This window comes from Nitrosomonas sp. JL21 (genome assembly GCF_009833095.1).
Taxonomy (GTDB): Bacteria; Pseudomonadota; Gammaproteobacteria; order Burkholderiales; family Nitrosomonadaceae; genus Nitrosomonas.
The window spans coordinates 1-95282 of the sequence record NZ_QRCB01000003.1 but is presented as its reverse complement, the minus strand read 5'-3'; the positions used below and the strand labels follow the sequence as shown (position 1 = coordinate 95282).

General features: G+C 46.8%; 90 protein-coding genes, 1 other RNA gene and 2 pseudogenes. 50 read left to right on the top strand and 43 right to left on the bottom strand.

Features of this window, described 5'->3' with window-relative positions:
• Positions 1-1024: 1024 nt before the first annotated feature.
• On the top strand, positions 1025-2170 hold the full coding sequence (locus ABF87_RS02345) for a glycoside hydrolase (RefSeq protein WP_160827526.1): 1146 nt from the start codon (positions 1025-1027) through the stop codon (positions 2168-2170).
• A gap of 80 nt (positions 2171-2250) precedes the next feature.
• On the opposite strand, the pseudogene ABF87_RS02340 reads toward ABF87_RS02345, so the two are convergent.
• Positions 2251-2657: pseudogene (locus ABF87_RS02340) on the bottom strand (transposase); the annotation flags it as partial.
• 478 nt (positions 2658-3135) lie between these two features.
• On the opposite strand from ABF87_RS02340, the gene ABF87_RS02335 reads away from it, so the two are divergent.
• Complete coding sequence (locus tag ABF87_RS02335; protein WP_160827525.1) at positions 3136-5133, top strand: integrin alpha; 1998 nt, start codon at positions 3136-3138, stop codon at positions 5131-5133.
• Positions 5134-5269: 136 nt separating this feature from the next.
• Here ABF87_RS02335 and ABF87_RS02330 read toward each other — a convergent pair whose 3' ends face one another.
• The gene (locus ABF87_RS02330) at positions 5270-5548 is read right to left on the bottom strand and encodes a hypothetical protein (protein WP_160827524.1); all 279 of its coding nucleotides are present in this window, start codon (positions 5546-5548) and stop codon (positions 5270-5272) included.
• Between the two features lie 327 nt (positions 5549-5875).
• Here ABF87_RS02330 and ABF87_RS02325 point away from each other — a divergent pair, with 327 nt between their 5' ends.
• Genes ABF87_RS02325 through ABF87_RS02310 form a run of 4 tightly spaced genes read left to right on the top strand, consistent with a single transcriptional unit; the run spans position 5876 to position 10392 of the window.
• On the top strand, positions 5876-7633 hold the full coding sequence (locus ABF87_RS02325) for an NAD(P)H-dependent oxidoreductase subunit E (protein WP_164503115.1): 1758 nt from the start codon (positions 5876-5878) through the stop codon (positions 7631-7633).
• Positions 7634-7637: 4 nt separating this feature from the next.
• Positions 7638-8378, top strand: coding sequence for a 2Fe-2S iron-sulfur cluster-binding protein (locus ABF87_RS02320; protein ID WP_160827523.1), 741 nt, complete (start codon positions 7638-7640; stop codon positions 8376-8378).
• On the top strand, positions 8368-8913 hold the full coding sequence (locus ABF87_RS02315) for an NADP oxidoreductase (RefSeq protein ID WP_164503114.1): 546 nt from the start codon (positions 8368-8370) through the stop codon (positions 8911-8913). Before ABF87_RS02320 ends, ABF87_RS02315 begins: the two co-directional genes overlap by 11 nt.
• A 3-nt stretch (positions 8914-8916) precedes the next feature.
• Complete coding sequence (locus ABF87_RS02310) at positions 8917-10392, top strand: Ni/Fe hydrogenase subunit alpha (RefSeq protein WP_160827522.1); 1476 nt, start codon at positions 8917-8919, stop codon at positions 10390-10392.
• 13 nt (positions 10393-10405) lie between these two features.
• On the opposite strand, the gene ABF87_RS02305 is transcribed toward ABF87_RS02310, so the two are convergent.
• Positions 10406-10606: a DUF2905 domain-containing protein gene (locus tag ABF87_RS02305; RefSeq protein ID WP_160827521.1), complete on the bottom strand. Its 201-nt coding sequence runs from the start codon at positions 10604-10606 to the stop codon at positions 10406-10408.
• Positions 10607-10856: 250 nt separating this feature from the next.
• On the opposite strand from ABF87_RS02305, the gene ABF87_RS02300 reads away from it, so the two are divergent.
• From ABF87_RS02300 to ABF87_RS02270, 7 genes are all read left to right on the top strand, one after another.
• Positions 10857-11312: a hydrogenase maturation protease gene (locus ABF87_RS02300; protein WP_160827520.1), complete on the top strand. Its 456-nt coding sequence runs from the start codon at positions 10857-10859 to the stop codon at positions 11310-11312.
• A gap of 6 nt (positions 11313-11318) precedes the next feature.
• Complete coding sequence (gene hypA / locus ABF87_RS02295; protein ID WP_160827519.1) at positions 11319-11660, top strand: hydrogenase maturation nickel metallochaperone HypA; 342 nt, start codon at positions 11319-11321, stop codon at positions 11658-11660.
• A gap of 10 nt (positions 11661-11670) precedes the next feature.
• On the top strand, positions 11671-12543 hold the full coding sequence (gene hypB, locus ABF87_RS02290) for a hydrogenase nickel incorporation protein HypB (RefSeq protein WP_160827518.1): 873 nt from the start codon (positions 11671-11673) through the stop codon (positions 12541-12543).
• A 19-nt stretch (positions 12544-12562) separates the two neighbouring features.
• Positions 12563-13684, top strand: coding sequence for a carbamoyltransferase HypF (locus tag ABF87_RS02285; RefSeq protein ID WP_160827517.1), 1122 nt, complete (start codon positions 12563-12565; stop codon positions 13682-13684).
• A gap of 41 nt (positions 13685-13725) precedes the next feature.
• On the top strand, positions 13726-14583 hold the full coding sequence (locus ABF87_RS02280) for an Hsp33 family molecular chaperone HslO (protein ID WP_160827516.1): 858 nt from the start codon (positions 13726-13728) through the stop codon (positions 14581-14583).
• A 359-nt stretch (positions 14584-14942) separates the two neighbouring features.
• A complete protein-coding gene (locus ABF87_RS02275; protein ID WP_160827515.1) occupies positions 14943-15332 on the top strand; it encodes a response regulator in 390 nt (129 codons plus the stop codon).
• A 14-nt stretch (positions 15333-15346) separates the two neighbouring features.
• Positions 15347-16783, top strand: a complete 1437-nt coding sequence (locus tag ABF87_RS02270) for a HAMP domain-containing sensor histidine kinase (protein ID WP_160827514.1) — start codon at positions 15347-15349, stop codon at positions 16781-16783.
• Positions 16784-16838: 55 nt separating this feature from the next.
• Here ABF87_RS02270 and ABF87_RS02265 read toward each other — a convergent pair whose 3' ends face one another.
• Complete coding sequence (locus ABF87_RS02265) at positions 16839-19238, bottom strand: DNA internalization-related competence protein ComEC/Rec2 (RefSeq protein WP_240143479.1); 2400 nt, start codon at positions 19236-19238, stop codon at positions 16839-16841.
• Positions 19239-19504: 266 nt separating this feature from the next.
• Here ABF87_RS02265 and ABF87_RS02260 point away from each other — a divergent pair, with 266 nt between their 5' ends.
• Together ABF87_RS02260 and ABF87_RS02255 are read left to right on the top strand one after the other, a co-directional pair.
• Positions 19505-20644: an ATP-binding protein gene (locus ABF87_RS02260; protein ID WP_160827513.1), complete on the top strand. Its 1140-nt coding sequence runs from the start codon at positions 19505-19507 to the stop codon at positions 20642-20644.
• A gap of 3 nt (positions 20645-20647) precedes the next feature.
• Complete coding sequence (locus ABF87_RS02255; protein WP_160827512.1) at positions 20648-21292, top strand: response regulator transcription factor; 645 nt, start codon at positions 20648-20650, stop codon at positions 21290-21292.
• Between the two features lie 61 nt (positions 21293-21353).
• Here the strand turns inward: ABF87_RS02255 and ABF87_RS02250 are convergent, their stop codons facing one another.
• The 6 genes from ABF87_RS02250 to ABF87_RS02225 form a co-directional block, all read right to left on the bottom strand.
• On the bottom strand, positions 21354-21986 hold the full coding sequence (locus ABF87_RS02250; RefSeq protein WP_160827511.1) for a TIGR04211 family SH3 domain-containing protein: 633 nt from the start codon (positions 21984-21986) through the stop codon (positions 21354-21356).
• A 182-nt stretch (positions 21987-22168) separates the two neighbouring features.
• Complete coding sequence (gene sdhA, locus ABF87_RS02245) at positions 22169-23932, bottom strand: succinate dehydrogenase flavoprotein subunit (RefSeq protein ID WP_160827510.1); 1764 nt, start codon at positions 23930-23932, stop codon at positions 22169-22171.
• Between the two features lies 1 nt (position 23933).
• Complete coding sequence (gene sdhD, locus ABF87_RS02240) at positions 23934-24287, bottom strand: succinate dehydrogenase, hydrophobic membrane anchor protein (RefSeq protein WP_160827509.1); 354 nt, start codon at positions 24285-24287, stop codon at positions 23934-23936.
• Positions 24281-24670, bottom strand: a complete 390-nt coding sequence (gene sdhC / locus ABF87_RS02235) for a succinate dehydrogenase, cytochrome b556 subunit (RefSeq protein WP_160827508.1) — start codon at positions 24668-24670, stop codon at positions 24281-24283. The genes sdhD and sdhC overlap by 7 nt, the downstream gene beginning before the upstream one ends.
• 164 nt (positions 24671-24834) lie before the next feature.
• Positions 24835-25215: a DoxX family protein gene (locus tag ABF87_RS02230; protein WP_160827507.1), complete on the bottom strand. Its 381-nt coding sequence runs from the start codon at positions 25213-25215 to the stop codon at positions 24835-24837.
• 34 nt (positions 25216-25249) lie between these two features.
• A complete protein-coding gene (locus ABF87_RS02225) occupies positions 25250-26116 on the bottom strand; it encodes a pirin family protein (protein ID WP_160827506.1) in 867 nt (288 codons plus the stop codon).
• 126 nt (positions 26117-26242) lie between these two features.
• Here ABF87_RS02225 and ABF87_RS02220 point away from each other — a divergent pair, with 126 nt between their 5' ends.
• Positions 26243-27172, top strand: coding sequence for a LysR family transcriptional regulator (locus tag ABF87_RS02220; RefSeq protein WP_160827505.1), 930 nt, complete (start codon positions 26243-26245; stop codon positions 27170-27172).
• A 10-nt stretch (positions 27173-27182) separates the two neighbouring features.
• Here ABF87_RS02220 and ABF87_RS02215 read toward each other — a convergent pair whose 3' ends face one another.
• Positions 27183-28142 carry a hypothetical protein gene (locus ABF87_RS02215; RefSeq protein WP_160827504.1) on the bottom strand — a complete coding sequence of 320 codons (960 nt, stop codon included), beginning with the start codon at positions 28140-28142 and terminating at the stop codon, positions 27183-27185.
• A 389-nt stretch (positions 28143-28531) separates the two neighbouring features.
• On the opposite strand from ABF87_RS02215, the gene thiS reads away from it, so the two are divergent.
• The 6 genes from thiS to ABF87_RS02185 all read left to right on the top strand — a co-directional run bounded on the left by thiS (position 28532) and on the right by ABF87_RS02185 (position 33429).
• On the top strand, positions 28532-28735 hold the full coding sequence (gene thiS, locus ABF87_RS02210; protein ID WP_160827503.1) for a sulfur carrier protein ThiS: 204 nt from the start codon (positions 28532-28534) through the stop codon (positions 28733-28735).
• A 43-nt stretch (positions 28736-28778) separates the two neighbouring features.
• Positions 28779-29588, top strand: a complete 810-nt coding sequence (locus ABF87_RS02205) for a thiazole synthase (RefSeq protein ID WP_160827502.1) — start codon at positions 28779-28781, stop codon at positions 29586-29588.
• A gap of 26 nt (positions 29589-29614) precedes the next feature.
• The gene (gene trmB / locus ABF87_RS02200; protein WP_160827501.1) at positions 29615-30286 is read left to right on the top strand and encodes a tRNA (guanosine(46)-N7)-methyltransferase TrmB; all 672 of its coding nucleotides are present in this window, start codon (positions 29615-29617) and stop codon (positions 30284-30286) included.
• Positions 30287-30458: 172 nt separating this feature from the next.
• Positions 30459-31442, top strand: a complete 984-nt coding sequence (locus tag ABF87_RS02195; protein WP_160827500.1) for a sulfite exporter TauE/SafE family protein — start codon at positions 30459-30461, stop codon at positions 31440-31442.
• A 113-nt stretch (positions 31443-31555) separates the two neighbouring features.
• On the top strand, positions 31556-32077 hold the full coding sequence (locus ABF87_RS02190; RefSeq protein WP_160827499.1) for a DUF3617 domain-containing protein: 522 nt from the start codon (positions 31556-31558) through the stop codon (positions 32075-32077).
• 77 nt (positions 32078-32154) lie between these two features.
• Positions 32155-33429 carry a porin gene (locus ABF87_RS02185; RefSeq protein WP_160827498.1) on the top strand — a complete coding sequence of 425 codons (1275 nt, stop codon included), beginning with the start codon at positions 32155-32157 and terminating at the stop codon, positions 33427-33429.
• A 55-nt stretch (positions 33430-33484) separates the two neighbouring features.
• On the opposite strand, the gene ABF87_RS02180 is transcribed toward ABF87_RS02185, so the two are convergent.
• The 7 genes from ABF87_RS02180 to ABF87_RS02150 form a co-directional block, all read right to left on the bottom strand.
• Complete coding sequence (locus ABF87_RS02180; protein WP_160827497.1) at positions 33485-35263, bottom strand: hypothetical protein; 1779 nt, start codon at positions 35261-35263, stop codon at positions 33485-33487.
• 367 nt (positions 35264-35630) lie between these two features.
• Positions 35631-36989, bottom strand: coding sequence for an NAD(P)/FAD-dependent oxidoreductase (locus tag ABF87_RS02175; RefSeq protein WP_160827496.1), 1359 nt, complete (start codon positions 36987-36989; stop codon positions 35631-35633).
• Positions 36973-37758, bottom strand: a complete 786-nt coding sequence (locus ABF87_RS02170) for a glycosyltransferase family 2 protein (protein WP_160827495.1) — start codon at positions 37756-37758, stop codon at positions 36973-36975. Before ABF87_RS02170 ends, ABF87_RS02175 begins: the two co-directional genes overlap by 17 nt.
• A 22-nt stretch (positions 37759-37780) precedes the next feature.
• Positions 37781-38767 carry a polysaccharide deacetylase family protein gene (locus tag ABF87_RS02165; RefSeq protein ID WP_160827494.1) on the bottom strand — a complete coding sequence of 329 codons (987 nt, stop codon included), beginning with the start codon at positions 38765-38767 and terminating at the stop codon, positions 37781-37783.
• Complete coding sequence (gene wecB / locus ABF87_RS02160) at positions 38764-39933, bottom strand: UDP-N-acetylglucosamine 2-epimerase (non-hydrolyzing) (RefSeq protein WP_160827493.1); 1170 nt, start codon at positions 39931-39933, stop codon at positions 38764-38766. The genes ABF87_RS02165 and wecB overlap by 4 nt, the downstream gene beginning before the upstream one ends.
• 28 nt (positions 39934-39961) lie before the next feature.
• On the bottom strand, positions 39962-40948 hold the full coding sequence (locus tag ABF87_RS02155; RefSeq protein WP_160827492.1) for a lysylphosphatidylglycerol synthase transmembrane domain-containing protein: 987 nt from the start codon (positions 40946-40948) through the stop codon (positions 39962-39964).
• A gap of 587 nt (positions 40949-41535) precedes the next feature.
• The gene (locus ABF87_RS02150) at positions 41536-42435 is read right to left on the bottom strand and encodes a LysR substrate-binding domain-containing protein (RefSeq protein WP_160827491.1); all 900 of its coding nucleotides are present in this window, start codon (positions 42433-42435) and stop codon (positions 41536-41538) included.
• 222 nt (positions 42436-42657) lie between these two features.
• Between ABF87_RS02150 and ABF87_RS02145 the strand changes: the two genes are divergently transcribed.
• A complete protein-coding gene (locus ABF87_RS02145; protein ID WP_160827490.1) occupies positions 42658-43518 on the top strand; it encodes a hypothetical protein in 861 nt (286 codons plus the stop codon).
• Positions 43519-43805: 287 nt separating this feature from the next.
• On the opposite strand, the gene ABF87_RS02140 is transcribed toward ABF87_RS02145, so the two are convergent.
• Complete coding sequence (locus ABF87_RS02140; protein WP_160827489.1) at positions 43806-45221, bottom strand: C13 family peptidase; 1416 nt, start codon at positions 45219-45221, stop codon at positions 43806-43808.
• Between the two features lie 396 nt (positions 45222-45617).
• Between ABF87_RS02140 and ABF87_RS02135 the strand changes: the two genes are divergently transcribed.
• Positions 45618-46568, top strand: coding sequence for a chemotaxis protein (locus ABF87_RS02135; RefSeq protein ID WP_160827488.1), 951 nt, complete (start codon positions 45618-45620; stop codon positions 46566-46568).
• Between the two features lie 193 nt (positions 46569-46761).
• On the opposite strand, the gene ABF87_RS02130 is transcribed toward ABF87_RS02135, so the two are convergent.
• The 3 genes from ABF87_RS02130 to ilvD all read right to left on the bottom strand — a co-directional run bounded on the left by ABF87_RS02130 (position 46762) and on the right by ilvD (position 49511).
• Entirely contained in the window at positions 46762-47184 is a 423-nt protein-coding gene (locus ABF87_RS02130) for an OsmC family protein (RefSeq protein ID WP_160827487.1), read from the bottom strand.
• A 98-nt stretch (positions 47185-47282) separates the two neighbouring features.
• Positions 47283-47594 (bottom strand): c-type cytochrome, encoded by a 312-nt coding sequence (locus tag ABF87_RS02125; RefSeq protein WP_160827486.1) that lies wholly within the window; start codon positions 47592-47594, stop codon positions 47283-47285.
• 243 nt (positions 47595-47837) lie between these two features.
• Entirely contained in the window at positions 47838-49511 is a 1674-nt protein-coding gene (gene ilvD / locus ABF87_RS02120) for a dihydroxy-acid dehydratase (RefSeq protein ID WP_160827485.1), read from the bottom strand.
• A 98-nt stretch (positions 49512-49609) separates the two neighbouring features.
• Here ilvD and lgt point away from each other — a divergent pair, with 98 nt between their 5' ends.
• The 4 genes from lgt (at position 49610) to ABF87_RS02100 (ending at position 54516) form a co-directional block, all read left to right on the top strand.
• A complete protein-coding gene (gene lgt, locus ABF87_RS02115) occupies positions 49610-50431 on the top strand; it encodes a prolipoprotein diacylglyceryl transferase (RefSeq protein WP_160827484.1) in 822 nt (273 codons plus the stop codon).
• Positions 50432-50636: 205 nt separating this feature from the next.
• The gene (locus ABF87_RS02110) at positions 50637-51023 is read left to right on the top strand and encodes a hypothetical protein (RefSeq protein ID WP_160827483.1); all 387 of its coding nucleotides are present in this window, start codon (positions 50637-50639) and stop codon (positions 51021-51023) included.
• A 284-nt stretch (positions 51024-51307) separates the two neighbouring features.
• The gene (ppsA, locus tag ABF87_RS02105; protein ID WP_160827482.1) at positions 51308-53686 is read left to right on the top strand and encodes a phosphoenolpyruvate synthase; all 2379 of its coding nucleotides are present in this window, start codon (positions 51308-51310) and stop codon (positions 53684-53686) included.
• On the top strand, positions 53686-54516 hold the full coding sequence (locus ABF87_RS02100) for a pyruvate, water dikinase regulatory protein (protein ID WP_345789865.1): 831 nt from the start codon (positions 53686-53688) through the stop codon (positions 54514-54516). Before ppsA ends, ABF87_RS02100 begins: the two co-directional genes overlap by 1 nt.
• 163 nt (positions 54517-54679) lie before the next feature.
• Here the strand turns inward: ABF87_RS02100 and ABF87_RS02095 are convergent, their stop codons facing one another.
• The 3 genes from ABF87_RS02095 to phoB form a co-directional block, all read right to left on the bottom strand.
• The gene (locus tag ABF87_RS02095; protein ID WP_160827480.1) at positions 54680-55066 is read right to left on the bottom strand and encodes a hypothetical protein; all 387 of its coding nucleotides are present in this window, start codon (positions 55064-55066) and stop codon (positions 54680-54682) included.
• Positions 55067-55162: 96 nt separating this feature from the next.
• Positions 55163-56503 carry a phosphate regulon sensor histidine kinase PhoR gene (gene phoR / locus ABF87_RS02090; RefSeq protein ID WP_160827479.1) on the bottom strand — a complete coding sequence of 447 codons (1341 nt, stop codon included), beginning with the start codon at positions 56501-56503 and terminating at the stop codon, positions 55163-55165.
• A 121-nt stretch (positions 56504-56624) separates the two neighbouring features.
• On the bottom strand, positions 56625-57341 hold the full coding sequence (phoB, locus tag ABF87_RS02085) for a phosphate regulon transcriptional regulator PhoB (RefSeq protein WP_160827478.1): 717 nt from the start codon (positions 57339-57341) through the stop codon (positions 56625-56627).
• A 96-nt stretch (positions 57342-57437) separates the two neighbouring features.
• Between phoB and ABF87_RS02080 the strand changes: the two genes are divergently transcribed.
• On the top strand, positions 57438-57851 hold the full coding sequence (locus ABF87_RS02080) for a DUF971 domain-containing protein (RefSeq protein ID WP_160827477.1): 414 nt from the start codon (positions 57438-57440) through the stop codon (positions 57849-57851).
• A 46-nt stretch (positions 57852-57897) separates the two neighbouring features.
• On the top strand, positions 57898-58632 hold the full coding sequence (gene ubiE / locus ABF87_RS02075; protein ID WP_160827476.1) for a bifunctional demethylmenaquinone methyltransferase/2-methoxy-6-polyprenyl-1,4-benzoquinol methylase UbiE: 735 nt from the start codon (positions 57898-57900) through the stop codon (positions 58630-58632).
• 145 nt (positions 58633-58777) lie between these two features.
• Here the strand turns inward: ubiE and ABF87_RS02070 are convergent, their stop codons facing one another.
• From ABF87_RS02070 to metG, 5 genes are all read right to left on the bottom strand, one after another.
• Positions 58778-59644 carry a hypothetical protein gene (locus tag ABF87_RS02070; protein WP_160827475.1) on the bottom strand — a complete coding sequence of 289 codons (867 nt, stop codon included), beginning with the start codon at positions 59642-59644 and terminating at the stop codon, positions 58778-58780.
• Between the two features lie 183 nt (positions 59645-59827).
• On the bottom strand, positions 59828-60454 hold the full coding sequence (locus tag ABF87_RS02065; RefSeq protein ID WP_160827474.1) for a PEP-CTERM sorting domain-containing protein: 627 nt from the start codon (positions 60452-60454) through the stop codon (positions 59828-59830).
• Between the two features lie 560 nt (positions 60455-61014).
• The gene (locus ABF87_RS02060) at positions 61015-61764 is read right to left on the bottom strand and encodes a YggS family pyridoxal phosphate-dependent enzyme (RefSeq protein ID WP_160827473.1); all 750 of its coding nucleotides are present in this window, start codon (positions 61762-61764) and stop codon (positions 61015-61017) included.
• A 21-nt stretch (positions 61765-61785) separates the two neighbouring features.
• Positions 61786-62154 carry a DUF4440 domain-containing protein gene (locus ABF87_RS02055; protein ID WP_160827472.1) on the bottom strand — a complete coding sequence of 123 codons (369 nt, stop codon included), beginning with the start codon at positions 62152-62154 and terminating at the stop codon, positions 61786-61788.
• Between the two features lie 4 nt (positions 62155-62158).
• On the bottom strand, positions 62159-64282 hold the full coding sequence (metG, locus tag ABF87_RS02050) for a methionine--tRNA ligase (protein WP_160827471.1): 2124 nt from the start codon (positions 64280-64282) through the stop codon (positions 62159-62161).
• 136 nt (positions 64283-64418) lie between these two features.
• Here metG and apbC point away from each other — a divergent pair, with 136 nt between their 5' ends.
• The 4 genes from apbC (at position 64419) to ABF87_RS02030 (ending at position 68903) form a co-directional block, all read left to right on the top strand.
• Positions 64419-65507, top strand: a complete 1089-nt coding sequence (apbC, locus tag ABF87_RS02045) for an iron-sulfur cluster carrier protein ApbC (protein WP_160827470.1) — start codon at positions 64419-64421, stop codon at positions 65505-65507.
• A gap of 18 nt (positions 65508-65525) precedes the next feature.
• Positions 65526-66092 (top strand): dCTP deaminase, encoded by a 567-nt coding sequence (gene dcd, locus ABF87_RS02040; RefSeq protein WP_160827469.1) that lies wholly within the window; start codon positions 65526-65528, stop codon positions 66090-66092.
• Between the two features lie 41 nt (positions 66093-66133).
• Complete coding sequence (locus ABF87_RS02035) at positions 66134-67363, top strand: TIGR03790 family protein (RefSeq protein WP_240143478.1); 1230 nt, start codon at positions 66134-66136, stop codon at positions 67361-67363.
• 364 nt (positions 67364-67727) lie between these two features.
• Positions 67728-68903 carry a type III PLP-dependent enzyme gene (locus tag ABF87_RS02030; RefSeq protein ID WP_160827467.1) on the top strand — a complete coding sequence of 392 codons (1176 nt, stop codon included), beginning with the start codon at positions 67728-67730 and terminating at the stop codon, positions 68901-68903.
• A gap of 90 nt (positions 68904-68993) precedes the next feature.
• Here ABF87_RS02030 and ABF87_RS02025 read toward each other — a convergent pair whose 3' ends face one another.
• Positions 68994-69533 carry a dihydrofolate reductase gene (locus ABF87_RS02025; RefSeq protein WP_160827466.1) on the bottom strand — a complete coding sequence of 180 codons (540 nt, stop codon included), beginning with the start codon at positions 69531-69533 and terminating at the stop codon, positions 68994-68996.
• Entirely contained in the window at positions 69530-70324 is a 795-nt protein-coding gene (locus ABF87_RS02020; RefSeq protein WP_160827465.1) for a thymidylate synthase, read from the bottom strand. The genes ABF87_RS02025 and ABF87_RS02020 overlap by 4 nt, the downstream gene beginning before the upstream one ends.
• A gap of 172 nt (positions 70325-70496) precedes the next feature.
• Here ABF87_RS02020 and ABF87_RS02015 point away from each other — a divergent pair, with 172 nt between their 5' ends.
• Positions 70497-71957: a leucyl aminopeptidase family protein gene (locus ABF87_RS02015; protein ID WP_160827464.1), complete on the top strand. Its 1461-nt coding sequence runs from the start codon at positions 70497-70499 to the stop codon at positions 71955-71957.
• A gap of 68 nt (positions 71958-72025) precedes the next feature.
• Here ABF87_RS02015 and ABF87_RS15375 read toward each other — a convergent pair whose 3' ends face one another.
• The 3 genes from ABF87_RS15375 to queF all read right to left on the bottom strand — a co-directional run bounded on the left by ABF87_RS15375 (position 72026) and on the right by queF (position 73887).
• Positions 72026-72925, bottom strand: a complete 900-nt coding sequence (locus ABF87_RS15375; protein ID WP_345789864.1) for a LysM peptidoglycan-binding domain-containing protein — start codon at positions 72923-72925, stop codon at positions 72026-72028.
• 3 nt (positions 72926-72928) lie between these two features.
• A complete protein-coding gene (locus tag ABF87_RS14885) occupies positions 72929-73312 on the bottom strand; it encodes a hypothetical protein (protein WP_240143477.1) in 384 nt (127 codons plus the stop codon).
• A 155-nt stretch (positions 73313-73467) separates the two neighbouring features.
• Complete coding sequence (gene queF, locus ABF87_RS02005; protein WP_160827463.1) at positions 73468-73887, bottom strand: preQ(1) synthase; 420 nt, start codon at positions 73885-73887, stop codon at positions 73468-73470.
• Between the two features lie 99 nt (positions 73888-73986).
• On the opposite strand from queF, the gene smc reads away from it, so the two are divergent.
• From smc to ABF87_RS01970, 7 genes are all read left to right on the top strand, one after another.
• On the top strand, positions 73987-77529 hold the full coding sequence (gene smc, locus ABF87_RS02000; protein WP_160827462.1) for a chromosome segregation protein SMC: 3543 nt from the start codon (positions 73987-73989) through the stop codon (positions 77527-77529).
• Between the two features lie 73 nt (positions 77530-77602).
• Complete coding sequence (locus ABF87_RS01995; protein WP_160827461.1) at positions 77603-78793, top strand: cell division protein ZipA C-terminal FtsZ-binding domain-containing protein; 1191 nt, start codon at positions 77603-77605, stop codon at positions 78791-78793.
• A gap of 180 nt (positions 78794-78973) precedes the next feature.
• Entirely contained in the window at positions 78974-79219 is a 246-nt protein-coding gene (locus ABF87_RS01990) for a CDGSH iron-sulfur domain-containing protein (protein ID WP_160827460.1), read from the top strand.
• A 41-nt stretch (positions 79220-79260) separates the two neighbouring features.
• A complete protein-coding gene (locus ABF87_RS01985; protein ID WP_240143476.1) occupies positions 79261-79530 on the top strand; it encodes a hypothetical protein in 270 nt (89 codons plus the stop codon).
• Positions 79523-79822: a cell division protein ZapA gene (locus ABF87_RS01980; RefSeq protein WP_160827459.1), complete on the top strand. Its 300-nt coding sequence runs from the start codon at positions 79523-79525 to the stop codon at positions 79820-79822. The genes ABF87_RS01985 and ABF87_RS01980 overlap by 8 nt, the downstream gene beginning before the upstream one ends.
• Before the next feature lie 50 nt (positions 79823-79872).
• Positions 79873-80050, top strand: a non-coding RNA gene (ssrS, locus tag ABF87_RS01975) — 6S RNA.
• An 86-nt stretch (positions 80051-80136) separates the two neighbouring features.
• Positions 80137-80748 (top strand): HAD-IA family hydrolase, encoded by a 612-nt coding sequence (locus ABF87_RS01970; RefSeq protein WP_160827458.1) that lies wholly within the window; start codon positions 80137-80139, stop codon positions 80746-80748.
• Between the two features lie 136 nt (positions 80749-80884).
• Here the strand turns inward: ABF87_RS01970 and ABF87_RS01965 are convergent, their stop codons facing one another.
• Positions 80885-81538 carry a TlpA family protein disulfide reductase gene (locus tag ABF87_RS01965; protein ID WP_160827457.1) on the bottom strand — a complete coding sequence of 218 codons (654 nt, stop codon included), beginning with the start codon at positions 81536-81538 and terminating at the stop codon, positions 80885-80887.
• A gap of 175 nt (positions 81539-81713) precedes the next feature.
• Between ABF87_RS01965 and ABF87_RS01960 the strand changes: the two genes are divergently transcribed.
• Positions 81714-82169 (top strand): EVE domain-containing protein, encoded by a 456-nt coding sequence (locus ABF87_RS01960; protein WP_160827456.1) that lies wholly within the window; start codon positions 81714-81716, stop codon positions 82167-82169.
• A gap of 36 nt (positions 82170-82205) precedes the next feature.
• Positions 82206-83009, top strand: a complete 804-nt coding sequence (locus ABF87_RS01955; protein ID WP_160827455.1) for a sulfite exporter TauE/SafE family protein — start codon at positions 82206-82208, stop codon at positions 83007-83009.
• A gap of 12 nt (positions 83010-83021) precedes the next feature.
• Here the strand turns inward: ABF87_RS01955 and ABF87_RS01950 are convergent, their stop codons facing one another.
• Positions 83022-83354 carry a hypothetical protein gene (locus ABF87_RS01950; RefSeq protein WP_205012647.1) on the bottom strand — a complete coding sequence of 111 codons (333 nt, stop codon included), beginning with the start codon at positions 83352-83354 and terminating at the stop codon, positions 83022-83024.
• A 39-nt stretch (positions 83355-83393) separates the two neighbouring features.
• Positions 83394-83852, bottom strand: a complete 459-nt coding sequence (locus ABF87_RS01945) for a hypothetical protein (RefSeq protein WP_160827454.1) — start codon at positions 83850-83852, stop codon at positions 83394-83396.
• Positions 83853-84123: 271 nt separating this feature from the next.
• Here ABF87_RS01945 and ovoA point away from each other — a divergent pair, with 271 nt between their 5' ends.
• A complete protein-coding gene (ovoA, locus tag ABF87_RS01940) occupies positions 84124-86238 on the top strand; it encodes a 5-histidylcysteine sulfoxide synthase (RefSeq protein WP_160827453.1) in 2115 nt (704 codons plus the stop codon).
• Positions 86235-87404, top strand: coding sequence for a pyridoxal phosphate-dependent aminotransferase (locus ABF87_RS01935; RefSeq protein ID WP_160827452.1), 1170 nt, complete (start codon positions 86235-86237; stop codon positions 87402-87404). The genes ovoA and ABF87_RS01935 overlap by 4 nt, the downstream gene beginning before the upstream one ends.
• Positions 87405-87852: 448 nt before the next feature.
• Here the strand turns inward: ABF87_RS01935 and ABF87_RS01930 are convergent, their stop codons facing one another.
• A complete protein-coding gene (locus tag ABF87_RS01930; RefSeq protein ID WP_160827451.1) occupies positions 87853-88035 on the bottom strand; it encodes a hypothetical protein in 183 nt (60 codons plus the stop codon).
• A gap of 117 nt (positions 88036-88152) precedes the next feature.
• Complete coding sequence (gene recQ / locus ABF87_RS01925) at positions 88153-89952, bottom strand: DNA helicase RecQ (RefSeq protein ID WP_160827450.1); 1800 nt, start codon at positions 89950-89952, stop codon at positions 88153-88155.
• A 4-nt stretch (positions 89953-89956) separates the two neighbouring features.
• On the opposite strand from recQ, the gene ABF87_RS01920 reads away from it, so the two are divergent.
• The 4 genes from ABF87_RS01920 to ABF87_RS01905 all read left to right on the top strand — a co-directional run bounded on the left by ABF87_RS01920 (position 89957) and on the right by ABF87_RS01905 (position 92894).
• Complete coding sequence (locus tag ABF87_RS01920; RefSeq protein WP_160827449.1) at positions 89957-90154, top strand: hypothetical protein; 198 nt, start codon at positions 89957-89959, stop codon at positions 90152-90154.
• Between the two features lie 74 nt (positions 90155-90228).
• Positions 90229-91638, top strand: coding sequence for a type I glutamate--ammonia ligase (gene glnA / locus ABF87_RS01915; RefSeq protein WP_160827448.1), 1410 nt, complete (start codon positions 90229-90231; stop codon positions 91636-91638).
• 364 nt (positions 91639-92002) lie between these two features.
• Complete coding sequence (locus tag ABF87_RS01910; RefSeq protein WP_240143475.1) at positions 92003-92410, top strand: DUF4124 domain-containing protein; 408 nt, start codon at positions 92003-92005, stop codon at positions 92408-92410.
• Positions 92411-92447: 37 nt separating this feature from the next.
• Positions 92448-92894, top strand: a complete 447-nt coding sequence (locus ABF87_RS01905) for a DUF4124 domain-containing protein (protein WP_160827447.1) — start codon at positions 92448-92450, stop codon at positions 92892-92894.
• A gap of 42 nt (positions 92895-92936) precedes the next feature.
• Here the strand turns inward: ABF87_RS01905 and xth are convergent, their stop codons facing one another.
• From xth to ABF87_RS01890, 3 genes and pseudogenes are all read right to left on the bottom strand, one after another.
• Positions 92937-93707 carry an exodeoxyribonuclease III gene (gene xth, locus ABF87_RS01900; RefSeq protein WP_160827446.1) on the bottom strand — a complete coding sequence of 257 codons (771 nt, stop codon included), beginning with the start codon at positions 93705-93707 and terminating at the stop codon, positions 92937-92939.
• A gap of 55 nt (positions 93708-93762) precedes the next feature.
• Complete coding sequence (locus ABF87_RS01895) at positions 93763-94434, bottom strand: carboxylesterase (protein ID WP_345789863.1); 672 nt, start codon at positions 94432-94434, stop codon at positions 93763-93765.
• Between the two features lie 146 nt (positions 94435-94580).
• Positions 94581-95215 (bottom strand): annotated as a pseudogene (locus ABF87_RS01890) (IS1595 family transposase).
• Between the last annotated feature and the right edge of the window lie 67 nt (positions 95216-95282).

The following is a 95282-nucleotide window of genomic DNA, read 5'->3' as shown; positions in this document are numbered from 1 at the left end:
CCCCGCCGCAAGCAGCGGAGTATTAACTGCGCCCTTCAACTTGCTGGTTTTCAACCAGCTTTCACCCCGAAGGGGCGGGAATTGTACCCACAGAGATTAATACAGCAAATCTTAATTCCTCTAAATTTGTCCGTTTCAGCAACCGGGATTTATGGCTATTTAATCTGGTAATTCTCAGCAATTCACTGCAATTCATAACATTTCGGATGAGAAACAAATTTATGAATAAATTTTTTAACGATAAATTACGAATTCAAGATATTGATAATTAATAATTAAATCGTCTAAGAGAGAAAACATTTATACTCTACATAAACGTAAATTCTTATACTTAATGTTGACATGGCGATTTTCCCAACGTATATTTCCCTTGCTGAGGGAAATAATCACACAAGAAATTTATATTTTCACTTTAATTAACAGGTAATTAGTTCTATTGATTTATTCTCTTGTGTGATCCTAATTACCATGGCACATGAACTTGAAGTGCCAAAAGCAAACAGGAGGTTAATATGCTTATGTTTCAGCAAAATTCTCAATCAGAATTTTCGAATAAATCTTCAGCACCCCAGGCTGGTTCAAATGATGACGAAGCATCTATCTAATGCTTTAGTGCCTAAAAATTGATCAAAATAAGCGAATTAATAGGTTTTGAATCAAATAATCTGATTCAAAAACTTTGGTAATAATTTACCGATAACTATAATTACCGCAACCGGTTGTTATATAACCATAACTGTATCTAGTTTCTTTGAAATTGTACTAAAAGGTACATTTTTACCACTGTTTTTGTCGCTTTAAATTTCTCAAAGTAACGAATACTACTGATTCGGTAGCAGCTGCCGGGAATTTTTCTCAGGCTTATCAGTAAACAATTCATATTGTTCTTAATTTATCCTGCCGAATCAATAAGTAAGTCTTATCCAATGAGAAATATGCATCTTGTTTCAACAAGACTGCCTATTAATTATCATTCGCAGAAATTCGAAAGTAAGAAACTTATCTTTTAAAGAGGAAATAATTTATGAAAGCTACTCATACCATAAAGTCCAAAACTGCTAATAAATCAAATGCCCCCCAAAAGTCTCTACAAGGTATTTGGATTATTTTATTAGTTGCTTTTAGTATGGTTATCATTCCGTTTGGACAAGCCATAGCAGCTGCGGTTAAATGGCATCCAGGGCATTATTATGAATTAGTTGGACAAGGAAGCAAAAGTGATCCGAGATATTTGAATCAAGTATACAGTGAACTTCAATCTCACCCCACTCTCCGTGGAGTTGTCATTCGATATCAATGGGGTGAGATTGAGAAAGCAAAAGGAGACTACAACTTTACGGTAATAGCCAAACGGCTTTCTGAGGTTGCCGCAAAGAAGAAAAGATTGATCGTCTTGATAGAAACAAAATCGACTACTCCTGACACAAAGCAAACGCTTGTGCCAGCCTATGTAAAAACAGCAGAATATGAAGGGGGTATTTATCAATTTAACTCAGGACAAGGAACAGGATACGGAACCAAACTTTGGGATCCGCAAGTACGCGATCGGATGATTGCATTTTTACAGGCTTTCGGAAAACGGTTTAACAATGAACCCTACTTTGAAGGTATTGGTTTTTCAGAAAGTGCAATGGGAAGACCCAATAAACCCTTAACCAGCGCTCAGGCAGATAATTTCTATAAAAATCTTTTAGCTGTCAATAAAGCTCTCAAAGCTAGCTTTCCCAATACATTATCGTTCCAATTTTTAAACTACCCGCGTGATCTTCTCCCAGGTTTTATCAATACGTTCAAACAAAATGGATCTGCTTTAGGCAATCCAGATGTTTTCCTTGAAGACCCGGGTTTACATTTTCCTGGAACAAAATATTCTTTCCCTGGCGTTTATACCTATTATCCTAAATTAACGGGAAAAATACCGCTGGTGGTTCAAATAGAGAAAGCAAATTATCTCAATACGCGGCACGACAATACTGGGCACAAACCTTCCGTTACTCAATTACTTAATTTTGCACGGGATGAGCTTCAGGTGAACTATGTATTCTGGACTAGAACTCCTAATTACTATCCTAAAGTGCTTGAACTTCTGAACTTCAAATCACAAAAAGCCAATCCTTCTGGTGGCTTAAAGTCAGTCTGCCCTAGCGTTTATTCTTCCTGCGTCCAGTAATTCGCAAAGCTTCAAAAAAGGCAGTTCTTAGTACGGGCTTTTATTTACTTCATATTAGTCCGTACTTTAGTTCAATAATTCGCTCTAGGAAGTTTCTCCAATACATTGGCAGTTTTATGCACCCAGCAACGCTGTTGATCGGTTTGAGGACAGCATTTGGCAACAGCTTTCCACAATCCTAGGACACCGTCACTGACAGCCAATTTGGGTGCACATTCAAGGCCGCGCTGCTTCAAGTCCATTAACACTTCTATCCAGCTTACTTCAGACTCACGACAACCGTCCGACAATGCCTGCAATTCCTTAGCCTCGATTTATCCGCACCAATAATCACCAGCAAACATAGCCAGTCATACATTCGCACGTTACTATAGACGCCATCAACCCAGACATAAACGTACCGCTTTTTGCCCAGATTGCGGCGGCTCCAGTTTTGATAATCCAGCTCCCATTCCTGCTTTAAACGTCCGATGGTAGTAGATGACAACCGGTGCACCTGATCCTCTCCTGACATACACCAGAAATAACTATAGCTCGCATAGCGGTTATCAAGGAATCGCGAACTTCATCACGACAAGATTATACGTACGTGCTTATGCGTATATTATTACGCGTTCTTCACAATAGCATAAGCCTTCGAATTTTTAACTGCCTAACGAGGAAAAAATACCAAATGCTTATGAGAAATACTCGACTTCTAGTATGCATATTCTGCATTAGCGTATTTCCGCTTAGGGAAAATAATCATGCACTCGCAGCAGGAAAGGACAATACAGAAGACCAAATATTGACCATGGGCTGTTTGTTCAATCTATTTAATACAAAGGTTTTTCTAACCTATACGAATGACGCTACGGTGCTGCTAGTGGTTGCGAATTTAACGATCGATCAGGTAGTTATCCATTACATAGACAAATAGATAAAACTTTTTTAGGAGTCTTAATTATGGCGACGTCAGCAATTATTTGTCCAGTCTTGATGGCAATAACGGTTTCCGTCTGAATGGAGCAGTAGGTGATTTCTTGGGCAGCTCGGTCAGCAATGCGGGGGATGTCAATGGTGATGGTTATGCTGATGTAATTGTCGGTGCCCCTGGAGCTGAGCCGAATGACGGTAACGCCGGCACCAGTTATATTATATTTGGGCGCACTTCAGGATTCAGTGCTGTACTGGACTTATCCCAACTCGATGGCAGTAACGGTTTCTCTCTGGGAGGGGCTACGGCAAATGATCATTCGGGGCAATCAGTTAGCAGTGCAGGAGATGTCAATGGCGACGGCTTTGCTGATTTGTTCGTTGGCGCTCCGTATGCCAGCTCAAATGGCTCTCGTTCCGGCAGCAGCTACGTGGTGTTTGGCAAGGCTTCGGGGTTCAGTGCTGCACTGGTTTTATCCAGCCTGGATGGCAGTAACGGTTTTTCTCTGGAGGGAACGTCTACTAACGATCTTTCGGGCCGATCAATTAGCAGTGCAGGAGACATCAACGGCGACGGTTTTGACGATATCATTATCAGTTCCGAAGAATTCAATTCCGCCTATACCTATGAATCTTCTATTGTCGATTATGTAGTGTTTGGTAAAGCTACGGGATTCGGTCCTACGTGGAATCTATCCAGCCTTGATGGCAACAACGGTTTTTACTTATATTTTGGTGCTTATGACATCTCGTCGGGCGGAGCTCAATCAAAATCTGTGAGTAGCGCAGGGGACATTAACGGCGATGGGTATGACGATTTAATTGTCGGTATCGTCTTTCCTGCTAACGATGAGCCTATTTTTGATGATGCTAAGAGTTATGTGGTGTTCGGCAAGGCATCTGGTTTTGATGCCGCGTTGAATCTATCCAACCTTGATGGCAACGATGGCTTCAGTTTGGATGGAGAAAGAATTGAACCATATGATTACAAAGGTATTGTAGTCAGCAGCGCAGGGGATATCAATAGCGATGGATTTGACGATTTGATCATAGGGTCTCCTTCGGACAGCAGAAGCTTTAATTACGGCGGTGTCAGCTATGTAGTGTTTGGTAAGGCATCGGGTTTTGATGCCGCTTTGGATCTATCCACCCTAGATGGCAGTAACGGTTTTCGTCTGGAGGGGGCGGCAGCGTTTGATAAGCTAGGCACCTCGGTGAGCAATGCAGGAGATGTCAACGGCGACGGTTTTGACGATGTGATTGTGGGTGCACCGGGTGCTAGTGACAACTCTGGTTCCAGTTATGTGATATTTGGCAAGGCTTCTGGCTTTGCTGCCACAATTGATTTGTCCAGCCTCGACAGCAATAGTGGTTTCCGTCTGGATGGAGCCGATTCTTCGAGCATGTCGGTCAGTGATGCGGGGGACGCCAACGGAGATGGTTTTGATGATTTGATTATCGGTGCACCTTTTGCTAGTCCAAATGGGGACAGAGAGGCTGGCTCTAGTTATATTATTTTCGGTCGCAGTGACTTTGGCGGTAACCAATTACCTACAATTCCAGGCACACCCGATGACGATGTCCTGCGCGGCACCTCAGTCGCAGAAATCTTTGAAGCCGGCGATGGCAATGACACGCTGATCGGCCGCGGTGGCGCGGACGTGTTTCATGGCGGCGCTGGCGTTGATCAGATCAAAGTGCCTGACCTCAATTTTGCATCGATCGACGGCGGAACCGGCACCGACATCCTGCACCTGGACGGCAAGGATCTGCATCTGGATTTAGCGAGTATGGGTGACAAAATCCAAGGCATCGAAACCATCTGCATCTACGGCCGCGGCGACAATACGCTGACACTGACTGCGGACAGCATGCTCAATCTCTCCGATACTTCCAACACCTTGAAACTTCACGGCAATGCCGGAGATCTCGTGACAGTGCTGGATGACGGTTGGATTGACAATGAGGTAAAGGGTTTTTATCACATCTACACGAATGATGACGCGGTGCTACTAGTAGGTGCAAATTTGGCGATTGATTTTGTATAGCAGAAGTTCAGAAGAACTATTCCTGGGCAAATACCGTGGAACTACACTATTTAGAATTGTTACATCAAAAAACCAGAGAATATGTATCTCAGCCATTTACCGACCGAGATACATGAACTACTACAACTAATTAATACTAACTACATTTACCAGTTTCAGAACCATCCTCTTTGGTTTCTTTCCCATCATCTTTCACGCATGAGTTCTGACAAACGCCCGATTTTTTACAGGCTTTGCCGGCTGGAAGGCTTTTTTTATCGATACACGCTCCTTCAACCAGATAACACGCTTGATTAGCCCCACAAGCAGTCTTGCCATCTTTTTCTGTTTCGGCACTGCAAGCTGCGAAAGCAGAACTTGAGGCGAAAACAATCGCAAGAACCAACGCGAGTGAGCTTATAATTTTTTTGAACATCTTCCTCTCCTTGTCGTTTTTGTAAGCAAAAAATTATTTTTGCTTGGTTAGAATAGCAGAAACCACCGCCAGGTGTAGGGAAATTGCAGTGGAAGATTTCATAAAATAAATATTCCTTGATTCATATCAAGCTTGGATTGAGGATGAAGCTAATGACGTCCTCATCCTCTGGTTAGGTGAACGCCAAGAAGCGCGAACTGGAGTGCATATATCGCTAATCAGTTAAGAATCCGGTCAACGAGTATCGAGGTGAACTTTTGCCCAAGCTCGACACCCTATTGACGTCATTTTTGTCACTTTAGCTTGATTCTCGTTATACTCATTCAAATGAATATCCTATCCGACTATCCTTCGGATTCACCTGAGCATTTATTGCATCGATTATATGCAGAGCAATGTCAATTTCTGCATATTTCGCCGCAGGCAATGCAACAGATTGCGGTTGAATACCATTTACCGGTCAGCCAAGTGGCTTCCGTGGTTGCGTTCTATTCCTTTTTCCATACGAAACCATGCGGCCGCTATCATATTTTGTTCAGTAACTGCACCAGTTGCGGTTATTTGACGCCGGAACACAATCTGATGCAGATGCTCTGCGAGCAATTGCAGGTCATTCCGGGCAAAACACGTCAAGACGGCGCGGTCAGCATCGGAGAAACCTCGTGTATCGGCATGTGCGATCAAGGTCCATCCTTATTGATCAATGGCATTCCGCTCCCTCGCCTGAATCCGGAAAGAATCAATCAGATTGCGCATCATATTGCTTCAGAAGTACCCGTTTCGGAGTGGCCACAAAACTGGTTTGCAATCAGTGATAACCTCTATCAGCGAAGCTTGCTATTGACTGAACAACTCATGCCGGGCAGCGCAGTGCAGATGGCGTTGATGCAAGGCACAGAAGCGACATTGAGAAAAATCCTGCAATCCGGATTGCGCGGACGCGGCGGCGCCGGATTCAATACTGCACAAAAATGGCAATCCTGCCGCACTGCACCAGGCAATACACGCTACGTGGTGTGTAACGCCGATGAAGGCGAACCCGGCACCTTCAAAGATCGGTTTTTATTGCAGCGGTATGCAGATGCGCTATTTGAAGGCATGACGATCTGTGCCGCGGTGATTGGCGCATCCAAGGGAATTCTTTATTTGCGAGGTGAGTATCGCTATATGTATCCTCATCTCGTCGAGGTTCTTGAACGGCGCCGCAAGCTGAATTTACTGGGACAACGGATTCTGGGCCAGACGGCCTTCCAATTTGATATCGACATCGTCGTTGGCGCAGGCGCTTATATTTGTGGCGAGGAATCGGCATTGATCGAATCACTTGAGGGCAAGCCGGGAATTCCGCGCATTCGCCCGCCTTTTCCGGTAACGCATGGTTATTTGGGTCAACCCACTGTCGTCAATAATGTCGAAACATTTATCGCCGCAGCCTGGATCGCGCTAAAAGGCAACTCATGGTTCAAATCGGTAGGAACTAAGCAGTCGAGTGGCACCAAAATTCTCAGTATCAGTGGCGATTGCGAGTTTCCGGGTATATATGAATATCCATTCGGCACCCGCATTCAGCATATTTTAGAAGATTGTCATGCACAAAATGTCCAAGCTGTTCAGATGGGCGGTCCCAGTGGCAAGCTCATCAATGCGCGGGATTTTGATCGTGTGATCAGCTTTGAAGATATCTCTACGGGTGGATCCATGCTCATTTTTGGAGCACGACATAACTTATTGGCAATTCATCGCAACTTCGCGCATTTTTTCGCACATGAAAGTTGCGGATTCTGCACGCCTTGCCGTGTCGGAACTCAGCTTTTAAAAAAACAGCTGGATAACATTGCGAATGGCCGCAGCACAATTCGTGATATTGAGGAAATAAAACAACTGAGCAGCTTGATTCAACACAACTCCCATTGCGGCTTGGGACATACCGCAGCTAACCATATTATCGATGGCCTGCAGCTTTTTCCGCAAGTGTTCGAACAGAACCTGCAGCAAGATTTCACTGCGCAATTTGATCTCGACCAGGCACTCGCAAATGCCGAGCACATCGCACCGGGTGACAATGCGGCGATACATCTGGATTAATATCATGTCTGCACCTTCCACTACCCTTCGCATCGATGAACAGGAAATCCCGTTCGTTCCCGGACAAACCATCATGGACGCCGCATTGGCTGCCAACGTTTATATCCCGCACCTGTGTCATTACCCTGGCTTGCCGCCGAGCGGCAATTGCCGGCTATGTATTATAGAAATCGGTAATCGCAGCGTCGCAGCTTGCATCACCCTTGCTTCCGCCGGTCAGGAAATCCGCAATAACACAGCGGAATTGAATGAGGCTCGCAAAGTCATTACGCAAATGTTGTTCATCGAAGGCAATCATATCTGTCCCAGTTGCGAAAAAACCGGTAACTGCAAGTTGCAGGCGATGGCTTATTTTTTGGGCATGCTGGATGATCACTTTTCACAGTTTTACCCCCATCGTGACCTCGATGCCTCGCATCCGCGGATTTTGCTCGACCGCAGCCGCTGCATCGTATGTGATTTATGCGTTCGCGCCAGCCGGGAAATAGACGGAAAGAATGTTTTCGCCATTGCAGGACGTGGCACCCAAGCTCATTTGATTGTCAATTCTCCAAGTGGAAAACTGGTTGATAGCGCAATAGCGATCACCGATGCCGCAGCCACGATCTGTCCGGTAGGCGCCATTCTCATCAAAGAACAGGGCTACCAAGTTCCGATCGGCCAGCGAATCTACGATCAACGCACCATCCGTGAGACTGCGCTGCAGGAAAGCATCGGCACGAGAGCGAAAAACGATGGCGATTAAACCCAAACTCAAAATTGCCACCACTTCATTAGCCGGCTGTTTTGGCTGCCATATGTCTTTTCTCGATATGGACGAACGCTTGGAAGAACTATTTGAACAGGTCGAATTCGATCGATCGCCCTTTACCGACATCAAACAATGCGGCCCCTGCGATATCGGTCTGATCGAGGGTGGCGTATGCAATGCGGAAAATGTGCAGGTATTGCGTGAGTTCCGTGCACAATGCACCACACTGGTTGCAGTAGGCGCATGCGCGATCAATGGCGGTGTTCCTGCGTTGCGCAATTATTTCGATGTGCAAGACTGTTTGAACGAAGTCTATCTTTCCGGAATCGGGGTCAGCGATCCGCAAATCCCCAGTGATCCAGAGCTGCCATTATTGCTGGACAAAGTGTATGCAGTCAGTGAAGTGGTATTCATCGATTATTTTTTGCCCGGTTGCCCGCCTTCAGCAGAAGATTTTTTACAGCTATTGGAACCGTTATTGATCGGGCAAACACCCATGCTCTCGAAATCCCATTTGCGTTACGATTAAATCATGGCATCCGATCGCTCATCCCCCTCCGCCACGCGTCGCATCGCTATCGATCCGGTCACCCGGGTCGAAGGACACGGCAAGATCACCTTGCTATTGGATGCGGAGAATCATATCCACGAAGCCCGGTTCCATATCGTTGAATTTCGTGGTTTCGAAAAGTTCATTCAGGGCCGCCCCTACTGGGAAGTACCGTTTCTGGTACAACGCTTGTGCGGAATCTGCCCGGTCAGCCATCAGTTAGCTGCCGCCAAGGCTGTCGATCAATTGGTGGGCATCCGTGACCTCACACCGACCGCAACCCAACTGCGCCGACTACTTCATTTCGGCCAAATTCTGCAATCCCACGCCTTACATTTTTTCCATCTTTCTTCTCCGGATTTTTTGTTTGGTTTCGGCAGCGATCCATTGCAACGCAGCATTATCAAGGTGCTGGAACAGTATCCAGAAATTGCGCTGAAAGGCATCAAGCTGCGTAAATTTGGCCAGCAAATCATTCAAGCCATTACCGGCAAACGGATCCACGGCACAGGCACAGTGCCCGGTGGCATGAATAAGCCGCTCTCGATCATGGAACGTGACACCCTGCTAGCAGAAATCCCTGATGTTCTTGAATGGAGCCAGGAAGCTCTGGCGCTGAATGAGCAACTTCATCTCGCACATCCGGCACATCACGATTTTGGTACGTTACATAGCAATTATCTCAACATGATTGGCACGGCTGGTGAATTGGAGTTTTATCATGGCGGACTGCGCGCGCGTTATGCGGATGGCACGATGATCTTTGATCGATTTGATTACTGCGATTATCAGAAAATTCTGCAGGAAGAAGTGCGTTCCTGGAGTTATATGAAATTTCCTTATCTCTCCGCCCTAGGAACCGAACAAGGCTGGTACCGGGTCGGGCCATTGGCTCGCATCAATAATTGCGACCGTATTTCAACCTCATTGGCTGAAGCTGCGCGGCAGCGCTTCAAAGCATTCGGGCACAATGGTTTAGTCCATAACACACTCGCTTATCACTGGGCACGCATGATCGAGCTGCTGCACTGCGCGGAATCCATTCAACAATTGCTGCAGGATGCAGAAATCACCAGTACGGAATTGATGGTCGAGAAAAGTGAACTCCGATCGGAGGGCATCGGCGTCATTGAAGCGCCACGGGGTACCCTATTCCATCACTACCAAATCAATGAAGAAGGGTTGATCACCAAAGCCAATCTCATCGTTTCAACCACCAGCAATAATCAGGCCATGAATGAATCGATACGCGTTGTGGCCAGTCAATATCTCGACGGAAAAGAAATTACCGAAGCGCTATTGAATCATCTGGAAGTCGCGGTGCGCGCGTACGACCCCTGTCTCTCCTGCGCCACTCATGCACTGGGCAAAATGCCCTTGCAAGTGGAGCTTCAGGATAGTACCGGCAAAACAATCAGTCGACTGACCAAAGGAACAACTGGGGAAATTCATCGATGAAACTGAGTAACGCTTATTTACGTATCCACCATACGATCAATGACACCGCAATCGAAATCAACAACCCCGTCATCAACGGAAAATGAAAGCTGAAATTTTCCCGTTCGATATGAATATCCCCCGGCAATCGGCCCAACGGCAATTGCGACAGCCAAGGCCAGGCGATTCCCGCTATTATGAGCAAAACCCCCAATGCAATTAACAGTTGTTGCATATCCATTCTCTTTTAATGTTGAGCATACCATCTAACAAAAGTAATTTTGCGTTCACATTGACGCAATCGTTCTCTACTTCATTCATTTGGATTTAACTGGTTTTTTCAATAGTAGAACCATAACGATAGCTTAGCTCGCAATGCCGAGATGACATCAATAGGAAATGCCAAAGTTACATTTCTGCGATTTCTCGCCCACACAATACTGTATTATTTTTATATCAAAAGTTACTAAACTCACTTTGAATGCATGCCTAAATTATTGCTATTTGGTTACGGGAATCCTGGACGAGGCGATGATTCACTGGGCCCTCTTTTCGTGGAATCGATCAACCAGATCAACGGTAGACATATCGTCAAGTTGGTGGACATGCAATTGTTGATTGAGCATGTAACCGATTTACTGGGATTCGATCAGATTTTATTTGTGGATGCGGATATGTCATGCAGAGTACCGTTTGAATTCGCAGCAATCACTGCAGAAAAAGATAGCAGTTATACCAGTCATACCCTGACGCCGGCAGCACTGCTATTTATTTATGAGCACATTTATCGCTGCAACCCACCACCCAGTTACTTATTGCGTATTCGCGGCTATCACTTTGAACTGGGCCATGGTCTAAGCAAGCAGGCCCATAAAAACCTGCACGCCGCGCTCCGCTATGTGCACAATCGCTATTTAAATCCTCATCATTCATCAACGTAACAATCAATGCATGAATTATCGCTGGCAGAAAATATTCTGCAATTAATCGAAGATGCCGCGCAGCAACAGCATTTCACGCAGGTTGAAGCAGTATGGTTGGAAATTGGACAATTAGCCTGCGTCGAACACGAATCGCTGCGTTTCTTTTTTAATAGTGTCAAAAAGGATACCATTGCTCAAGAAGCCAAGCTCGAAATCATAACGATTACTGGCCAAGGAATCTGCGATCGATGCCATCAGACTATTGCGGTAAATTCCTATGATATGGCATGCCCTCGCTGCGGCGGTTACGCCGTGACCATCACCCAGGGCGAGGAAATGCGGATGAATGCGTTGGAAGTAAAATAGCGAGGAATCAATGTGTACCACTTGCGGATGCGGTCTCAGCCAAATACGAATCAATAACAAGCCGATGAGGATACAACGTCAGTCCCACCAATCGCTGACTTATCGCCCCCTCAGGCCCTCCCCCGCTCAAAATCATGAGCCGATCAAGGATCCTGCATCCAATCCACTCAAAGCAAAAAATCCCGGCAGGCGCGATCATCAAACCTCAGAAACCAGGATGATTAAAATAGAGCGTGACATTCTGGCGGAGAATAACCGCTATGCTACTCAAAATCGGCATTATTTCTCCGCGCACCGAATTTTTGCACTCAATCTGTTATCAAGCCCGGGTTCCGGCAAAACGACGTTACTCGTTCAAACCATACAGATGCTGCGCAACTTATATCCCATCGCCGTCATCGAAGGCGATCAGCAAACGGATCACGATGCCACCCGAATTCGAGCTACCGGTGCTCCAGCGGTACAAATCAACACCGGCAAGGGATGCCATCTGGACGCTGCGATGATCGATCGTGCCCTGCAGCAAATGCATATAGAAAATAATAGCGTGTTGTTCATTGAAAACGTTGGCAATCTCGTCTGTCCGGCCAGTTTTGATTTGGGAGAAGCCCATAAGGTCATCATCCTGTCGGTAACCGAGGGAGAAGACAAGCCTCTTAAATATCCCGATATGTTTCAGGCTGCTGATTTATTGTTGCTCAACAAATGCGATCTACTGCCGCATCTCACATTTGACACCGGCTTGGCCATTGAATATGCGCATCGGATCAATCCTTCATTACCTGTCATACAGATTTCAGCAACCCACGGCAGCGGGATGACCGCCTGGTTGGAGTGGATCGAAGCCTGCCGCCGGGCAACCGCAGGCGCTCTGCGACAATGATCATGTATTAACCACGCGCTTGAGCCATTCTGCCGATATTTCCATTTCGTTAGCGACTTGCGGCCCCACTGTGCTGGCGTGTGGCGCTTGGCTAAAAAACACTATCTGTCTGACACGCGACAATAACGCCTATGTTTCTCCGATCATCGGCGATCTTTCCGCAGCAGACAATCGCTATCGCTTCGATAACACCGTTCGGCGCATGTGCCGCGACTATTCGATATCTCCCGAAATCGTTGCGCATGATCTCCATCCCGACTTTTACAGCACCCAGTTTGCCCAAGCCCTTGCAGAGCAACACGATCTTCCGATCGTCGCCGTGCAGCACCATCACGCGCATATCGGCGCAATCTGTGCGGAGCATCATATCAACCAGCCGGTGCTGGGATTGGCTTTGGATGGCGTCGGAATGGGAGAGGATCACTCATTCTGGGGCGGAGAATTGTTACTCGTCGATGGCGCGCAATGCTCTCGCCTGGGACATCTGGCTCCGCTCGCATTACCCGGAGGCGATCGCGCTGCCCGGGAGCCTTGGCGGATGGCCGCTGCTGTTTTGGCAAAACTCAACCGTCATGATGAAATCACCCAGCGATACAGCGATCAACCCGCCGCAGACATGGTGGCTTTCATGCTGAAGAAAAATCTGAACTGCCCTCCCATTTCCAGCATGGGGAGATTGTTCGATGCGGCGGCTGGTTTGTTGAATGTTCATTTGATTCAGTCTCATGAAGCCGAGGCCGCGATGACATTGCAGCAATTGGCACAGCAACATGGCGCGGCAAAGGCGCTTGCCGATGGGTATCAAATCACTCATGACAATCAATTGGATTTTTCGCCCTTGTTATCGGCATTGATCGACTGCCGCGATGCTAATGGTGACATTGCATACGCCGCATCGCTTTTCCATGCGACAGTCATCGAAGGATTAGCCAGTTGGGTGAAAAAAGCCGCCGATCAGTATCAAATTTCACGCCTGGCCCTCGGCGGCGGATGCTTTCACAATGCGATATTGACTCACGGTCTAAGCGATCAATTGCTTTCCTCATCCTTACAAATATCCAGAGCCCGGCGATTATTACCCGACGACAGTGCCATTGCCCTTGGCCAGGCATGGGTGGCGCTACAGCACAATGCTTTATAATAGGCTTGAAATTACCCATTCTTTTTCAACACATAGTTTAAATGAGCAATTACGTACAACGTTTCTTATTGGAAAATTTGGATATTCGCGGCGCGTTGGTGCGCCTTGATTCAGTGTGGTTGCAAATGCTGGCTGGACGGAATTATCCGCAGCCCGTCACTCAGTTACTGGGAGAAATGAGCGCGACCACGTTACTCCTCGGCAATAATTTGAAGCACGGTGGACGTCTTACCATACAATTGAATGGTGACGGCCCGGTTTCCATGTTAGTGATAGACTGCACCGAAAGCCTGCATATACGAGGTATGGCTAAATATGAACAGCAAATAGAATCGCAACCGCTTGCAGACTTGCTTGGACATGGCCAATTGCTATTAACGCTGGACATGCCTTCGATGCATGAATCGTATCAAAGTATCGTGCCATTGGATGGCAATACCACTGCCGAAATTTTTGAACATTATTTCAAACAGTCGGAGCAATTGTCCTCGCGTTTATTTTTGGTGGCTACAAACGAAGCCATTCTTGGTTTGCTGCTACAGAAACTCCCTACCACTGATCAACAAGATCCCGATGGCTGGAACCGCATCGAAGCCTTGGCCTCAACCATCCAAGACCATTACAGTATCGTCGGCTTAACTGCGCAGGAGATACTGACCCGTCTATTCAGTGAAGAAATCATACGCATTTTTGATGCACAGACAGTGCATTATGGATGCCATGAAGACCCAGCAAAAATTTATACCTTGTTGCATCTACTCGGGCGCGAGGAAGTCGATTCGATTTTGAGAGAATTTGGAGAAATTGTTGTCAATGATGAAATCTGCGACCGTGAATATCGTTTGGATGCATTGGCGGTGGATGCCATCTTCCGCAAAGCCGGTTCCACAATTCATTGAATCGGCACTTCATTGAACCTTCTGATTTCTGAGCGGGCGTCGACTAAGACTGAAGCGTTGCTGATCAGTGATCATTCACATACCGGGCTTGGTCTCAATGCCGAGGAATTGCACACTCTAGCTTTTCAGAGTTCTTAAAAAAACGGTAAATTTCTCCTCGAAAAGTGCGTATAGTTATTTTGCATGTCCTACTTTCACAAAATATAAATTCACGACAGGTTATAAGAAAGTTCTGACAATAATAAATTACGCTTCACATATTTTTCACATATGCTGCGCTATGATCCCCGAATATCCCCATTATGTGAACGGTTTCTAGCATCGTCTTTAGGGGGTTAACTCATATAGGAGGCAAAATAATGGCACCACGAATCGCACACGTTGATGACGACTCTGATATCCGGGAAGCAGTTGAGCGCATCCTGCGCAAGAATGGATATGAAGTTGATAGCTATCTGACGATGCAGGATTTCATCGACTCGCTACAAGACGATACCAACCGGCCTGACTTGGCCATTCTGGATGTCATGGTCGAATCCATGGACTCGGGACTCACAACCTATGCTCAGATTCATAAACGATTCCCCCAGATACAGACAATTTTCCTCACCTCTCTCGGTGATATGATCAGACCTTATTTCGACGACGGTTCGAATGAATGGGTATGTATCATGGAAAAACCGGTTGAACCGATCAGTTTATTGGCCACCATCAACGATCGCTTGAATAAAACCGGAGAAGCCGCTTAATTGGATTGACTGACATGGCGACAACTGAGTTCTCCTGGGACAAGTCCGAAAATCAGAGTATTTTGTTGGAAATCAAAGGAGATCGGCTAAAGCTGAGTGACGATGTCCTCATCAGTAATATTCGTTGGTTCATCGCTTTTCGGTGGATATTGATCGCCACCCTGACTTTCTTTGAAATTCTACTGTTATCCACGTCGGATACGCTTACGCAACTGGGTCTCAGTGAACAGCAAAAATGGCCCATAGCCATTATCATCATTCTAGTGATCGCAAATATTACCTATATTTATAGCCTCGATCACAGTAAGCCCGGCAAATACAATTCTCCTTCGATCAATCTGTGGGTACAGATCATCATCGATCTGATCTGTTTATCAGTCGTCGTTCATTATATTGGCAGCACATCCACGCCGATTTCCTTCTTTTATGTGCTCCATATTGCGCTTGCCTGTATCTTTTTTTCAACTCGGGAAAGTCTTTATGTCACGATACTCGTCTGTGTGATGGATTCAATCGTCATTATTGTTGAAAATTTTATCATTACCCAGACTCCGCTCTCCACGCTCATCAGCAATCATCTCTCTCCTGAAAGCGTGCGAAGAGATGTCGCCATACTATGGATGTTTTTTCTTGATATCCTGTTTTTTGTCGTTTGGTACGTTGTGTCCCGGCTTTCGCTCATTGTTCGGGCGCATGAACGACACCTTCTGGATGCTTACCGGCAAATCAATCAGGCACAGGTTGAAAAAGACCAATATGCGGTTCTGATGACGCATCAGCTCAAATCTCCGCTCGACGCCATCCGCAGCAAAATAAATTTAATCAAGGGAGGCTACTGCGGCGAAGCTTCGCCAGGCGTCAATGAAGCACTCGATAAAATCGACACTCGCGCTCAAAGTATGGCGGGATTGATCTTGGATTTGCTGCGATTGGAGCGATTGAAAGATACCTGCCTGGATACTGCTGTATTCAAATCGATGGATATCCAAGCAACGTTACAAAAATGTATCGATAAACTCACCCCGGTCGCCAATTCAAAACATGTGACACTGAACGTTTCCATTGATAATTTCACCTGCAAGGTCATCCCCGATCAGTTGGAAATCCTGTTGGAAAATATCATTTCAAATGCGATCAATTATTCGCACAACAACGCAACCGTTGAAATTGTCACTGAAGTCGATCGTTTTCATAAAAAGGCCAGCATCACCATTACCGATCATGGAATTGGGATAGAAAACAAAGATCTACCCAATATTTTCAATGAATATTTTTATTCCCCCAGAGCTGCGCTCCACAACAAAGCTTCCAGCGGCATAGGTTTGTCGATTGTTAAAACCGCGGCCGAAAATAACAAGTTAAAAATAAAAGTAGCCAGTGAGCCCGCCGTAGGAACTGCATTCACTATCATCTTTGCTACCAGTGAGGTGCCTGTTGCGCCAAACCGTTGACACGACAAATTTCCAGCGATTCAATCTCAAGCGAACGAAAGCATATTTCCTGATCTCATCGATGCCTGATTTCAGGGTGCCAGTAGCGCCGGTGTGATTTTCTCCAACTCTCTACGAACCACGCTTTATTTTCGAAGCGCAGCAGTATGGCCCCATCTGCATCCGTACGCAGTATTTGGCTGCCAATGTCGTGATAGCGCGAAAGTACCGCATCGCGCGGATGTCGATAGCGATTGTGATAACCCACGGGAAATACCGTCAGCGCAGGATTCACCTTCTCCACAAATGCTTTTGTCGATGAGGTATGGCTGCCATGATGCGGGGCAATCAAAACTGTTGCGGGAAGCTTATCATTTACTTCTGCCAGGAGCATGGATTCATCAGCGCTGCCAATATCCGAAGGTAGCAATGCGCTGCCATGAGCTGAGGTAATTTTCAATACACAACTGCTGGCATTCGTTGTTTTCCGTGTTCTCTTCACATCCGAAGAATGCAACAATTCAAATTGCACCTCATCCCAAAGCCATGTGTGGCCGAGTCGACAGGGATAATTTCCTCCATCCTTACCTGTAGCCAACGTGATTGGGTGATCCTGATTCAATGATGAAATCAGGGTACGCACCGGCATGGCTGACATGACCGACAAAGCCCCGCCACTGTGATCCATATCAGCATGCGATACAATCAGCGCATCCAACTTCCGTATCCCTTCTCCACGCAGAAAAGGAACTATGATTTGCTTGCCGCTGTCCGTCGTACCGAAACGAGGGCCGGTATCAAACAATAAAGTATGATGCCGAGTCCGCACAACTACTGCCAAACCTTGCCCCACATCCAACACCGTGAGCCAGAATTCACCAGTTTGTGGTCGAGGCGACTGCACCAGAAGCATCGGAATTAACGCAGTAATCCCAATCCAGCGAGCCGGAAATCCGGAGAAAAATCCCCATCCAAAACTTCCAGGAAGCAACATCCAGCCGATGCCCACTAATGCGATCAGAATCGTCCAGGCCGGAGGTGCGGGTTGTTCCCAGACAGCTTGCGGCAGGCTGCTCAGCCAATGCATTAGGAGCATCAACAGGCTCATCGCGGCATGAGCAAACGGCAGCATAAAATCAAATACCGGTACTGTGGCCAGCAACGTCAAGGGAACGACCAAGAAACTGACCAAGGGTATGGCGATGGCATTTGCGACTGGCGATATCAGGGAAAGTTGCTGGAACATGATCAGTAGCAAAGGAATTAATCCCAGGCTAATCGCCCATTGAATCCGCACCCAATTGACAAGCCAGTGCAAACTTCCGATTCTTCCGACAGTTACCCACATAATGATCGCGATGGCCCCGAATGAGAGCCAGAATCCCGGTGCCAAGGTTGCCCACGGATCGACCAACACCACCCACAGCAACGCCCAGCTCAACACGGTCACAGGAGAAGTCGATTTTCCTCTCCACACTGCGATGACGACTACCGTCAGCATATACAAGGTCCTTTGCGCAGGTATTGCCAGGCCCGACAACACCGCATACCCGAATGCTGCAATGAATCCGGCAACCACCGCCGCCCGGCGGGCGGGCACGCGCATGACTAGCCCTGGATAACAACGCCATACCGCATACACCGCGATAAAAATCAGACTTGAAACCAACGTAATATGCAATCCAGAAATCGCCATTAGATGGATCGTTCCCGTTCGCATGAATACTTCCCACTGATCGCGTGGAATTGCATTCTGATCGCCCACCGCCAACGCCTTCAAGACACCGGCGTAGGTGTGATTAGGTAACTTTTCATCGAATCGCCGCTGGATTGCTTCGCGCAGATGTTCAATCCAATAACGGGGATGATTCACCAGAGTATCCAATAACTCATTTTCGACAGAAGAACGGATGTAGCCGGTCGCTCGGATATCACGCTCGAGCGCCCATGCCTCATAGTCAAAGCCATGGGGATTAGCATTGCCATGCGGCTGCTTCAGACGTACCGTGAATTGCCAACGTTGACCCGCTTTGACCATCGACGGGATAGTTTCATCGTGATTGGATGAATTATGAGGATACCAGGAGAGAACAATACGCCTTGGAACAATCGCACTTTCGGTAATGACATGCTCGACATCCAATAAAAAGCGCGCGCTCAGATCATGTCGATGTGGCAAATTCGCAACAACACCGATTATTTGAATATCCCGCTGTTCCCATTGTGGCGGCAACGAATCACTCAACCGCCAGTGAGCAACGGTCGCTGCCCAGAAAAATCCCAGCCCGGCACATAGCACTGCAATCAGCAGATCATTCAGCATCGACAGAATTAGAGACTGGAATCGCATCAATAGCTTAACTCCAATCACCAACCCTACTAAGCTCCATGCCCACATCATGTCGGGTAAGTCGGCTTGCCATTGCAACACGCCGGTTCCAATGACAAAAGCAATGATATTAATCCGAAGACGCAAAGTTTTTACTTTCCTTATCAGACAATTCCTGCATGATCTTGATTATCACGACAGCACACTTCAATTTATAATCAATGATCAAGAGGGGAAAAAATTCTTTCTAAAACCCGATTAATTCCCCCAACAGAGAATGAAGAAATCCTGAGCTGCACACCTCGACACATGCCTCACACCCTGACATGAGTTTTATTTCAAAACGACATTATCCGATTCATATTAAATCTCTGCATTATCCTGTCGTTACTGAAATAGCAAAAGGAGACAAAATGAATCAACGCAATAAATACAGACGATTGGACGACTATGAAATGCATAATAAGGTGGAACTGCTCGCGGGCCAGCTTCACCATCAGCAATTGGAGTTGGAAGAATCGCGCAATCGTTATGCAGATCTTTATGATCACGCTCCCGTTGGATATTTGACGCTGGACAGTTCAGGTAATATCCTATCGATCAACTTGACGGGTGCTGCATTACTGAGAAAAGCCCGCCCTTTCCTTATCGGCAAGGCATTTACCGATTGTTTCCTGGATATCGATCACCAAATCTTTAATCAATATCTCCAAGAAGTTTTCAACTCTTCAAGTAAAACCACGATTGATTTAAAAATTGGAGACACCAGCGACCCATTGTGTTTCATTCGTTTGGAAAGTACGGTCTCCAGCGATAAGAATATGTGCCGGATGATGATGTCCGACATCAGTCAACTGCGAAAAATGATCAATCTCAATCGAGATCTCTTGAATGAAAACAGACAATTGATGAAAGAACTGTTCCGTATCCAGGAAAAGGAACGACGCAGGCTGGCGCGTGAATTACATGACGAGATGGGTCAGTTACTCACCGGTATTCGTGCGGAAAGCGAGGTGATTCTCAATATCGTGGACAAAGATTCGAATGTTTTCCCCAGTGCAGAAGCGATCAAAGGCAGCACCGAGAAAATGCATCATGTCATTCGCACCATGTTGCACCGGTTGCGACCCTTGCTGCTGGATACATTGGGATTACCCGATGCATTATCTGAATTGAAAAAACAATGGTGCTCACGTCATTCTCAAATCACGCTCGAGTTAAAATTACAAGGGGAGCTTGCAATACTGGGCGAGCAATATAACATTACGTTATTCCGCCTCATCCAGGAAGCGCTGAACAATATTTACAAGCATGCCGAAGCCACGTGGGCGCAGATCAGCCTAAGCCGAGAGACGATCGACAATCCAAGCACCGATTTCTTGCATCTCAAAATTGAAGACAACGGTAAAGGGTATGACACCAATCAGCAATTCACCGGCCTCGGTTTGGTTGGAATGCGCGAACGGGTCATTGCCATGGATGGACGTATGACCGTAAGAAGCGCGCCGAATGAAGGAACAGAAATCGATATACGACTACCAATGAAAGCTTAAATAATGAAACAATCCATTACTATCCTCCTGATTGATGACCATCCTGTTGTGCGTACCGGTTATCGCCGTTTGCTTGAAAGTAATTCCGACATGCAAGTGGTCGGCGAAGCCGAGAACGGTGAAATCGGATTTCAACTATGGCAGCAGCATACGCCGAACGTCATCATTCTCGATCTCAATATGCCCGGCATTTGCGGATTCGAAACCATCCATCGCATCATCGGCCACGATCCGACCGCGCGCATCCTCGTTTTCAGCATGCTCAACAATGTCACGATGGTTCATCATGCGCTAAAAGCAGGCGCGATGGGTTTCATCAGCAAGCAAAGCGGCATCGGAGAAATGATCAATGCAGTGCGCCAGGTCAGCATCGGAAAAACGTACATTGAATCAGATCTGGCACAGGAACTCGCCGTGTATATTTCGCGCAAGGACGCTTACGAAAACCCTTTTGATCAATTGACGAAACGGGAATTCCAGATCGTCAAGTTAATCGTGGAAGGAAACTCAAACACTGAAATTGCCGAAAAAATATCCATCAGTCCCAAAACAGTGAGCGTCCATTATCTCAATCTCATGAAAAAGCTGGATTTACAGAATACCACCCAACTGATACGCCTGGCCATCAATCACAATATCATCAAGTAGACGGTTCTGACCGAAGATCTACAAGTATTTCCAGCAGATTGTTTCGGTTCGGGGCGACGTCTCAAAAGCTATCGTATCGGGAGCGCCTCTTGCGGGTGAATAGCGGAAGGATCAAACCGAGCAGTATGCCTCCGGACAACACCAGGGCACCCATGATAAACCAGTCTTTCTGGCTCTTATCTCCAAGCTCATGATTTTCTAGCTGCAGAGTTGTCAGGCGTTCCTCAGTCGCAGCCAGTTTTTGGTGCAATTTTTTATTCTCATCATCAATTTGCAGAATATTGGCAGACGTTTTTTTGATGGACCCAAGCTGTTCTTCGAGACGCTTGTTTTCACTTTCCAGAAAAGCCACTCGTTTGCTGGTTTTCTCGAATTGATCTTTGATGGCCGTTAATTGCGCCCGAACCGAGCCATCAGGCGCAGCATCGGTGATCTGTTTGGCAATTTTCTCAACCTGTGATCGAGCAGGCGGTTCTGGCATCAGGTATCTGCTCAATATCCAGCCTTCCGTACCGCCTGAAGTTTTCACACGCGAATAACCATTCTCAGCGTTCACTTCCAGAATTTCCAATGCTGCTCCACTTTTCAGCATGCGTTGAATGGCATGACTGAGACTGGGACCCGTGCGTAGTGTGGCTTCAATTTCATCGGATACATAACGTGTCTCGGCTTGAATCAGCGTAGAAAACGACATTCCGACGACAAGCCACACCAATAACCTACAGTAACTGCATTTTTTCATAGTTTTCATCAACTCACGATTCAGTATTAACTAAGAAATGACTCAGGAACGCTTAGGAAAAGCGGCTAAGCTCGCACTTAATCAGATTGCGTTTTTCACGCATTACCTTAGAAAACCAGAAAAATGATGTGGTGTTAATATGTTCTGGCTTTGGGCGGAAAGGACTCTACCGTAATCGGTTTCAAGCGTACCGGCTTATAGTCCAATCGATTATTTTCACTAAAGAATAAAGTATGCTTTAACCATTTGACATCATCGCGTTCCGGGAAATCGTTGCGCGCATGCGCACCGCGGCTCTCGCGCCTGGCTTCGGCAGAAATCATCGTGGCGGTGGCAACTTCCTTGAGATTGTCCAGCTCCAACGCTTCAATTCTGGCGGTATTGAATACCTTGCTCTTATCCTTGATTTCCGTTTGACCGATGCGCTGACCGATCTCCAGTATTTTTTCTACTCCCTGGAGCAGCATATCCTCGAAACGAAAAACACCACAGTAAGTCTGCATGGTCTTGGCCAAAGCAGCGCCCACTTCGGCGACATTTTCCCCATCCTTCTGCTGTTCCAACCGTTCAAGCCGACTCATGGTCTTGTCGGCCGCATCGTCAGGCAATAATTTATGATGCGGTTTTGTTTTTAAGTCTTCGATGATCTGATTGGCGGCGGCACGGCCGAATACCACCAGATCCAGCAGAGAATTGGTGCCGAGACGGTTAGCGCCGTGCACCGATACGCACGCGCACTCGCCCACCGCATAAAAACCCGACACGATCTCTTCCGGGCCGGTTTTATACGGCGCCACCACCTGGCCAAAATAATTGGTAGGAATGCCGCCCATCATGTAGTGCGCGGTCGGCACCACCGGAATGGGCTCATTGATGGGATCGACGTGCGCAAACTTGATGGCCAGTTCGCGTATGCCCGGCAAGCGCGTTTTGATGATTTCCGCCCCCAGATGATCCAATTTCAGCAGCAAATGGTCGTTTTCTGAGCCACAGCCTCGTCCTTCCTTCACTTCCGTCGTCATCGCGCGGGCAACCACATCGCGGCTGGCCAAATCCTTCGCATTCGGCGCATAGCGTTCCATGAAGCGTTCGCCATCCTTGTTCAACAGATAGCCGCCTTCTCCGCGCACCGCTTCACTGATCAAAACCCCTACGCCATACACGCCGGTCGGATGAAATTGCCAGAACTCCATATCTTCCAGCGGAATTCCGGCGCGCGCAGCGATCCCCAACCCATCTCCCGTATTGATCAGCGCGTTGGTGCTGGCCTGAAAAATCCTACCACCGCCGCCAGTGGCAAACAGCGTTGCTCGCGCCTGCAGAATCAGAACTTCGCCCGTTTCCATTTCCAAAGCCGTGATGCCCAGCACATCGCCTTGCTCATCGCGGATGAGATCCAGCGCCATCCACTCAACAAAGAATTGCGTGTTGGCGCTCACGTTCCGTTGATAAAGCGTATGCAGCAAAGCATGACCGGTACGGTCCGCCGCAGCGCAGGAGCGGGTGGCCTGGGCGCCGCCGAAATTTTGCGATTGTCCGCCAAACGGACGCTGATAAATTTTGCCATTCTCCAACCGGTCAAATGGCATGCCGAAATGCTCCAGCTCGTACACGACTTCGTTGGCATGACGGCACATGAATTCGATGGCGTCCTGATCACCCAGGTAATCCGATCCCTTGACCGTGTCATACATGTGCCAGTGCCAATTATCTTCAGTCACGTTGCCTAAGGCCGCAGCGATCCCGCCCTGTGCGGAAACCGTATGTGAACGGGTCGGAAAAACTTTGGATAATACTGCGACTTTCAATCCTGCCTCGGATAATTGCAGCGCCGCGCGCATGCCGGCGCCGCCCGCTCCCACGATGACAACATCAAATTTTCTTTTGGTTATGGCCACGTCAACCCCACAAAATGTCAGCAGTCCATACGAGATAGCCCACTAAAGCAACAATTACCGTAATCTGTGCCAGCAAACGAAGTTGAATAGCGTGCATGTAATCCATCAGCACATTGCGCATGCCGACCCACGCGTGCCAGAGCAAACAAATGAGGAATACAAACGTCGCAATCCGGAACCATTGATGACTGAAGAGGGTTTTCCAGTCGGAGAAATCCTGCGGAGCAGCAAAATAGATCGCACAAGCCAGCATGACCAGGTAGATCACCATCAGCACAGCGGTCACCCGCTGCGCCAGCCAGTCTTTCAAGCCGTAATGAGCGCCTGTTACCGCCAGCCCTGATCGTCTTACCATATCACTGCCGCAGCCAACAGGGTTAACATAACTCCGCCGATCAATACCAATCGGCTGCCCAATCGCGCCTGCGGCAAGGCTATTCCTATCTGCAAATCCAGCAACACATGGCGGATTCCGGCACACACATGATGCAGAAAGAACCACAGCGAAATTAGCAGCATTACCTTGATCATAGGTTCGCTCAAGCAGGTTTGCAAAGCTTCAAAACTCTGCTGTGATTGCAGCGCCATCTGCAAACTGTATAGCAACAAGGGAATACCGGGGAAAAACAGCAATACACCGCTGATCCGGTGCAAGATTGAAACCACAGCCGGCAATGGCTGTTTGATTTTGAATAAATTCAGATGTTTGGGGCGTTGATTATGCAATTTTGTTTCCATGCGGGAGATTCTAAACAGAAAATTCAGCAACAAAACTCAGCTTAAACGCTAAATATCGAAACCAAGTGTAGTCTGTTATGCCGCATGACACAAGCCAAAACTCGATCCCGCATAAATCCCGGCGTCAGGAACAGGATGTTATGCGGGACAAGTTCTTCAATCCGCTAAGGTTGACTGCGAAAGCCATCCAGACTGTAATTGCCAGGGCTATGAACCGCCAGCAGCATGAGTCCGCCGGTGATCGCAATATTTTTCATGAACATGATCATCTGCATTTGATCGGCAAAATTGCTGTGAAAGATTACCCCGGCCACAACCGTGAATACTGCCAGCGCGATGGCGGTCAAGCGGGCATGCCAGCCGACCACGATCGCCACGCCGCCGCCGATCTCGATCGCAATCACCAGCGGCAACAGCATGCCCGGCACACCCATCGCCTCCATATACCCTTGTATTGCTTCGTAACCAACCATTTTGAAAAAACCGGACAGCAAGAAAATCTGCCCCAAAAATACCCGTGCCATGAATTGACTGATTTTTCCCATGAGAATCTCCTATAACTGTTATTGATGTGTTGACTTACTCACTGCGCTTAATCCAGGCGCGATCGCGCACAAAATTGTTGGATTGAAAATCGCGCATCGCCTGATCGATTTGTTCCCGGGTATTCATTACAAACGGGCCATAGCGTACGACGGCTTCATGCAATGGCTTGCCGCTGATGACCAGCATGCGCACTCCTTGTTGTCCAGCGACAACATCAAGCTCACCGTTATCCGCATCCACGATCGCTAGCGAATGTTGCGGCAATCGTTGTCGATCCAATTGTCCGGAACCTTCAAACACATAGATGACACCGTGGTGCCCCGCCGGAATGCGGTGCCGGAAATGTCTGCCGGGATTTACTTGCACATCGTAGTAGCAAACATTGGTCAGATCATCCACGATCGGCGCGGCCGTATTGCTAAAGCGACCGATTAATACTTTAAGCGCATAATCCTCAGTGCGGATCACTGGAAAAGCTTCCGCCGAATATTCCTGATATTCCGGCTGATCCATCTTATGCGCTGCCGACAGATTGATCCAAAGCTGGAATCCACGCATCAAGCCGTTTTTCTGTTTCGGCATTTCAGAATGGATGACGCCGCTCGCCGCTTTCATCCATTGCGCGGAACCAGGCCCCAAATCGCCGCGATTGCCCATGCTGTCCTGATGTTCCATATGACCGTCGATCATGTAGGTAAACGTGCTGAAGCCACGGTGCGGATGAGACGGAAAACCCGCCAAATAATCTTCCGGTTTATCGCTGCTGATATGATCCAATAATAAAAACGGGTCGTACTCGCGCAGAACAGGCGTGCCGATCGTGCGATGCACGGTCACGCCGGCGCCTTCCGGCACGGCGATTGCCGGAATGATCCGGACAGAATTCGCTACGGTATCCATTGTCGTCTCCTTGTTGTTGAATGATTGTTCAGTTGCGTGACAGTATTATCATCGTTGCTGGAATAAGAATAAACACTGATAATAAGAAATGATTGTTCTGATAAAAACAACAATGGAAGACATCTGATGGATCGTTTTGAGAATATGAACGCCTTCGTGCGCGTTGTCGAAGCAGGCGGCATCAGCGCCGCAGCCGATCGCATGAACATTGCAAAATCAGTAATCAGCCGGCGCTTGAAGGAGTTGGAGCAACATCTCGGCGTTGAATTATTTCACCGCACGACCCGGCAAATGAACCTGACCGATAGCGGACGCGCGTTTTATCAGCAAGCCGCACGAATTCTTGCCGACATACTCGAAGCCGAGCATGCGACGTCACAATTTCATGGCGCACTCAAAGGCAATTTAAAAGTGGCATTGCCGCTGAGTTTTGGCTTGATGCATCTCGGGCCCGCGATCAATGAGTTTCTGCAAGCTAACCCGGATATCGCATTCGATCTGGACTTCAACGACCGCCAGGTCGATTTGCTGGCGGAAGGGTTCGATCTCGCGATCCGTATCGCCAGTTTGCCGGATTCCAGCTTGATCGCACGCCGCCTCGCGCCGATCCAGACCGTCCTGTGCGCCAGCCCGGCTTACCTCGAGCGCATGGGCACTCCGCAATCGCCGGACGAACTGATCCATCATCGCTGCCTGGTGTATAACCTGATCAGCAATTTGGAAAACTGGAATATATTCGATGCCACCGGCCAGCTCATCAAAACCCGCATCACGCCCTACCTGAAAGCCAGCAACGGCGAATTCCTGCGCGACGCCGCCGCCGACGGCCAAGGCATCGTGCTGCTGCCGACCTTCATCGTCTATCGGGACATTGAAAGCGGTGCACTGCTGCCGCTACTGACGAGCTACCGCTATTCACCGTTGGCAGCATATGCCATCTACCCCCAAACCCGGCACCTCTCGCAACGCGTCAGAGCGTTTGTGGAGTTTTTGGTGAAGCGGTTTGAGGGAGGGCCTTATTGGGATGGGTGTTTGGAGAATGCAAAAAACACGTAAGAAATTTAGATTAACTCGAATCACGCATGATTGCTCGATAGTCTTCATCAATTTCTTTGGCAATCTGAACGAAATGATCGTGCTCATGCCGAAGGTATGAAAGATAAATGCGCGCATCAGCTTCCTCCATGGAGTGATCTACACCACTCAAATAGCCATCTAATTTATTTAACGCATGAAAAAACTCATTAAGATCATATTCAGTGTAGCTGTTGAGTTCATTGCGATTCTTAAGGGCAACCTTAAATTTTTCATAAGTGTCTCGTACCGATAGAACATTCCTATGACCAAATTCACGGTCTCCATAAGAATATGAGTGAATACCCTGACCGATCTTTTCGAATAAATACCCCATTGCAGAATGAAAGATACTCTCGAGTGAACTGTTCTGGAATTTTTCTTTGTGCATTTGATCTGTTTCTTCAAGCTTAGAAACAATTTTCTGAAATGAATCGATTAATTCTTTCAATTGATCAGTAATAGCTACTATCAACTCTACTTTCACAACGTCATATTGCCCCGGGCGAGAATGGCGAAGTAGATCAAAACCATTTTTAGTCATAGAAATTCGGGAAATATAATTATAATACCTTTGCCCCTTGTGATCTTGCTTTGTCGGATGCCCGATCGCCGCGTTTCTCATATTACGAATTTCTAAAAGTGCTTGCGACGGTCGATATGTAATCGCAAAAGCCTCTGACAGATGGCGTGTCGCATCTTGCATTAGGAATAGCGCTTGTAGCACGCCATATGTGTAGATATATTTTAATCCAAAATCTTCAGGGTACGTTCTCTCATGATATGACTGAATAGCTAATAGTGAGTCGCCCACAACATCAAGGGAACTGCATATTTGATTCCAGTTATTTGAATTTTCTAATAAAATAGCTTGGTATCGATGCGTATTGATATGGTTTCGCACCGACTTAATAAGCTGATTAATATTTTTAATCAATCCTTGAATTGACATGGAACAGAATTATTTGATGACTACGAAATTTAACGTAATTAATTGATATGACATGCCATATAAATTTTCAGAAAATCGTACATTTTTATTTCGCATCTTATTCTATTGTTATTGTTTACTATAAACTTAAACAAAGAAAGCGCTGATTTGTTACCTCCAGATTGCTGTGTTAATTAATATTTGGAAACCCTTCTATTGCTAGAAAGATTTTGTTTTCTGCGTTTCGACCACCTTGGGCTTGACTTGCTCAACGAACAATTCACACCGCTTTCTCAATAACTATACGATTAATAAATTATTCTAATCACCCAACTCACCTCATGCTAAAATTTACGCCAAATTTTGATGGCTCATCAAATTAATCTCATATTTCACCCCCAGCTTCACACATGATACAACTCACCATCAACGGACAACCGCAGCAATTCGAATCAGCGATCAATGTTGCGCAGCTCATCGATCTCCTTGATTTGCACGGCAAGCGCATCGCGATTGAACGCAACGGCGAGATCGTTCCGCGCAGCCTATTTTCGGAACAAATGCTGGCGCATGGCGATCAATTGGAAGTGGTCGTCGCGGTTGGCGGCGGCTGATTCCCGCGAATTCATTCAATAACCCTTAACGTAACACAATCTCATGGACAACTTAGTCATTGCCGGTAAAACCTATACGTCGCGCTTATTGGTCGGCACAGGTAAATACAAGGATTTTGACGAAACGCGCGCGGCCGTGGAAATGAGCGGCGCGGAAATTATCACGGTGGCGATCCGGCGCACCAATATCGGCCAGAATGCCGGTGAACCGAATCTACTGGATGTATTGCCGCCTTCCAAATACACGCTATTACCGAATACCGCCGGTTGCTATACCGTCGACGATGCGGTGCGCACATTGCGCCTGGCGCGGGAATTGCTCGACGGCCACAGCCTGGTCAAGCTGGAAGTGCTGGGCGATCCGAAAACGTTGTATCCGAACATGGTGGAAACCCTGAAAGCGGCGGAAATCCTGATCAAGGAAGATTTCCAGGTGATGGTGTACACCTCGGATGATCCGATCATCGCGAAGCAGCTCGAAGATATGGGCTGCGTCGCCGTGATGCCGCTGGCGTCGTTGATCGGTTCCGGCATGGGTATTTTGAATCCATGGAATCTGCAGATCATCATCGATAACGCCAGTATTCCGGTGCTGGTCGATGCCGGCGTGGGAACGGCATCGGATGCGACTATCGCGATGGAATTGGGCTGCGACGGCGTGCTCATGAACACCGCGATTGCCGCGGCAACCAATCCGGTGCTGATGGCCTCCGCGATGCGCAAAGCGGTCGAGGCCGGGCGCGAAGCTTATCTGGCAGGACGCATGGCGAAGAAACTGTACAGCGCCAGCCCGAGTTCTCCGACCGAAGGCATCATCACTCCCGCGCAAACCGGCGCACCCCGTTCCGCATAGGAAGCCGCGCTTCGGCAACTTTTCCCATGCATCAGGCCATCCGCAGTTTCGTGCTTCGCCAAGGACGCTTGTCCAACGCGCAGCAACGCGCCTGCGAAACCTTGCTGCCGCGCTATGGCATACCTTTCAGTGAACATCTGCTCGATCTCGATCAAGTATTCGGACGCCAGGCACCCAAAATCCTCGAAATCGGATTCGGCATGGGAGAAAGCACCGCAGCTATTGCTCAGGCGCATCCCGACATCGATTATCTGGGCATCGAAGTGCATACGCCTGGCGTTGGCAGTCTGCTCAACCGCATCGACTCGCTTGGGTTGACGAATCTGCGTATCATTCAGCATGATGCCGTGGCGGTGATTCAGCACATGCTGGCTGTGGAGAGCCTTAGCGGCATTCACATCTTTTTTCCGGATCCCTGGCCGAAAGCCCGGCACCATAAACGCCGCTTGATCCAGCCTGCGCTGATCGCGAGCTTGTGCCAGCGCTTGAAAACGGGGGGCTATCTTCATGCTGCGACTGACTGGGAAGATTATGCCATTCAAATATTGCAGGTGCTCAGCCAGGAGTCCGGATTGACCAATACTGCGGCAGATTATGCATCACGCCCCGACTATCGGCCGCTCACTAAGTTCGAGCAGCGCGGGCTGAAACTTGGGCATGGTGTCTGGGATTTGATTTTTCGCAAAACTTCGGATTAAGCGAATCATTGATCCAGCCATTGCCATGCTTAGTTTGCCAACAGAAATAGACTTACCTATGGAGATAACCCTGTTATTCACAAAAACATATAAGCTTATCGTCAAATATTATTTCCCATCGGACCTTAGTTCGATTATATTTCGGGAATTTTGAATAGCTCCAGCATAGACCATGAAACTGCGCAATCTCGATCTGACCACCAATTCCGTCAATGAAGAACATCAACAACTTGGACTGCCGCCGGTCGAAGATACGGTTTCTCATCTCGATGCGCATCCGTTTCTGAAAGCAGCAGTATGGTTCGCTGTCATCGTGTTGATTCTGCTGGTAGGTTTCTTGGTTGCCCGTTTTTTCCTGGCACAGGATTTGAACGATAGTTGGCAAATCATCAATGACACCCTCGATAGCAGAATATTCTGGAGTGCAGTAGCGGTCGGTTTTCTGGCTCAAGTGGTCGACGGTGCGCTGGGCATGGCGTACGGCGTAACAGCCACGACATTCCTATTGGCTTCCGGCGCAACACCAGCCGCAGCCAGCGCCAGCGTACATATCGCCGAAATTTTCACGACCGGCGTTTCAGGCATTGCCCATGCAAAATTCGGCAATGTCGACAAACAGCTATTCACGCGCCTATTGGTTCCAGGCATGCTGGGCGGCATTTTGGGGGCGATTCTCGTTACACATATCGATAGCGCCGCATTCAAGCCGTTCATTTCCGGTTATCTGATTTTGCTGGGCATTTACATCCTCAGCAAGGCATTCCGCCAGTTGAACATCCGCAAAAATGCACCCAGGCATGTCGGCAAGCTCGCTTGTTTTGGCGGATTCATGGATGCAGCCGGCGGTGGTGGCTGGGGGCCGATCGTGACCACTACGCTGGTGGGCACCGGAAATGATCCACGCACCACGATCGGTTCGGTCAACTTTGCAGAATTCTTCCTGACCCTGACCAGCGCGGCGGTATTTGCGTTATTGATGGAAACCGATACTTGGCCGTTGATTCTCGGGCTGGTATTCGGCGGCCTATTTGCAGCACCGTTTGCGGCCTACTTATGCCAGAAATTCCATGCCCGCACCTTGCTGATACTGGTGGGTGTTCTGATTACCACGATCAGCGGATATAACCTCTACAAGGCACTCATGCCTTTGCTGTAAAGCATCAGAACGGCACATTCCAAAATTGTTGGGAATTTTGCCTGTCATTCGTTAAACTGGCTCACATTTAGCGGTTCTCACGAACCGTTTGCAAGATTGACGACAGGAGCCTCATGTTCATACGCTTTATTTCCATACTGATCGGTTTGGCAATCACGACCGCAAGCGTTGCAGATCATCATATCCGCTCCGGGTTATGGGAAATCTCCACGCAATCCGAACTGCTGGCTTTCGTGCCACATATTCCTTCTGACCAGATGCAGCAATTGAATGCGCTGGCCAAGCGCTACGGCGTTAAACTGCCGAAGGTCGAAAATGGCGCGGTCGTATCCAAGTTGTGCATCACCGAAGAAATGGCGCAGCAGGAGATACCCACCTATTTTTACGAGAATCACTCCGGCTGCACCGTTCAAAATGCCACCCGGACGGGCAATCGCTACAAACTGGATCTGGTCTGCAACAACAAGCGTTTCAAAGGAAATGGCGTTGCAGAAGGCACCTTTATCAATCCCCATCGTTTTGAAGGAAGCACTGAGTTGGACAGCATCATCGAGGGCACTCCAGTTCCTGTTCACGCAACCGTGCAAGGACATTGGATTGGTGAGCATTGCACCGCGGTCATTCCGTCACAGTGAAGTGATCGAGCTTTTTCGATAGCGGCCTGACATATACTGAGACCCGTGCAAAGAAAATCATCACGTATATATGACGCATGAGATATTGTCTCAAATTTTCCAGTTCTGTCATCCTGGCCTATTTTTCGATTGCCTCGTGCTACGCAGCAAATTTTAGCGGCCTGAAGTTAAAATCCACGGACGGCAATGTCGAATTTGCGCTTAATGGCCGGGGACACTTCGATGTGCATTCGTTGTATCCGGATACAGCCAGTGCGGATTATCCTGCATTCGGCAGCCAATTACTCAGTAGCAACGATCGAGATGGATTTAATTGGCGCAGAACCTATGCCACACTCACAGGAAAAATCTATGGCGTCAATTTCAAATTTGAGAATGACTTTGCCGTCAACGCCACCACCGAGTTTCCGCATAGTCTGCGTGAAGCCTGGGTCTCGACAAAACTAGGACCTGGTCAACTTACAGTCGGACAATTCAAGCCCTACCGGGGTATGGAAGAAATCACCAGTTCCAATGAACTCACGCTGATGGAGCGGCCTTCGACTTCATCCACTGGAATTTATAGTGGACGGCAATTTCTTACCGGCTTAGGCTATCGGGCGCTGATCAAGGACAACATTGGATTGGGCATCTATGTCATGAGTCTTTCGCATTTTGGCTTACCGATTGAAGGAATTTCTTATGGTGGCCGTGCCGTCTGGTTACCGATCGATCAAGCTGGCCATATTCTGCATCTCGGTTTGTCTCTGAGCAGGGACACTGCCAATAAGGACTCCATTTCCGCAAAGGCTGTGGATGTCTATGGCGGACGTCAGGGTATCAGCCAATCACTCGGTACCGCCGGAGCTGCATCGGGCAGCCCCAATCAATCGACCATTTCTGCCGAACTGGCCTACTCGATCGGATCAGCTACCTTACAAAGTGAATATGCGCTTTCAAGGCTGGATCACACGCACTCAGTCGGTAAAGAAGCCAAGGATTCCACGATTCAGGCTTTTTATCTGCAGGGCAGCTGGTTCGTTACCGGCGAACATGTGGTGTACAAGAAAGATCGAGGAGCTTTTGGCAAACCCAAACCTACCCGTAAGTGGGGTGCTCTTGAGCTTGCAGGACGCTATGATTTTGCAGAAAACTTACAGCAAAGCCTGATTGCAGATCCGTGCCGGACAAGCACATCGAAGTGCCAAGTCCAAGTGATCACCTTCGGCGTCAATTGGTATCCCACTCCGAATGTCCGTTTCATGCTGAACTATTACATTTCTGAGGCCATGCTGGGAACGTCAGGGTTAGGTGCGCCTTCCCATAAGGATCATTTATCGGCGCTGTCGTTCCGAACGCAGATCAATTTCTGAAGATGCTTCAAAAGTATTGAGCAGTATTTACAAAAGAAAAATCCGATGTGCAGCTTCAAAAATGCGTTGATTTGTCAGCAACACGATAGAGCATGAATGGTCGAGCTGACCATACGGCGCTGAGCTCCGCTGCGGGAATTTCCGGCATTGGGTAGTCATCAGCACTCAAAACGAATACCTCAATCTTTTCATTGTTTAATTCTTTCAAATGAGAAGAATCAATTTTTGAACAGAAGACGACCGGTTCCAATTCAGTAGGCCATTGATATGCACATGGTTCATCATCGACGGTATTGGGAAGTTGGTTGAGTGACAGATGGGTATTTTCTGGATAAGGGCGCCCAAAAAATCGTATGAGTCTGATGTAATTCTGCAATGAATGCTGACCTGGCGATTTTTCTGTAGGCCATATCAAATATACCGATCGACTTGGAGAATACAGATATTCCGCCAATTGTTGAGCTTTCGAATATTCCAGGGTCCATCGTTCAAATAAAGGTCTAACCATCAAACCGAGCCTCGCATCTTCAGCGTATTGAGAGAGTTTGCTCACCTCGTTTTCTGGTAGCGAAATAAAAAAATATTTCTGCATTTCAGATGGCAAATGGTTGACTACGAAATCTCTGGATTCCTGTCTGAAGAAAGCATGTGGAATCAATGCCAGTATAATCAGCAATACTATAGCCACCACTAAGGTATTGATCTTCCTATATTCTACAAGTTGTCGCAAAATCTGACGCCAGCCCTCTGTGGCAAGAATCAACAATGGCGCTGCAATGAAAAAAGCCATGCGTGCCTGAATCGAGCGGCCATGAACACTATCGATCAACATCGGCAATAATGACAATACAAGCCAGCTCACTGCAAAAATGATGAGCGGATCGCGCCACAATCTAGGCATCATTAAACAAGCGCCTGCTCCTATCCATAAGAGACCGCCTGCGATCATAATGGCGAATAAGCCCTTCGTCATAAGACCGGGAAACATTTCTTTCGCTTCCGCAGAAAACTTCAACAAGGTTGACGGGTTGACCAAGGGGAAAAACCACCAGGCGTAGAGCAAGTACAGCGTCAATGAAACCATGCCTGCCAGTAGCATGCTGGGAATGGCAGCAAATTTTTTTGCTCTCCAGACCATCACGAACATTACCAGCAAAAAGATCAATCCTGGCAGAACTGCATCGATGCGAATGAAAAATAATAAAAACAATAGAACGCCCGCAAAAGCGCCATAGGCTAGAGAAGTTTTCTCAATCGCGCGAGATAAAACCCAGGCAAACAACACCATGGCCAGAAAGGCCGGTGGTTCACTGGTCAGGTGACCTTGAAGTCCTCGGAACCCATCTGAAGCGACATAGCTCAGTGCAGCGATCAATGAAGCGGTCCACCACGTGAAATCAGGCTGCTTGGCTCGCAATAACACGCCTAGCTGCTTAGCCAGAACGATACACAGAGGAACACTGAGCGCCATCAAAAACCGGTATAGCCATTGCATGGCCATCAGTGCATTCTCATCATTACCGAATAGCTTGACAACTTCGCCCAGCAACAACACATGACCGATACGAGTAAAATACCAGTGCGCATTATCCCCGGGGCCAAGCTGAATATCCTGAGCCTGCTGGTGATACTGCGCCAGCAAATCGGTCTCAGCAGCAAATTTGGAAAGCAAAACATAAATGGGGGCATCCCAATGCGTTTCTTCAAGAGGAACCAGATTACTATGACACAACAACGCAATGAGAAAGATGATGGGTAAAACCAGGATTTTTTTGCGGAACTCCCCTGCCGCAATTTTTTGTAACTTTTCCGTATTGCTCGAATTAAAATTCAACGCAATCTTCTCCCTGCTCGTAGCGAACGATTTCTTCTTATTCGATTAATAAAATATAATCCTCATGAATTCTGATAGTTATCACAAAATCAAACATTTGTGCTTAAGAAACATAGTTATAAAACCAGCATCATTGCAATGGTCTGATCAACAAAGCAGTTCGAGAAAATTGATAGAAAACAGAGCCATTTTTTGACCCGTGAGAAGTTTAGCAGTGTTATAACCTCAGCACCACTTATAAATAAACCTCGACTCGAGTCGAGTTATTATTGCAGCACCGAGTTAGGCAGGATGATTTTCTAAGACAATTGTTCTTCAGAATTCATGAGGATGCCCGATATTCTGATGCTCCTGAATTCGGGAATGGCTATTTTTCCTGCAGGATGTCGTCGACGACTTTTTGCACCAAACCAACCGTTCCGTTCCATGAAGTCACATCGGGATAAACTTGAGCCGTCGTCGCTAAATATAACTTGCCTGGCAACAGAACCGACGGCGGCTTGCGCTGCTGATATCCGGTGGTATAGAGAGGTTCAACAAAAGGCGCTCGAAACACAAAACGATCGATCACGTCGGCTTCCTGGAAATCCGGAAAAAGACGCTTCAATCCGTCAATGTATGCAGAAAGGATTTCATCATCGCTCTGATTGAATAGCGCTTCAGTGCGGTGCACATAGTTCATCAGGTAAAACAAATGCACGCCTGCGGTATCTGACTTTTCAAGCAATGTTGTGCTTTCCACAATGCCTTGAAACGGAATGTCTTCATCAATCGTGGCCACCCAATAGTGCTTCGTAAAGCCACGGCGCAGCATCAGAACGGCATTCACCACGCCTTGCATATCAATCTTGGTGTCCACTTTCTTCGCCGCATCGGCTAATCGGCCATTTGCCATTGCTTTGTGCAAAAAAGAAATAGGTGCGGTAACGACGACACGGTCAAATCGCTTGGGCCCGTCATTCACTGCACTCACACTGAGTGCACCGTCATCGGTAAGATCCATTTTTTCTACCGGTGCTTGTAACTTGATGGTTCCACCGAGCGCTTCGATCGATTCGGCCAAGGTATCGATGATGCGCCGATATCCTCCGTGAATGTAGCCCTTGCATTCGCGCTTGCCGCCTTTTTCGCGATTAAAGCGAGTCCAGAACCACAGCGCCGGAACTTCGTGGTAGCGATCGCCAAATTTGGCCTGCAACATCGGTTTCCAGAATATCTCAAAAGCACGCTGCCCAGAAATACGACTTAACCATTCGACACAGGTAATATCGTCCAAGCCTCTGGGTGAGCATATTTTTCCCCATAATCCCGTGAGCCCGACTCGGATCCGATCAATCAGTGACAACGGGCTGAATCGTAATAGCTCCAACGGGGTGTTCAATCCATACAATTGTTCACCCCGCATGAAACCGAAGCTCGTTTCTTTCCAATAAATCTGATCGTCGAGCCCCAGTTCATGAAGAACACCAAGTAAATAGCGATCACTGGGAAGCATGCAATGATAGAAACGTTCCAAAGAAATATCGCGATACTTGAAAAAAGTACCCAATCCCCCCAGTTGATCGGAAGCTTCGTACACAGTCACGCGCGCACCTGCTTTTGCAAGCCAATAAGCACTGACCAAGCCGCCTATTCCACCGCCTATGACCGCAACATCCAGTGCACCTTTCATGACCTTAACCTGTGAAGCTGGTTCAGCAACGCTATTCTCAGAGTCTTTTGTCATCGGGAATTTCTTTATGTCGTGATGTAACCCGCCAAGAAAGCGGCATCAAACCTCGCGTCAGAGTAATCACATAGCGCCACATCGTGCGCAGAATACGCATTTTGCTGGCGCCTTCTTTGAGATCGTATCGAAGTACAAGCGGCACCTCGGACACACGCGCACGGATAGACCGCAGGTTAAGCAACAACTCAAACATACATGAGAAACCATTTTCCCGTATGAAATTGTCGCCAAACAGATCAATTAAGCTGCGTAATGTTTCAGCCCGGTAAGCACGGAAACCGCAGGTATAATCTCGCACTCCTGGATAGCCCACGATCGTTCGGATTCCCGCGCTGGAAACATGGCTCAACATGACCCGGAACGGTGGAACACCAATTTCTTGTGCACCGGGTTGGAATCGAGATGCAATTACGACATCAAAACCTTCACTCAGTCGTTGCACCATCGTTTTTATCAACTCGGGATCTTGGGAGTTATCTGCATCTAAAGTAATGACGATATCACTGTCGTGCGCCGCCGCTTTCAATCCAGTGCGCATGGCCGCTCCAAGGCCCATATTCTGGGGATGCTGGATCAGTTCGACCGGCATTTTCCTGCCCGCATCGCGTACTATCTGCGCCGTTTGATCTCGAGAACCATCATCGACGACCAGAATACGATAATTTGCCCATGGATCGAGTGCAAGTTGAATGCGATTCAATAATACGGGAAGATCTTTTTCTTCATTATACGCAGGCAACATTACAATTATTTTTTTATCTTTCATGTTTTCTCCTGACTGTAAACTATCAATTCCCCGGTTCCACTTCCGGCAAATTTTCCCGGGTAGCGACAATCGCGGCATGCTCGCCTACTGTTCTGACATCGAAATTGCGTATCAGACAATCCAGGCAGTATTCTACTAATGCAACTTTCTGCTCTTTCTTCAATTGCATCGAGGGGAAAAACTGCAATCGCGGCACATCTTCTCCGCCTAAAAAATCAAGAGGATGCAATAATATCGAAGGTTCAACGTTAAAAAGCTTGCAAGCCTGTAAGGCTGCACTGAAATAGGTTTTTGCCAGCAACGTAGAAAATCCCGCTAAATACATGACGTAGCTCAAATGGATGGGTACCCGGAAAACGGGAAATGTGGTGACGGGCATTTCCAACAATGACACGTCGCCAAAACGCAGATTATAAGGTTTAACCGGTCGAAATCCATCTTTCCAACTTCCAAACAAACGATTGAGGCGTTCTCGCTGCTCGTCATTAAATTTCCCCGTCGCAAAATAATATGCTCGCGCAAGGGGGCCGATAAAACTGGGCAAAGAACTAGCATCATAGGCGTATCCGCGTCGAACCAGAACTTGCAGCAGAGTCGGTGATTGACTATACCCGGGGCCACGAAACCCAATCGGTCTTTTATTCGTCGCTAATTGAATATATTTTTCGGCTTCCGCCAACTCATTCTCGAGATCATGCTCAGAAAATAAATGCAACCATGGCTCGTGACGCAAAGAATGATTGCCGATTTCGTGACCGGCGTCGGCAATTTTAGCAAGTGCGGAGTGGTTATATTCAAGTGCAGCATCTTGACCAACCACAAAAACGGTGATGAGCAACTTTCGGCAAGCTAGCACATCAAGTATCCGGGGAACGACAACATCCAGATACGAAGGATACGATTCCCATGCCGGATCACCATGAGTCTTCAAATATGCCCACTCATTGTCCAAATCGACGGATAAATTAGCCAAGGGTTTTCCGGATTGCGCATGCTGCAATTGAGTCATAATAATGCTTCCTCTCGAGCTTCCAGAAATTTTTCGATGGCCGAGGCTATTCGGTCACCGGCATCGCCTTTTCCAAACGGGTTTTCTACGGCATTCACCACATCAAACCAAGTGCTATCGATCAGGGACTCTTCAAGCAATTTTTCCAGATGTTCGCCAGAGTGTCCCACCAGTTTTCCCACACCGCACTCCAGCACTTCTGGCCGTTCAGTGGTATCGCGCAGAATCAATAAGGGTTTTCCTAATGAGGGTGCTTCTTCCTGAATACCGCCAGAATCTGACACGATCAACCATGCTCTTGATAACAGATGAATAAAATCTGCGTACTCGAGCGGCTCAATACAATGAATCCGTCCCACTCCGGTAAACTCCGCATCGACGACTGCACGCACCGAAGGATTGGGATGCACGGAAAATATCAATTCTATCTCTTCATGCCGCTCCACGAAACGACGAAGCGCCCTTAAATGCGAGGACATAACCTGACCAAAATTTTCTCGTCGATGGGTTGTCAGCACTATCAGCTTTTTATCCCAAAGACTATCAAGCAGTTTTGACAAGGGCGTTGAAATCGATGAGTGTGCAAGAATATGTTTCAGAGTATCCACCACAGGATTTCCGGTGAGTTCGATGCATTTTTTTTGCACCCCTTCCGCCAGTAATATTCCAACGTTTTTATCGGTTGCAGCAAAATGAAGATCGGCCAGTTGAGTAATCAGTCGACGATTCATTTCTTCAGGAAATGGACTGTATCGATCCCCCGTTCGCAGTCCTGCTTCCACATGAGCCACGGGAATTCGAGCATAAAAGGCTGCCAGTGCGCCGGCGATTGCAGTGGTGGTATCACCTTGCACTAGAACCAGATCAGGGCGTTCCGCAAATAAAAGAGGCTCGATTGCTTCAACCACGCGGGCTAATACCGCATTGGGTGTTTGACCGGGCGTCATGACTCCCAAATCATGATCTATATTGATGCCGAATTCACGAATAAATGGCCGCAACAGCCCAGTATGCTGCGATGAGGAAACCGTGACACTGCGCCATTTATCGCTGTGCCGCTCAATAGCCCATATGACAGGGGCCAATTTAATGATTTCTGGTCGAGTTCCAAAAAGCGTGAGGATCGTCTTGGTATCACTACGCTTGGGTATAGATATTATTTCCATTACTAATTTATTCCTCTACAGAACGTAGTCATGATCGTACGTTCTTTGACTGTATACTGATTCCCCCTGATTGTAACCAACATACAGCACCAATAATCATATACGGTAAATTCACACAAACTGTGTAAACAACGGAGGCCGCAAAAGGAACTTGAGTTTCATCCAATGTAAATGAAAGCCCTAATGTAAAAGCGAGCTGAATAGTACCTAATTGTGCCGGCGAGGATGGCAACGTGAGTCCAACCACCATCAGTACCCAGACTGTAATAGCCATCGATAGCGTTACCACGTAATCCACAGAAACCCCACTCAGCCAGATTGCAGCAATGATACAACTCCACTGCATGAGCGACAGCAGAAAAGTTTGTATGATGATACTGGGACTACCGAGAGCGGAAAATCCAATTAAACTTCGCTTGAGTTGCTTGATGATGAGCTCAGAAAATTTCTCAGGCAAAAAACGGGTAACGAGCTTTGCCAATTGACCTCGCGTTTTCGAGGGAATTACCAAAGATATGATAACTAATAAGCCGATCACCACCAATAGCAGAGCAACCAATCCCGCCGCGGCAACGTACTCAGGCAGTTGTGGATCGATCATCAACAATACACCAAACAACGCCACGACCACCATAAAATCAAAAACCCGCTCAACACCTATGGAAGCCAGGACTGCACTCGATGCAATTTGCGATTTACGCCCAATCAGAGCCGCCCTGATCACTTCTCCCGAATGAACGATAATTAAATTGGCTGCCGTACCTATATAGGCTGCGGAATGCAATAATGACAGTTCGACAGATGCCGCAGGCTTCAAAATTACTGACCATCGCCATGCTTTAATCAACATGAATAGCATCGCAGCGATCACTACCATCAGAGCAGGTGCAGGCTTGATTGTGGCAAGGCTATCCAAAACTGATTGGACGTTAATTCCTCGTAATGACAGCCAGAGAAAACCGAGTCCTATGATAATACCAAGAAATGTCCACTTCAGTTGTGTCGTTACTGCCATAGATTGTTATAGTCACTATATATTCGTGTAAATTATTTTAGCAATAAATTTAGATAATTACTGTGAGTAATCTATCATTTTTCACTCATTTATTGCCTAGTGCAACCGGAGTTTGATAGGAGGTTTATCCTGGTTGAATTGGATTTTGATCAAACGGCGACTTAACAGAAATCTTGATAGTAAAGAGAAAGATTTTGAGAAGATAACAAAATAGATCAAAAATTTATATAAAAACAAGACAATAAATTCAAATACACATCTCATTCTTTATTTATACTATCTTCGCAACTCTTAAAAGACTATAGGAATAATCTGATAATAATCGGTACTCATGCTCTGCACGATATCCACCATAGTCCGACTTTGGATAACCGCCTGATCCAATTAATCATAGCAATTGTTACACGGTACTATACGAGTCAACCATTTACTAACTTTCACTGATTCTATCCGAATTACGATCGAGCTTATGATCATAGTTAGCACCTTTCATAAGAGAATCCTTGTATGAATCCTAGTCACATGAATCCAGCATCCATAGTTGATTAACAAGATCAAGTCATCTGTCCAGTCTCTTCGGCACAGGCTTACGCTTTCATATCCTTCGCAGCTATCAGCAATTCTTCGATAAAATGCTGACTATACAGAGGTAAATAGTGTTGTTTTAAATACGCAATTTTGGTGATCGATTTAGGGATAATATGCGACAAGTCTCTGATACCAAGATCCGCATCAGCTTGGCTATCATATGCCATGCGCGCAATGATACCGACGCCCATGTCGAAATGCACGTATGTTTTAATGACATCGGTATCCGCCGCCGCCAGTATGATATCCAATTGTAAACCACGTTGCTGAAATGCATGCTCAATCGTTGAGCGTCCCGTAAATCCATGACTATACGTAAGTATCGGAAAAGTCGTTAAGCGCTCGGGCGTCAATTCCCCAGTACATAACGGATGCCCTCGAGGCATAATAACCGCATGATGCCATTCATAACAGTGACGCGTGATCAGTTTATTGTCATCATCAACTTTTTCTGTGCAAATCGCGATATCAGCTGTATGGGAATGAAGTTGATCAATCAATTGCTCTGGTGATGCCTGTACGATGTAAATTCTGATTCCTGGATATTTTTCTCTAAATCGCTGGATAGGAGTGGGCAAAAAATATTTCGCTTGCGTATGGGTTGTGGCAACGTGCAGGATGCCTTTATTACTGTCCAGGTAATCACTGGCCATGGATTGAATGTTTAATTTGGCTTGATTGATCGTTGCTATCTCCGCCATCACATTTTTTCCTAATGGCGTTAACCCGATCAATTTTTTCCCCTTTCTTTCAAACAATGGAGAACCTAGCTCTTCCTCGAACAATTGCAATTGTCGACTTACGGCCGATTGCACGATATGCATTTTCTCCGCTGCTTTAGACAGGTTCAATTGAGTTTCTTGAAGAATCCGAAGCAACTCGATCTGATTTAAATTCATACCCTCATTTTGAATACTGTTGTGTTCAAGGCAGCCATGTTATCTAAATTTCAGATAAGAATATCTAATTATATCGTTTTATTAAAAATATTAGCTCCTTTATGCTATCGGCAAGGTAGTCCATTGAGAATCGACACAAGCTACGATCAGGATTGAGCATAGTCATAAGGCTACCCGAGAAATTGAAGATTCGTTCTATCGCGACATAACAAAGGAGGAAGTATGCCAGTAGAGCAATTAGTATATTATTTTAACGATCACTTTGAGCGTGAGCATCAATCAAGCTTTCGCCCTTTCATCCTGGAAAATGGTTCGGTTAGCGGCGTTTTCGGACCCATTCGAATCAGCAGCACCTTTTCGCCGTTACGCCAAGTGGATGACTACGAAATTCTGAGAGGACATATCGCGCAATTATCTGTTTCCACTTATGAAACCGATGTGCATAATAACCAACCGGAAAAGATCGGCAATCTATTGACAGATGCAATTACTCAACCCGCTGACTTTCAGTCCATCATTAATTTGGATAGGCTGTGCCGAACGGTGCACATGCTGAACTACTTAACATATGCTCACAACGGCGGTGTCCTTATTCTAGATGTCGATCCACGTCATATACTAGGTGTTGAACAAAATCATGGCGCTTATTTTGAGGAAATCATCATCAAATGCGGTTTAGCACCCAGAAATATTGTTATCTCGGCAACGATCAATAATTTCTATGCGCAATACCATACTCAATTGCTCAGTGGTTTGAACAACTATCGTGACCGCGGTTATCAAATCGCCCTCAACATAGGCTCGCTGTATACCGCAAAAGGATTAAGAGAATTGATTGATAAATTATCACCCAATTATCTTCGCATTACTTCGCCCAGTCCGGAAATGATTCAGCACTCCACAAGTATCTGGCTGTCGTCATTAAAAGGATTAATCGAGTTGCAGCACCTGATCGGTGGGCAAACCATATTGCAGCACGTCAATAAAAAAGAACAGGCGAACATTGCGCTCACGAGCGGATTTGGTCTAGTCCAGGGAGATTATTACGAGCGGTTAATCACCGATCATCTTAGATGCTTGTAATCCAATAAGGAGCACATTGATGTGCTCCTTATTGATCGGCGTTCGATTTCAATGGCCGATGATAATGCTGTATTCTCGATCTGATCAGAAACATGACAATGAAGCGTTGAGAAGATTGGCTTTCACAGCCTGGCAATGCTAAATCCTTCATATACGTACGACTTAAACGCAGCAAATAGGCATTTTTGAGCCTGATTTCGATGCGCCTCAACCTGTTGCAATATTGCCCTCAATATGGAGGTAATTAAGTAATCAAATTTCCAGCAGAAATTTAATGACGGATCATGTTACATCGCACCAAATCGTTCCGGTGCATACCGAATCATATCCTGCTCCAATAATTTTAATTTCTCCTTCATCTGGTTTCCGATAAACAACTGAGGTTCTGATGGAATCAACTTTTCAGACTGCTCACGTTCGCCGACCTTTTGCATCGCTTGGCTAAAACTGGAAATATATTGGAATGGCTGAGTCTCTAAAGAATTGCGAAGCGCCTCGCCAAAATAAGTATATTCATTGTCATTTGAGCAACCAAAGGATGATTTATGAGGCGCGGCAGCAGTAAAAATCAGACTATGTTCATTCTGAAGCGCTTCAATAAATCCGCCGGAATAGCACGCCGAAATGACGATAATACGCCAGCGTATGCCCGCGTCGTCAAGGTAATTCTTAATATCCTGCGGACTTAAATCATTCAAACTCAACGGTTGCATTTGAACCAGCAAGGAATGATCTGCAGATCCATGCCCTGTCAGGTACAAAAATACAATATCTTCATCGACATTCATTTTCTTACCGAGATAATTCAAGGAAATTTTCAGATTGTTCGATGAAGCCAAGGGGGTAGTGTCGATTGTTTTTAGATTATTAATAAGGGTCAGCGATCGACCCGTCGCACCCAATCGTTCATTCACCGCACGCTGCACATGTTCGACTTCATTCATGAAGACATTCTCAGTACCATCCGAACCGAATCCTATAAAAAAAAGATCGGCAACGCCGTTCTCGCCCGGTCTCACATTATTCAGAGCATCATTCAGAAGTGCATACTGACTGTAATATACCTGTTCTTGATTAACTTCCGCAGACCCATCGTCAGAATGGGTTGCCATTTCCTGACTGAAATCATAACCTTCATACCAGAAACTCAATGACCAATTGGTCAGCGGATAAGCGACAATCAACCAGATGGTCGCCACTGCTGCAGCTTTGAGCTTGGCTCGAAGCAATTGCAAAACACTCCAAAAATAAACCATGAAAACCCAAATCCCATAAGCGAAATAACCCATCATCGAAAATTCTTCTGGCAAATGAGGTAAAAGGATGAAAGAAATCAGATAAAAAAACGGTAAAATGCAATAGACCAATACCAAGAATTTCAGAAGATCATTCGAATCATGCGTCAACTTCGTTACGATAAATCCCATGAACAATGCAATCAATAACTCCACACCCAAGTAACCCAAGCCAAACCAATCGAATATGGGCAGAGGCGTCAGCACATAGGAAATGGTCAGTACGGTCAAGCCATAAAAACCCAGCAGCCACATCAACTGATCAATCGAAACAGTCACCTGGTCAACTGCATTAGGACGTAACGCCAGCAATCGCATTCCCACATAGAGATTTCGCATCAATGCCCGAGATTCACTGGAGGGCAATGATTGTCTCGATTCTCGACAGATACTTGTAGATAAATCCATTTTTTCTCCAGACTATCCAGTGAATGAAAGTCTTCTATGAACGGCACTAATCCAACAGAATAAAGATATGATCCATGACAATTTTCGGTATTTATCGCTCCGACTCTTGCTCAATCTCCCTGGCATTGTTTTGATCAGCACATCATCAAGCCCGCTTTGCAAACCGCATCTTCTATGTTCAATCAGAATTGAATATGCACGACTTTTAAGGCTCTCCTAAAGTTTTTTCATCTTTATTCGATACGATACACTCTTATCAATTATTTACGATGGGCAAAATTAGCTATCCATGAATTATTTTCAGCATCTGCAAATCGAAGGCTGATCATACCGATAGCTTCTGAGAAATTTTTTGGCTTACTCACATCATTACTGGCAAATAGCGGAGAGCACGGTATGAACACAGCACTGCATGAAATAGACGAGCGCACTAACCTGACTGCCACCAACAAGTTCGAGCTATTACTTTTCAAGCTGGGGGACGCACCCGGCACACATCAGCGTGAATTATTCGGCATTAATGTCTTCAAAATACGAGAGATTCTTGTCATGCCAACTATCACCGCCATTGCAAATGCACCCGCAAATGTCATGGGCGTTGCCAATATTCGCGGCCAGGTCATTACTGTCATCAATCTACCCAAGGTGATCGGTTGCACGCCCAAAAAAGAGCTACCCATCCTCCTGGTTACTGAATATGCACGCTCAACGCAGGCGTTCGCCGTGGAAGAAGTCAATGAAATCGTACGCCTAGAATGGAGTCAAGTTATCGCCGCGGAAGGTAAAGGGGGCAATATGGTGACCAGTATTGCTCGAATCGACGGCAATACCGAAGATTCCCGCTTGGCTCAGGTACTCGATGTAGAGCAGATATTGCGTGATGTTCTGCCCTCTGCTACTGAGGCCATTACACCCGAAAAAGTTGGCCCCAAAATAAAGCTTCCCGCAGGGAAAATGATTCTAGCTGCAGATGATTCACCCCTCGCGCGCAGCATGATCGAAAAAGAACTTAAAACCCTCGATGTACCGTATGTGATGACCCACACGGGGCTGGAGGCATGGAAACGGATTCAATCGATCTCAGATGCTGCAGCAGCGGAAGGTAAAACATTGCAAGATAAAATCGCACTGGTGCTAACTGACCTGGAAATGCCCGAAATGGATGGATTTACACTCACACGCAACATCAAGAGCGATCAACGTTTTAAGTCTGTTCCTGTGGTGATTCACTCTTCTCTAACTGGAGAAGCCAATGAAAATCACGTTAAATCGGTGGGTGCTGATGCTTTCATCGCCAAATTTGAAGCCGGAGAACTCGCCGATACGATCCGAAAAGCATTGGCTTAAATCAAAACATTGGTTTTGAACGCAGATGCATAGTTAGGGATTACTGCTCGATGGAAACCCTGACTCATTGATCGCACCAGCAAATCACTTCGCTGCGCGGCATTCATTTCCTCGTCTATCATATTGATATATCTTGGATGCCGGGATTCGGTAAGCTGATTGCTTAACTCGTCCTCTGCATTAATCAACGCAACTACGATGACACATTAATAAGTTCGAAATCATGGGTTATTTTTGCAGTGCTCCTTAGCATGATCGATGCCGAGCAGTATTTCTCCGCAGATAAATCGATAGCCCGTTGAACATGCTGAGAACTCACATCCTTAGCCATAACGATGAAATGAAGATGAATATGAGTAAATACTTTCGGATCCGCCGAAGCGCGCTCGGCCTCGATTTCAACGACACAATCGCGAATGTCATGACGGCCTTTTTTCAAAATCAATATCACATCAAATGCAGTGCAGCCGCCAAGCCCCATCAATACCATCTCCATTGGGCGTGGTCCGGCATTCTGCCCACCCGCCTCTGGTGCGCCATCCATCAACACTGAATGACCACTGCCTGATTCAGCTAAAAAACTGACATTTCCTTTCCAGGTAATTCGAGTTTTCATTTCTCTCCCGAAGAATGTTTCTGTTCCGAATCGATGTGAATTGAAGCAAATAAAAAGCCGACGTTTATAACGTCGGCTTTTACGAATTCAGAATGAAATTACTTCAGTGTCAGAATAAAGTCTGCTAACACTTTAGCATTTTCATCGCTAACGGTAGTATTTGGTGGCATTGGAATGGGACCCCAAACATCTTTACTGCCGTTTTTTATTTTACCGGCTAAATATGTTGCAGCATCGGCTTGACCCGCGTATTTAGCAGCAACATCTTTCAAACTTGGGCCAACCAGTTTGGTATCGACATTATGACAATTCAGACAGCCACTACTTTTCGCCAGATCTGCATTGGCTTGTGCAACACCGGTCAGTAATAAGGTTGATGCAGCAACGACTCCTATTAAAACTTTTTTCATATTTTTTTCCTTAATAATAATTATAAAAGGACTGCCATTCTACCCTGAACTTCACACGCATGCAGCAAATCCTGAAAATTTGTTCTCTCTGTATGCGATGACGCTATTTCCTGCCTCGCTCATCAACTTCGGGATCAACTGTCCACTTCAGATGATGTTGCTCTTCTCAGAGTTCATCATAAATTAATGAGTTCCTTTCGAAGTCAACATCAGACTCGGACGTAACAGCGGATAAAATTCCTATCAATCGGTTATTGCTCCTTGACTGGCGCTGGATACCAGCTTGGCATATTTCGCCAGCACACCCCGCGAATAGCGCGGCTGGGGCGGTTGCCAAGCTGCCCGGCGCTTTGCCAGTTCGGAATCGGAGACATTCAATTGCAACAGACGCTGCTCGGCATCGATGGTAATCGAATCGCCCTCTTGAACGAGCGCGATGTTTCCGCCAACAAACGCTTCCGGTGCCACATGCCCGACCACCATTCCATACGTGCCACCCGAAAAACGCCCATCGGTAATCAATCCGACCGAATCTCCCAGCCCTTCTCCAATCAAGGCAGAAGTTGGTGATAGCATTTCTCTCATACCAGGCCCCCCCTTAGGTCCCTCATAGCGGATCACAACGACATCACCCGGTTGAATTTTACGCGCCAGAATTGCCGCCATGCAGGTCTCTTCCGACTCAAATACCCGTGCAGGCCCGGTGATTTTCGGATTCTTGATTCCGGATATTTTCGCCACACACCCTTCCGTCGAGAGATTGCCTTTCAGAATCGCCAAATGTCCTTGCGCATACATCGGATTATCCCATGGGCGAATCACGTCCTGATCAGTGCGCGGCGCATCGGGAATATCTTTCAGAACTTCCGCTATCGTTTGTCCACTGATCGTAATGCAATCGCCATGCAACAAACCGCGTGTCAGTAACATTTTCATCACTTGTGGAATGCCACCGGCGCGGTGAAGATCGGCAGCGACATAACGTCCGGAAGGTTTGAGATCGCATAGCACAGGCACTTTGCCGCGTATTTCCTCGAAATCATCAATATTCCATTCGACCCCGGCGGCATGAGCAATGGCCAGGAAATGGAGTATCGCATTGGTTGAGCCACCTACAGCCATGATGACGGCGATGGCATTTTCGATCGATTGGCGAGTAATGATATCGCGCGGCAGAATTTGTTTTTTGATGGCATTGACCAATACTTCCGCAGATTGGCCGGCGCTCAGCAATTTCTCATTATCTTCCGCAGACATCGTCGACGAATAAGGCAAACTCATGCCCATCGCCTCGAAGGCGGATGACATCGTGTTTGCAGTATACATACCGCCGCACGAACCAGCACCGGGGCATGCATGCCGTTCGATCTGCAACAACTCTTCGTCGTCGATCTTATGCGCGCTGTGCTTTCCTACCGCTTCAAATACACTGACAACCGTCAAATCTTGATTTTTATAGTGTCCCGGTTTGATCGTGCCACCATACACAAAAATCGCGGGCACGTTCATGCGCGCCATCGCGATCATCGCGCCGGGCATATTTTTGTCGCAACCCCCAATGGCGATTACACCATCCATACTTCCACTCTGCACACAGGTTTCAACCGAATCGGCAATGACTTCCCGCGAAACCAACGAATACTTCATGCCTTCCGTACCCATCGAAATGCCATCGGATACCGTGATGGTACCAAACATCTGCGGCATGGCGCCCGCTTGCCGCAAGACCGATTCGGCTTTCATCGAAAGATCGTTCAAGCCCTTATTGCACGGCGTAATCGTCGAATAGCCATTGGCAACGCCTACGATCGGCTTATTGAAATCCCCATCGCCAAAGCCGACGGCACGCAGCATCGCACGGCTGGGTGCATGTTGGTGACCTTGAGTAATGGCTTGACTACGTCTATTGTCTGACATGCTTGCTCCTGAATGAGATAAATATACGACTGATGACCAAGCGCGCATAAGCACGCTTGCTATAATGAACGATATTTTACCCTAAGAAGGCTGAAACTATGATAGTTCACCCACAAATTGACCCTGTCGCCATTTCCGTAGGCCCCTTGTCCGTCCATTGGTATGGATTGATGTACCTGCTCGGTTTTGTACTATTCATTCTGCTCGGACGTTATCGCATCAGGCATAATCCCCAGTCTGCATTTACTTATCAGATGCTTGATGATGCTCTGTTCTATGGCATGCTCGGCGTGATCATCGGAGGACGCCTGGGCCACGTGCTGTTCTATCAGCTCGGATATTACCTGGAGCATCCATTGAAAGTGTTTGCCATCTGGGAAGGCGGCATGTCCTTTCATGGCGGATTGCTCGGTGTATTAGTTGCGATGATCATGCTGGCGCGCAAATATCATTTACCGTGGTTGGCAGTAACCGATTTTATTGCTCCACTCATTCCTCCCGGACTTGGCGCGGGCCGCATCGGCAATTTCATCAATGCCGAACTATGGGGACGACCTACCGATGTGCCTTGGGGTATGGTTTTTCCGTATGTCGACGAACTCCCGCGCCATCCCTCTCAGCTTTATCAAGCAGGGCTTGAAGGCATCGTCTTATTTATCGTCCTGTGGATTTACTCCTCCAAGCCTCGCGCCACTGGCGCCGTTAGCGGTATGTTTATGATCGGATATGGGGTCGTGCGTTCGTTCACAGAATTTTTCCGTGAACCGGAAGATGGTTTCATGGGCGTTCTGACATTGGGAATTACAATGGGACAATGGCTATCCATTCCCATGATTCTTGGAGGCATCATTGTGATCATCTGGGCAAATCGACAAACTTCCGCTGTGCGCGCCAAACCGCAGCAACGAAAAAAACGTTGAGCCGATACAGCCCGTCCCTGTGCTGAATTACTCAGGCATGCCTAAAAATCAGTTCAGATTCAGCGAGGATCCTCATCTCTAATGGAAACTATTAGTTCAGCTCAATGAGAAACTATTAGCGAGAAACAATAGTTTCCCCAATATACAGGGCCCGATCGACTTCGTTAAGATACTGCCATCAAATCATAGATGGAGAGTACTCATCATGACCGCATTCAATCGTTTCGTCCGAGCCTCCGGATGCGCCTTCATTTTTTGCTTATCGATTTCTCCCGCCTTCTCGATTGAGGGAATTCATGATGATGATCATGCCAGTCTGATCAAATATTATGAAGACAGGGCAAATCAAGCAGCGATGCATTTGCAAGAGCATCAATCCCAGCTTGAAAAGTACGAAGCTCATCCATATTACTATGGCAGGCAGGGCCAAGACTTCCGTTCCCACACACTGGCCAATATTCATGAATACAAAAAACAATTAAACGATAATTTACGCCATGCTGAGCTTTATAGAAAAATACTCAGCCAACAACAGATGCCTATCAATAAGGCAAAAATCAATATAGAGGATCCCGCCAGCACGGTGAGATAACCATTCCTCCCTTATCTCCGACCCTGTCTTCAAATTAGGGGCACCTTAACCACCGCTCTGGCGGTGGTTTTTTTTGAGCAATCCTATACCGTATCAGCTTTTTCGAGTTCATCGTTCCCCCTTCCTCGTCGAAGTTGAATCCATCAAACAAACATCGAAGCCCTCTCCGAAGAAATTGTTCTTGTGATTGCATGACTGAACCGCAGCTATCGCGATCTTCACAGCAATTAGCGACTCGCAGGGCTATAATGAAAAAACGAACAAAGAAATGAGGAGTTCTAGCAATGTCGGAATATATCGCATGGTTCGATCAATTAACGATGAACGACATCGGTCGTGTGGGCGGTAAAAATGCCTCGTTGGGCGAAATGATCAGCCACCTTTCGCGTGCCGGCGTCAATGTCCCGATGGGTTTTGCGACTACGACCCTCGCTTATCAGGAATTCTTGACATTCAATCAATTGCCCGACCGTATCCATCCTCTATTGGATAGTCTGAATGTGGACGACATCACTGCATTAGCGGCAGCAGGCAAAACCATCCGCGCCTGGCTGCTTGAAGCTCCCTTCCCGGCTCCTGTTCTGGGAGCGATCGAAGAAGCCTATGGTAAGCTAGTCACGCTGAGCGGCGAACGTACAGAACTCTCGTTTGCGGTACGCTCGTCCGCAACCGCCGAAGATCTAGCCGATGCTTCATTTGCAGGTCAGCAAGAAACGCTGCTGAATGTTCGCGGCTTGGATCAAATCATCGCCGCAATCAGAATCGTATTTGCTTCCCTCTACAATGATCGCGCCATCGCCTATCGGGTTCATCAAAACTTCCCGCATGACAAGGTTCTTCTCTCAGCCGGGATACAGAAAATGGTGCGTAGTGATGCCGGTGCGAGTGGCGTCATGTTCACGTTGGACACGGAATCGGGATTCCGGGATGCGATCTTCATCACCACTGCCTACGGATTGGGCGAGACCATTGTGCAGGGCACCGTCAATCCGGATGAATTTTATGTCTACAAACGCAACTTAATCACCGGACATCCCGCGATTCTATCCCGTAGGCTGGGCACCAAGGCAATTGAAATGATTTACAACGACCAAAGTACTGCAACCGATACTTTCACGTTGACTCGCGATGTCGACGCTGTGCGGCGGAGCCGTTTTTCGTTATCCGATGCTCAGGTTGAAGCACTGGCCCACCAGGCCATGATCATCGAGCAGCATTACAACCGTCCGATGGATATTGAATGGGCATTGGATGGATTCGATGGAAATCTTTATATCGTTCAGGCCCGGCCGGAAACAGTGGAAAGCCGCAGCAGTTCGGTGGTCGAACGCTTCACCTTGAATGATCAAGGTGTGCGCCTCGTCGAAGGCCGTGCGATTGGCAATAAAATCGGGCAAGGCACGGCGCGCTTGATTCTGCATATCGATCAAATGCATGAAATTCAACCCGGCGACGTGCTCGTTACCGACATGACGGATCCGGACTGGGAACCCATCATGAAACGGGCGGCCGCTATTGTGACGAACCGCGGCGGGCGCACCTGTCACGCAGCCATCGTCGCTCGGGAAATGGGAATCCCGGCGGTAGTGGGCTGTGGCGATGCAACGGAAAAAATCAATGAAGGAACCGCCGTCACCGTATCCTGCGCCGAAGGTGATACCGGCTATGTCTATCAAGGTTTGTTGACCTTTGATCAGACTGCTACAGACACCGGGAAATTGCCGGATTTACCTGTGAAGATCATGATGAATGTCGGGAATCCATCCCATGCCTTCGCATTTTCTCGAATCCCCAATCAGGGCATAGGACTTGCGCGCTTGGAATTCATCATCAACAACATGATCGGCATTCACCCAAAGGCGTTACTGGAATATGATCGCCTACCAGCCGACCTGAAAGCAGAAATTGATCATCGGATCACCGGATACGCTTCGCCAGTTGACTTCTACATCAAGAAATTGATGGAAGGGATCGCCACCTTGGCGGCGGCGTTCTTTCCGCATCCTGTGATCGTGCGGACTTCTGATTTCAAATCGAACGAGTATGCCAACTTGATTGCAGGCAATCGCTATGAACCTCATGAAGAAAATCCCATGATTGGCTTTCGCGGCGCCTCACGCTATTTATCGGCTGCCTTCCGTGAGTGTTTCGAACTGGAGTGCAAGGCACTGCTCGCCGTGCGCAATGATATGAATCTCGTCAACGTTGAGGTCATGATTCCCTTTTGCCGCACCCTCGAAGAAGCCGAGCAAGTTACTGCGCTGCTTGCATCACATGGTCTTGAGCGCGGTAAAAATGGCCTGCGTATCATCATGATGTGCGAAATTCCTTCAAATGCTCTGCTGGCAGAGGAATTTCTACAATTCTTTGATGGCTTTTCAATCGGTTCCAACGATATGACGCAACTTTCACTCGGTATCGATCGCGATTCAGGTTTGGTTTCCCATCTATTCGATGAGCGCAATCCGGCGGTAAAGAAATTATTGTCGATGGCCATCGAGGCTTGCCGCAAACACGACAAATACATAGGCATCTGCGGACAAGGTCCATCGGATTATCCCGACTTTGCACATTGGTTGTTCGAACAAGGCGTCACCAGCTTATCGCTGAATTCTGATTCCGTGTTGCAGACTTGGAACAATCTGGCCAGCATCAAGACATGATAAGCACACAGAAACGAACTGTCTTCTATCTGTCAGACCGCACCGGCATCACGGTCGAAACGCTGGGACACAGTCTTTTAACCCAGTTTGACGGCATCGAATGGGAAATCATCAATGCCCCTTTTCTGGATACCGTTGAAAAAGCACACGCCGTGCTGGCACAAATCAATCATGCGGTTGAATGTGACGGTCAGCGGCCGTTGGTCTTCAGTACCTTGTTGAAACCAGACATTCTCGACGTCATAAAGCAGGGTAATTGCCGTATTTTTGATTTCTTTGAAACGTTCATCCGTTCCATTGAAGAAGAGCTTCATCAGCCTTTTGCGCGCATGGCCGGCCGCTCGCATGGCCTGCAACATCATTTGTCATATTTCAAGCGAATTGCGGCGATTAATTATGTGCTGGCCCATGATGACGGCGTCAGTCCGCAGAATTTCAACGAAGCTGACATCATTCTGATCGGTGTTTCACGCTGCGGAAAAACGCCAACCTGCCTCTATTTGGGATTGCAATATGGCATCGCTGCCGCCAATTACCCGCTGACCCCGGAAGATATGCCGACGATGCAATTGCCTAAACTGTTAGAACCCGTCAGGAGCAAATTGTTCGGATTAACGTTGAGTCCTGCCCAATTGTATTTCATCCGACAGGAACGGCGCCCTAATAGTCCATATGCATCACTTACCCAGTGTCAGCAGGAAATTCAATGGCAAGAGTTACTCTTCCAGTCAGAGAATATTCCTTATTTGGATACAACGCGCATCTCCATTGAGGAAATCAGCGCAATCATACTGAATCGATGTGGATTAAGGCGTCAGTTATACGGTTGAGAAAGCTCTGAAAAGATAACCAACCGGCTAGGCAAAGCGAAGAGGCAAAACCTAGCACAGTTTGTGAATGATGAAGATCATTTTGAATCGGGATGCCGGCATAGCTTTACCGAAGCACAGTCATTCTAGGAATACTTTCCCTTTAGAATCTGATTGTCCCCACTTATCTTCTCCGCCGCTCTTTCCTCTCATTGTCGATATCTTCTTCCAACCCGCTTGCGCCATCGACGTGGTCAACGTCAATCACTTTTCCATCTTTATCAGCGATGACCCAAGTTTCTCCGCCGTCTGGTTTTTTAATTCCTACCAAATAAAGCGTCGCGCTCGTTTTTTTGTTATTGTCCATTAAAACCATGTTTTCTGTTTTGACTTCAAATACTCGCCCTCCGGCAACATGTCCAGCCACGGTTTGCTGAACTTTATGCGGCATTTTGCGCCATTCGTCGTTATCTCTATCCCTGTCTTTATGCCCTCTCGAATCAGCATACAGCGGGGCAGAAAATACCAAGACAATCGCTAAAAAAAATAAAACAGCTTTGATGTTCATCATGATTCTCCTTCATCGATTAATCTACATAAATAAATAACATACAATTTTTAAGTCTACAACGTTGCGCATAATTATGCTACGACGAAATGAACTCTCTCAGGAAATCGCATCCTTTTCGATGAATACCTCTTGTTCATTTTTCAAAATCAGTCGCTTAGTGGGAAACCATATACTGAAGCAGCTCCCTTTGCCGACCTGGCTCGTAATGATCAAACGCGCTTCATGCCGGCTCAGCACATGCTTGACTATTGCCAACCCCAACCCTGTGCCTCCGGTCTCGCGCGAACGGCTGCTGTCTACGCGATAAAAACGTTCAGTCAAACGAGGAATATGTTCCGGCTCTATTCCAATCCCGCTATCTTGCACAAAAAATAATCCTTGCCCATCCCGAAGCTCCCAGTTGATGGCGATTTCTCCTTGTTCCGGGGTATAGCGAATGGCATTGCTGATCAAATTACCCAGCGCACTGCGCAATTCTTCTTCACTACCCAGTACTTGGGCGGAAGTGACAATATTCAGCTTAATCTGATGGCGTCCGGCACTCAGGGATTCCGCGTCATGCAGGAGCGTATGCAGCAGAGCGACAATATCCACAGGTTTTTCCGTCATTTTATTGTGCTCATTTTCCAATCGCGACAAGATCAATAAATCCTCGATCAGGCGCTGCATACGCGTTGTCTGCTCAGTCATGAGTGTCAAAGCGCGCTTGTTGAAATCGGCGCTCACCGATTCATCAGCTGAGAGTGTTTCGAGAAATCCGGCAATGACTGTCAGCGGGGTGCGCAATTCATGCGAGACATTGGCGATGAAATCGCGCCGCATGGTCTCAATTTTCTCAAACCGGGTAATATCGCGGCTAATGAGAAGTTTCTGGTTATATCCATAGGGCACCAGCTGCAAGGAAATGATCAGACTCGGTTGTCGCGTCTGCTTCAGGATGAGTGGATTACTATAGCGGCGGGCTGTCAAATATTCCACAAATGGGATTTGCCGAACCAGATAGGTAATCTGCTGACCCGAATCAAGCGACAAATTGATGCCCAGGTGCTTTTCCGCCATAGGATTACACCACTCGATGCGATCGTTCTTGTCCAGCAGCACGATCCCGTCAGGCATGGCCGCTGTTACGCTGCGCATGCGTTCCAGCGCCAGATTCAATAATTCCTGACTCTTGCTATGCTGCCGTACATAACGAGACAGGTGCGCAAAAACGTCATCCCAAGCGCCACTTCCTGCCGGAATACTAGACGGTAAATGATTCGAACGCAGCAACCAGCGTTCTAAGGCGACTAAATGATGGAGGTGATGCAGCACCATCCACAACAACGAGACACTACAAAAGATCAATGCCTTGACACCATCCAGAATCAACCACAGGATGGCTGTAATAATGATAATGAACAGCACATTGGTGGAACGCTGCCAGAAATCAGCCACTGCTATTACTCTCCACGAAGAAATTCATCGAATGTAAACCCGGTCAAAATCTTTTTCAGAGCATGGTTGATTCACAGCCTGTATCAGCATCGCGATCATTCATTATCACATTTCCTGGACATTAAATGTTTGGGTTGGCATCATCGACCAGCGGTATAACCACAGAAAATCGATAACCAGCGCCTCTGACAGTTTGTATCCATTCATCCTTCCCTACGGCTTCCAGTGCTTTGCGCAGCCGGCGGATATGCACATCGATGGTACGCTCCTCGACAAAGACATGATCTCCCCATACTCGATCAAGCAATTGGCTGCGTGAATATACGCGTTCAGTATGAGTCATCAAGAAATGCAGCAAACGGTACTCGGTCGGCCCTAACTCAACTTTCTTATCGCCTGACATTACCCGATGCTGGGCCGGTTCCAGCTTCAATCCATCCAGCTCCACCACTTCATCAGAAGCTTCCGGAGTCAGTCTGCGAAGCACTGCATTGATCCGTGCAATCAGTTCTCGCGGCGAAAATGGCTTAGTAATGTAATCATCGGCAACATCCAAACCCGACACTTTATCGGCTTCCTGGATACGCGCAGTGAGCATGATGATCGGAATCGAGCGGGTCCTTTCCTGGCGGCGCAAAGCACGTGCAAATTCGACCCCGCTCATCTTAGGCAACATCCAATCCAGCAGAATCAAGTTAGGCAATGCCGCATCAATAACCGCCATAGCCTTTTCAGCATCTTCAGCGTGAACGGTATCATAACCCGCCTGCTGCAGATTATATGCAATCAATTCCCGCACGGCGGGCTCATCCTCGACGATCAGAATTTTTGCAATCATGCGAGTTCGTGCATCGATAAAAATTTTCCGTACAGTTTTTGCTACAATGGCTACCGATATTTTATATTTTAACCACTGATCTATGAGTGACAGGATATGGCCGGTTTAACCAAAAACACTCCGCACCCGACAGAAATCAAATTACATCAACAATCCCGAATCCTCGATATTTCATTTTCGGATGGCAAGACCTTCCATTTTCCCTGTGAATTTTTACGCGTGCATTCTCCATCCGCAGAGGTGGGTGGTCATGGCCCAGGGCAAGAAGTGCTGCAAACCGGCAAAAAAATGGTCAATATCATGAAAATTGAGCCTGTCGGGCATTATGCCATACAACTTCACTTTACCGATGGCCATAATACTGGACTTTATTCATGGGATTTGCTCTATCAATACGGCCTCGATCAAGACAGCATGTGGCAACGTTACCTGCAACGCATGCAAGAAGCCAGTGCGAGTCGTGAACACGAAGCGAATTCGCCAGGCAAAACGCATTCGTGCAGCCATTAGTCATAATTTCCAATAAACTACTCATCAACTTCAACTTATTTCAACTATGACAAAAACCACGCATTTTGGCTTTAATACCGTTGCGGAAGAAGAAAAAGCCGGCAAAGTCGCTGATGTCTTTCATTCGGTGGCAGAACGCTACAATCTGATGAATGACCTAATGTCCGTGGGTTTGCATCGCCTGTGGAAGCGGTTCACAATCGAAGTCAGCGGCGTCAAGAAAGGTGACAAGGTCCTGGATATCGCCGGCGGAACAGGCGATTTAAGCGCCTTATTCATTCAGAAAGTAGGCAACTCGGGCGAAGTATGGCTGACAGACATCAACAATTCTATGCTATCGATCGGTCGTGATCGACTGATCGACGAAGGCACCCCAACCCCTGCCGCGCAATGCGATGCGGAAAAACTGCCTTACCCTGACAACTATTTCAATTGTGTCAGCGTGGCATTCGGTCTCAGAAACATGACGCATAAAGATGCCGCTTTGAAGGAAATGTTGCGTGTGATCAAACCGGGCGGCACCGTCATCGTGCTCGAATTCTCCAAAATCTGGGGACCTCTGCGGCATGCCTATGACACCTATTCGTTCAAATTACTCCCCGTCATGGGAAAAGTCTTCGCCAGTGACGCGGAAAGTTATCGCTATCTGGCGGAATCCATCCGTATGCATCCTTCCCAGGAAGAATTGAAGGAGCTGATGCAGCAGGTCGGATTCGACCGTGTCGAATATTTCAATATGACTGCCGGGATCGTAGCATTACATCGCGGATATAAATTCTAGGAAAGCCCTGAAAAGCTGCTCCGTCTGCTTCGCAGCCGTAACCGTGCGGCATGAAATCAGGCTCGAAGTGCTTGTTCATTCCTTCTAAACAAGCACATCCTGACCTGATTTCGCTTTGGCCGCTGCAGGCTATCTCATCATGCTGTTAGCGTTTGCTTGTGACATTCACAAACGTACCGTTCTGATTGATCCACGCCTCATTCGTCACGGCGTTATAGATTGAGCTCGCGTCCGTAGCAAAACAGTCGGGTACAATCACGCTAGAAGTAGTGTTGTTTAGCGCCATTGTAACCGGTGGAGTAATCGTTACGCCCGGCACACTTCCAAAGTCCTGGAATACCGACGTCATATCAAAGCAAACATTAGTATTGACCACCAGATTAGCGGATTCAGCAGGCACATGCACCACACAGTGCTTACTGCTCGTATATGTGCTCAGCATCGGTTGAAATAGCTGTGCAACGCTTGGATCGGAAATGGTAATTCCTCCGAAGGCGGGTGGCGCATTCGCAGTCATGGTCGTCAGCACGGAAATGCCCGTCGCTGTCGGTTGTTGAGGTGTTTCGCAGAGATTGCTATTTTCGGGCAAGGGGATACATCCATTCGTGGCAATGTTGATAACATTACCGTTTTGATTATAGGTCATGCCTTGAGGCACATTGGTAGTATCGCAAGCTGTGTTATTACCAGGATCAGCAGGAATTTGCACCATCAATTCTGCCAGCGATGCAATTCGCGCAGGAGTATCGCCCCATGGCCCACCCATTACATACACATCATTACTGGTCTTATTGACTCCTGCATATATTTTGCTATCAGGATAATACCGGAATAGCCATGGCTCGATGCCTTGCGTAATCTGATGAGTAGGAAAATAATTGGGATACGTAGTTTCAGCCCAGTTCAATAATTTCTCGGTATCGCTGTTTAAATCAGCAGAAACCATGGATGCATGACCCAACACAAGAAATGCGCTGGTGGTAACAAGCCAGTATTTAATCGAGAACTTCATGTAATTCGCTCCAATAGTTCGCTAAAAATGGTGGGAAGCTCTAATCCCCATTATGCTTGATGCTTCCTCGTTTCATCAAGGCAATGCTTTTTCAAAAACTTTGAAAAAACAAGAGGAAATTAATATTTTAGGTCGATTGTAACGCAGTATGACCGAGCTCAGTAATCTTCTTTACCACTTTGCTCAGCGGCGGATAACAGCATGCTGTTTGGAGCGAATCTGCATGCCGATCAATGCCAATCCGGCCACTAACATCAAATACGTTTCCGGTTCCGGGATCGCAGCTATCGGAACATTGAAAGCCGCTCCGCCAATGATCGCAACATCTCCCTTGGCCGAGTTCGGGTTATGCTGTCCTAGTTGCACGATTCGTAAGGAGTGTGCGATGGGTGCCAAACCAGATACCACTAACGTTCGGTGACCCGTCTGGAATAAATCGTAGGTGCCGACATCAACGTCGTCGACAAAAAACTGCGCCAGGCCATCATTATGATCACCGGCCATCACAAAGCCGACACTGTTACTGATGACCGAGAACAGCGTCGTTGCCTCGCTCGTTCCAGGAATACCGGCAGCTGAATCATCGTACAGCCATAATTCCCGCAGCCCCAGGCCACCGGTTGGACCAATCCCCGAAACCTGCCATTCGATCCCGCCTCGTCCCGCATTGTTGTAATCAAGCACTGAATTCCCATCAATACTCGAAATATGCCCATTTCTCTCTGGGGTTTCCAAAGGAATCCATTCGATTGATAATGCTGATGCTTGAAAACTGATCAACAATGACGCAATTGCGAGTAGTTGTGCCATTCACTTCTCTCCTCAAAAAGAATGTATCGTCCGATGTCGGAGCATGCCGATTTATGTCGGAATCCGCTGACATCAGGTTGCTGCATTGCATTATGATCACAACGAAAAAGATTCGATAAGCGGAGAAAGGTGGTAATTCTGCTTTTATTCGGGAATTCATCAGTACAACCGTCGATTGCCGAGGAGAACTTAAAGCACAGAAGGGGTGGAGTATGGCGCCATTCCACTAAAAATCAGCAAGCAGTGCTAGATTGCCTACGTTCCTCACAAGCCTGTCAGAAGGCTGGTCAACGTCGCGGTTACAGGGTATTCAGTGTGACATTATGACCATAATATTCTAGAATTCCAGTCATCCTGCATCATGCGCGGTCGATACTATGAAAATCATACTAGAATTAATTTTGTTCATTATCGTTCTCAATATTTTCTTCAAATTATTTGCAGAAATTTTTGGCGACATGATCAACGCAGGCAGCTAGCGTTGCTACCTGGAACGGGCAATATTATTACCGACATACGCGCTCATCGATGCCCACATCCGTCTGTTCGACTAATTCAAACTAACCCAGACCGGGCCAATAGTAACTGTCAGGCAACGGCCGTTTACCGAAAATGGCTTGGCCAACGCGAACCACGGTCGCACCTTCTTCGATGGCCAATTCGTAATCTCCCGACATGCCCATTGACAGCTCATCGAATGAGAGTCCCACCGGCGCTTCCTGGCGCAGCATGGCTTGGATGTCCCGCATCTTGACGAAGCATTCGCGCACCCGGTCATGATCGGATGAAAATATCGCCAACGTCATCAAGCCTTTGATCCGCAGCGATGAATAATTAGGCAATTGTTGTACGAAATCACGCACGGCTTCGGGCGGCAGGCCGAATTTACTGGCTTCTCCAGAGCTGTTGACTTGCACGTACACATCGATCGCCCTGCCCTCATTCTGCAAACGCTTATCAAGTTCCTCAGCTACCTTGAGGCTATCCAGTGCCTGAAATTCATTCGCAAAACGCGCCAGATATTTGGCTTTGTTGGTTTGCAGATGACCAATGATCGACCATTTGATACCCAGATCCTGCAGTGCTTCGGATTTCTCGCGTGCTTCCTGGATCTTGTTTTCACCCATTTCTATGCAACCTGCAGCGTATGCGATGCGTAAACGTTCCGCCGATACGGTTTTGGTAACCGGCAACAACCGCACGCTGGCCGGATTGCGACCCGCTTTTTTACAGGCCTCGGCGATACGCTGCTGGACGGTTGCGAGATTATTCTTGATATCGTTGAATTGCTGTTCTTCGTTGAGTTCCACTGTGTTCTCCGCTCGACTTCTTTATGGATCGGTAAATTGTATCGCTTGATGAAATATCATTTTCCACTGTCCCTGCTGTAGCTGCCAGATCGATGTTCGCATCGAACCTTTGCAAGCATTGCCCGGCTTCACAGATGAGCGTATCGAATAATTGGCCAATACGATTTCATCAGTCAGCATCTTAATTCTGAAATTCATCAATGACCATTCCGCATCATTCTTCTTGTGCATTAACCAACTCACGACATCCTGCCGGGTAGTGATCTGCCCGTTGCCGCTGATTTCCTCAAATTCCACCGCCAGGAATTCATCAATCAATTTTGGATTGGCGTTCCAGTCAGTCTGCAGCAATGCCCGCTCTCGCTGCTCAATCAGCTCGGCAATATGCATCCGGTTACTTGACGCGCATGCCGGGTTGCGCGCCGGCATCAGGAGAAAGTATGAACAATTCTCCGGAACTGCTGCCGCCTGCCGCCAGCACCATACCCTGCGATAAACCGAACTTCATTTGCCGTGGCGCGAGGTTTGCGACCATCACCGTCAGCCGACCCTGCAATTGTTCCGGATCATACGCAGCTTTGATGCCGGCAAATACTGTGCGTTGCTCATTGCCGATATCGAGCGTCAATTTCAATAATTTCTCCGCTCCCGTTACCTGTTCGGCGCTGACAATTCTGGCCACGCGCAGGTCGATCTTGCTGAAGTCGGCAATCGAAATCATATCGGCAATCGGCGTCACGCTATGCTGCTGTTTCTGCGCATGCCGCGCAGGAGAGTCCGCTTGCGCACCTGATGGCGCCAGGCTATGAATGTTTGCGGCGACCAAGGCATCGACTTGCTTCGAATCCACGCGCGTCATCAGATGCTGATAAACGTTGATCCGATGCCCGGCCGGCAACAGCAAATCCGAAACCGGTTGATCATCCTTCAGCGACGGCCAGGTCAGGACTTCACAATTTAAGAAGTGCTCGATGCGCCGGGCCGTTTCCGGCAGAATGGGCTTCAAATAGCACGACAGCAAATAAAAAAGCTGTATCCCCAGGCTGCAGGCGCTCAGCAATTCGTCAATCCGTTGCGGATCCTTGGCGATTTCCCAAGGCGCCAATTCATGGATGGTCTCATTCGCTTCATCGGCAAATTTCATGATTTGACGAACGGCAGCGGAAAATTCACGCTGCTCGAAAGCCTGTTCTATCTGATCAGGTCGCCACGCCGCGAAACGTTCGTCCACCACTGAGCACAGATGCTGATATCGTGCGCCATCGACCAGTTGGCCATCGAATCGCTTGCTGATAAAGCCGGCACAACGGCTCGCGATATTGATGAATTTCCCGACCAGGTCAGAATTGACGCGCGCCACGAAGTCCTCCAGGTTCAGATCGATGTCTTCCAGCGTGCTGTTAAGCTTGGCTGCATAGTAATAGCGCAGCCATTCGGGGTTCAAGCCTTGCGTGAGATAGCTTGCTGCGGTAATGAAAGTACCACGCGATTTGCTCATCTTTTCACCGTTCACGGTCAGAAAACCATGCGCAAAAATTTTTGTCGGGGTACGATAGCCGGCATTCTGCAGCATTGCGGGCCAGAACAACGCATGAAAATACAGAATATCCTTTCCGATGAAATGATAAAGCTCGGTCTTGGTATTGGATAGCAATTGCGGCTGCCAGAACTCATCAAACGGAATGTGTTCACTGTCGCATAAATTCTTGAAACTACCCATGTAACCAATCGGCGCATCGAGCCAGACATAAAAATATTTACCTGGCGCGTCCGGTATCTCAAAGCCAAAATAGGGCGCATCGCGGGAAATATCCCAATCCGATAATTTGTTTTCTCCTGCTTCACCGAGCCATTCCCGCATTTTATTGGCGGCTTCCGGCTGCAGATGATCGCCTTCCCGCGTCCAACTGCGCAGAAAATCACTGCAGCGCGGATCAGACAGGCTGAAGAAATAATGTTCCGAGGATTTTTTGATGGGCTCTGCACCGGATATTGCGGAATATGGATTCTTCAATTCAGTGGGTGCATATGCGGCACCGCATACTTCGCAGGAATCGCCGTACTGATCCTTGGCACCGCATTTCGGGCACTCACCCTTGACAAAACGATCCGGTAAGAACATCTGTTTGACAGGATCGTATAACTGCTCGATTCCCCGCACAGCAATCAATCCGGCATCTTTCAATTTGGAGTAAATCTCTTCCGAAAACTGACGCGTTTCCGGTGAATGGGTGCTGTAGTAATTATCGAACTGAATATGAAAACCCGTGAAATCGCCCAGATGTTCCTCATGCACACGCACAATCAACGTTTCCGGCGTAATCCCTTCTTTTTCCGCGCGCAGCATGATGGGCGTACCATGGGTATCGTCCGCACACACGTAATACACCGAATGGCCACGCATTTTCTGGAATCGCACCCAAATATCGGTTTGTATGTACTCGACCAGATGCCCCAGATGAATACTGCCATTGGCATAAGGCAATGCGGAGGTGACCAGAATTTTTCGCTTGTTCATTAATGATTGACGCGCCGGAATTAAATAACCCCAATTGTAACAAACTGTGTATCGATTCCTGATATTTGTTACCATCTCCGAATTAAATTCTTAACCGCCAAATTAGAATACGCGGCCGTAAAAAAGGAGTTTCGCAGTGACAATTTCCGAGCAACAGATCCAGTCAATCTTGCAGCACACCATCGATCCGACGACCGGCAAGGACTATGTGGCGTCAAATGCGGTTGGCGCCATCCAAATCGATCAGACAAACGTAACCATCGATATTGCGTTGGGTTATCCGGCCCAAAGCGTCAAAAATAATATCCAGCAGCAGATTACGGATGCGCTAGCCTCGATACCCGGCATTGGCAAGATTACGGTGACAGTGAGCAGCAAAATTATTCCGCATAGCGTGCAAAAAGGCGTCAAATTGATCCCTGGCGTTAAAAATATCATCGCCGTCGCATCGGGCAAAGGCGGTGTCGGAAAATCCGCAACCGCTGTCAACCTTGCGCTTGCACTCGCAGCAGAAGGCGCATCGGTCGGCATTCTGGATGCCGATATCTATGGCCCATCGCAACCTCAGATGTTGGGAATAACCCATCATCCCGAATCACTCGATGGCAAAACCATGGAACCGGTGATAGCGCATGGCATTCAGGCGATGTCGATCGGGTTGCTGATCGATGTCGAAACGCCGATGGTATGGCGCGGCCCGATGGTCACCCAGGCTTTGCAACAATTATTGAATGATACCAATTGGAAAGATCTGGATTATCTCATTGTCGATCTGCCGCCAGGCACGGGCGATATTCAATTGACGCTCGCGCAGAAAATACCGGTGACTGGCGCTGTCATTGTAACTACGCCGCAGGATATCGCTTTGCTCGACGCTCGCAAGGGGCTGAAAATGTTTGAAAAGGTCGGCATACCGATCCTCGGTATCGTGGAAAACATGAGCACTCATACCTGTTCTCAGTGCGGTCATACCGAGCCTATTTTTGGAACGGGCGGCGGTGAAAAAATGTGCCGTGACTACCAGGTGGAATTCCTCGGCGCCTTGCCGTTGGATATCCGTATTCGCGAACATACCGACACCGGTAAACCGAGTGTGGTTGCCGAACCCGAAAGTCACATTGCCGAAATATATCGGTTGATTGCCCGGCGCATTGCTGTCAAGGTGGCTGAATCTGCCGAAGATCACTCGGAATTGTTCGCCAAGATCATTATGGAAAATGACTAGAAGTCATTGCTTATTAAGATGACGATCAAATCAGATAAATGGATACGGCGGATGGCTCTGGAGCATGGCATGATCGAGCCCTTCGAGCCCGACCAGATCCGCTTTAAAGACGGCAACCGCATCGTCTCATACGGCACTTCGAGTTATGGCTACGATATCCGTTGTTCGAACGAATTCAAGTTATTCACCAACATCAATTCCACCATCGTCGATCCAAAGAATTTTGATTCGAATTCATTTATCGACGTCAAAAGCGATGTCTGCATCATTCCACCGAATTCATTCGCGCTGGCGCGCACGGTCGAATATTTTCGCATTCCGCGGAATGTACTAACGATCTGCCTGGGCAAATCGACCTATGCGCGCTGTGGAATCATCGTCAATGTCACGCCGTTCGAACCGGAATGGGAAGGCTATGTCACGCTGGAATTTTCCAACACTACCCCACTCCCGGCCAAGATTTATGCTGACGAAGGGGTCGCTCAGGTGATATTTTTCGAATCGGACGAGGTCTGCGAAACGTCTTATAAGGATCGCGGCGGAAAATACCAAGGACAACATGGGGTAACGTTACCAAAAATTTAATGCACACTGTGCAATCCGATATGCCCGACATGAACCTCACAATGCAAAAGCTTGTTGTCCTGATAAGCTTTCTTGTTTTTTTCACCGCATTCCGGGCCGAAGCACAACAACATATTTCGCTGCCACACACCGGCTTCACGCCGGACGATATTGCGCTGATTGTCAATGACGCCGATCCTCTATCCCGGCAGATTGGCGATTATTATCAAAAAGCCCGAAAAATTCCTGCTGAGAACGTCATCCATCTGCGATTTCCGTCCGACCGCCGCGTTCTTCCCATCAAGGAATTCAAGCAACTCAAGACCATCATCGACGAACGCACACGCAGTCATATACAAGCGTATGCAGTAGCCTGGACAGAACCTTATCGGGTCGGCTGCATGTCATTGACATCGGCACTTGCGTTTGGGTTTGACAAAAAATTCTGCTCCAAGCAATGTACACCGACTGCTCCCAATCCTTATTTCAATTCCTCCAGCCGCTACCCGGCGAACGATCACCAGATCCGCCCAGCAATGATGCTCGCAGGCTTATCATTCGAGCAGGTCAAGAAACTCATTGATCGGGGCGTAGCATCCGACCACAGCTTTCCGGACGGCACCGCCTATTTGCTGAGTACTTCGGACAAGGCGCGTAATAGTCGCTCCAGCGGCTTTAAAATGGCGGCGGAAGAATTCCTCGGTGTTTTTGCAGTGCAGCTGCTGGATACTGATGTAATTGCCAACCGGCGCGATGTGCTTTTTTATTTTACGGGTTTGCCTGAAGTCAATATGCTGCAGTCGCTCAATTTTTTACCGGGAGCGCTGGCGGATCACCTGACCTCGGCTGGCGGCGTGCTGACCAGTTCCCGGCAGATGAGCAGCCTGCGCTGGCTGGAAGCAGGCGCCACGGCAAGCTATGGCACAGTGGTTGAGCCTTGTAGTTATCCGCAAAAATTTCCATCGGCAGTAGTTGCCATGTTCCATTACGCGACCGGCGCTACGGCTATAGAAGCGTATTGGAAAAGCGTCGCCTGGCCAGGACAGGGCATTTTCATCGGCGAACCTCTGGCCAAACCGTTCGCTCCCTTGCTGCGCAAAGTCGATATCGACCAATTTGAGCTCAAAATCTTCTCGCCCAACGCCAGCATCTTGAAAATTGAAGAATCGGCTGCCGCTGCCGGCCCTTTCAAACCCATTGCTCACGAACACCCCATTCATCGCGGCGAGAATGTATTCCAGTTTAATTTCAACGAAAAAAAAGAAGGTTATCTTCGTTTGCAATGGCATTGAAATTCAAAAAAATCGAAATATCGATCTTTTGATCAAACAGTTCCATTAATCGTTAACTTTTTATCCGCAAAAATTTTTTTCTAGCTATAAACTTTTCCTAGAAAATACCGTCAAATCCAGCAGAAAAAATTGTTACTCAACACGTTGTTTTGAATGGACTATAGGTGCAAAGCAGAAATTTAATGGCAATTTGAAAAAACACTTGATTTGCCAGCAATGCAGTCTATAATGCGAGCAAACAGAACTATGCAGTCTTCATCACTTGAAGGAGGTCATCATGAAAGGCACCAAGAACTATTTTGCTTCGGTTGATTCAGTCAACGCCCATATTCCTGAAACGTAGTCATTTAAAAGGAAAACTCAAATGCGTACAATTTCTTCTACACTCCCCAAATTCGATCAACCTGACGTTTCATTCGATTCCCATCCAGAAGTCAGTCTGGATTTCAAGCATATTCAGAATGCCTTAAAAAAAGGCTATCAACGCCCATTTTTATTGGTCGATAGCAATATCATCCGCCAGAAAGCCCGACGATTCAAAGCTGCGATGCCGCGAGTTCATCCGCATTACGCCGTGAAAGCCAATCCTGATCAACGCGTACTCAAAACGCTGATCGAAGAAGGCGTCGGCTTTGAAATTGCTTCGATTGCTGAGCTCGATGTACTGTTGAAACTGGGCGTGCCTGCTGCCGAAATATTCTATAGCAATCCGATGAAATCCAGAGCTTATCTGGAATATGCCGCCGCTCATGGGGTGGAATGGTATGTCATTGACAGCATAGAAGAATTAAGAAAAATTGTGAGTGTGAAAGCCGATGCAAAAATGTATCTGCGCATTGATACACCCAATATTGGCAGTGATTGGCCGCTAGCAGGAAAATTTGGCACTCATCTGGCGGATATCAATGAAATCATCATCGAAGCGGTCAAACTGCATGCAGATCTAGCCGGGGTTACCTTCCATGTCGGTTCCCAATGCCGCAACCCGCAAAACTGGCGGGTGGGCATCGAACGAGCTAAAAAAGTGTTCGCAGACATGCAGAATGCCGGACTTGACCCACGATTATTGAATATTGGTGGAGGTTATCCTGTACGCCATACCAAACCGATTCCTTCGATTGAAACCATCGCCGATGTCATCAATGAAGCGATTGCAGATTTACCGAATAATGTGCATGTCATGGCGGAACCTGGCCGGTACCTGGTATCGGACTCCGCTTATTTCGTCTGTCGCGTGGTCGGCACAGCAACTCGAAATGGCAAACGCTGGATGTATTGGGATGCAGGTATGTTTGGCGGAATCATTGAAATGACCGAAGGCCTGCGTTATGAAATCCTGACCGATCGGAAAGGCGCCGACATTCCCTGGTCGATTGCCGGTCCCACATGTGACTCGGTCGATATTCTGATGCACGATGTCATGCTGCCAAAAGACCTGCAGGAAGGTGATTTTATCTATATCCCGAATGCTGGCGCCTATACGACAGCATACGCCAGCAATTTTAACGGCTTCCCACTGCCGGATGTCAGCATAATATAAAATCATTTATCTATATCACGTTCAACCCTTCAACTGCGTCTGACAATGGTGAACAAATTTCTCACCATTGTCAGTATCGCCAGCAATCGATCAATCCAAGCCTGTTGAGGCAGGAGACCTATCACAGGACTTTCTCCGATCCAATACCACAAAGTGATATTCCAAATCGCCATTTTCCGAGACATGCTTGACACGTTCTGTCTCCTGCCAGTCGGTGAGATCAAACGTTGGGAAAACGGTATCTCCTGCAAAATCTCGCTGAATTTCGGTGATATAGATGCGCTGACAAATCGGCAATGTCTGCCGATACAATTGCTCTCCCCCTATTACGAAGATTTCATGGGTTGAAGACTGTGCCTCGCTGACCTTGAGCGCACTCTCAATGGAATGCACGACGATGGCGTCGGGTGCATTGAACTGATGCTGATGTGTAACCACAATATTGGTGCGACCCGGTAACGATTTACCGATGGACTCATAGGTCTTGCGTCCCATGATGATGATATGCCCCATGGTCAGAAACTTAAAATGCTTCAGATCGGCCGGCAAGTGCCAGGGCAATTTATTATTTTGGCCAATGATACGATTCTTGGCCATCGCCACCAGAAGGGATATGCGCGGGAGAGTCATACTGCCACCGGTGCTTTGATCGCCGGGTGAGGGTCATAATTTTCCAGCGTGAAATCTTCAAACTTGAAATCCAGTATGTCCTGAATTTGAGGATTTATTTTCAGGGTGGGTAACGGCTTGGGTGATCGTGATAATTGCTCCCGGGCTTGTTCGATATGATTCGAATACAGATGTGCATCGCCCAGGGTATGCACGAAATCCCCAGGAATAAGGTTGCAAACGTGGGCGATCAATTCTGTTAGCAACGCGTAAGACGCGATATTGAATGGAACGCCGAGGAAAATATCGGCGCTGCGCTGGTAGAGCTGACATGACAGTCGATTATCTGCGACATAAAATTGAAACAGCGCGTGACAGGGCGGCAAGCGCATTTTCGGCAAATCACCCACATTCCATGCAGAAACCACCATACGCCTGGAATCAGGCGTTTTCTTGATCTGTCCGATCACTTGCTGCAGCTGATCAATATATATTCCATCCGCAGCAGTCCATGAGCGCCATTGATGACCATAAATGGGACCCAAATTTCCTTGCGCATCAGCCCATTCATCCCATATGGAAACGCCATTCTGGTGCAAATACGCAATATTGGTATCGCCGCGCAGGAACCAGAGCAACTCATGAATAATGGATCTCAGATGACATTTTTTAGTCGTCACCAGAGGAAAACCGTCAGTCAAACTAAAACGCATCTGGTAGCCAAAAATGGAAAGGGTACCAGTACCCGTGCGGTCTGTCTTCTGAGTCCCATGGTCGAGAACCTGCTGCATTAGCTCGAGATATTGTCGCATCCTTCTTATTTACCTCCTCGTCACATTCAGAATAAACTCATCCATTGAAGCTATATCAGCCATACAGCAAATAAGACGTATATAATAGCAAGCAACGTTAACTGACAATATCATTCTTACGCAATGGCTCCCGTTGTCATTCAAAAAATACTACTAGACAGGAAAGCTATCAATGCTGGCATCACTTTTCCAGAATACATCACCTATCGATCAGTCCATTAAGCTACCATACATTCTCGTCGTACTTCCTACATTAGATAAAATACCCAAGAAATATAACGTTCCTGGAGAGGATTCACTGGAAAAATTACTTGAGCGGCGCAATATGAAACTCGCCGACTTGAATCGCACGCCGGTCAGTGCAAATCTCGCAAACGGCGAACTATGCAGTTGGGTCATGATCGATACCGACAAATCGATATTCAATCAGCAGACCTGTATCCGCAAGGCACTCAAGCACCTATTGGTTGAAAACCCTTCGGAAATCCATATTGCTGTATATGGCACCACGCATCAGAAAAAAAACTTCTCAGAATTAGCTGTGTATGTCACCTGGATCAATGGCGCCGCATTACCGGTCAGAAAAAATAAACCCACCAGAACTTCACTGGCAAAAATATTTTTATATGGCCATCAAGACGAGCAAAACTTCGCATTACAGCGTGCGCTGGCGGAAGGTAATCTGTTGGCTCGTGGTCTTACCGTCCTTCCGGCAAACGAATTAACACCCAGAACCTATCGTCAGCAAATCCGCAAGCTGGCGGACAATGAGGGCTGGAAATACGAGGAATTCGATTTGACCAAGCTGAAGGATATCGGTGCCGGCGCTTTTGTCGCAGTCGCCCAAGGCAGTCATTCAGAGGATGCCGCCATTGTGCATCTGCAGTATCAATGCAAGAAACATTCTACTCAGCAAAAAAATATCGCCATCGTTGGTAAAGGCATTTGTTTTGATACCGGCGGGCATAACTTGAAGCCCGCCCGACACATGCAGGGAATGCATGAAGATATGAATGGTTCGGCTGTTGCTCTGGGCATTCTATTGGCTGCGACTCGGGCTGAACTTCCCATCAATATGGATTGTTGGCTCGCAATCGCGCAAAACCATATCAGTCCGACCGCTTACAAGCAGAATGACATCATTTCAGCACTGAACGGATTATCGATCGAAATTGTCCATACCGATGCCGAAGGCCGCATGGTTCTGGCAGATACCCTCACCCTTGCCGTTAAGCTCAAACCGGACTTGATCATAGACTTTGCAACACTGACCGGCAGTATGCAAACTGCGATCGGCTCACGCTATAGCGGAATTTTCTGCAATCGCCCCGATTTAATACCCAAAGCCATTGCGGCAGGCAATGAAAGTGGCGAGCGGGTATGTGCTTTCCCGATGGACGCAGATTATGACGAAGAGTTGGAAAGTCACATTGCCGATATTAAGCAATGTAAGCTGGACGGAGAAATTGATCATATCCTGGCAGCCTGCTTTCTACGTAGATTTGTAAACGAGACGCCATGGCTTCACATGGATTTGTCAGCCAGCCGCCATCCGGAAGGTCTGGGCGCAGTTGACAGTGAAGTGACTGGATTCGGAGTCAACTGGGCCATTGAATTTCTCAAAAAGATCTGACCAGAAAGACCTCGCCCATCACGGCTCCCTCAAAAACAATAATAAGAGGGTAAAACGATTCGAATTCCTTAGCTTTTGGTAATTACAAGCTTCTGTCCAATCGATAAATTCTCATCACTGCTATTCCAACGTTTGATTTTCTTTACCGTAGTTCCGTACTTCTTGGCAATGTCATATAACGTATCGCCTTTTCTGACGATATGCACACTGGCATGGTAATTCTGCAGTCTATTGCTATTCTTGTCATTGATTGCCACATCATCGGTAATGACTTGGGGAACGAGAATTTTCTGCCCTAACGTCAAGTTCTTGTGGCGGGCTATGCCATTGATGGTTTTCAATTGCTTGACTGTTGTATTGTAGCGTTCGGCAATTTCACGAATACTTTCATCTTTCTTGACATGATACATCTGCCAGGAAACACGCGGATCCTGATAGGTCTCCAGATTTTTTAGAAAAGTTTCTTTCTTATTCCTTGGGAGAAGCAAAGTGCGGGATTCATTCTGCACTTTGATGACATACCGGTTGTATGCGGGGTTTAGTGCGGCGAATTCGACTTCAGAGATGTTTGCTAGGCGGGTTACGAGGGGGACATCAATGGGTTCATGCAGTTTGACTTTCTCAAAATACGGTCGATTAGGTACCTGTCGAAGTCGCACCCCATATTTATTCGAATTGGCAATGATGTCCTTGATGGCCAACAGCTTATAGACATAATGCTTGGCTTCGGTTGGTAAATTCAAATGATCGAAATCACCTGTCCTGCCTTTGTGAGCACTTCTGGAAAGCGCTTTACCGACGGTGCCTTCGCCAATGTTGTAAGCTGCTATGGCCAGCATCCAATTATTGAAACGTTTATGGAGATACTGGAAGTAATCCAATGCAGCTTCTGTTGACGCAATAACGTCGCGCCGGTCGTCATGCCAGACATTTTGTTCGAGCCCCAGGATTTTTCCAGTTTCGGGAATAAATTACCATAAACCGGTGGAGTTGCTGTTCGACTTGATCAGAGGATCATAAGAGCTTTCGATTACCGGAATCAGCGCAATTTCCATCGGCATACCGCGACGCTCAATTTCTTCCACAATATAATACAAATAGCGTTCGCTATTTTGTATGATGCGATTGAGTGTTTCTGGTCTTCGGGTGTAGGGCGTTTCGATTTTACGTATTGCTTTACTGTTTGTCGGTAGTGCTATCGAAAATCCGTTGCGAACACGATCCAACAAATTTTCTTCATATTGATGAACATCTTGCGGTAAATTAGTAGCAGATGCAGTAATGGATATGAATAAGCAAGCACCGAAAAGCAATGACATCAGTAAAGAAATCAGGTCATTTCTTTTATAAATCATTCACATAATTCACATTTTGTCTTTACACTGGTTGACAGGATATACAAAATTCTGACGTTTGCAAACAATTTTTTTCGATGAAGTACCCAGTGAACAATAAGATATCAAATGTAATCAGATAATTATTTTTCAGTGCTCATGTACTTCCTGATCTGTCATTCCCGGATATTCGACTGACTTCTGAAATCCAGCAGTGAAATAGTCGGCTTTGGTTTCCAATTTTTCTTCCGGTATTCGACTGTTACATTCGTGAAAATTCCGCCGCGCACATAAAATTTCGCGATCAACCGCGCATATCGAGGCTTGAGAGTGCTTGTCAGTTCATCCAGAATAGTATTGGTAACCGCTTCATGAAATACCCCTTCATTCCGAAAGGACCAGATATACAGTTTTAGACTCTTGAGTTCGACGCATTTTCTATCCGGGATATAATCGAAAATCAGCGTTGCAAAATCCGGCTGCCCCGTCTTTGGACACAAGCACGTGAACTCAGGAATTTCCATATGGATATGGTAATCCCGATCGGCAAAAGGATTCGGAAATGTTTCAAGTATCTTGTTAGGCTTGCTCGTCATTGTTCATACTCATGTTAAAATTAAATCGTCGCAATCAATGATATTCAGGTTTCTCACTGATATTACTCATTATAACCGTCTTATCTGATAAACAAAAAATTGCGCTTAGCCCATATCAAACTCGCCGGCTTCAAATCCTTTGTCGATCCAACCGTTATTCCCGTTTCTCAAGATTTGGTAGGTATCGTCGGCCCGAACGGTTGCGGAAAGTCGAACATTATTGATGCCGTTCGATGGGTGCTTGGCGAATCCAAAGCCTCAGCCCTGCGCGGCGATTCGATGGAGGATGTCATTTTTGCCGGATCAGATCAACGCAAGGCAGTCAATCGCGCCAGCGTTGAAATTGTGTTTGACAATCAAGCCAGCACTATCACCGGTCAATGGGCCAGCTATTCCGAGATTGCCATCAAGCGCGTTCTCCAGCGCGATAAAGGCTCAAACTATTACATCAATAACCTCCAGGTACGGCGGCGGGATATCTCAGACCTATTCCTAGGTACTGGAATTGGCGGTCGAGGCTATGCAATCATTGAGCAAGGCATGATCTCGCGCATCATTGAAGCCAAACCGCACGAACTGAAAAGTTTTTTGGAAGAAGCGGCTGGAATAACCCAGTACCGGGAACGAAGACAGGAAACCTCATCGCGACTTGTTGAAACTCGCAAGAACCTGCTTCGGCTGGAAGATATCTGTAGAGAACTCGAAACCCAACTCGATCATTTGTCGACTCAGGCAGAGATTGCAGCGCGTTACCAGTCATTGCAGGAAAAATTACTTCATACTCAATCGCTGCTCTGGCTTCAGCGCAAGACGGATGCTCTTAATCAACGCAACGAAGCTGAACAAGAAATCCACCGTCTGGAGACGGCACTGGATACTGCACTTGCGACCCAGCACGAGGCTGAACAAAACTTCGAGAATGCCCGCGCCAGTGAATATGCGATCACTGAGCAGTTATTGCAGACACAAGGGCAACTCTACAGCGTCGATGCCGAAATCGGCCGGCTGGAGCAGGAAAGAAACTTCCTTAGCACAACGATGGAACGTCTGACTCAACAAATTCAAGAAATTGCCAATCGATTGGCAGGCAACTTGCAATTCAAGAATGATTCCGTCGAGAAATTGCTGCATTGGCAGCAAGAAAACGCTCAAGCCGAAGCATTTCACAGCCAATGCATTCTGCTCAATGAGGAGGAAAATAATAAGTTACCAGGTATAGAAACCGAATTGCAGCGATGCCAGGAAATTCTCGCTGAGCACCGACATCACCTTTTTTCGATTGAACAAAGCGGCCAACTTGAAGCCAGCCATCGAACGCATGCCGAAAAAAATATTCAACAGCTTGAAATACGGCATGCGCGCTTGATAAAAGAACGCGATGAATTGATCGCCATTGAATCAGAGAGATTGAACAAACTCACGGCAGAAATGAATGAAGGCTCGCGCACATTGGAGACGCTTGCTCTCGAGCACAACGAGCTGGAACAGCGATTGGCTGCTGCCAATCAATCCCACAAAACCGTTTCACAACAGATCCACGATGTACAGCATACCCTGTCACAGGCAACAGCGCGCTACACCGCATTAAATAATTTGCAGCAAAAATTGGATGACAACCAGAATTTGATCACGTGGTTGAATAATCATCAATTAAATACTCTACCCCGCCTATGGCAAAAAATAGAGATTCTTCCCGAATGGGAAACTGCACTGGAGGCTGTGTTATTTGAACGCCTCAACAGCATCGAGCTAGATCAGTTGAATGTTTTGGAGGATTGGATTGATGATCTTCCATCAGGCAAATGGGCTATTTTTGAAAAACATCCAATCGCTAAGGCAAATCATCAATCTCCTACCCCTGCGAACATCGAATGCACACCACTAATTAACTTTATCACCGTCACTCAACCGGAAATTGCCGCCGTCCTGACTGATTGGTTACGATGGATCTATGTGATCGGCACTGTGCAGGATGCTCTGAGCAAACGACATACGCTCCACTCCGGCGAAGTATTCTTAACCCGTCAAGGCCATATGATCACGCGCGCAAGCGTAACCTTCTATGCGCCGACATCTCAACTGCACGGTGTTTTATCAAGGCAGCAAGAACTTAAAAATCTTCATATTGAAATAAACCGGCTGGAATCCGCGCTTGACGGACAACGCACTGACCTGGAAACACTAACGCGACAAACCAAAACCGTCGCTGAAACACTCGCGCGCTCGCGTGAAAAGCATCAACAAGTCCAGCAGCGCCGTCACAATCTGCAACTTGAAATTGTCAAGCTTACTCAAATCAATGAACGCACACGCCACCGAACCCATCAAATCACCACCGAATTAACTGAAATCAAGCAGGCTTTGGAAACCGAGCAGTCCCTGCAACACGCTGCAATGGCGAAATCTTTGGAATGCCGACAGCAGGCTGATGCTCGACAGGAATTGATCCGGCAAGCCCAGCAGGCATGGAACTCAGCAAATCAGTCAGTCAACGCGCAACGGCAACGCCAGCGAGAGTCCTCGCAGCAATTGCAGCACGCTTTCCTCCAGACCAACGCCTGCATGATAAAAATCAAGGAAATAGAATCAAAGATCTTATCGCTTGATGAAGAAATGCAGCAATTAACCGAAGCTCGCGATCATTTGCTCAATGAAAAAAAGACATTAAACCCGGAACCCCTTGATCAGTTATTGGAATCCGCCCGAACAAACCGCACGTCCATCGAAGCAAGCATTCGAGAGGTACGCGAACAAGCTGAAGAAACAGCGCGCAATTTACGCGACATTGAGAACATCCGCATGACATCCGAGCAGCAGTCCTACGCATTACGGGATGCGATCAACCAAGCCCGGCTTAAGGAACAGGCTGCCAGTATCACAATCGCCCAGTTTGATGAGCTGATCAGCAATAATGGAGTAGATACCGAAGCGCTGACAGCTTTGATCGGAAAAAAAAGCATCACGAGTCTTCAAGCGGAAATTAATCGCTTCAGCGGGCAAATTTCGGCGTTGGGTCCGGTCAATCTCGCCGCGCTTGAAGAGCTCAGCCATGCCCGGTCACGGCAATCCGAACTGCTGGCACAAACGGAGGACCTGACTGCGGCGATTGCCACATTGGAAAACGTCATCCAGCGAATTGACCGGGAAACACAATTACTGCTGCAAAAGACATTTGATGCGGTCAATCAGTATTTAAATGAAATTTTTCCGGTGATATTCGGCGGCGGCCATGCAAAGCTCGAGCTGAGCGACGGCAGGATTCTTGATGCCGGACTCCTATTGATGGCCCAGCCTCCGGGAAAAAAGAACAGCTCCATTCATTTATTATCGGGAGGTGAAAAAGCGCTCACTGCATTGGCATTAATTTTTTCGTTATTTCGCCTTAACCCGGCCCCCTTTTGTTTGCTGGATGAAGTTGATGCACCGCTCGATGACAGCAACACCAACCGCTTCTGCGATTTGGTAAAAAACATGTCGGCACACACTCAGTTCTTGTTCATCAGTCACAATAAAATTACGATGGAAATGGCGCAGCAATTGGTTGGCGTCACCATGCAAGAACAGGGCGTATCAAGGATAGTTACTGTTGACATAGCGGATGCAATCAAAATCCGACAGCACATTGAGCAACCCGTGACCTAGCGTGGCAGTTGATCCCATAGAGCTGGCATGATCTAATTTGCGGGGCTTACATCAAGGATTTTTAGGAGAGGACATGGATATACTGAACAGTATGAGTGATTTGCAGCTCAGTCTGATTATCATCGGCGCAATCGTTGTGGCTGGTGTGGCAATTTTTAACTGGCTGCAACAACAGCGTTATCGACGAAAAATACAAGCGGCGTTTGACTATGATCACAACGATATCCTGTTGGATCCCAAGCATTCCGACGACATCCCGCAACGTGTTGAGCCCAAGCTCAATAAACCCGAGTTTTCCGAATCATCACCCGATGCTTTTCAGGCTGATGACACCTATATTCCTCACCAGGAAAACAAAAAGGTTTTTGTCCCCCCGAGTTCCCACCCGAACAGTTCGATCAATTTATCAGCTCATGCGTCCAGTGCTTCGCCGTTATTGGATTATGACAATATCACCAATTACATCGTCAACATACGTTCGGAGTCGATCATACCCAATACGCACATCGCAAAATTGCTGCAACGAAAATTTGATTTCAACAAACCTGTCTGCTGGCTTGGCCAACGGCAAAAAAACGAACCGTGGGAAGAAATCACCACTGAGAGCAATGTCGACAGCGATGGTTACGTGCTTCTCAAAGGTTGCTTGCAGCTTGCGGATAGGGCCGGCCCCATCAGTGAAGTGAATTTATCCAAATTTCGCGATTTGGTGCAGGATTTCGCTTCACAGGCACATGCAATAGCCGAGTGCCCGGATATCGTAAGCACGCATGATAAGGCGGTATTGCTTGATAAATTCTGTGCTGACGTCGATGTAATGATCGGCATCAATATCATCAGCAAGGATGATGGCGCATTTGTTGGTACTAAAATTCGTGCATTAGCAGAGGCTTCGGGTTTCCGACTGGAATCGGATGGCATTTTCAAATACCGCGACGAGAATAATCATGTGTTGTTTACGTTGAGTAATTATGAATCATCCCACTTTCTGCCTGAAAACATGAAGTCGTTGACCACCCATGGAGTCACTTTCTTGCTGGATGTACCCAGGGTTGCGCACGGAGAAAGAGTATTTGACCAAATGACTCATTTAGCCAAAATTTTCTCTAACACGCTCGGTGGCATTTTAGTAGATGATAATCGTGTTCCTTTGAGCGAAAGCGGTATCCAAAAAAGTAAACAGCAATTGATTGAGATACAAACAGCTATGAAAAAAAATCATATCCAGGCCGGTAGTCAGAGCGCGTTGCGATTATTCGTATAAAATCATATAAATCAATAAGTAATTATTAAATTAAATATCAAAGCCTTGCCAATGAGATTGACATTTGTAACAAATTATTTTTTCTTAAAAACCATAATTGAGTATACTTAAAATCATAAATGGTTAAGTCCAAAATAAATAAAGGGAAACTCGGAAATCAGTCAAGGGGAAATAGCAAACATGGATCACTCATCAGACGCGGCGCAGCCATTCTCACCGATTGAGGTTAAGTTAGAAGCCGGAAAAGATTATTTTTGGTGCACCTGCGGTCGAAGCAAATCACAACCTTTTTGCGATGGCTCTCATAAAAATACGCAATTTACCCCCAAAAAATTCAATGTCACCGAACATAAAACCGCATGGTTATGCACATGCAAACGAACCAGTAATTCTCCTTATTGTGATGGTACTCATAGAAAATTGTAATATCATGTAGTTATTAATTTTTCTGCTAGCCAGGGATGCTATTGAATCGTACAGCAGAGCTAGAATTACGAGAATGCAGTTATTCTCTCACTAAAACTTGTGATAGTTTATCCATGGAACCAGAACTGAAATCTCTCGAAGAAAAAATTTTTTTGCTACTACGTTTATATCAGGATACTTGCATCGAAAATAACAAATTGCGCAAAGAGCTTGCCGATACGCATGCTCAAAATGAAAAGCTGAACGAAAAAATTCATATTGCAGCTGATCGACTTGAAACGCTTCTCCTGAAATTGCCCGATAATGACTAATAAAACGTTGAACCTTACCATCATGGGCCGGGAATTTTGCATTACCTGCCCCGAAAGTGAACAAGAAGAACTTCAGTTAGCGGCTGCGTATCTGGACAAAAAGATTCAAGACGTTAAATCAGAAGGAAAAGTCATCGATTCAGACCGCATCGCCATTGCGGCTGCCTTGAGTATTACTCATGAACTGCTCATGCTTCGCAATGGGAGCGGTTTTGACATCGATGAATTTAAGCGTAGAATTGTGTCACTAAAAAAGAAAGTTGATGAGGTCATGATCAAAAAAGAAGATTAGGAAAGTTCTCAAATTTCTTAAGTCTTTCATAGAATGATGTGATGTAGAGTTAATCCCTGCGATGTTTGTTAAGGCTTATATTCTTTGAACCAATTGTTGGAAAATGGTTGTGGACTTTAGTGATGCTGTTGTGCGTTCCTATATTGGATATGCCTGATGCATCCGTGAAACAACCGCCTTGGACCTTATGGTTCAAGATGATGGCCTGACGGCATATGTGGGGAGCTTCTATGGACAAGGGATTTCATACAATCTCTTGTCCTTTTAATTTGCACTTGAGCTTTTCTGCCGACTCATTCACTTATCAAATCCTAATGCCATCTTCGCCCAGAACGTTCTTATTCGACATTGGCCGCGTTCTGCTGGATTTCGATTTTCATTCTTCCTTGATCCAGCTGATCCCCAAACACATCCATCAGCCTTTGCAATTGATCGACGAGGTACTTGAACGGAAAGACGCCCTGGAAACCGGATTGGTTGATCCGGTGAGTTATGCCAGTTGGGCCCTCAAAATTTTAAGAAGCGATGCGACCGAGCAAGAGTTTTATCAGGCTTGGCGACACATTTTTACGCTGAATGAGCCCATGTGGAGTCGTATTCGCCAACTTGAGAAACATCATCGACTGGTGTTGATATCCAACATTAATGCGATACATTGCCCATGGATATTCAAAGCATACCCTGAATTTCGTTACTTCAAGCACAGCGTGCTGTCTTATGAAGTCGGCGTTCTGAAACCGGAACTTGGCATTTATCAACATGCGATCGATGCTTATCGGCTTGATCCATCGACTACCTTCTATATAGACGATCAGCCTCAAAATATTGAAGCCGGAAAAAATTTCGGTTTCAAATGTTGGCAATACGAATTAACCAATCACCGGGCATTTGAGCAATGGCTCGATGAAGTCCTTGCCGAGACATGAGCAGTTAACACATACATGAAAGGAAAGCTCTGAATTTACAAGCACCTCGAAAAACTACAGCGTTCGTCCACGCAATTGAGTCAGGCCCAAAAGATGACGTGCCATTTTATTACCGATGAGAACACATCCAGGAAATTTACTTCTCAGCCAACAAATGTTCGATCATTGCTTGCTTATAATCTATCTGCCCAAATGAAACATCTCTTAATTGAGCGTTACGATCGAACACAATGCACGATGGCGTCCCCTGTAAGGCAAAACACTCGAAGGTGACCGCTTTCCGGGATTTCTGCTGTAAATAATGTTTTACCTGCTGCAATACTGCTGATTTTTGTTCATCGCTATATTTCTCGAACTCGGGAAGAAACTCATGCGCATAGCGCTGAACCCGCTCATCGGTAACTGGCTCGGTTTCTTCGATAACACGATCCATGCCAACCGGAAATGGTATTTTCCAAGATAATTTACCATCCGATAATTTACCATACTGATTGAGCGCCTTATACGTTTCCCCAATTACTTCGCCAGTTGTCACCAGTTTTTGCAAATTCTCCAGGGTATTTTTATCATAATCTTCGAATGCAGTGGCTAAGCCCAGGACGACCAAGCCCTGATCATGATAACGCTGATGCAAATCAACAGCTCTGGGCAAAGCGTAAATAAAGCAACCCGGGCAATTGACCTGAAATACTTCGATCAGGATAACAGAACCAACCCAATCATTCAGCGAAGCAGGACTGCCCTGTACCCAATAATCAACGGTAATATCAGAAAGTGAGAGATTTTTCATAGTTAAAATAGTTAGAATAGCTATCCAAAGATTTAAAAAATTTAAATGATGATGACTGACTTAAAAATAAAGTGTTTGACGTTGAATCATAACCTAAAATCCCAGAGCATGAGGAATGGGCAAAATATTCTCTGTCAGCCGCTGGCTTTTAGACACACTTTTTTGTGAATCTTCGATGCGTTACTGGTTAATGAAATCCGAACCCTATGAATTCAGTATTGACGATTTTGCCGCCCTTCCCCAGCAGACTGTGGCATGGCAAGGTGTTCGCAATTATCAATCGCGCAATTTCATGCATCATCAAATGAGTGTCGGTGATCAGGCATTTTTCTATCACTCCTGTTGCAAAGATCCTGGCATTCGAGGCATTGCGATCATCAGCAAGCTCGCTTATCCGGACGCTACGCAATTTGATCCGTCGAGCAAGTATTTTGATGCCAAAGCCACGAGGGATAGCCCACGCTGGTTTAATGTCGATATCACTTTGCAGAAGAAAACCCGTCTCGTTGCTATCAAAGAGCTGAGGCAATATCCCGAATTGCAGCGCATGCGAGCGTTGCAGACCGGCAACCGCTTATCGATTACACCCGTCGACCCGTTCGAATGGCAATTCATACTCGGCATTCTGTAATGGGCTAAACGGGTTTAATTTGATCGGAAATTCATCATGGAATGGTGGCTCATTTACTTATTGACGGGCGCAATAGTAGGTTTCTTTGCCGGTTTGTTGGGCATAGGCGGCGGGCTCATCATCGTTCCGGTGCTGATCAATCTGTTTTCCGCGCAGGATTTTCCTGCTGATCGCATCGTCCATTTGGCGCTCGGCACCACGATGGCGACCATCATATTCACGTCTGCCGCCAGCTTGCGCACGCATCATCTGCACGGTGCCGTAAACTGGCCCATAGTGCGGCATATCACGCCGGGTATTTTTCTCGGTACATTCGGCGGTGCAGCATTGGTCAGTTCCATGACCGGTCAGCTCTTAAGCATCATTTTCGTCGTTTTCATCTTTTATGCCGCTACTCAAATGTTACTGCAATTCCGCCCCAATCCGCTCTTTCAATTACCAGGGAAAATCGGCTTGCTTCTTGCAGGTAGCGTGATCGGTGCATTATCCAGCCTGGTTGCCATAGGCGGTGGACTGTTGTCGGTGCCTTTTCTGACGCTGTGTAATGTCAAGCTTCAACACGCCATCGGCACCGCTGCCGCTATCGGTTTTCCCATCGCATTAGCTGGGACGATGGGTTATATCGCTACTGGATGGGCGCAAAAAGAAATGCTTCCTGAGCACAGCTTAGGGTATGTGTATCTACCGGCTCTTGTCTGGCTGGTATCAGCCAGCATGCTGACAGCCGCGTTGGGTGCAAAACTGACCCATTCAACTAAAACCATTATTTTGCGGACGATCTTTGTCGTGTTGTTATATGGACTGGCAATCAGAATGCTGTTCAGTTTATTGCAGCAATAGCTTGGCAATCGGCTATAACAATGAAAAACCGACTGCGGTATTAACGCTATCTTTTACCACGTTCAATGCTGCAGTGATAGCCGCCTCAGCGGCTAGAATACCGAGACCTTCAATGGTCATGAACACCATGCGAGTAGCATTTTTTTGGATCTCGAGATGCAAAGCCGCTTGTTCTTTGGTGATCTTTCCAGAAATTTTCAGTTTTTCTATCATCACCAGCGTCTGAGCCAGTTTTTTTGCTTCGGCCTCGCCATACTCCCTAATCTCAGGCCACTTTTCAATCAGCGTGCCATTGAATGCCGCGAGTATGTCCTTTCCAAGTTGAGCTACATCAAGGCTCATCATATTCTCCTTAAGATTCAGCGATCAATTGTTGCGTCAAAATTATCCACCGCGGCGTTTGGCAAGTTCTAGCTTCAGAATGGCAGTAAAACTGGTATTGAAATGTGCACGCAGCAGCGCAATTTGATCCCTCGACAAACACGAAATCTTGTGCAATTTTTCGAGATTCTCCAAGCTACTTAATAGTAATTGGGTTTCTTTCGTCGTAATGTCATTTCTAGGAATTGCCGCTGCACGCACAGTAATGGCACTCACATCTATCTTCGCTTCATCATAGAATTGCTTATGCTTGTCGTATCCGCAGTCGGGCAAATTTTCCACATTTTCCAGCGTAACCAGATGCGATTCAGTTTTTCTCTGCAAAGCGCTGACTGCACGATCGGTCGTTTCATCATAATCGCTGACCAGCTTCACGGTACAGCCCGCTAATACCGAAATCGCCAAAAAAACAGTCATCAAGCAGACGTCAAACCGTGGTATTCGACCTTTTCTCGTTATCATGTATTCCCTCCTTATATCAATGCCGAGTCAATCAACTTACCCATGTAATACTGTGAAATCCACCATCGTTGAACATGTTTTTATAACTATCACTAAACTAACTCTCTGATATCCCTAGCAGCATAGTGGACTGCCTGCACTGAACTTATTCTAGTTTATCGTTACTAATCAACCACAAAATGCATTCGTACGGATTGCCTATGATCTATCAAGATCGAGGCGCTATAATACCCATCAAACGAAGAATATATCATCAAATAATTATTAGGATATGCCACAGTCATTATTTCAACGAACACCTCTACTTGACGGCCCCGATATCAGCGCTAAACGAGAAGAAATACGAACTTATTTCCACACCACGTTGGATCGCTATGAGCAGTTATTTGAGACGCTGCGCAATGAACAAGCTTATTATAAAAAACCCATCACATTGCGTCATCCGCTGATTTTTTATCTCGGTCATACCGCCACATTCTTTGTCAATAAATTGATACTTGCCGGAATCATCACCGACCGTATCAATCCCCGACTTGAATCGATCTTCGCTGTCGGTGTTGATGAAATGAGCTGGGATGATCTCGACAGCACTCATTACGACTGGCCTACCGTCGAGGAAGTGCATGTTTATCGTAGAGCCGTGCGAGCCTTGGTTGATAAACTCATCGAGACCCTGCCATTATCGCTGCCGATTACCTGGGAAAGCGCTTGGTGGCCAGTTTTGATGGGTATCGAGCATGAGCGTATCCACCTCGAAACCTCTTCGGTATTGATTCGTCAGCATGCACTCGAATTTGTTCAACCCCACCCCGCCTGGCAACCCTGCCGTAAATCCGGAACCGCTCCCGATAACTCATTGATTCAGGTTCCAAGCGGGACTGTTACAGTCGGCAAAAGCAAATCCAATCAATCACATTATGGTTGGGATAATGAATATGGATCACACACGTCCGATATTGCTGCATTTCAGGCAAGTAAATTTTTGGTAAGCAATTCCGAATTTCTGCCATTCGTCGAAGCCAATGGCTACCAACTGGAGAAATATTGGCAGGAAGAAGGCCGTTCGTGGCAAACATTCACTCATGCTGCTCACCCGACGTTCTGGATAAAAAAAGAGACGGGCTGGCACTTGCGTATTATGACCGATGAAGTCCCGATGCCATGGGATTGGCCGGTGGAAGTCAATTATCATGAAGCTAAAGCATTCTGTAATTGGAAAGCTGAATCGACGGGTCAACCGGTTCGGTTACCGACCGAAGACGAATGGTATCGCTTGTATGACGTGGCACAATTAGCGGACGTGCCACTGAATACCGCCGCTGCAGGTAATTTACATTTGGATTATTACGCTTCAAGTTGCCCGGTCACCGAATTTCCGCAAGGTGAATTTTTCGATATTACCGGTAATGTATGGCAATGGACTGAAACGCCCACTTATCCATTTCCTGGCTTTGATGTGCATCCGTTATACGATGACTTTACCACGCCGACGTTCGATAATCAGCATAACCTGATCAAAGGTGGTTCTTGGATTGCATGTGGCAATGAATCATTGCACAGTTCGCGCTATGCGTTCCGCCGGCATTTTTTTCAGCATGCCGGCTTTCGCTATGTCGTTTCCGATGCGCCTGCGACGCAGTCCGGCTCGAACTATGAAACGGATAAGTTGTTGTCCGAATACGCCGAGTTTCACTATGGCGACATCTATTTCAATGTTCCGAATTTCTCCAAATCGCTGGCGGAGATCGCCATCGCCGCCATGGGCGATCGCCCCAGACGAACGGCACTCGATCTGGGGTGTGCCTCGGGCCGCTCGACATTTGAGCTGGCGCGTGAGTTTGATCATGTCACCGGTGTCGATTTCTCGGCCCGTTTCATCGGTCAAGGCGTACAGTTGGCTCAGTATGGAATTTTACGGTACACATTAACGGATGAAGGTGATTTGGTTTCGTATAAAGAACGCTCATTGAAAAATCTCGATTTGGATCACGTCAAGCATAAGGTTGAGTTCTATCAGGGCGATGCGTGCAATCTGAAGCCTATCTTTACCGATTATGATTTGATACTGGCCGCTAACTTAATTGACCGTTTATACGATCCAGCCAAATTGCTCAATAGCATTCACACACGCGTCAAGCTCGGCGGCTTGCTGATGATCACGTCGCCGTATACATGGCTGACAGAACATACCAAAAAAGAAGCGTGGATTGGAGGATTCAAACGAGATGGTGAAAACTTCACGACATTGGATGGACTGAAGGAAATTCTCGGCAAGCATTTCCGTTTGATTCAAGGGCCGCAACCTTTGCCGTTCGTGATTCGTGAAACCAAGCGTAAATTCCAACACACCGTCTCAGAAATCACTATTTGGGAGAAGATTTCTTGACGCGTGGTTTCGATTTTGACCACGACATCAACCGAGAAGGTAGCAACAGTGTCAAATATGACGGATGCCAAGCCATGTTCGGCAAAAGTGACGTTATTCCTGCATGGGTTGCTGACATGGATTTTGCAGCACCGCCGGCAGTGACCCGGGCATTGGCCGAACGCGCGGCGCATCCAATCTATGGTTATACTCTATTTCCCGACAGCCTGTATGAAGCGCTGATCGATTGGATGCAGCGACGTCATGGATGGCGCATCGAGCGCGACTGGATCCTGATGTGCCCCGGCGTCGTGCCATCGTTGAACGCTGCGGTGATGGCGCTTACGCAGCCAGGTGGATCCATCATCGTTCAACCACCCGTATATTTCCCTTTTTTTTCCGCGGCCACCCAAACTGGCAGAACGCTGATACGAAACCCGCTGCGACTGGAAAACGACCGCTATCTCATCGATTTTGCGCATCTCGAGCAATGCGCTCAGAACGCGCATCTGCTGTTATTGTGCTCACCGCACAATCCGGTTGGGCGCGTATGGCAGCCTGAAGAGCTGGCGCGTTTGCTGGAAATTGCTGAAAAACACAAGCTGATCATTTTTTCCGACGAAATTCATGCCGATTTGATCTATCCCGGTAACCGGCACCAAACGCTAGGATCACTCACAACACACACAACCAATATCATCACCGCAGTCGCACCCAGTAAAACCTTCAATATTCCCGGTCTGAATCTTTCGGCGTTGATCGTGCCCGATCATTCTATCCGCAGCGCCATCACCCATGCATTCAACACCCTGCATGTCAGTGCTTCCAATCCCTTCAGTATCGTTGCCTTCGAGGCCGCCTACCGCGAAGGCGAAGCTTGGCTGGAAGCATTGCTCTGTTATCTACGTGATTCTCGTGATGAGGTCTGTGCTTATTTGGCGCAATATTTGCCGGAAATCAAGGTCATCCCCGCGGAAGGCACCTATTTACTGTGGCTCGACTGTCGTTCCTGGGACATGACCGATGCACAGTTAAAACATTTTTTCATTCATGAAGCCGGCGTCGGTCTAAACCCAGGCACGCAATTCGGCCACGAAGGCAGTGGCTTCATGCGGCTGAATATAGGTGCTCCCCGCGATACTCTCATGAAGATTCTGGAAAAAATTAAACGCGCCAAACAACGATGAATATTTGAATCCTTGCGATCAACCTCGTCGTCAGTGTGAGTCACTCGACTTGAGCCGACTTCCAGAAGTTAAATTACCTCCGGCTTTGCCGGAGGTAATTTAACTAAGTATACCGGGTGCTGTTGTTTGTTTTAGTTCAATCTAAAACCATACTGAGAGGATATTTCCTTCCGAGTGGATCCCGATACTTGGTTATAGGTCAAAAATTGAAGCAGCAAAAAAGAGAGAAAAAAGAGAAGGGAAAAAGATATTGGTTTGTTTTGATGCCTTATTGCAACTATAACCAACCCCTCAGTAAAACGGTAACATCGTATCTGCAGAAAATCTGAATTATCTTTTATTTGATTACTATGGATACAGCAGTTTTATTTTTTATGCTTTCCTAAAAATAAAACCGCCTATGCAAGGCGGTTTTATTTTTATTGTCACCATACAAAAACTCAGAAAATCAATGACCTGGTTTGCTGGTGCCTCCATAAGGCCGTGGATCTTGTCCTTCTTTGAGACACTCACCGTTGCCGCCAATCCCAAATTTACAATCATCTGTGCTTGCATTTGGATCGCCCATATTGGCATTTGAACAAGCCGCTAAAGAAACCAATAATGTTACTGCAAAAATTGATAATTTCATTGTTTATATTCCTTTCAAATTTTCCATATTGTCAATGAAAATTGAGTATAACAGAATTAATGAAACTTCCAAGCACTCGCATTGCAAGAGCGGCTGCATGGCCAGCCATATTCAGCGCTAGCTGCCACGAAGGATCTCGATCAGGTGATTCCCATATTTATCTAATTTACGCGTTCCGATGCCGGTAATCTGACGCAACTCATCTTCTGTTTGGGGACATAGACGCACCAATTCGCGCAGCGTAGCATCATGAAAAATGACATAGGCAGGAACCCCATGCTCCTGGGCAGTCCTGGCTCGCCAGGTTCGCAGCCGTTCCCACAAATACCGTTCCGCAGCACTCGACGGAAGCATATCATGCGCTTTCTCCTTTTCAGAGGAATGTGCAGATTTCGTTAGCTGCCTTAACACTACGGTTTGCTTTCCTTTCAGGACAGGACGACACGCATCGGCTAACTGCAGAGCGCCATAATTATCGTTAGCGGTCGTCAAAAACCCCAACGCGATCATCTGGCGGAAAATTGCGCGCCATGTCTTTTCCGATAAATCCTTGCCTATACCGAATGTACTGATTTTATCGTGATGCCATTTCTTTACACGTTCAGTCAAATTACCGCGTAGGATATCGATCAAGTGACCGGCCCCAAAATTCTGGCTGGTGCGATATACACAGGACAAAGCCTTCTGTACCTCAAGTGTAGCATCCCATACTTGCGGCGGATTTAAACATACATCACAGTTACCACAGGCTGCCATTTCCGTTGTCTCACCAAAATAATTCATGATGTGTGCACGTCGGCACGTCGTTGTTTCACACAACGACAACATCGCTTCCAGTTTTCGGGCAGCAACTTGTTTGAATTTGATGTGCGCTTCGGATTCTTCGATCATGCGCCGTTGCTGGATGACATCGCTGAGCCCATATACCATCCATGCATTGGCAGGTTGACCATCGCGACCTGCGCGGCCAGTCTCCTGGTAATAGCTTTCAATGCTTCTGGGAAGATCCAAGTGCGCAACAAAGCGCACATCAGGTTTATCAATTCCCATGCCAAATGCAATGGTGGCCACCATGATGATTCCCTCTTCCCGCAAAAATCGTTCTTGATTCATGCTCCGCACTTGCGTGCTCATGCCAGCATGATAAGCAAGTGCACGCATACCATGACTAACCAACCAGGCGGCGGTTTCCTCGACTTTCTTGCGCGATAAGCAATAGACGATGCCCGAGTCATTCCGGTGCTCTGCCAGAATAAATGCCAGCAACTGTGAACGGCTATTGGCTTTGTCGATGATATGATAACGAATATTTGGACGGTCAAAGCTCGAGATAAATACTCGCGCCTTATCCAGACCCAGGCGTTCGATAATTTCTTGACGCGTATCAGTATCGGCCGTGGCAGTCAGTGCTATGCGCGGGACAGTGGGAAAACGCTCATGCAATATCGATAATTGGCTATATTCAGGCCGGAAGTCATGTCCCCATTGAGACACACAATGTGCTTCGTCAATCGCAAATAAAGCAATAGGAATACGCGTTATCAGATGCAGAAACCGGCCGGTTAATAAGCGCTCAGGAGCCACATACAGCAAATCATGGTCACCAGCTAACAATTGTTGCTCAACTAAGCCAGCTTCTTCAGTCGACAATGATGAGTTCAGTACTGCCGCGCGGACACCAATTTCATTCAATGCTGTTGCCTGATTCTGCATCAGCGCAATCAGAGGAGATACTATGATCGCAACTCCTTCACGCAATAGAGCAGGGATTTGGTAGCATAACGACTTGCCGCCGCCGGTCGGCATCAGCACCAGGCAATCACCGCCATTGGTCAAGTGCGAAACGATCTCAGCCTGTTGCCCACGAAAGGCTGGATAGCCGAATATTTCATTAAGGATGTTGAGAGCTTTGGACATTCAAATGACAATTGCGGCGGGTTTCTTCGATTTTTTTGATCTTGAAGTGGTCAGCGAGCATTATTTTTTGGCAATTATGCCGTTGTCAGCAATCATAAAGTTTTATGCCATGATAGTACAGCATGCCATTCCGAGCTTTTTTCTACAGGTCAATGCTGAGCGGATCACAGTCAGCCGCATTATTACAAATTATTCATGGTGATGTGCTGGTATAATTCATGCATAGGTGTCTTTGTTTTTATTAAAAATTAATGACGTTAATCCGGAGAGAGAGAAATGGCGGTAGCTGATGTTTTGAAATTGATTCAAGACAATGAAGTTAAATTTGTTGACTTACGATTTACAGATACTAATGGGAAAGAACATCATGTAACCATGCCTGCACATACGTTTGATGCAGACAAATTTGAAGATGGCCATCCATTTGATGGCTCGTCAATCGGCGGTTGGAAAAGCATCCAAGCATCCGACATGCTATTGATCCCTGATCCGGATACAGCCAACATGGATCCATTCATGGATGAGCCAACATTATTGATGACTTGCGATGTGGTAGAACCAGCGGACGGAAAAGGCTACAGCAGAGATCCGCGCTCTCTCGCCAAACGGGGTGAGATTTATTTGAAATCAACCGGGATTGGCGATGTCGCGTATTTTGGTCCGGAACCAGAATTTTTCATCTTCGACTCGGTGCGTTGGCATACCGATATGTCAGGTTGCTCAGTAAAAATTGCATCCGAAGAAGCAGCCTGGAGTTCGGCCATAAAATATGAAAGCGGTAATATCGGTCATCGCCCTGCGATCAAAGGCGGTTACTTTCCTGTCCCTCCTGTCGATTCACTGCAAGATATCCGCTCTGCGATGTGTATTACATTGGAAGAAATGGGTATAGGAGTGGAAGTACATCACCATGAAGTAGCAACAGCAGGTCAGTGCGAAATCGGTACCCGTTTCAATAGCTTGGTAAAGCGCGCCGACTGGAATCAGATCTTGAAGTATGTCATTCACAATGTGGCTCACTCGTATGGAAAGACGGCGACGTTCATGCCTAAACCCATAGTGGGCGATAATGGCTCAGGCATGCATGTTCATCAATCCATCTGGAAAGATGGCAAGAACTTATTTTCCGGGAATGGCTATGCCGGCCTCTCCGAAATGGCACTTTACTATATCGGCGGTATCCTCAAGCACGCAAAAGCACTGAATGCCATTACCAACCCGAGCACCAATTCGTACAAACGCTTAGTGGCAGGATTCGAGGCGCCCGTCAATCTGGCCTATTCTGCTAGCAACCGATCAGCCGCAATCCGCATCCCTTTTACCAGCAATCCCAAAGGACGTCGTATCGAGGTGCGCTTTCCAGACCCAACGGCCAATCCATATTTGGCCTTTACTGCATTGATGATGGCGGGTCTAGATGGGATTCAAAACAAGATTCATCCCGGCGATCCGATGGATAAAAATTTGTATGACTTACCCCCCGAAGAAGCCGCCAAAGTGCCCAATGCTTGCGCTTCGTTGGATGAAGCTCTGGACTGCCTGGATAAAGACCGAGATTTCCTGATCCGCGGAGGGGTTTTTTCCAATGACATGATTGACGCTTTTATTCATCTGAAAATGGATGAAGTCACCTTATTGCGCACAACGACTCATCCGGTTGAATTTGACATGTACTATAGTCTATAAATCGGAAAAAACTGCTCGAGCATGGGAAGAGCGTTCACAATCGCAGCGCAGGAATTTCGCGCCATATCCGCGATAGCAGAACGTCAGTGAGAATTCTGATGAGCACATTGATTCGAATTACTCCTAAGAAATCTTTCATGCTCACGTCTCAGTCGCCTTCTGCTCTGTCTGCAATCAACTTTGGATTCAGGCTGCTACTGAGCGAATGGTTGATAAATTTGAATATTCTCAATTAAAAGGATTTAATAGGTTTTTATTTTAGTTGCCTTCATATAAATAATTGGTAAACTGATCATATAGTTGTGATTCTCATTTGTTTATTACCCTCACTCATATGAAGATCGGAACGCTACTTTTTATCTCATTGTTTTTTATTTTGCTGAAGCCATCCCATGCGGTTGCTGGAGCAGACATCTACAAATATGTTGATAAGGATGGCAATATCACATTTACCAATCGACGCATCAGTAATGGACAAAAAATCTCTCTTGCATCGTTCTCTAGAAATGCTGGACAATCGCTCTCACGATCAAAGCATTCTCCGTCCAAAATCACTTCAAACAATGAGCGTGACATCACGCGTCGGCAAATTCTGGAAAAGGAATTAGCGACGGAAGAGAAGTTATTTACCGAAACTCAAACCTCACTCACTCAAATCAAAGACAATGAAAATACCGGCATACTGCCTGAAAAATCCGTACAGCTCAAAAACAAGCTATTCTTGCATCAAAGAAATATAGCAGCTCTGCGAAAAGAACTCAGTAAGCTCTAGGATATTCTGGAAATGATCTAAATGTATACCTCATGTCATGATAAAAAATCTTCTTTTTTTCATTACCCTCTCTTTTGCATATCCAGCTCTAGCCGGCATTTATAAGCAGGTCGATAGAGATGGCAGCGTTACTTACTCAAATGTACCTTCAGATAGCGCAAAGAAAGTTGATCTTCCGGCAATTGTCGTGGTTCCCGCTGTTAATTCGAATGAAATAGACGAGCGGATCACAAAAAGAAGAGAATCCGCAAAGATTGATGAGCAACGTGAAGAGATTCAAAAAAAAATAGCTGAAGAAGAAAGTCGTCTCAACGAAATCAAAAACGAATATAAAGATGGGGAGCCCGATCGCTTAGGCAGCGAACGTAACTATCAAAGGTATCTCAATCGTGTGGAGCGGTTACGAGAAGAGATCAATGTAAGAGAAAGAAATCTGAATCTCCTGAGAGAGGAGCTTCGGAAAATTCCCTCAAAAAATAAATAGCAGCTAAATAACAGCTTTAAATCAGCTTTTCTGCTTTATTCTTCAATAATTCGATAACTCTACCACCAGAGGAGCATGATCGGAGGGACGCTCTTGTTTACGCACCGCCTTGTCAATACTGCATTTCACGCATGTGCTCGCAAGTGCATCGCTCAGTAAAATATGATCGATACGTAATCCTCGGTTCAAGCGGAATGCCATCATCCGATAATCCCACCAAGTGTATGACTTATCAGGTTGCTCAAATAACCGGAAGCTATCTATAAGTCCCACATTGAGTAAATTGTTGAAAGCATCTCGCTCGGGAAGAGTACATAATACTTTGCCTAGCCAAATTTCTGGATCATACACATCTCGGTCTTCTGGAGCGATATTAAAATCTCCGAGCAATGCCATCTTGGAATAGTTTTTTAGTTCTGATTTCACCCATCTGTTCAAAGCGGGAAGCCATTTGAGCTTATAACTATATTTTTCTGATTCAACAGTTTCTCCATTCGGCACATAAACATTAATAATACGCATATCACCGTATGTTGCTGCAACCACCCTTTTTTGTTCATCAAGAAAATCAGGTAAAGCGACTAAAACATCAGCGCCTTTTTGTTTGCTGATGATGGCCACTCCATTATAGGTCTTTTGTCCTACGAAAACAGAATGATAACCAATTGCTGCTATTTCTTGTTCAGGGAAATTTTCATCAGTTAATTTTGTTTCCTGCAAACATAAAATATCTGGCTGATTCATCTTCAACCATTCAATGACCTGCGGTAATCGTACTTTTAGCGAATTAACATTCCATGTAGCTAACTTCATGATATTATTTTTAAATTAAAAAAGAACAGTTATCGCTACTATTGCAATAGCGTTACTATCTTCGGTGGTGTCCCAATACAATATACTGTACCCAACGATCAATATCGGCAATTTCCGACGAACTGACCGTATGAGCTATGGGATATTCATGCCATTCGACTGAATAGTGAGCAGCTAGCAATTTTTCTTTTGAAAACCGAGCATACGATAAAGGAATTACCGTATCGAAAATGCCGTGCGCCATGAAAATGGGCAGTTCCTCACGCGCAGTAGCCGTACAAGAAAGCACTTCAACAAAAGGCAAATAACAAGATAAGGCAATTATTCCCCCGAATGGACGGGTTTGCTGCAACCCCACATGCAATGCCATGGCCCCACCCTGAGAGAAGCCTGCGAGCAAAATATGCTGCGAAGCAATACCACGCTCAATCTCCCTTTCAATTAAAGCCTCTATTGCTTTTTTAGAATCATGAATACTTATTTCGTCTTGGGAATGAGCAAAATCAGAGTGATAGATGTCATACCATGCACGCATTACATATCCATTATTTATGCTGACTGGTCGTTCTGGAGCATGCGGGAAAATGAAGCGAATAGGTGATCTTGAAGCAAATTCAAACTCATCGATAATTGGCACAAAATCATTTCCATCCGCCCCCAAGCCATGCAACCATATCACAGTATATGCTGGGTAAGCACCTGTTTCGATTTCAACAGCAGGCAGCACGATTGTCGGAAACTATATTAGAGATATTGACAACGATATTGATCATCAATAGGGAATAAAACAGATTCAGAGTAACTCTTTTTTCTAGGTTGAGTAGCATACGCACTTATTTCTTAACTTTTTGCCATGGCTCTAGACTAGCAGGATTAATAATAATATCTAATGAGCTGCCATAGGTTCCTTGGCAAGCTCGGTCGGCTGTTTCTTCCAGCGCCCCTCAGATTCTTTTAAATGCAGCTCAAAGTTAACTGATACACCATTAAACTTTCCCAGCTGCCGTTTAGTAAAGCTCCAGAACGATTCGATACCGTTGATATGGCAATGCCCATCCCGAGTAAACTCATTATCAATTAAGCCATTGTAGCCACGCCAACCATCACTATAAAATAACACTTTTCAATGGATACCTTACCCCGTATCGCGGCTTGTAGCGTCTCAAGCGCTTACAATCTGGCACTATTTCGGTATATATCCTGCCATCTCGCTCAAACACACCATACAGGTTGCTTTAATGTACTGCGACCGCGCTTGAGTTTGCCGTGATAACCACGCTACTGTTTACTACCAAAATAACTCTCATCAACTTCTATTCTACCTAACAACTTGTCTTTAAGAGTATCTGATGGAGATATATTACTTGCCTGAAAATGCCATACCAACGATTAATAATGTTACGATTATTTCCTAACAGTACAGTTGATTTGCTGGCAGGAATATCAATGCAAAAGCATTGAATTATTTTTCTAATGTAATAATTTCTTAATTTGCTGTTTCTTAACATTTTACTAGACTAACAGAGTGTATCTGCTAGTCTAGAAACTTACTATTTTTTCTGCTGATAAAAAAAC

Excerpts from the sequence above, each read along its gene's own strand:
- ABF87_RS02310 (WP_160827522.1), top strand. The coding sequence starts at position 8,917 with ATGGCATCCGATCGCTCATCCCCCTCCGCCACGCGTCGCATCGCTATC.
- ABF87_RS01930 (WP_160827451.1), bottom strand. The coding sequence starts at position 88,035 with ATGAAATTATCAATTTTTGCAGTAACATTATTGGTTTCTTTAGCGGCT.
- ABF87_RS02140 (WP_160827489.1), bottom strand. The coding sequence starts at position 45,221 with ATGGATTTATCTACAAGTATCTGTCGAGAATCGAGACAATCATTGCCC.
- ABF87_RS02125 (WP_160827486.1), bottom strand. The coding sequence starts at position 47,594 with ATGAAAAAAGTTTTAATAGGAGTCGTTGCTGCATCAACCTTATTACTG.
- ABF87_RS02020 (WP_160827465.1), bottom strand. The coding sequence starts at position 70,324 with ATGCGACAATATCTCGAGCTAATGCAGCAGGTTCTCGACCATGGGACT.
- ABF87_RS02155 (WP_160827492.1), bottom strand. The coding sequence starts at position 40,948 with ATGGCAGTAACGACACAACTGAAGTGGACATTTCTTGGTATTATCATA.
- ABF87_RS02250 (WP_160827511.1), bottom strand. The coding sequence starts at position 21,986 with ATGTCGTTTTCTACGCTGATTCAAGCCGAGACACGTTATGTATCCGAT.
- dcd (WP_160827469.1), top strand. The coding sequence starts at position 65,526 with ATGACGATCAAATCAGATAAATGGATACGGCGGATGGCTCTGGAGCAT.
- ABF87_RS02330 (WP_160827524.1), bottom strand. The coding sequence starts at position 5,548 with ATGTTCAAAAAAATTATAAGCTCACTCGCGTTGGTTCTTGCGATTGTT.
- trmB (WP_160827501.1), top strand. The coding sequence starts at position 29,615 with ATGCATCAGGCCATCCGCAGTTTCGTGCTTCGCCAAGGACGCTTGTCC.
- queF (WP_160827463.1), bottom strand. The coding sequence starts at position 73,887 with ATGACGAGCAAGCCTAACAAGATACTTGAAACATTTCCGAATCCTTTT.
- ABF87_RS01905 (WP_160827447.1), top strand. The coding sequence starts at position 92,448 with ATGATAAAAAATCTTCTTTTTTTCATTACCCTCTCTTTTGCATATCCA.
- ABF87_RS02165 (WP_160827494.1), bottom strand. The coding sequence starts at position 38,767 with ATGACTCAATTGCAGCATGCGCAATCCGGAAAACCCTTGGCTAATTTA.
- ABF87_RS02095 (WP_160827480.1), bottom strand. The coding sequence starts at position 55,066 with ATGATGAACATCAAAGCTGTTTTATTTTTTTTAGCGATTGTCTTGGTA.
- ABF87_RS02270 (WP_160827514.1), top strand. The coding sequence starts at position 15,347 with ATGGCGACAACTGAGTTCTCCTGGGACAAGTCCGAAAATCAGAGTATT.
- ppsA (WP_160827482.1), top strand. The coding sequence starts at position 51,308 with ATGTCGGAATATATCGCATGGTTCGATCAATTAACGATGAACGACATC.
- ABF87_RS02185 (WP_160827498.1), top strand. The coding sequence starts at position 32,155 with ATGAGATATTGTCTCAAATTTTCCAGTTCTGTCATCCTGGCCTATTTT.
- ABF87_RS02170 (WP_160827495.1), bottom strand. The coding sequence starts at position 37,758 with ATGAAAGATAAAAAAATAATTGTAATGTTGCCTGCGTATAATGAAGAA.
- ABF87_RS02035 (WP_240143478.1), top strand. The coding sequence starts at position 66,134 with ATGCAAAAGCTTGTTGTCCTGATAAGCTTTCTTGTTTTTTTCACCGCA.
- ABF87_RS02130 (WP_160827487.1), bottom strand. The coding sequence starts at position 47,184 with ATGAAAACTCGAATTACCTGGAAAGGAAATGTCAGTTTTTTAGCTGAA.
- ilvD (WP_160827485.1), bottom strand. The coding sequence starts at position 49,511 with ATGTCAGACAATAGACGTAGTCAAGCCATTACTCAAGGTCACCAACAT.
- metG (WP_160827471.1), bottom strand. The coding sequence starts at position 64,282 with ATGAACAAGCGAAAAATTCTGGTCACCTCCGCATTGCCTTATGCCAAT.
- ABF87_RS02305 (WP_160827521.1), bottom strand. The coding sequence starts at position 10,606 with ATGCAACAACTGTTAATTGCATTGGGGGTTTTGCTCATAATAGCGGGA.
- ABF87_RS02220 (WP_160827505.1), top strand. The coding sequence starts at position 26,243 with ATGGATCGTTTTGAGAATATGAACGCCTTCGTGCGCGTTGTCGAAGCA.
- ABF87_RS02015 (WP_160827464.1), top strand. The coding sequence starts at position 70,497 with ATGCTGGCATCACTTTTCCAGAATACATCACCTATCGATCAGTCCATT.
- ABF87_RS02175 (WP_160827496.1), bottom strand. The coding sequence starts at position 36,989 with ATGACAAAAGACTCTGAGAATAGCGTTGCTGAACCAGCTTCACAGGTT.
- ABF87_RS01990 (WP_160827460.1), top strand. The coding sequence starts at position 78,974 with ATGGATCACTCATCAGACGCGGCGCAGCCATTCTCACCGATTGAGGTT.
- ABF87_RS02190 (WP_160827499.1), top strand. The coding sequence starts at position 31,556 with ATGTTCATACGCTTTATTTCCATACTGATCGGTTTGGCAATCACGACC.
- xth (WP_160827446.1), bottom strand. The coding sequence starts at position 93,707 with ATGAAGTTAGCTACATGGAATGTTAATTCGCTAAAAGTACGATTACCG.
- ABF87_RS02205 (WP_160827502.1), top strand. The coding sequence starts at position 28,779 with ATGGACAACTTAGTCATTGCCGGTAAAACCTATACGTCGCGCTTATTG.
- ABF87_RS02315 (WP_164503114.1), top strand. The coding sequence starts at position 8,368 with ATGGCGATTAAACCCAAACTCAAAATTGCCACCACTTCATTAGCCGGC.
- ABF87_RS02280 (WP_160827516.1), top strand. The coding sequence starts at position 13,726 with ATGAGCAATTACGTACAACGTTTCTTATTGGAAAATTTGGATATTCGC.
- ABF87_RS01950 (WP_205012647.1), bottom strand. The coding sequence starts at position 83,354 with ATGATGAGCCTTGATGTAGCTCAACTTGGAAAGGACATACTCGCGGCA.
- ABF87_RS02145 (WP_160827490.1), top strand. The coding sequence starts at position 42,658 with ATGCCAGTAGAGCAATTAGTATATTATTTTAACGATCACTTTGAGCGT.
- ABF87_RS02300 (WP_160827520.1), top strand. The coding sequence starts at position 10,857 with ATGCCTAAATTATTGCTATTTGGTTACGGGAATCCTGGACGAGGCGAT.
- ABF87_RS02345 (WP_160827526.1), top strand. The coding sequence starts at position 1,025 with ATGAAAGCTACTCATACCATAAAGTCCAAAACTGCTAATAAATCAAAT.
- ABF87_RS02025 (WP_160827466.1), bottom strand. The coding sequence starts at position 69,533 with ATGACTCTCCCGCGCATATCCCTTCTGGTGGCGATGGCCAAGAATCGT.
- ABF87_RS01955 (WP_160827455.1), top strand. The coding sequence starts at position 82,206 with ATGGAATGGTGGCTCATTTACTTATTGACGGGCGCAATAGTAGGTTTC.
- ABF87_RS02230 (WP_160827507.1), bottom strand. The coding sequence starts at position 25,215 with ATGGGAAAAATCAGTCAATTCATGGCACGGGTATTTTTGGGGCAGATT.
- ABF87_RS01965 (WP_160827457.1), bottom strand. The coding sequence starts at position 81,538 with ATGAAAAATCTCTCACTTTCTGATATTACCGTTGATTATTGGGTACAG.
- ABF87_RS02135 (WP_160827488.1), top strand. The coding sequence starts at position 45,618 with ATGAACACAGCACTGCATGAAATAGACGAGCGCACTAACCTGACTGCC.
- lgt (WP_160827484.1), top strand. The coding sequence starts at position 49,610 with ATGATAGTTCACCCACAAATTGACCCTGTCGCCATTTCCGTAGGCCCC.
- ABF87_RS01995 (WP_160827461.1), top strand. The coding sequence starts at position 77,603 with ATGGATATACTGAACAGTATGAGTGATTTGCAGCTCAGTCTGATTATC.
- ABF87_RS02110 (WP_160827483.1), top strand. The coding sequence starts at position 50,637 with ATGACCGCATTCAATCGTTTCGTCCGAGCCTCCGGATGCGCCTTCATT.
- ABF87_RS02325 (WP_164503115.1), top strand. The coding sequence starts at position 5,876 with ATGAATATCCTATCCGACTATCCTTCGGATTCACCTGAGCATTTATTG.
- ABF87_RS02080 (WP_160827477.1), top strand. The coding sequence starts at position 57,438 with ATGGCCGGTTTAACCAAAAACACTCCGCACCCGACAGAAATCAAATTA.
- ABF87_RS02150 (WP_160827491.1), bottom strand. The coding sequence starts at position 42,435 with ATGAATTTAAATCAGATCGAGTTGCTTCGGATTCTTCAAGAAACTCAA.
- ABF87_RS01960 (WP_160827456.1), top strand. The coding sequence starts at position 81,714 with ATGCGTTACTGGTTAATGAAATCCGAACCCTATGAATTCAGTATTGAC.
- wecB (WP_160827493.1), bottom strand. The coding sequence starts at position 39,933 with ATGGAAATAATATCTATACCCAAGCGTAGTGATACCAAGACGATCCTC.
- sdhC (WP_160827508.1), bottom strand. The coding sequence starts at position 24,670 with ATGGAAACAAAATTGCATAATCAACGCCCCAAACATCTGAATTTATTC.
- ABF87_RS02320 (WP_160827523.1), top strand. The coding sequence starts at position 7,638 with ATGTCTGCACCTTCCACTACCCTTCGCATCGATGAACAGGAAATCCCG.
- ABF87_RS02065 (WP_160827474.1), bottom strand. The coding sequence starts at position 60,454 with ATGGCACAACTACTCGCAATTGCGTCATTGTTGATCAGTTTTCAAGCA.
- ABF87_RS02275 (WP_160827515.1), top strand. The coding sequence starts at position 14,943 with ATGGCACCACGAATCGCACACGTTGATGACGACTCTGATATCCGGGAA.
- ABF87_RS02260 (WP_160827513.1), top strand. The coding sequence starts at position 19,505 with ATGAATCAACGCAATAAATACAGACGATTGGACGACTATGAAATGCAT.
- ABF87_RS01945 (WP_160827454.1), bottom strand. The coding sequence starts at position 83,852 with ATGATAACGAGAAAAGGTCGAATACCACGGTTTGACGTCTGCTTGATG.
- ABF87_RS14885 (WP_240143477.1), bottom strand. The coding sequence starts at position 73,312 with ATGATTTATAAAAGAAATGACCTGATTTCTTTACTGATGTCATTGCTT.
- ABF87_RS01920 (WP_160827449.1), top strand. The coding sequence starts at position 89,957 with ATGACAATTGCGGCGGGTTTCTTCGATTTTTTTGATCTTGAAGTGGTC.
- ABF87_RS02030 (WP_160827467.1), top strand. The coding sequence starts at position 67,728 with ATGCGTACAATTTCTTCTACACTCCCCAAATTCGATCAACCTGACGTT.
- ABF87_RS02055 (WP_160827472.1), bottom strand. The coding sequence starts at position 62,154 with ATGCATATTGCCGAGCTGATTGAGCAGCGAGAGCGGGCATTGCTGCAG.
- sdhD (WP_160827509.1), bottom strand. The coding sequence starts at position 24,287 with ATGGTAAGACGATCAGGGCTGGCGGTAACAGGCGCTCATTACGGCTTG.
- hypB (WP_160827518.1), top strand. The coding sequence starts at position 11,671 with ATGTGTACCACTTGCGGATGCGGTCTCAGCCAAATACGAATCAATAAC.
- recQ (WP_160827450.1), bottom strand. The coding sequence starts at position 89,952 with ATGTCCAAAGCTCTCAACATCCTTAATGAAATATTCGGCTATCCAGCC.
- ABF87_RS02255 (WP_160827512.1), top strand. The coding sequence starts at position 20,648 with ATGAAACAATCCATTACTATCCTCCTGATTGATGACCATCCTGTTGTG.
- ovoA (WP_160827453.1), top strand. The coding sequence starts at position 84,124 with ATGCCACAGTCATTATTTCAACGAACACCTCTACTTGACGGCCCCGAT.
- hypA (WP_160827519.1), top strand. The coding sequence starts at position 11,319 with ATGCATGAATTATCGCTGGCAGAAAATATTCTGCAATTAATCGAAGAT.
- phoB (WP_160827478.1), bottom strand. The coding sequence starts at position 57,341 with ATGATTGCAAAAATTCTGATCGTCGAGGATGAGCCCGCCGTGCGGGAA.
- ABF87_RS01980 (WP_160827459.1), top strand. The coding sequence starts at position 79,523 with ATGACTAATAAAACGTTGAACCTTACCATCATGGGCCGGGAATTTTGC.
- ABF87_RS02070 (WP_160827475.1), bottom strand. The coding sequence starts at position 59,644 with ATGAAGTTCTCGATTAAATACTGGCTTGTTACCACCAGCGCATTTCTT.
- ABF87_RS02225 (WP_160827506.1), bottom strand. The coding sequence starts at position 26,116 with ATGGATACCGTAGCGAATTCTGTCCGGATCATTCCGGCAATCGCCGTG.
- glnA (WP_160827448.1), top strand. The coding sequence starts at position 90,229 with ATGGCGGTAGCTGATGTTTTGAAATTGATTCAAGACAATGAAGTTAAA.
- ABF87_RS02195 (WP_160827500.1), top strand. The coding sequence starts at position 30,459 with ATGAAACTGCGCAATCTCGATCTGACCACCAATTCCGTCAATGAAGAA.
- thiS (WP_160827503.1), top strand. The coding sequence starts at position 28,532 with ATGATACAACTCACCATCAACGGACAACCGCAGCAATTCGAATCAGCG.
- ubiE (WP_160827476.1), top strand. The coding sequence starts at position 57,898 with ATGACAAAAACCACGCATTTTGGCTTTAATACCGTTGCGGAAGAAGAA.
- ABF87_RS02215 (WP_160827504.1), bottom strand. The coding sequence starts at position 28,142 with ATGTCAATTCAAGGATTGATTAAAAATATTAATCAGCTTATTAAGTCG.
- ABF87_RS01970 (WP_160827458.1), top strand. The coding sequence starts at position 80,137 with ATGCCATCTTCGCCCAGAACGTTCTTATTCGACATTGGCCGCGTTCTG.